The following is a 115,343-nucleotide window of genomic DNA, read 5'->3' as shown; positions in this document are numbered from 1 at the left end:
AATGCTGCCATTAAAACGGACAGGAAACCGATCTTCAGCGACTCCCTTGCTCCATAGATCAGGCGGCTCAATATATCTCTGCCCACCTTATCGGTGCCGAACAGATGGATTTTGCCCGGCTTACAAAACGTGTTCATTAAATCCTGCTGGGTATAGCTGTATGGCGCGATAAAATCCGCAAGAACTGCCGCAAGAACCATAATAACGATTATACCCAGGCCGATCATGGCCAGTTTATTCCTGCAAAGCCTTTTCATAACACCGGAAAAACTGCTCTCTTTTTTGGATTTTTTACTATTCATGAACGCCCTCCTCCCTCATCGGCTGCTTCTGTACTGTGAACGGATTCTTGGGTCTGCTGCTGCATAGACTAAATCCATGGCCAGCATGCACAGCCCAAACCATAGGGAAATTACGAATACTCCCGCCTGCACCACCGCATAATCCCTGGAATTAATGGCGTTAATCAGGTAACTTCCCATTCCCGGAATGGAAAAAATGGATTCCACCACCATGGAGCCGCCAAGCGCATGGGCGAATCTGGCAACTACAACAGTAATAATGGGCATTAAAGCATTCTGCAGCCCGTGTCCGTAAATGACTTTTGATTCTTTCTGCCCCTTAGCCCGGGCAGTTGTTATGTAATCCTGGCGTATGACTTCCAGCATGCTGGACCGGGTCTGCCTTGCCAGGCTGGCAGTCGTGCCCAATGCCACAGAAACGCATGGAAGGATGTATCCGGTCCAATGATCCACTCCTAACGAAGGCAGAATTCCAAGTTTCAGCGCAAAGAGCATAATCATCATCAATGCGAACCAGAAATTAGGCATGGATACAAAAAACAGGGAAAAGAACATGGTAAGGTTATCCTTTGCCGAATACTGATGTGTCGCCGCCAGCACCCCCGCCGGAATTCCGATGCAGATGGCAATCAGCAGGCTTATGACAGAGATCCGAAGGGTATACGGAATTCTGAACAGAATCTGGTTCCTGATCGAATCTCTGGAAGTGTAGGATTCGCCAAAATCAAACTTTGTCGCCGCGTTATAAATAAATCTGCAGTATCTTTGAACAAAGGGATCATCCAATCCCAGTTCTTCCTTGAGCGCCGCTTTACTTTCATCTGTCGCTTCTATTCCGAGAATAATTGTCGCCGGATCTCCCGGAGTGAATTCCATAATCGCCATAATCACCAGCGAAACCCCTAAAATAACCGGAATCATCCACAAAATTCTTTTTCCAACATACTTTAACATATTTGCGTGTTCATCCTTTCTTTAATAGTCGGCCATTTAAGGCCTTTGCTGTACCCAATACTGTAACTTCTGCCACATATTCTCTTTTTTTATACATGTCCTCCTTTTCCAAGCAATAATCTGCTTTTTTCATCCATTGTGTATAGCATAGCATGAAATATAACCGCCATCCATATGAAAATTGAACAAAATTCAAAATTGAATTTTGTTCAATTTTCAACTTGTTATCTTGCCATCAATCTTTTAATATTATATTTAGATGATTATCAACCCGTAATCTGGAAATTTTATGCAACATCCAGTATAATAAAGGAGACTATTATGAATACAAAACCAATCACGTTTCTAGCTACCGGCGACATAGGTATGAACCGTTCCAATCCGGATTCCATTTTCGACAGTGTCAGAGGAGAATTATCCGGCGCCGATTTATTATTTGGCCAGCTGGAGCCCTGTCTTGCCGATACCGGCAGCCCGGCCTGTCAGTGCCGCCTTCCCATGCGCGGCCATCCTGACAGCGGCCGCGCAATCAGAAAGGCCGGTTATGATGTAATATCCTTTGCTACGAATCACTGCATGGACTGGGGCCGGGAGGCATTTTATCAAACTCTGGATGTACTGCGCGATAACGGAATAGTTTCCATAGGAGCAGGAAGCAATCTGGCCGAAGCAAGAAAACCGGCAATTTTAGAAATTAACGGAGTTCGTTTCGGCTTTTTGGGGTATAATTCCATCCTTCCCCAAGATTACTGGGCTACAGATGAACGCCCGGGCTGCGCGCCCATGCGGGCTCATACGGTTTATGAACCGATTGAGCATGACCAGCCTGGTACACCGTGCCGGATCCATACATTTCCCTGCCGGGAAGATATGGAAAACATGATTACGGATGTAGAGGGGCTTCGCTCTCAGGTGGATATTCTTGTTTTTTCGATTCATTGGGGAATACATTTCATACCTGCCGTACTGGCTGAGTATCAGAGGGACATTGCCCATGCCGCCATCGATGCCGGAGCCGATATCATCCTGGGGCATCATACCCATATTCTAAAACCAGCAGAGGTTTACCACGGCAAAGTAATTTTCTACAGCCTGGCCAATTTTGCACTGGACCCTCCTCAAGCTTTTGATGAACATCTGAATGAAAAAGCCAGCCATAAACAGATGGTATCCCTTAACCCGTCCTGGGAAAACAACGGCAGGAATATGCCTGATGATTCCTACAAAACCATACTCTGCCGCTGTACGATTGAAGATAAAAAAATCAGTGATGTTGTATTCCAGCCTGTCAGCCTTGATTCCAATTCCAATCCCAGAATCTTGGAGCCGGATGAACCGGAATTTATAGAAATTGTAAATTATATGAAGGAGATTACTGCCAGCCAAAACTTGCCCACCGGCTATATAATTGACGGCAGATATGTCCGACCGAGGTGAAAATATGCCAAGAAAAAGCACTTACAACAAATCAGAGGTAACCCGTGAAAGCCTGAGGCGCACTGCTCTTCTGCTTTTCAGTGAAAAGGGTTATTCGAAAGTTACAATCCAGATGATCTGCGAAGCCTGCGGAGTTGCCACCGGGTTATTTTATTATTATTTTCCGTCCAAAGACGCGGTAATTGAAGAATCCAAGAAAATAGGAGAACCGCTTTTCGAAGAACTTTTACAAAAAGCAAAACTCCCGGAAGAAACAGAAGAATATATCAGGACTTACTTTGAGATTTATTCAGAAGTGAATCTCCAATTGGGTACGGATATCTTCATGCGTGTAACACCTGAACGCGGTTCCGGCTCCCAAAACGAAACCACCCGCCCCACCCATATCCGTTTGGAGAATAAGATTAAAGAAGCGCAGGAAAAAGGGCTGTTCCGCACCGAAACGGAACCTGTCAAAATCGTCCAACAGCTGTTCACCTATGTCCGCGGCGTAATCATTGACTGGTGCCTTTCTTCAGGAAGCTATGACCTTAACAATGCCATACAGACCATGCTGACACCCTATCTGTACTATTACATTTTAAAACCACAGAATGAGGAAAATTAATTGTTTCCGGTGAAACGGGCCTATAGCTATACACTTCTTCACAACCGTCAAAACACTTAAAAGAGGAGTGAAACGGATCAGCCGTTTCACTCCTCTTTTAAGTATTTCGATTAAAACTCATTTAAATATGGAAAAATCCAAACAACCCGATCGACGCTATAACCGCACACATAATCGGTATAATGACGGCTACCGGAATCATCCAGTTAGAAAGCTGTTCTTTTACCTTCGGGTCCGGGCATCCGGCGATGGTCATCGCTCCGCCTGTGGAGAACGGAGATACGGAAGAACTCATGGCTCCTACGAAAATACAGGAGAACAGCATAACCGGGTTCAGTCCCAAATTGGTGGCAAGACCTTCTACCATCGGATATAACAGCGGACATACAACTCCTGTGCCGCTGGAGAAGAAGCTCAAGAACGCCGCAAATCCAACTAATGCGGCCGGAACCAGTGCCTTAGGAATATTGTTGCTCATGATATTGGCAATGGCGTCTGTCATGCCGGACTCTTTTGCCACGCTTAACAGCATATACATACCAGCAATCAGAACGATGGTGTTCATCGGTATCTTTCTGATAACATCTTTTTCATCGCCTAATTTCAGGAACACGGATATAATCGCTGCAAATACCATAACAGACTGAGGCTGTGTCAATGCTGCAAGGCGTGAGATAAATGGGTTTTTAATCCATGCGTTGAGAATTGCCGGAATTACCATGGCAGCCAGCGCAATGAGAAGAAGCCACAGCTGTTTTTTCTGTACGTCGTTAAACTTTTCCGGTTTACTCACTTCTACTCTCTTCGCTTTATATCCTTTAAAAATCAAATAGCAGACTGCAATAACGAGAATCTGTTTAAAGCAGGAATTAAACCAAACATAATAGCTGATCTGATTGGCGCTTTCCATATAAGCGGTTTTCTGGATCAGGCCGTTGGAAACCACGCCTCCGAAACCGTTAATAGGGTTATCGCCGCCAATTGTGGTGGCACAGGCTACGCTGATCGCAATCAGAATCGGATGTATTCTGGCGTTTAAGCCGATTGAGAACGCCAGAGGTCCGATGATTGCAGGTGTGGAAGCTCCTGCACCTAAAAATGCAACGATCGCACAAACGATTGAAATCACCCATGGAATCAGTTTTGCATTGCCGTTTAAGCCATAAAGCAGGTTTTTCGCAAGCAGATCCATAGTTCCGTTGCCTGTTGCATAATTAAAGAATAATGCGATCGCAAGCAGATAAAACACGATGCTGGTGGGCCAGTAACCGATTACGGTGGACACCTTGCCTCCATCCACCAACAGCACTTCAATCAAAAACGCAAACCCCATTGCAATGATACCTGCATTAATTTTAAATTTCCAGCCTAAAATAATCGCAACTACAATAGCGAGTAAAGAAATTGTCAATGCCATAAAAATTATCCCCCTTTGCGCCTTTAGACGCAGTCTCTAATGTCACAATAACGATGTAAATTCTTTTATACTGCTTATTTCTTCCATGCCGCATACGGTATCGATGATCCGGTTCAGTTCCTCCTCTGATTTGGGAATCAACGCATGGCGGGCACAGGATTTCAGTTTTAGTTTAAGTTCGTCAAATGATGTCTCTTTTTGGGCTTTTCCGGTTTCCGTATAGAAGTAATGGAATTGTCCCCGGTCTGTGTAAATGGTCACATCCGTGTTCATCCCTTCGGCTTTTCCCCAATTTTCATTGGCTTCATATGTAAACTTTGATGCCAGCTTTAACACTTCTTTATCCTGAAATGCATCCGGCAGGAAATCGTCCAGGGTCACATCGCCTTTTATAAGGGCTACAGACGCCGTATATGGAATGCTGAATTTTCCTATAATGGATGTGGTCGGAGCCTTTCTGATTTCCTCCGGTTCCACCAGCATCTTGTTTCGCTGAGATGTTATCACATGAATCCGGGTGACCTCTTCCGGATTAATCCCGTGCTCTTTTGAAAGCTCCCTGACCGCCGTGATGGCCGGATGGATTCCCGCACAGCTGGGCCATAATTTAAAATACAGGTTTCCGGCATAATAGGTCTTTCCCAAGCCTTCCACAACCCGGTCCAGATTACAGTTATCCCTTGCATACGCATGATAAAATCCAAGTTTTCCCTCTAAGGGTTCTTCAAATCCGTTCAATCCCTTAGCCGCAATCTGTCCGCTCAGCACCGCATTTCTGGCTGAAAATGCTTCCCGAACCGACCGCATCACGGTCTTCGAGTTATTCATCAGCTCCGAACTGCAGGTAGTCTGGCAAAGATTAAAGCTGAAGGCGTCCACAATCTGCTTTGGAGTCAGCCTGAGCAGCTTGCAGACGGCTGCGGTGGCTCCAAACGACGTATAGATTGTAGGCATATAGTAACCGTACTTTTCCAGGTCTTCATTTGCCCCAAGAGATATCCGGCAGGCGGTCTCGCTGCCCAGCACCAGTGCGGTCAAAAGCCGCTTTCCGTCCACATCTCCCAGCTTTTCCGCCACGGCTAATGCGGCAGGAAATGTGGATGCGTTGGAGTGAACCACGGCGTCCATCTGGGTGTCGCCAAAGTCCAGAGAATGAGCCATCGCCGCATTGGCAAATGCCGCCCACCCGGCAGGAAGCCGTTTATCAAAACCGATTACCGCCGCTTCCTGCCTGCCTTCGCAGCTGTTTTCCACGGCCAGATCCACAAACTCCCGGCAGCCGTCCCCTAACGTTGCCGCCCCAAATGTGATTCCAACCGCATCTAAAATTGATTTTTTCTGGGTTTCTATTACGTAAGAAGGAATATCTTCAAACTCTGTTTCCGCTATAAATTTGGCAAGTTCATAGCTGATTCCCATGTAAACCTCCATTCCGCCGTCAGAAACGGCACATCACCTTACCAGCTGTGTCCCATACGGTCAATCACTTCGTTCTGAATGGATTCAGGAAGCCTTGTAAAGTAAGCGCTGTATCCGGCCACGCGAACAATGAGCTCCGAGTGATCGTCCGGGTTAACCTTTGCGTCTTCCATCTCTTCTTTATCCACAATATTGAACTGAACGTGTTTTCCGCCGTGTGTCAGATATGTCTTGATTACGCCTGCCAGTTTCTCCAGATCCTCTTCATTTTTCATGGCACTTGGATGGAACTTCATGTTCATAAGGGTTCCCTGATAAAGATCCTGATTTACTTTCATCGCGCTTTGGAATACTGCTAACGGCCCGTGAATATCCTGGCCGTGATCCGGTGAAAGGGATGCGTCCGCCAATATCTCTCCGCCTCTTCGTCCGTCCGCAGTCGCTCCTGTAACAGCTCCTCCCGGCTGATGAGCCGATATGGAAATAGCATTCGGCTGAAGAGTTCCGCCGTAAGCGCATGGAAGGCTCAGACAGGTTTTCGCATGATTTTCATATACTTCAGCAACAAGGGAATCCACATAATCTTCGTTATTGCCGTATTTAGGAGCATTTTTAAAATCTTTCTGCATCTCTTCATATCCAACCCAGTCGGCATCCAATGCCGCCAAAAGCTGAGCCATGGTGTATTTTTTCTCTTCGTAAATCAATTTTTTAATGGCTGCCAGCGCATTGCCTGTATTAACTCCGCCTACGGCGCCAAGAACCGCTCCGTTTTCAAACTCAAAGGTCCGGTTGAACATATCCTTTCCGGCTTTTACTCCGTCTTTCATAAGGGCGGAGCGGAAAACATCAGGGAACAGCTCGCGTTCTGCGATCAGCTCCACGTTGATCCTTTCATTCGCCATTTCCATCAGGTAGGCAACCTGTTTAAACACAGCTTCTTTAAATTCCTCAAAGGTTTCCATCTTTGTTACATCGCCGGTCTTCGTTCCTACCATCTCTTTTGTAAATCGGCAGTATCCGTCATGCAGGCAGATGTCCATGGCCTGTGGAATGATGAAGAAAACCGCCACCTGAGTACGGGTCACCGCCTGCACGTTGCCGTCCACGCATCCGGTTGCGCAATAATCTCTGGCCGCCTCAACCGGAAGACCACCGTTGGTAAAGAATTTAATGTAGCTGTTATCTCCGATAAATGCGGGAAGACCGAGGCCGCTTTTTACCACCTCAAGAGCCTTCACCAGGAACTCTGTAGGACTGTTTTCGTGCACCCGGACGGTCAAGGTGTGATGAGGAAGGTGGGTATCCAAAGCCGCGTCCAGAAGCAGATAGCTCAGTTCATTGGTGGCATCCGTTCCGTCTGCCTTAACTCCTCCGATGGTCCAGTTATACCATTTTGCCATTCCGGCATTTTTCGCCCGGTTGGCTTTTCCTGATACGCGGTTGATCTTCATCACCTTACAGCGCATGATTTCCAGAATCTCCAAAACCTCTTCCTTATTGATTTTTCCCTCGTCCATATCCTTTTTATAATAAGGATACATGAATTGGTCAAAACGTCCTCCTGTAGAAGTCGGGGACGGGCATACCATCAGGAAGCTGAACCAGAACGCCTGCATCGCTTCACGGAAGGTTTCCGCCGGCTCATAAGGCACTTTGCGGCAGATCCTCGCCATCTCAAGCAGTTCTGCTTTTCTCTTTTCGTCCGTTTCCTCTGCCGCCATCTTTTCGGCCAGGTCCGCATACCGGTTTGCAAAGCGCACCCACGCTTCAAATACCAGGATCACTCCCTCCCAGTAATAGCGTTTTTCCAAGGAATCCGCGGAATCATATCTCAAATCTTTCAGGCACTGTTTTGCCTCTTCGATGATGCCCTTTGCCCCATCTTTCAAAATCCGGGAAAAGTCTACGGCTACCAGGGAAAAACCAGGTCCGAGGCCGTATCCGGACATGGCGAATCCGCCGCCTGAACCTCCTGATTTATCTTTCCATGGAGGAAGGATACATCCTGATTTCATAAACGGCCAGAGCCGTTCATTTTCTCCCAGGCTCTTTCCCATGGTCTCAACCAGGTTGCTGTTTAAACTGTTTCCGGAAAATCGTTCATTTAAGCGGTACAGCTCTTCTTCGTCTTCCGGGGTGATGGTATAGATTTCGCTTTTTAAGGATTCCACCTCATCTTTTGTCCATACTCCATATTCGTACTGCATCTCCAGACCAAACGGTTTGCTGGCTCCTGAACCGCAGAGCAGATCGTCATCCTCGATAAAAATTGTTATGTTATCCAAAATATGTGCGTGCAGTTTGGATCTGCGGATCAGCATCGGCTCTCCGGCCGTCTGCTCTAATGATTCGTTGGCTAGGCGGAACAATTCCACACATAATGGATACTTGCTGACCTTTAAGCTTTCTTTCATACGTTTTACGCGTTCATTCATACAATTCCTCCATTCTGGGTCGTGATTACTTGTTAATTTTTTATTTATCATATCATTTCGGGTAAACATCAACAATGAATTCACATTCATCGACAATAATCTATGCACAATGCACATCCGTTTTTTTTAATTTTGTGCACGGATTCCATTTCTCTTATGATGACAGCAGGGGAATATCTCTGTGGACGCTCATAGCCCAGGCGGCATCTGCCGTGTGTTCAGATTCCGGCAGTTTGCAGGATCGGGTTGAGTTCTTTTTTCTTGCTTAATTTTCCTTTCTTTTGTAAACTATAGGTATCTTATGGATTAAGAGAGAGAGGTTTTGACATGTTGGACATTACATATATTCTTCAGACATTGGATAAGACAATATTAGAAAAACAGATTGGGTTTCAGAATTTAACTGAAGTTCAGGGAATTATTTTGCTGAAAAATCAAAAAAAGCTGCTGGATAACTATCTCTATGTGGGAAATTATTCCGACGGGCTGAAGCTTTTAAAATCATGTGCTCCAACCGTTCCCGTGACCATGTTCCTGTCGGCCGAAGATGTAAATCACACGGCTCTTCCGTCCGGCGGATGCCACAATCTGATTGTTTCCACATTAGACCTCATCGACATCTATAACCGGATTAATATCATTATACAAAACTACCGCCATTGGACGGATTCCCTAAAGGGCGCTTTATGCAGCGGCCAGTCCCTTCCCCAGATTCTTACCATGGCTTCTGAAATGATCCGCTCACAGATTTTCATCCTCAATTCCGGATATAAAATGATTGCCGGAAGCCCGACTCTTTATTTTGAGGAACCGTTAAGCAAAGAGCTGATGGAAACCGGTTATCTGTCCTTTGAAAGCTCTCTCCAACTGTCAGACCATTTTTCGTTAAAGGAACAGGACGGCTTTTATAAGCTGATGGTTCAGGGTGACTTGCGCTATCATCTTTATGAAATCAAACACGACTCTTATGTGCTGGCCACCGTCCTCCTCGCCTCCAATTCACAGGCAAAGGGGATTGATTTAAAGCACCTTCTCATCGACCTTTCGGACACGATCACCAATTTTCTGCTCAACGACCAGCAGACAACCTTAAATCAGGACGCCCTCTGCGCTGCATTTATAAAGGATATCGTGGAGGAAAAATTGGAAGTGGCCGTGGAAATCCAGAATAGAATCCGTTTTCTGCCGAACCAGTTAAAAGCGTTCTGCTGCGTTGTGCTGATTCATTTTGATTCCGTTCAACTGCCTGACCCTCCATATGGATACATCATGCAGCAGTTAGAGGAAATCTTCCCCCACACCAATATGGCTGTATATCAAAATGATATCGTTGTCCTCCATACCCAGGAAGGCCGTCCTCAAAAGTCCATGGATTTCGACTATGAGAAGCTGGACAAACTTTTAGAACGTTACCACGCATATGCAGGCATCAGCAATGCCTCCCGCCACCGAATCCGCATCCGCACCATGTATCTGATCGCATCCGCCACAATCCGCCTGGGTCAGTCCCTGCGCAGGGAAACTCTGCCGGAGCGTATCTTTTCCTATGAAGATTACAGCATGTACTATATCGTGGATCTGTGCGCCAAACAGTATATGGAGGATCATCACCACAATGATTTGATCTACCTGATCCATCCCTCCATCATCAAAATATGCCGCTATGACGCCAGTCATAAAACGAATTTAAGGGATGTGCTGTTCTTTTATCTTCTCTGCGGCTGCAGTTTAAACCGCACTGCACAGATCATGTATATGCATAGAAATACTGTGTTGAATAAGCTGAATAAGATTAATGAAATTGCGGAAATACCGTTGGAGGACGGATATACGCAGCAGCGTATGATTATGTCTTGTCTGGTTATGCGTTATTATGAGGAGTACATGCATATGACCATACGCCTTTGAATTGATGAAAATCTTTCTTTAGTTAGCGGGGAGGGGTACGCCGGAAAGAAGGGGATGCCCAGGCAGGCGGGGAAAGTATTGAGCCAAATGGGATTCGGGATTCGCCCCTAAGATGTACTAAGACCCGCAAGAACTAAAAGAGACAGGGCGCGCCCATTCGCAGTAAACTCTTGATGACTTTGCTGCTCAAGTGGGCGTATCGCTCAAAGAGCGCTTAGAAACTGATTCGGAATTCAGTTTCTACCTGTCTCTTTTAGTTCTTGCGGATCTAAGTACATCTAAGGGGTTCCATACGATCCCATTTGACTCAATACTTTCCCCACCTGCCTGGGCATCCCCTTCTTTCCGGCTGTTGCTTGGCTAGCTGAGGTTAAAAAGATTTGGTGGATGTGAGTAATTTTTTACATCAAGCGTGAAGGCATTTTCAGAAAAGCCTTCACGCTCTATATTAAAGTTTCTGTTCCGACCGTTTAATAATCTCTTCCTGAACTGCCGGAGTTAATATGGTGAAATAGGTGCTGTATCCTGCCACACGTACCACCAGGTCTTTATAATCTTTTGGATTAGCCTGGGCTTTTCTAAGTGTCTCATTGGAGACCACGTTAAACTGAACCTGTTTTCCTCCATTTAAGAGGTAGGTCTTAACCAAGGCAGACATTTTCATCAGATCGGACTCTGTCGTCATGGCAGACGGATGCATCTTCATATTTAAAAGCGTTGCCTGGAATTCGGACTGGTTGATCTTCATGGCGCTTCTGAATACTGCCGTCGGTCCGTTAAGATCCGTTCCCTGTGCAGGTGACATGGTTCCGTCGGCCAGCGTTTCCCCTGAATGACGTCCGTCAGGCGTAGCACAGGTGTAGGCTCCACCAGGCGCATGGGCTGTGATGGAGATTCCGGTAACTTTTGGCGGAACTCCGTAGATTGTGGTCAGTTTCAGCGCGCTTTCTGCCCAGAAATGATACAATTCTCCGGCGATCTCATCCACATATCCGATTCCGTTTCCATATTTAGGCGCATCCGCACACATTTTCTGAATCTCTTCATAGCCTTCCCAATCGGCTTCGATGGCGGAATAAAGTTCTTCCATCGTGAATTTTTTTTCTTCAAATACCAGTTTCTTTATAGCGGCAAGTGAATTGGCTGCATTGATCATTCCCACCGGGTTTAAAACAGCGGAGTTTTCATATTTCATCTTCCTGTCGTTAATATCCCGTCCTGATGAAATGCCTTCATAGGCAAATGCGGAGTGAACCACATCGCACTGGGTTTCACGGGTCAGGGAATTGAGGATGTTATGTTCTTCGTTATACATGGACTGGAAATAGGCCAGCTGGACCTTAAATGCATCCAGAAAGTCTTCATACGTTTTGAAATCCTTCATTTCGCCTGTCTTCGGCCCCAGCTGCTCTCCTGTCGTCGTTAAAACTCCGTTGTGCATGGTAATATCCAGAACTTTTGGCACGATGAACATGCCGATGGCGCCGATTCTGGATTTGCCGGGGATATTTAAATCCAGACAGCCGGACAGGGCGAAGGAACGGGCCGTCTCTATATCCATTCCGGGTTCCAGCATGACTGTGGATATGTAATTGTCTTCCGATATAAATGCCGGCATTCCAATTCCCGTTCTGACCAGTTCCATTCCCTTTTTCATCAGTTCATCCGGGGTATCTTTTCCAACGCGGATTGTGATGGTAAACTGTGGCGTTTGAATTTCCTGGGCGGCCTCTAAAACCATATAAGAAATGTCATTTGTCGCATCTTTTCCGGTCTTTGGATCACATCCGCCGATCACCGCATTGTGCCAGCGGGCCATTCCCGCCCATTTGGAACGCTGGGCTTTTCCTCCGCTTACGAAATTGAACTGCATGATCTTAATTCGCAGGCATTCGATCAGTTCAAGGGCCTGGTCATGGTCCATCGTTCCATTTTCCAGATCTTTTTTATAATAGGGGTACATAAACTGGTCAAAACGGCCGAGGGGCGTTGTTCCGTGGGCAACCATCATCCAATAGAACCAGAAGTTCTGCATGGCATCCCTGAAATCTCTGGAAGGATGGTCTGCAATCCAATGACAGGTATCCGCCATGCGGAGCAGCTCATTTTTCCGTTCTTCTGAGGCGGTTTCTTCCGCTTTTTTCTCACATGCGTCCCCATAGCGGTGATACATTCTCACCATGGCCTCAAGGGCGATGATAACGGCGCGGTAATAGTCGGCCTGTATAAAGGATTCTTTATCATTATACCGGACAGCTTCCAACGCTTCTTTGGCGTCTTCCAGGGTCTTTGATATTCCTTCGTTGATGATCTTTTCATAATCAGGAATGAACAGAGAATATCCGATGCCCAGACCCCAGCCAAAACCGGCTCCGCCCTGGCCTCTTCCCTGTTTTCTGTCCTTCCATGGCGGACAGAGAACGCCGGAACGGATAAATGACCACATGCGGTCGCTGTCGTAAAAACGGCCCTGCCACTCATTCATTGTACGGCCTTTGTCCTTCCAAAATGCATCGCATTCCCGCCATTGTTTCCGGTCTTCTTCGCTGATCTCTACGAGTCCGTCCTTTAAGAACTCGTCAAAATCTTCATCCGGCCAGGCTGGTCCCCATACCATTCCTTCCATTCCGTTAGGCTTTGCAGCCACATTTCCGGCAATCAGCTCGTCCTCATCAATATAGATGGTTCTCTGATCCAGATAGTCCGCAGTAGCATACGCACGTTGGAGAATCATCGGAAGACCTTCATGCTTTTCCACCGATTCCTTATAGAGAAGAGGTTTTTCAATGCAGATTTTCAGCTTGCCGTTGTTGATCTTTGAATACATACGTTTGATTCTGTCGGTCATTTTTCTCCTATCCTTTCTGATATCTTATATTTTGTGCCGTTGTTTCTCAATTACGTACTATAATTGTATGATTTCAAGCCTTATTATTCAACATTTTCACCGCGGTCCAATCATCCTTGTGCAGGGATGCCTAAAGTTTCCGATCCGGCTCAGCATTCCTGCACTTTCTCTTCGCTTTACGTGACATTCGAGGGGAAACTTGATATACTTGAATTTAGGATTCAGATGTACATATGAAAAGAGGTGTCGAAGTTTGTCTCATATTTCCTATTGGTTGGAATGCGTAAAAGCCGTTCCTGAACAATGCTGCATTTCCTTTCAGCAGCTCCCTTTTATTGATTCCATCCGCTTTGTGCGCAATGCGGACTGCTTTTCGGCCGATACCATTTATATTGGAACGGCAGAGGAATTATCTGCCCTCTTTTCTTCCTCCGAAAGGCCATCCGGCATCACGTTCCTCTGCTCCGGCTGTGACAGCCGTTTGAAAGAGCAGGCTTCTGCATGCAGTTCCAATCTGATCTGTTCGGACAAAGATCCGTTTCTGCTTCATGATTTGGCTGAGGAGATGGTCCGGAAATACCGGAACTGGAAAATCCGTTTTCAGGAACTGTCGGAACCGGGGCATTCGATTCAGGATATCGTAAACTATGGGGCGGATATTACGGGCTTTTCCATTTTTCTATTAAATACGGCTAACCGGGTTGTATTTTCCAATGTTAATCCGGCGGTTCCAATCACTGTTATTGATCCGTTTTTTGAAAATGATATGCTGTCCTCTGAAACGGCCAGACAGCTGATCGATCCCGTTGCCCAGTCCCGGGTGGCTTTAAAAGAACTGGGAAACGGCTGCATTTGCTGGGTTTATAAGGTTATGAAGGAGGGAACAGCCATCTCCAACATGATCTTCGCCGCCCCGGAAAAGGATCGGAAATTTGACGCTTACACGGTGATGGAATTGACCCGTCAGGCAATTCACCGCCTGATGAATACATCCGACGGGCTTCCTTACTGGGCGGGGGAAGAATTTAAACGATTGTTAAAAGAGATTGTAGAGGGGAAAATTACCGATGAATTTGAGATCAACCAGCGTTTTTCCATGATCTCCTGCGGATCGGGTATCTTTTGCAGTTTTATAATTATCGAATTCACCAATATGGAGGATCTGACTGACAGGCCGCTTCAGGTGCTGACGGAGCTGGAAGAATTATTCCCGGACAGCAATACCGCCATTTACGACGGTTCCATCGTTTTGCTGCTTTCCAGGCCCAACCGGGCATTTCAGCCCAGACCGGTATTCGATACCTGTGCATTTACCAGTCTTCTTCAGAGATACGGCGCATATGCTTCGATCAGCAATGCCACCAGCCGCCGTTCCCTGCTTCGGACCCATTATATTATGACGAAGCGGATTCTGGCGCTGGGGCGCAAGCTGTACCCGGATTCCAGGGACAGAGTTTATTATTTTGAGGATTTTGCAGAGTATTTTATGATTGATCTTTCCATCAGCAGTTTTAATAATTTATTTGGTCATGATGATATTGTGCTGCTCATGCATCCTGATGCGGTGAAACTGGTTAAATACGATGCGGAATATCACTCAAATCTGTTGGAATTCGTTTACCATTACTGTCTCAACAACTGCAATATCGTGCAAACGGCTAAAAGTGCATTTATGCACCGCAATACGGCGGCAAGCAGGCTGGCTAAGGTACATGAGTTGATTCGGGCGGATTTGGAAAATGGGGAGATTCAGCAGAGGATGATATTTTCTTATAAGGTGCACCGGTATTACAGCCGATGCTCAGATATGGATTTGACGAAACGGTTGGAACGAGGGGCCAAGAGGGAATTTTTTCGTTGATTTACATTAAGGGTGAAGGCATTTCGCGAAATGCCTTCACCCTTTACATTAAAACCTCAAGGCTTTTTCCGAAATGCCTTCACCCTTTACTTTAATTCACCTGATAATCGTACTGTCCATCCTGCAGCGTCCCATAATAATCCGCAAACGACAGCTCAAAAATCCTCTCTTTCTTATCCCCCAGCTCAATCTGATTTTTAATCAGATACTGGTAAATTCCGGAATAACTGATATCCCCCTGCAGCAAAATACTATCCAGCTTCCCATCTCTTATAATAGCCCTTTTATAACACTTCCTGTCTTCCCAAACCACCACTTCATCTCCATCTTCAGCAACACCTCTGCCCAGAGACAACGTAGTCAGCCCAAAGAAATTAATCGTATTTTTCATACAATACCGGTCAAGGTACTGCTGTTTTATCCCGCACATATTGCTGCCGGCAACAGTTCCCTGTTTCATAGCGTTGGGCCAGATGCCCGCAAGACCTGTCACATCGCCTGCCGCATATACATTGGGGATTCCGGTCTGCATATATTCATCCACCGTTATGGAACGCTCAGCCGGGATGCCGCTTCCATTGGTGCAGGCAACGGCAGGGCGGACGCCTGCTGCTACTATGATGAGATCGCAGGGAATTTCCGTATTGTCATCTAAAACCACGGTGGTAATTCTGCCGTGTTCATCCGAAATGGTCTTCACCGCTTTTCTTCCCAAAAGGAAGCGGCAGCCTGCTTTTTCAAATAACTTCTGGTATTCGCTTCCGGCGCATGCATCCAGCTGGAGGGGGAGAATCCGGTCTGCCATTTCCACTACGGTAACGCGGCGCTTCTTTTCAAGAAAGCCATAGGCGGCATCCAAGCCTACTAAACCGGCTCCGATCACCAAGATGTGTTCGGCGTTCTCTCCTGTTTTTTTGATCGCCTGGGCGTCTGATAAATTTCTTAAACCGAATACATTTCCTGCGGTTCTGAAATCTCCCACAGGGGGAATGAAGCTGTCAGCTCCGGTGGCGATTAAAAGCTTGTCGTAATGGATCTTACTTTCATCGTCCAGGATCACGTTCTGCTCCTTGGTGTCGATCTGTTCCGCTTTTTTACCCTTGATCCAGTAAATGTTCTGTTCCTCAAAAAAGTTATCCGGCACAAAATTCAGGGTGTTTTCGTCTCTCTCGCCGCTTATGTATTTGTGAAGCATACATCTGGAATGGACGTATTCATCGGTGGAGATCATAACAACAGCAGAATCTTTGTCATTTTGGCGGATGGTCTTTGCGGCTGTTATGCCTGCCGCTCCGGCGCCTAATATCACATATATCATTGTTATACCTCCTCTACATAAATTGCTTTTTTCGGACAGGATTTAACACAGCTTGGCTCTCCGCCCTGATCCTTGCAGAAATCGCATTTGATCACTTTGGTGCGGGTTGCCGTATCCGGTTTTAATACGCCGTAAGGACAGTTCATCACGCACATGAAGCAGGAACCGCATTTCTTTTCGTCATAGAATACATGGCCGCTCTCCGGGTCTTTTGCCAGGGCTCCGCTCATGCAGGACATCACGCATTCCGGCTGGTCGCAGTGGCGGCAGAAAATCGGTTTATATGTGCCGTCTTTCGACGCTACAATATGGTTTCTGGACTCATTTCTGATATCCGTAAGATCCAGATCATAAGCGGTGCCCTGATCCGGACGGTGAGCCTGCATACAGGCCACCGTACAATTCTTGCATCCGTCGCATTTTGAATAATCAATCATGATCCTCTTCATAAGCCGCGCCTCCTATATCTGTAAAGCAGAGCGTTTTTCCAGAATGATCTTTTCCAGGATGTCGGCACTGTCCTTAGCGTCTGAGTTGATGATTACCTGACCGCCGGTCAGCTGTTTCATATCTTCTGTCAGCACCTGAACCGCAACTTTGCTTCCCGTTACAAATGGAGGCAGGCCCAGATGAAGCGGTAATCCCAATGCCAGACCAAATGCGCCGTCGGCCAATGCCTGTTCTTCCAGCCACTGTGCTGCTGAAAGCACTAACGGCAGCTTAGGCAGATCGACGCCCAATTCCTCCGCAATCTCTGTCGCAACGATTTCCAGCCTTCCGATGGCCAGACATGGACCAAAGTTGAGTACCGGCGGAATGCCCAGTTTTTCACAGACTGCTCTTAACTTAGGTCCGGCAAGAGCCGCCGCTTCCGGCGTCATCAATCCGCAATTTTCGATTCCGCCTGAAGAACATCCGGCGGTCAGCACGATGATATCTCTGGCAATCAGCTCTTTTGTCAGTTCTACGGTGAGCACGTCATGACCGCCTGCGGTCAGATTGGAGCAGCCTACCACTCCGGCGATTCCCTTGATCTCGCCTGCCACGATCAGATCGATCAGCGGTTTCCAGCTTCCGCCTAAGAACTCTTTTAAAGAGCCTTCGCTGACGCCTGTCAGGGTGTTGCTGTTGCCGTGTTCCGGCATCAGGTTAAGGGGCACCTGTCCGCGGCGCTCTTTGTAGGCCGCCACTATCTTATCAATGATGATGCCACTCTGTTCCTCTCTCTTTGAGAAGTCAAATTCCATCATCTCGGCATTTGCTTTTTTCGCCACGCTGTCCAGACAGATCTGTTTGATCTTCAGCTCATCACAGATCGGCTCGATTCCTGGAAGCGTGCAGTTAAATTCAGATAACACGGCGTCAATTCCGCCTGTGGCCAGAATCGCTTCGCTGGTGTAGTTATTGCCTGCGTGGCCGTCAAAGATATCCGTATAATGGCTGCCGCGCAGCTGTAAATCCTGTCCGACGCAGGTACAGCCAACCAGCTTAAAGCCTTTCGCTCCCGCCTCATTGGCTTTTTTCACCGCATCCGGCTTTGTCAGGCGTTCCTGTAAATCCACGAACATGGTATGCTGATGGCCTGTGATCATCACATTAATGTAATCGGGATCGATTACTCTAAGGCCTACCGGAGCCAGACGGAGTTCCGGTTCTCCTAACAGCACGTCGTTTAAAAGGTTTGTCAGCGTAAGGCCGTAAACTCCGGTTGAGATACCGAGGCGGAGGCAGTCCACCAGCATATCCACCGGATCGGAATTCAAGTTGGTTGAGCATTTAACGACGCCTTTGAATACTTCCGATTTGGCTCCGCCAGGCATGATGCCAAGCTCTTTCCAGCGTTCTACTCGAGGCCTGTAAGCCACTTTTTCGACCAGGTCCATTTTCACATATTCCGGTTTATAGAGGTCGGCCAATACGGCATCGGCTACCAGTTCGGCTTTTTTATAGACGTCCTCCTCTTCGATCCCGAAAATCTTGCAGAGACGGTCTAATGCATGAAGTCCTTTTAATTCCCCTTTTATCTCGGCAGTGTGTTTTAAGTTCAATGCGGTATTTTCCACAATGTGAATGTAGCAGCCTGAACCTGCTGCCACCGCGCGCAGGAAATTGCGGGTCACAATCGTGTCGGCGTTTGCGCCGCAAATCCCCCTCGGCGCTTCAGGCGTAATCCGGCAGGGACCGTTGGAACACAGGCGGCAGCAGACTCCCTGAAGTCCGAAGTTGCATTTCGTCTCCTGGGTATGTACTCTGTGATGGGAAGTTTCCATAGGCAGAGAACGGATAAAATTCTCCAGCGGCTGATCCGCACTTTTACAGGTATTACATCCAAAACATTGATTCATAATTAAAATACCTCCTTGTTTTTATACTGCACTATTTTAGTACAGATTAATTTAAAATTTAAAGTACGCATGATACGTACTTTTGTTCATGATATAAAGTAACTGTTACGTAATAAATAGTTCAGACAGCGGCTTTGATCGCAGTTCCCGGACAAGCAGATTCTGAAGTCTGCTGAACTCTCCGTGAACCAGACAAGGATGCTTTCCCGTATTCCTGGAACAGGAATAAGATGCGCCCGTACATTCCGTAATCAAAAGATCCGGATCAATCACTGTGAGAACATCGTATAAGGTGAGTTCCCCGGCCGGCTTTTTCAATGAATATCCGCCGTTAGCTCCCCGGTGGCTCTCGATCACTCCGGCTTTTTCCAGTTTTCTTGTGATTTTATAAGTAATGGAAACGGTAATATCTTCCTGTGCGCAAATTTCCTGGACACTGACAACTCCACCATGGGATAATGCCCGGACTATGCGGACAGCGTAATCGCACTCTCTCGTAAACAGCATCACTGCACCTTCCTTTACCTATATTCTATAATACTGTACTATTTAAGTCAAGTTTTATTGAGAAATTTTTATCAATTTTTAATCATTATCAGCAGGAAAAATACGCAAAAGAAAAAGCAGGTGCAAAAAGGGACGGAAAGCCCGCCGGCCTCCTGCCCCTTTTTGTACCTATTTTCTCTTTTTTTCCGTATTTTTCAGGTTTCGCATCAAATCCGGCGAATTTTCCGACGTCCCGTGCAGACAGCTGAGAACTGTCCTTCCGCTCTTAAACCGGATATACCAATACGCTCTTACCATCCTCTGACCAAGTAAATCCGGTATTAAAGTCCATATCATTTGTCAAATTTTGAACAAACTTTAGAATTTCCTCTCCTCCGTTGTCCCGGTCATAGACCTCTACGCATCCACGGTCATTAATTTTGCATGGAATAAATCCCACATCCACAATCCCGTCTTTTCCTGCCGAGAAGCTGGCGATCATCGTCAGCCTGGTCTCCGGGCCCCATGGATAATAAGGAGGATCATAGGAAGCCCGGCCCCGGCCTTCACGCACACGGCGTTCCATATAGGCTTTCATCTCGTCGGTTTCATTATATCCGGGTGTCATCGCATAGGTGACCGTCACAAAATTTCCCAAACCGTGAAAAATCGGTTTTCCTTTATAAAATTCGATTCCCTTCAGCATATGGTGATGATGTCCGATTACAATATCCGCCCCGGCGTCCACGGCTGCATGAGCCATCGGCACCTCGTAGCTGCAGAGCCATCCCGGATTAGGGCCTTTTCCCGCCTGGCCTTTATGGAATGCGGCGATCAGGATATCGCATTCCTTTTTATATTTCTTTATTTCTTCCCGGAGTATGCGTTCCCCGTCCGGCGTCATATAGGAATAGATCCGGCAGGGGGAATGGGGCATATCCATAACCGGCTGATAAGAGGTTTCCACATCAATGTAGGAAGCGCCCGGCTTAATGGACGTGGCCCAGCCCAGCTTTGGGCCGGCCGCATTGAAGCTGAGAACCCCGATGCGTACCCCCTCTTTTTCGATAACGGCAGGTTTTCTGGCTTTATAGAGATCGGCTCCGCCTCCTGCTGTCCGGATTCCAAGGCTCTGCAGTTTTTCCACGGTATCCACCACGCCGTATGGGCCGCAATCATAAAGATGATTTCCCGCCACAGTGGCAATATCAAATCCGAGTTTTGAAAGCACCTCCAGATGCTCCGGCTTGGACGGAGGCGCCTGGATATCAATACAGGAAGGCAGATAACGGTCTGTATGGGGAACTTCCACATGTCCAATCATCACATCCGCCTTTTGAAGTTCTCCTTTGCATAATTCAAAATACGGCTCCATCGGTCCCGGCTCATCCAGGATCAGATCTCCCACCGCATAAATGCTGATCTTCTTTTCCATCCTTCATCCTTTCCGCCATGGCTTTTCCCATGATCAGGAACCGGAAATCACAACCTCATCTCCGTCCCATTCAAAGGTTCCATTGAGCCCTGCGCCTTTTGTGATCTTTATCATATAGTCCAGAACTTCCTGTCCGCCGCTTTCCCGGCTTACCACTTCAGGCACGCCCTCTTTATTAACAATCATCGGGATAAATCTGGTTTCCACGATCTTTTTATCCCGGATCACGCATTTTGCGATCAGAGAATAGATGGATTCCGGGTGAAACGGATAGGTCGGGTAGTCCATCAGCGGAACGAAGCCAAACCGCTCCATTCTCGTTCTCGCCCATGCTTCCGGGTCAAATACCGCTGTGGCCTTTCCGCTTTTCCGCTTCCAATGAGGGCCAAGGGAGGGAACCCAGGCGATCAGGTTGCAGAGACCGTGGTAAATGGTCTTTCCTTTGTAAACCTCAATTCCATGCATGATATGGGAATGGCCTCCAAATACCACGTCAGCTCCGCTCTCGATCGCCGCATAGGATACCACCCGCTCATAATCCGCCAGCTTCACCGGTTTATGCACAAGTCCTTTATGGAAATATACGGAGACAATATCGCATTCCGCCTTTAATTTCTTTATCTGTCCTGCCATTTCCTCAAGCGCGCTCCATTTGGGAAACGTATAGATCTTTTCGGGAGGGCCTCCCGGGTTGGCTACCTGTTCCAGATCGTAATGGGTGATAATTTCGAGGGGAGCGCTGCCCGCCTTGTCTTTTCCGGCAAACTGAGGAGCGCCGCCCACACAGTTATAGTTTAAAAAGCCAAATCGGATTCCATCCTTTTCCATGATCAGCGGTTTTTTCGCCTCTTCCAGGTTCATGCCGCCTCCCACATGAGGCATTCCCTTTTCGTCCAGCCATTCCAGAGTATCTCTTACTCCCTTTTCTCCCGCATCATAAATGTGGTTTCCGGCCATGGTAACCAGGTCAAATCTGGATAACAGCGGCTCCAGGTTTTTCCGTTCCCGGTCCAGATCCTCAAGCTCCGGCGCATCGTCGCTGTAGGGCACTTCCAACTGTGTCAGCACCAGATCTCCGCTTTTAAGGACAGGATCGATGCTTTTGAAATAATATTCCGGGTTGGCGCCTAATATGGTGTCGCCTCCGGCCAGCATTACAAAATCCTTTTTCATACTTCCTCCTTTCTATGTTCCCAATAAAACTCCCTGGATTTACAATATAATATTTCCCTCAGAGCGGGGTGTCTGTTGGCTGCGAACAGCATATTTTTATCGGGATCAAGGCGGGCTAAACAGTTGTCCACCCATGTTTCCACTTCCTCTTTCGTCATGGACGCAGGCAGCTTATCATCGATGGTAAAAATCATTTTATCACCGTATTTTTTATACAGAGCCCATTTATCATTGATCTCCTGGCCTCCCCAGCTGTCCATTCCGGCCTCGATCATAACAGGAACCAGAGTTTCTATCTTGCCGCAGCTATGGAAATTAAACCAAATTCCTCTCTTATGGCAGGAATCCACGATGCGCTTCATGTAGGGAAGAAGCATTTCCTCACACAATTCCCTTGAATAAAATGCGCTTCTTTGAGAGCCCCAGTCATCGTGGAAAGTGATATGTTCCACATGGAAATATGTATGCAGTTTATCAATTAACCGGTCGTAGAACAGGGCCAGCCGGTCAAACAGCCGGTGTACGCTCTCCTGCTCGTCCGGATCGATCAGGGCAACCGCCGCATTTTCAAAGTCGCAAAATGAGATCAGACGCTCAAACAAGCCGGTAAAAATTGTAGTGCCCGTCAGGCGTTCCGGGTCCTGCAGGCATTCGTTTTTCGCCCCTTCTTCTTCCCAGTTAAGACTGTCTAAATCGGGAAATTCCAGATATTTTTCCCATTCCGTGATATCCGGAATTTTCGGGGCTCCGGGCTTTACCATAGACCCCCGGGTCAGGCTGTCGTAAATCCAATGAATCCCAAACCAGTCCTCTCCTCCGGCCTGGCTGATATCAAACGGCTCCACCTCATTTACCAGTCCTCTGGCAATGTTGTCCTTTACTAGCTTCGGATGAATGGTGTTAATATCGCTTTCCAGCCAAAGGGGACGCTTCCGGCTCAGAATCCGGATCATGTTTTCCTTAGGCGTAATCGGGGTCGTATATCTGGTAACTGTTTCATTTCTTAAACCATAAAGGTAAGTCCCCCTTGAAGCCAGTTCCTTCTCCCTGTCAAATGGGTATGATTCCATATAAATCCCTCCCAATCATTTTTTAATTTTCCCTTATAATTCACAAAGGACGAAGGTATCAATTCTGCCTTCGTCCCAAGTGAACCTATATAGTACTTTAGAATGGAACAATTCCCAGAATGCCCGCAAAGATAGTTGCCAGGACACTCATACCGAAGATCCATTTGAAACAATATTTTAAAGCTTCTCCCATCTCAACACCGGCAAGGCCCAGCGCCAGATATGGAGACGGTCCGATCAGACAGATACCTGCGGACAGACATGCGCCCACTAACAGGGATGCGCAGAGAGCCATCAGAGAACCGCCTACGGTTGTAATTACAGTTGCAAGTACAGGAGCTAATACCAGATATACGGTATCGCTTCCTAAGAACATGGATAACGGAACGGACAGCAGTGAAATAATAAATGTCAGATGGGAACCCATGCTGTCAGGCAGCAGAGCCAGACATGCATTAGCCATGCCGTCAATCATACCGGTTCCTTTCATAATACCTACTAAAACACCGATTGCAAAAATGATAACTACCATGTTAAGAGCAGTTCCGCCGTACTGTTTGATCTTGGCAGTCTGTTCTTTTACGTTTGGATAGTTTACTACAAGGGCAATTGCGAATGCCAGCATGAATCCGAGATTGGATTTTAATACGCCTGCCAGCATCAAGCCGAGGATCACTAATGTAAGAATCATATCAAACGCGATAACGCCTTTGCTGACTGATATTTTAGCCGGCTCGTCGATGGTCTTTTTCAGTTCTGTGAACTCTGCGTCCGTCATGCCTGCGCCGTTCTTGCGCTCTACTTTGGCAACCAGGAACGGAAGGATGAAGGACATAACGATACAGAATACCTGCAGCGGAAGGATGAATCTCCATAATTCCTGAGGATCAACACCGGTTGCTGAGGTAAGACGAAGTACGGATGAACACCAAGGTGTCATGTTCATGGCGCCGGATGCCGCAACTGCCATTAACAGCATTGCAACCGGGCGGATCTTCATCTTTTTGCAGATCGGCAGCATGGTAGGAATCGTAATCAGCATGGTAGTCGCACCGGAACCGTCCAGATGAGAAATACATGCAACGATTACTGTCATGAGCAAAACGATCTCAACCTTGTTTCCAAGGTATTTCATAACTTTTTTAACGATTACATCGAACATGCCGACATCGTTCAGGAAGCTGAAATACATAACCGCAAATGCGAAAAGCGCGGCGGTATTGAGCACTGACGATAAGCCGTCACCGATAAATTTATTGATGTCATTTAAACTGAAACCTAAAATTAAAGCTGCAATAACCGGTATTACTACGAAAATTGGAGCCAGTGTGATCTTTCCTTTCAGCAACAGGAAAACCACGATCGCCATCATTATAAAACCAACTGCTGTTACCATAAAATATCCCCCTTTTATAGTACTTATGTGTACCTGACTGTTAGATCACTTTTTTAGCTTTTAACTCTTCCAGTTCTTCTGCCGATACGCCTAACAGGTCTTTATAAACTTCTTCATTCGCCTCGCCCAGTGCAGGTGAAACTTTATATTCCACATGATTTTCACTCATTCTCGGTGCAAATCCAGGAATAATCAGATTGCCACGCTCCGGATGTTCTACTTCCAGCATCACGCCGCGTCTTCTGTAATATGGATCTTTTGTAATGTCGTCACAGTCCAGAACAGCACCGCATGGAATGTCGGCTTTGCACATAATGTCCATAGCTTCCTGTTTCGTATGCTGTCCGGTCCACTCTGAAATAATCGGATTTAAAACGTCACGGTGCTGGTAGCGGGAAGTAGGCGTAGCCATTCTCTCGTCTTCCAGAAGGTCTTCTCTGCCGATCACTTTGCAGAGGTTGTCAAACTGCTTGCTGCCCGGATGTCTGGAGCAATAGATATGTACGTAGTCATTTGGTCCAAACGGCTTACACGGATACATTCCTGCCGGAGCCACATCCTCTAACGGCATACCGTTTCCTACACGTTTAGGCGGCTTGCCCTGACGGTAATACGGTTCCCAGTTGGAACGTGAAAAACCGATCATAACTTCCTGCATCGCCACTTCAATCTTCTGGCCGATGCCCTGTTTTTCTCTCTGAAGCAGCGCTGCAATGATGGAAAGGGCGCACATATATCCGGAACCGGAATCCGCCACGCTGATACCTGACTGGACAGGCTCTTCACCCGGCTGTCCGGTAACGGCTACCATACATCCTGTAGCTGTTGCAATCGGGTTAAATGCAGGATATTCCGCATATGGGCCGTCCATACCGAATCCTTTGATCTGCGCATAGATGATCTTGTCATTTACCGCTTTGCAGTCTTCATAGCTAAGGCCCAGTTTGTCAATGGAACCAGGTCCCATGTTTTCTACCAGCACATCCACTTCTTTTAACAGCTTCTTGATTAACGCAATGCCTTCCGGGGATTTTAAGTTACAGGTAATGGAACGTTTATTCATGTTCATTACCACAAACCCAACTGAATCCTTATCCGGTTCCGCCACGGAATATCTCCCCAGCTCGCCTTTTACCGGACGCTCCACTTTCAGAACTTCCGCTCCCAGCCAAGCCAATGTCTCCGTACATACGGTTCCTGATTCAAACTGGGTCAGGTCTAAAACTTTGTAGCCTGTTAATGGTCCTACACCTGCCATGATTTATTTTCCTCCTTTATTAATGATTCTGTTTTCAATAAAATCTTCTACCAGCCCGGTCATGGTGTCCCGATTCCATTTTCTCGCATCCACCGGATCGGCTTTGAAAATCAATACCGGAATACCGGCATCTTCCAATGTTTTCTGAATGAAGTAAGAACCTTCCACCGCCTGCATACAGTTTTCGGGAACCATGTAAACGACTCCGTCTATCTTGTTATGCTTCGCTTCTTTTAAGAACCACTGTGCATTCCACGGAGGCATATGAAGGAAATCTTCCATTCCGATATATCTTGCAGCTAAAGCCCTTAACGGATCTTCTTCCACATGATAGCGGCGGTATGCGTCGGCTCCCATGGCTAAATACATGCTCCATACAAAAGCGGCTCCGTATTTCTTCTCAAAATTCTGATAGAATGCGAAATCATGCCAAAGTCCTCTTCCCAGCCACATCAAGCGGTATTTTTCATTGGGAACAGCCGTATGGCCTTCATCCACCATGGCCTTTATCTCTTCATACATGCTCTTCGCATGGTCAGCAGCCCATCTGGTACCGCGCTGCCACTGCGCCTGCATTACTGCATTGATGGTATCCACCACGGTTACAGGAGCAGGACTTGTTTCTGCGATCAGATCGCGGATTTTCGTATACCATTCTTCCTGTTCATTGATCAGGTTCATGACCTCTTCCAGTTTATTGATATCGAACATCTTTCCTGTTTTCATCTCCAGGTAGCGGATCAGCTCTTTTAATTCTTCTACCGCAGTGTCGAGACGTTCCGTATCGTACAATTCTTCCCAGTCATTTTGTGCCAGATCCCACCAGTTTAACGGAACCTTTCTTGGAACCGTATTTTCCATCGCATAGAAATCAGCGCCGTGGTTTTTCGCGAACAGCTGGAAGATCTTTCCCTGGCAGTCGCAGGTCAAACGGGTGATGGCGATGGTTGGGTCCGGAAGACCTCCCCATGGTCCGCTTTCCTTATCTTCAGGGTCCATGCTCTCTGCAAATGCAGTAGCGCAATAGGAGCAAAGATCGTCCCTGTATCCTGCATCTCTTAATAATCCGTAATACTTAGGCGCTTTACGTTTTGCCGCGCAGATGGCAGCCCACCACTGGTTTACCACAAACGGGATATCCATGGCTCTTAACACTTCCATCGGAACATCGGCATTTAAATATCCGAAATCTTCTCCGCTTTCCACCCGTTTCCTAAGGCCGGCGAACCATTCTTTCTGATAAGCGCTGGCCGCGCCCGTAGCCTTCAAGGTTTTGACCGCACGAGGCGGGTCCTGTTGTTTTTTCATCTCTTCTGACATCACTGATTCCCTCCTTTCAGGCTGTTGACAAAATCAGCAATTTTTTCTTTCAAACCTTCGTTTTTATCAATCGGATACTGCAGCTGTACAAAGGACGCAGCAGGGATTCCCTTTTCATCCAATGACTGTTTCTGGGAAGGATAATCCCAGGATGCAGCTTCTTCATATTTATTGGTGGCAAAGATCACTGCCTGAGCTTTTGAAGCCTCCACCTCACGGTCTAACGCTTCCACTCTCTGTGATACAAACGCCTTTTTCGAGCTGAATTCGCGGAGCATATAGCGGTCCACAATGGCTCTGACCGGATTGTAATCCATATTGTAATCTCTCTCAAAGTAACGGTCGCCCCAGTCATGGTCTTCGCTTACGATCACAGCGCCCGTATCTTCGATCATATCATAGAAGGAGGTATCTTCCTGTCCGCTTCCTGTAAAATAAACTCTCGGTCCGTCAATCACCGGCCAATTGGCAGCGTCTTTCGTCACCTCTTTTACAAGCTTTGTATGTTCTTCCCTGTCCATAAAGAATGCCGCGCCGATGATAACAAGGGCTTCCGAACCGTTAATATGTACTTCTTCGTCGTGACGAAGCTTAGCCATCTCACGGAGCGCCTGACGGTTTTCATTGCAGACAGCCGCAGCCTTTTTAACATCCTCTTCCGTAATTTCTTTGCCTGCCCAGCTTTCTACGGCTTTCCAGAATATACGGATGGTATCTTCATTTCTCACCTGATGCATCCGGTTTCTTGTGAACATCCAATCGATGAATTCTACCGGAGGAAGGTTCTTTCCGATTCCCTGGCGGTGCATTTCCCTCAAATAGAGGTAGATTCTGATGATTACGTCTGTAGAGTTGGAAACTACCAGGTAATCAATCAGATCGCCGTAGGTTCCGTCCACAATCTTTTCAAACTGTGCTCTGACAATGGGGTCAAATGCATATTCCAGATATTTGTCGGTTTCCGCCAGAGGCTTTTTCGGATCTGCATAAACATGAACCGGAAACAGCCCTGCGGCCAGCAGCAATTCGTCAGGGACGTCACAGCCCAGCTCGCCGACAATGATTTTTCCGTTTTCTTTCTGTTTCAGCAAAACCTTTTCCCGGTTATCGTAGATATCCTTTAACGCCTGAAAAGCTTTGCTGTCAAGAGCTTCTTTTCTGATACTCACATAAACACCTCCTGATTATAATCAAATGCCTGTTAACTTTCGTCGTTCTTTTTCTAGCTTAACTATTTTTTAACAATTTTACCATATCCATTGCGCCCAAAACTTCGCCTCGAGTTTATGTGCACAGTGCACATATCATTTTCTGACGATTGTTTTTAAATAAATACAGATAAAAAGTCGTATTTTATCGATATATTCTAATTAATCATTGATTTTTTCCAACTTACTATTTATACTGCATAATAACGGCTTATATGAAAAATAAAATAAATGTATTATCTGCACATTACTTTTTATCAGGATATAAAAAGAGACAGACGCTCATTTTTTCGTTTTTCGTTAAATATTATACAATCTTTTTAGTTGTTCATAGGGCGGAACTATGCCCTCTCTGAACAGCTGCCAATTTTCTTAGAAAGGAATAACTGTTATGCTGACTACATCGATTCTGCTGCATCCTCTAACGCCTTATATTATGCTGTCCAGCATTCCCCATTCCTCGCTGGAATCCGTCCAAAACATCCTGCTTCTCAACGGACAGACGGAACTGGACTGCCGCAATATCTATATCGGCACTCCCGAATCCATATTACAGGCTTTGGATCACGCCCCTTTTTCAGAAACGGTCACCCTGCTCTGTGCCGCAGGTAAGGACTGCCAGGCTCTGCCTGACCTTCCTATGGGGGATTATAATCTGGTTATCTTAGCTCTGGATTTTATCGACCTCTACAACCGGACATCCCAGAGTTTAAGCGGTTATAGGAATTGGCTTTCCCGTCTGGCACAGGCGGTAAAACAGAATGCGGATCTGAAGGTCATAACCGATTTGGGTTACGAAATGCTCCGCTACCCCATCCTGATCCTGAACAATGCCTATAAAGTGATCGCCAAAAGCCACATCCGCCAGTTTTATGATTTTTGTCTCCACGAGGCGGATACCAACGATTATCTGTGCTATGAAACCATACAGACCATTCATAAAGAAACCGTATTAAACACCAGCTTCAACTCCGTACACCGGGAATACATCTCTTCCTATGATAAGCATTACACGGTTGTCCGCCTGGTCCGCTACAAAGGCATGGTGGCCGCCCGGGTATCCGTAACCATGCCCAACGACCGTCCCAATTCCTTTATCACGGATTTATCGGCCGACTTCGTTTCCTTTATAGAGGAATACATGATCCATAACGAACAATTGGGCTACCGGGTGGGAAATGAATTTTCCACCTTAGTCGCCGACCTTTTGGACCAGCGGCTCACAAGCCCGGCGGAATTGGAACAGAGGTTAAAAATGATTCCCGCGCTGGCGTTTCAGAAATATTATCATATCATTGTGGTCACATTTGAGCAAACTCAGGAAAATATCCCCTGGAACTTTATCATCAACCAGTTAGAACAGGTTCTGCCGTCCAGCAACATGGCGGTCTACCACCGGGAGCTCATTATCCTGACAAAAAAAGCCCACCACCAGCAGACTCTGACATTCGACTATGAAAAATTTAACGGAATCCTTCAAAATTACAAGGCATATGCGGCCATTGGAAATTATTCCAAATTCCTCATATCCCTTTATTCCCTCTATATACAGACAAAATCCGCCCTTCCTCTGGGCATGGTGTTTCGCCAGTCAGAGGAAGAACGGATCTTCCAGTATGAAAAATACAGTATTTACCACATGGTTTCCTTGTGTGCGGATTCCTTTTACAACACTTACCATAACCAGAACTTAATCTATCTGTGCCATCCGGCTTTGATCGCCCTGGAACGGTATGACAAGAAATACGGCAATAATTTAAAGGACGTTTTATACCTCTACTTAACCAATGACCGAAATTCGGCAAAGACGGCAAAGGACCTTTTCATCCACAGAAATACCATGCTCTATAAAATTAATAAAATAGAAGAAATCATCGGCCAAAGCCTGGATGACCATCTTTTAAGAGAACGTCTTCTGTTTTCCTTTCACATCCTGGAATACATAGATAAGATGCTCCACCGGGACCCCCTCGTGTTAAAACAGGATGAAAAGCGGCCTGAATCTACTTCAGCGGAAAAACAGTCATGATCCATCCCACGGATACCACGCAGCAGATGATGCAGAGTATCCAGGACTGTTTAAACATGGATTTCTGGTCATAGCCGCCGCATTCCATCATATAGGGAATCGCTGCGGTTGCCATCGGAGTCATGAATGCGGATAAACATGCGGCCTGGATCAATATCATCAGCCCAACTGGGTTGGCGCCAATGGAGGCGCAGGTGGCAATTGCAATCGGATGAAAGATCAGCATCGTCCCCCGGTTCTGCATCACCTGTGTTAAAGCAAACGGGATGACGAAGAAAATGAAGCCGATGATATAGGAGTTGCCTCCCACCGCATCCACAATACCGGCGATATGGCCGCCGATCAATTCTCCCGCCCCGGTCTGGCTGAGCGCCCCTGACATCGCCAGCGCGCCCACGATCAGGAATAACATGCTGAATGGGATGGAAGCTGTGGCTTCCCGCGGTTTTAACACGCCGAACATGACCATTGCCAAGGCCCCGATCACAGTAATTTCCCAGTTCTCCATTCCAAGCTGTTTCGCAAACATCAGCGCAAGGGCGTCTGCAAAGAAAATAACGATCCCCGCATATTCCTGCAACGGCTTCAAAGGTTCTTTCGACGCAGCTTTTGCAGAAACAGAGGACGGCTTCAGAATGGGTTCATCCGGCGCCAGCTTCGTGGCAAAAAAGGCGCAATAGATCACACAGATCACCAGGAGCGGCAGACGTCCGATCATCGGATCGAAAATCCCAACCATATGATCCAGATAGCCGTAGCTTTCCAGATAACCGTTCAGTTCAGCCGCCACGGTAGCTCCTGCTCCCACCGGAAATGTACAGCAGGTTACAACCGTAACCACGCCTAAGGGAAACATTACCTTGCTGGATTTTATCCCCATGCTCTCCGCAGAAGCCATAAGCATGGGCGCAACGATGCCCATAGCCACAACGGGGCTCTGGATAAACTGGCTCAGCAGCATACCGATTAGCACATATCCAAACATCAGCTTATTCAAATTCCCCTTTGCCACATGGGAAATTCTATCCGCCACATTGGTGCAGAAACGCGTTCTATTGAAACCGGCCGCCACCACACACATTCCGCCGATCATCACAACGTTATTATTGGAAAAATACGCCAGCCCATCCTTAGCCGCCAAACAGCCGGTCAGAACCAGCGCCATCATGGAAATAAGAGAAACCGTTGCCAAACTGTATTTCCCACTGCAGAATCCAATGACCATAACTGCAAAAATAATCAGACATATCGTTAATTGACTCATTGTAACCCCCTATAATAAATTATTCTTCTGTTATTCCAATCCCCAATCCGTACCATTTCCACGCCTCAGGATATAAAAGCGTACATCCCGGTTCCAGCTTTTCCATCTCTTCCTTCACCTGCATAAAATAATCCGCGGTCTTTTCTTTTCCCCATCTTCTGCACAATACATCCATATGAAATGGAACCACCACCTGAGCGCCGTATTTTACGAACAATTGGGCCAGTTCTCCGGCCTCCACCTGTCCGTCTGAGAACAAGTCGCCGCCTGATTTTCTCACCCCGGCCTGCCGTAAAACCACATTGGGCCGCTTTTCCCTGCTGATATCGAACAAATCACTCCATACGGTCTGTCCCGACGCCATCAGACATCGGAAGTTTTGGTTTGTCGTAATCAAATAATCCAGAGATTCTATGGAGCCCATAGTATCACATTCAAAATGCCCCTCTATGCCAAGCTCCTTCTTTGCAATATCCTGCTCCGGCGAATAAATGCGGCCTCCTGACGGATTGTGCTTTGCCTGCCACGCTTCGAGAGTGAAATCTTCCAGCGTAAATTTCTGCCCCGGAAAGACCGGATACAGATCATCAAAAGGAATCCGGTGGTATTTCATAAGAGCCATAGCCGATAAAGCCCCCGCAAATACCTTTGGCCGGAATTTCTCCACAAAATATCCGAGATCAATTTCATGGTCAAAATGGGTATGAGTCACCAGAATATAGTCCACCCGTTTGATCTCTTCCCTGTTGTGTTCCTCATTTTCACTGTCCCGGAAAAATGGATCAATTAAGATCACGTTTCCGTTTGGCAGCCGGATTTCATGGGCCCCTCCCGCATGAAATGAACGGATTTTTAAAGCCGATACGATCATATCCTTCTCCTCCTCATTATTTTTTCCGGCGCAGTTTTTCCACCACGTGATCCCCGGCCTGGCCGGTCGTCGCATTTCCTCCCAAATCCGGCGTCAGCACCTGTTTTTCAACCAGCACCTCTTCAATAACATCCAGCACTTTCTTCCCCCAGTCCTCATGGCCGAAGAAATCGAGCATCTGGCTGGCCGCCCAGATAGAGGCCAGCGGATTCGCCTTGCCCTGTCCTGCAATATCCGGAGCCGAACCATGAATCGGCTCAAACATGGACGGGAACTTTCGTTCAGGATTCAGGTTCGCTCCCGCCGCCAGCCCCATTCCGCCGGCAATCGCTGCTCCTAAATCCGTTAATATATCTCCAAACAGGTTGGAAGTCACCACGATTTCAAACCGCTTGGGATCCTTCACCATAAACATGCTGGCCGCATCCACCAGATAAGAATGGGTTTCCACATCCGGGTATTCCTCTCCAACCTCTTTAAAAATCTGATCCCAGAACACCATGGAATAGTTTAATGCATTCCCTTTGCTGATGCTGGTTAAGCTCTTCTTCTTCTCTCTCGCCAGATTGTAGGCATATCGTATGATTCTTTCACAGCCCACTCTGGAAAACACGCCGTCCTGGATCACTACCTCATTGGGTTTTCCCTTAAACAGCCAGCTTCCGCTTCCTGCATACTCCCCTTCGCTGTTTTCGCGGACAAAGATCATATCCACGTCTTCCCGATTTATATCCTTCAATGGGCAGGGAGCTCCTTTTAGCAGGGTCACGGGTCTCAAATTCACATACTGGTCGAAATTCTTTCGGATCACCAGTAAAAGATCCCAAAGGGAGATGTGGTCCGGCACCCCCGGGTATCCGACTGCGCCAAGATAGATTGCGTCGAACTCCTTTAATTGTTCTAAGCCGTCCTCGGCCATCATGCGGCCGTTTTTCAGATAATACTCACATCCCCATGGGAAATAAGTGAAGTCAAAAGAAAAACTGCCGTCCAGCTCAGATGCTGTCTTTAATACTTTAATTCCCTCCGCTAAGACCTCCGGTCCGATTCCGTCCCCTGCGATTACCGCAATTTTATAAGTTTCCATGCCGCTTCTCCTCTCATTTTTTTACATTGATCGTCAAGGCATTTTCAGAAATGCCTTAATCCTCTATCTAAATAATAAAAGAATTCAATCCATATGTAAAATATCTCTTTTCTATCTTTCAATAGCTTTTTCCTATCTCAAAATGTAAAAAGAATCCTGCTTACAGGATTCTCCGCCTGCGGCGGGTCGCTTCAGCGACATTATACCTCACCACCGCAGTGCGTTCCTGCCCGGAAGGCTTTTTTATATCATAGGAGCACTTCCCTATGATGATTCGGGTGTCAAAAGGTCTTGCCCCTGCAAATTGTCTGAATTGTTTGCATGTGCAGGAATTTAGGAATCCTTAGACTGCCGGATTTTGCGTTGAGACGAAAATGACAGCATGTCTGAGCGTAGCGAGTTCTGCATTTTCGTCTCGCTTTTAGCAAAATCCGACAGTCTTAGGAGTCCTTAATTCCGAACCCTGACAAACAATTCAGACAATTTGCAGGGGCAAGACCTTTTGGCACCCGAATCCTATGATATAAAAAAAGAAATGACCGACTCCCCATCAATCATTTCTTTTCGCAAACTCATTCGCATATTTTAAAAACTTCGCCGAATCACTAAACATATGGTGATTCTTCTTCCAAATCAAACTGATCCTGATCAGTATGGGATCATCCATCCCAATCCCCACAATTTCCGGCACCGTACAGGCAATATCCCGGAACATAAACCCAGCCATAATTCCCTTAGCGATAAACTGTTTAATCGTATAAAACTGCCCCGAATAATGAATGATATTCGGCGTTTTCCCATAAGCCGCATATCTCATCTTAATCACTTCATTCTGATAAAAGCCGTCGTTAAACATAATAAGAGGCTCATCCTGTATCATAGGCACCGAAACGCTTTCGCATCCTGCCAGCGGATGATCCACGGATACGCAGAACACCGTCTCTGTCCGCGTCAATTCCAGCATGCAGTAATCATTGGGCGATAAATGGTTGCTGGGAACGATGGCGAAATCCAGCTCATTCCTATCCAGCATTTCCAACAGTCCTTTGGTCCCGCTTTCCAGGGAATTCAGTCGTATCTGCGGATATTCCCGCATAAATCCGGTATACATATCGGGAAATAAAAATGTGCCGATCATGGGCGGAACTCCCAAATTGATCTTATTGCGCATGCTGCCCATATCACACATCATCTGGCTGAGGGCATCCGCCTGCATTAACAATTGTTCCGCCCTGTCCCACAGATATTTTCCCTCCTGGGTCAGCACAAATCCCTTGTTCATCCGGTGCATTAAGGTTACCCCGAATTCCTCCTCCAGCTCTTTAATGGCAGCCGAAACAGAAGGCTGGGAGATATGCAGTTCCTGAGCGGCCTTTGTGATATTATTCAATTTGCAGGCAGCGGTAAAATACCGCAGCTGATTCAATTTCATCCGCTGTTCCTCTCTTAATCCTTATTGTTAACCTTCCGGTATTGCTCCGGAGTGATTCCCTTTATCTTTTTAAACAGCTTGGAAAAATACGTGCTGTTTTCAAATCCCAGGATATCCGACACCTGGTATACAAGCATTCCTTCTGAAAGCATCTGCTCTGCGGCTTCGATCTTTTTTCTGTTCACATAGGGAATGAAGTTTTCCCCCATAGTCTTTTTAAAGTAGGTACTCAGATAAGGCTCTGATACCCCGATATACCGGGCCGCTTCGTTGAGCTGGATTACGGAAGTCAGATTGTCATCAATATATTGAAGCACCTGTTTAATCAAATCCGAATCCGTACTCTTCTGTCTGGCAGCAAACTTCCTGACAAACTCCTCTGCAAACAGGAAAAACCATTCCTTCATATCGTCAAAATTGGTGATATGGACAATCTGCTGATAGTGTTTATAACTTCCGAACACCACCAGTTCCTCCACCGCGCCGCCTAACTGGGAAGCCCGTTCCGAAAAGCGGCTTAACAGCTCAATCATCAGCTTTTTCACCAGATTCACGGAAAGATATTTAGAACTTGAAATCCGGTCAAAAATCTGCTCCAGAATATCCATGATCTGCGCCGAAGATATGACCGACAAGGCTTTATCAATCTGTTCATAGTATTGGTTCACATCGAAGGGATAAGAGGTCTGTATCTCCACCGGCTGTCCGATCTCCACGATCCAGTCCGACGCCCCGTAAAATCCGATGATCTCGATGGTATTCACCATTTTCAGGAAGAAATGATCCGACATATCGGAGATATCATAAGACGTAATCCCGGCATAACATTCCGATGTGATGAAATGACGGATCTGCTTTAACAATGTCTCGATCTCGCTCCGTTTCACGCCCTTTTCTTTTCTGAGCAGCAGAATCTTTCCTTCAAATATCTTGATATCGATCTCTTTCCCAAGCCCGTGGTAGAACTGGCTGCAGATCGTTTCCACAATCTTTAAATCCGCCATTTCATCCGTATGCTTCCAAAGCATGCAAAGGCAGATACAGGTTCCGCTCTCAAAGCCTTCCGGTACCTGCTGCACCTCTTTTTTCAGTTCCCGCCTTTCCTGAGCTGCCGATTTGCGCTCATTTAAGGTCAGGCGGATCTGAGGGTTATCCACGATATTGGACAGCGTATTGGTCAGCTCTTCCTTGCTGAGCCCGAATTTTCTCACATAATCCAAGGCCCCCAGCTTCATCGCCATCTTCACCGTGTCAAAATCATCGTAACAGCTGATCACAACCGTCTTGATCTCTAATTTTTCATCCTTTATAATTTTAAGAAGTTCCAGGCCGGAGATAATCGGGATATTGATATCCAACAGAAGAAGATCCGGGTGATACTGGTGTATCCGGTCCAATGCCTCCTGCCCGTCCTTCGCATCTTCCAACAGCACAAATCCAAGTTTTTCCCATTCCACAAGAGAATGAAGCCCGGCCCGGGCCAGCAGCTCATCCTCCACGATCAATGTCCGAATCATTGGTGCATCCATCCTTATGTCTCCCCCTTCATGATCTTAGGAATTTTAAGTGTAATACGGAATCCGATCTCCACCGACGGGTCGATTTCCAGGCCATATCCTTCCCCGAAGAGCGCCTGCACCCGTTTGTGGATATTGGACAGGCCGATTCCGGTAATCTTATATTTTTTCGGAACCTGGTCTGCGGTCAGAAGCGTATCCGGAGTCTGCTTCTCCGCCCCTCTTCCATTATCCGTCAGCGTCAGTTCGATGTGGTCTTCCACCTGTTCCACCCGGAGCACAATCAGCCCGTCCTCCACATGGGTCATGCCGTGAAGGAAGGAATTCTCGACTAACGGCTGAAGGCAGAATCTCGGTATCAGGCATTCTTCCAGACCATCCTGAACCGTATAGAAAAAGCTGACCCTGTCGCTGAATCTCACCTTCATGATCTTAACATAGGCGTCCAGCACCACCATGGACTGACCGATGGTTCCAAGTTCACTGCTGTGGTCATAAGTTTCATATAAAAGCACGCTCAAATCCGACAGCATGCCGGAAACTTCCGTATCGTCATTGAGGGCCGCTTTCCACTGGATCGCATTTAAGGTGTTAAACAGGAAATGGGGATTAATCTGGGCCTGAAGCGCCTCATAATAGGCTTTTTCCTTTTGTTCCGTCTCCGCTCTCACATCTTCGATCAGCTTCTGGATTCTCTCACGCGCCCTGCGGAAGCTGTTTTCCAGCTCTAAAATCTCGCGGAAGCCGTGTTTTCCGGCCTTCAGCTGGGAATCGCTCTGTTCGATAAACTGCATGTTCTTGACCAGATTGTTGATTGGCTTTGTGATGTAATTAGATACTTTAATTACGCTGGCCATGATCGCAATCGTGATTAAAACCATAAAAAACATCGTGGTTTTGCTGATTTTAAGCGGCCGTTCGAAGATCAGGTCATAATCTCCCATATATAAAAGAATGGCATTGTTGGAGCTCAGACGGGTGGCCATGCAGTAGGAGCTGCCTGCGTACTTGCTTCCTAAAAACTCGTCGGTTTTCAAAGCGGACAGGTTCATATCCCTAAGCACCGTAAGCGCCTGTTCCGCCTGGGACTGGGCTTCCACGCCGGAGAGAATCCTGCCGTCCTCAGACATCATCACCATGCTGCCTTTGCGGAACCCCTGCTCCTTCACATCATTCCAGAAGACCTTTTGGGGAATCCTGACCAGCAAAAGCCCCAGATTCTGATTTTTATACTTCTGTACAATTCTTCCGAATGTAAATGCGTCTTCCTTTCCATTTAACACTTCTGCCAGAAAACGGTTGATTCCCATATCCCAATAGGGAAACTGGCCGAATTCCACGGCGTCTTCATACCAGTCCGAATCATAATATTCGTCGGGAACCTCATAGGAAGCGTTGGAGCTTAAAAGCTTTCCATTTTTCGTGAGCAGAAACACTTCTCCGGAAAATCCGGTCAGCACGCTGACCTGATCCTTTTGAAGCACTCCGATCAGCTGGGTCTGCGCCCGGTTGCGCTCATAGGCATTTCCGCTTTCATACATGGTGCGGAGCAGAGCCAGGTTTTTATCATCCGTAATAAATGCGCTGCTGGAATAATTGGCGATTTCAATAACATTGTCAATCTTGTCCGCCTTTTGCTGGAACATCATCTGATAGGATTCCCGGATGTTGGAGGACATATTTTTCTGCAGCAACACAGAAAGGATAATCAGAGCGATAAACAAGGGCATCAGTACATACAATACAATCAGCAGAATCATATTGGATTTAATACTTAATTTCGATACCTTGTTTTTCATTCTGATTATCCTTTTCTTTCTATCCTTTTACCGCTCCGGCAGAAAGTCCGCCCACCAGATTATCCTGAACCATTACGAAAAAGATCAGTACAGGGATCAGGCTGAGCACAACAGAAGCCATCAAAGGCCCCCACTCGGTCGAATATTCACCCACATAATCACGGATTCCCACCTGGATTGTCTTCTTCAATGTAGAATTGATAAATGTATTGGCATACATGAACTCATCCCATGACAAGAGGAAGCAATAAAGGCTGGTGGCTGATATACCTGGTTTGGCAATTGGGAAAATAACTTTTGTGAAAGAGTTAAAACGGTTGCAGCCGTCAATCAGCGCGGATTCTTCGATCTCCCATGGAATCTGGGTGAAGAAGGTACACATGTTCCACACCGCGAACGGGAGCGCAAATGAACAGTTAATAATGATCAGACCCAGATGTGAATCGATGAGTCCCATATTTTTCATGATAACATAGTAGGGAATCGAAAGCAAGACGCCCGGAAACATTTTCGTGAACAGGATTCCTAACTTCATCTGGATAGAACCAAAGATTTTGTATCTGCAAAATCCGTAAGCAGCCGCGATGGAAAGCAGCATACAGATGGCTGTTACAATCACGGATATATAAGCGCTGTTCCAAAAATATCTGACGAAATTGGAATGGAACAGAACCTGTTTGAAGTTGTCAAATGTAATATAAGTCGGTATGATCTGGCTGACATCATAGATCTGCTCGGATGATTTCACTGAGGTAAAAAGTACCCAGAGAAAAGGAGCCGCTGCCACTACCACTATGATCACTGCCAAGATATATAATATAGTTAAATCTAATTTCGTCCTTTTCATAGTTTCACTCCTTGTTCTAAGCTTTAATCATCTTTGTCAGCGCCGATCATTTTAACGTAAATAACGGTCAAAATAGCAATTACGATGAATATTACCACGGAAACCGCCGCCGCATAGCCGAATTTATGGTCCACAAACGCCTGGCGGTACGCATAAGTATACATAATTTCCGTACTGCCTAAAGGTCCGCCCTGGGTCAGCAGCCAGATTGCATTAAAGTTATTAAAGATCGAGATCGCATTCAGAATTACCGCCACCGCCATGGGTTCTTTAATATTCGGCAGTGTAATGTAAAGGAATCTCTTGAGTTTTCCCGCACCGTCAATGCTGGCGCTCTCGTACATATCATGGGAAACTCCCTGAAGGGCTGCCAGGATAAAGATCATCAGAAACGGCGTGCTTTTCCAGATATTTGCCACAATTACGGACGGCATCGCCGTGCTCACATTGCCAAGCCATGCCACCGGCTTATCGATGATTCCGAATTTCAGCAGAATAACATTGAAAATACCGATTTTCGTATCATATAATGCGCTGAACGTCAGAGCGCTGATGGCTGCCGGTATGGCCCATGGAAGCAGAGCCACGGTTCTGAATATGGCCCTTCCCCTGAGTTTTTCATTCAATACAAGGGCTACGATAAGGGCAAAACTGACCTGAGCCGCTAAGTTTACCAGGGTCCAGATAACGGAATTGCCTACCGACTGGCGGTATTTTGCATTGGAAAACACCACCGCATAGTTTTTCAGCCCTGCAAATGTACCAAACAGCGGATCGTTGGCCCGGGTCATATCATAATTTAAAAAACTGATTAAAATACCCCGGAGCAGAGGATAGACGCTTAACGCGATAATTGCGATCACGGCAGGAGCAATCAACAGATACCCATTCAGGTTATGCCTGACCGTGTATTCTTTTGGCATTGTATTTTTCTTGTTTTTCATCGACACCCCTCTTTTCAGAGAGGCTGCCTGCAAACCCTTCCGGTATCTGCAGCAGCCCCACCTTCACTTCTTATTCGTTCAATTGATTAGTTGTAGTTTTCTTCTACGAATGCATTCAGTTCTGCTTCCAGTTCAGCCAGAGCTTCATCCGGTGTCATCATATCGAAGAATACCTTCTTAAATGCGTCCACAACTTTTTCGTCTACCGATGCAGCGTTTACCACACGAGGTCTTGGTGTTGTGAATGCCGCTTCGTCGATGAATACCTGATAATCCGGGTTGATTTCCAGGATCGGAGCATAATCAACGTCGGTTCTTCCAGGAATACGTCCCTGTTCGGTCAGGACGAAGTCGCCTTCCTTACCGGTTAAATACTCTACAAATGCCCAGGCTGCGTCAGGAGCCTTGCTGTTTGCATTGATTGCCAGGTTATATCCGCCTAAGCAGACCGCTTCTTTTTTGCCCTTTGGCATTGGTACTAAACCAAACTGAAGATCCGGGTTGCCGGTTGCGATGTTTTTGTATGCCCAGTCACCGCAGATGAAGAACAGGCAGTTGCCCTGTACAAATGGTGTGTAAGCTTTATCCCAGCTAGTCGCTTCTTTCATGCTTTCCGGGAACGCTTTGTATTTGGTATGTAAACCTGCGTAGAAATTAAATGCTTCTTTACCGCTTTCATTATTAACCGTAACCACCGGTTTGTCGCCGGTTGTATCGATTACCGGGTTGTCGTTCTGGAAGAAGAAGTTAAAGATCGCATATCCGTCAAGTCTGGTAGCCAGACCTTCGTATCCCTTTTCTGTGGCTTTCTTAATGCAGTCTTCCAGTTCTTCCCATGTAGCAGGAGGATTTGCAACTCCGATGTCCTCCAAAATCGTCTTGTTATAGTAAAGACCCGTGTTGTTGAAATACCATGGTACGGAATAATACTGTCCCTGATACATACCGGAATCTAAAGGTCCCTGAAGATAATCATAACCGCTTGCTTTGATCTTGTCGTCCAAAGGAATGATAAGTCCCATTGCCGCTAAATCAATGGGCCATCCTGCGTTATCCAGAGCAACCACGTCAGGACCTGCGCCTGCCATCGCCGATGTGGTATATTTGGAAATCAGTTCGCTTCCGCTCAATCCTTCGATCGTAACCTTTACATTTGGATTAATTTTCATAAATTCATCAGCCGCGCGGTTGATAGCCGGATCATTGGAGTTGGTAAATGCATTGTTAACCAATACGGTAATATCTCCCGACAGATCAGAAGCCGCTGCCTGGCTTGTCTCAGCGGATGTCCCCGCCGCCGTCGTGGTTTCTGCCGCTGCCTTTGTCTCCGCCTGAGTAGCAGCCGTTGTTTCCGGCGCCTTGCTTCCGCCGCCGCATCCTGCCAGGCTTCCTGCTGCCAGAACTGCTGCCATCGTTAACGCTAAAGTCTTTTTCATAGAATAACCTCCTTGTTTTTCCCTGTTGTTTGAACTGTCTTTATTATATTTGGTTATTTAGCATAACTCAATAAACTATTTTTCCTCATTTTTAAGCATTTTACATTAATTTTATCTTGTAAAATATTTAACAATTTTAAAATATGCACAATTTTAATCTATTTTTCTTGTGCATATTAAAAATGTGCAGACTTTCAGGCCTGCAGGCGGAAAAAAAGCAGGAACTATGACCAAAATTAATCTTACAAATTTTAATCACAGTACCTGCTTCATTTTATCAAATGTCTTATCAGCAAACTAAGATTTCTACCAATGCATTTAACACAGACGGTTCAAGCTCCATCGCTGAAATTGAGGAAAGTACGGATACCGGATCATCGGCCGATACAAAATACTGGTACAGATCCCTCTTTAAGTTATTTTCAATCTGCATCTGATCCAAAAGCTCAAATGCCCGCTCTTTCAGATCGTGATTGTCATACACCAGCTGCTCTCCCTTTAAGACAACCCGGATCTCCTGATCCGCCGAAGCCTTCGGGAACGTTAAAATCATGCTTCTCGTCTCTTCACAGTAAGCTTTTTCACAGGAGCAGTTGGTTTCTATCTCCGAAACTTCATTGAAACCTCTGAAAATCAGTTTCCAGCTTCTGTTCTCAGGAATCACGGACAAATCTCCTTCCGGCTTCAGACAGAATTCCGCCTTGCCCTCGCTCCAATCCAGATTCATTCTGGTAAATGCACATTTTCCTTCTAAGTATTCCTGTCCGTCCCCTTCGTCTTCAAACAGATCAAAGCTTCCGGAAGCGCCCGGGAAGATCACCACTTCCATATCCTCTGCATTGTCCAGGCTGTTTTCTCCCTTCACATGGGCTGCCATCGGAACGATACCTCCTGCCCGTCCAAGTACCGGTTCTTTGTCTATGGTGCGGTTGAGAACCGCCCGTTTTCCGTTTGCTCCTCCATGATAGACAAATCCCGTGTAAAGATCCGTCCAAAGCCCTGCCGGTATCCATGCTTCCACAGATGCCATGGAGGTGTCTTTATGGGTCGGGCTGGTAATCGGGCATACCATCAGCTCGCTTCCAAAGAAATACTGGTTCTTATAAACATAAGTTTCTTCCGAATCCGGATAGTAATAATAAGTAGGTATAATAACCGGCACCAGATCATTATGACACCGGTAATTCAGGGTATAGATATATGGAACCAGCTGGTGACGCTGCTTCAAGATATCCACCATGATGCCGCAGTAAGGTTCCGGGTATCTCCACGGTTCTTTTCCGCAGAATGGGTTGCAGTTGCTGTGCAGGCGGTTGATAGGAGAAAAGATACCAAACTGCATCCATCTCACCACCAGCTCATTGTCCTTATACCCGCCCATATGGCCTCCGATATCATGGCTCCACCATGTATATCCCACATTGGACGCCGTAGCTGTAAAATAGGGCTGGAACTCCAAGGATTTCCATGTCACAACCGCATCCCCTGAAAATCCGATCGGATATCTGTGGCTGCCCAAACCGCCGTATCTGGACAGCAGAACGCCCCTCTTTCCGTCTCTTGCAAGATCCAGTACGTGATAGTGGTTCAGCATCCACAGCGGGTCAAGACCTTCCACCGCGCAGTTTTTGCCCTGCTGCCAGTCCATCCACCAGAAATCCACGCCCATCTCTTCATTGGGATGATGGAGATATTTAAAATATGCCTCTAAAAATTCAATGCTGGTCACATCAAAATGAACGGGATCGTTATTTTCAATATTCACGCCCAATTCCCTGGCCATATCTTCATAAGCGTCCTCAAACGGCATCACTCCGTCCGCCGGATGAAGGTTCAAGGTGATTTTGTAGTTATGGTCATGGAGCCATCCCATAAACCGTTTTGGATCAGGGAAGAAATCCTTATTCCAGGTGTATCCGGTCCAGCCGCGGCCGTATTCTTCCGGCACATCCACGATATGCCAGTCCATATCCATAACCACCACGGAAAATGGTACGTCCATGGATTCAAACCTCTTCAGAAGCTCCATATAGCTCTGCTCCGTGTATTTCCAGTAACGGCTCCACCAGTTGCCCAGCACATATTTCGGAAGCATCGGCACCGCCCCTGACAGCTGGTAAAAATCGTGGATCGCTTTAAAATAATTTCTTCCATATCCTAAATAATAATAATCGACAACCCCCTTCTTCCTCGGGTGAACCCATCCCTCTTTATCGATCAGCAGGGATTCGCTGTCATCAAAGAACGTTCTTCCGCTGGTATCCAGCAGTCCGAAATCCAGTTTCGTCGGCCCGTCAATCCGGTCCAGAGTTCTGGCCGTTCCTTTCAGGTTATGCTCTCTCGGCGGATTGCCGTATTCGGTGGCTCCGAACAGCCAGCGGCCCCCGTAGTTGGTATACGCACATTTTACATCGATATACAGGTTATTTGGCGTAAACTCCTTTTTGTTGTAAACCAGATGAAATGCTTTCGTGGAAATCTCCAGCCGTCCCTCCACATCGGTCACGGTAAATTCCGGTTTGTCAAAATTACGGTTCCATACGACCTGAGTGGGCGCATCCTCAAATTCTCCGTCCTCTGAGTATTCCATACGCACCATCTCCGGCGTAAGGATGGTAAAACGGTAATGATCTCCCTGTACCACGCACTCCGGGTTACAGCTTCCGTCCAGATCCAGACGGAATTGTCTGCTTAATTCAGCCATAATAATATTTCCTGCCTTTCTGTTATTTTCTCGTTGATTCTCTGATTATCAGTTTCGTTCCCACCAAAACCTGTTCCATGGATTCCGGCTCTTCCTTTTTCTTCTCGATCATCTTTAAAATCTCTTCCACCAGTTTTGGAATGTTTTGTTCGATGCAGCTGAGGGGCAGTATACAGACTTCCGGCGGCAGAATATTGTCAAAGCAGATTAAAGAAACGTCTTTTGGCACCTGCTTTCCCGCCTCTTTCAAAGCCTGATAAACTCCCAGCATGGAATATGCGTCTCCGGCCATGGCCGCGTCAAATTCATATCCCTGCTCCAATACCTCCTTACACCGCTTATAACAGCTCTGATAGCTGCTCAGCTCCATCTCATAGTAATGCTCCGGCTCAAAGGTGGAGCCGTATTGCAACAGGGTATCCCTAAGCCCCTTGATTTTCAGTTCGTTGCTCACAATATTTTTCGGTCCGCCAAAATATGCGAATCTGCGCATTCCCCTGTCCGCCAGATAGGAAGCCGCCTCGCAGACAGCATGGTAAATATCGGAATTGACAGAAGCCGCTTCCACTCCCCTGTACCTTGTTCCTATGAAAAAGTAAGGAATATGGTTTTTATCCAACAAGTCTAAATACTCCGGGTTTGGGTTGTCTTTTATCATGGGATAGATGACCGCGCATTCCACGCGGAAGGAGATAAACTGCTCAATCATCTCTTTTTCATATTCCCGGTTGTCCCCTGTGGTGGCTAATATCATCTTATAACCGGATGCCTTTAAAGCCGCTTCAATCCCCTGTACCAGGCTGCTGTAAAATACATTGGTAATATTGGGCATCAGAACTCCGATCAGCCTGCTGCTCTGGCCTGCAAGACTTCTGGCATTGACGCTGGGATAGTATCCCATCTCTTTAGCCAAAGCTTCCACTTTCTTTCTGGTCTCCTCATTCACTCCTGGCCTGTGGTTGATGGCCAATGACGCCGTCCCTTCCGAAACTCCTGCCGCTTTTGCGATGTCCTTTAACGTTACTCCCATATTACCGCTCCTGTCCTTTTATGCGAATCTATAGATCCTGGCCTCATAAGGAGAAAGCTGATCGGTCTCCTGGTTTTCATAGTTGGAGAGCAAAAGTTCTCCCTCTTTTACCAGCTCCGAAAGCCCGACTGTCCGTTCTTTCTCCGAATAGTTGACAGCCACCAGCCATTTCTCTCCCTCATAGCTTCTGGTATAGGCGATCACTTCCGGATCGTCCTGCCACAGCTGCTCATAAGTTCCATATACCATGACGGGATACTGCTTTCTCATGGATGTCAGGGTTTTATAATAGTTCAGCACTGATTTTTTACTGTTTTCTTCATGTTCCGCATTGATCTCTATGTACCTGGGGTTCAGATGCATCCACGGTTGGCCTTCCGTAAATCCGGCTTCCCTGCCGGAATTCCACTGCATCGGCGTTCTGGCATTGTCCCTGCTCATCATCTTTAAAGAATCCAGAGCCTCTTTTGGATCTTTCCCGCTTTCCACCATGGTTTCATATTTCCCCACCGTATACTTTTCATTATAATACTCAATGGACGGAAAATCCACATTTGTCATGCCCAGTTCCTCGCCCTGATAGATATATACGGTTCCCGGATGGGTATGTAAAAGTGTGGCCAGCATGGTGGCGGACTCATACCGGTATTCGGCGTCATTTCCAAATCTGGACACCTGCCGCGGCGTATCGTGATTGCTCAGGTACTGGGTGATCCATCCGTGCTGTTCCACCACATGATACCATCTTTTCTGCACATCCTTATATTCCAGCGGAGTCACCAAAACAGGATTCTTGGCAATTTCAAAATGGAATACCATATTGATCTCTTCATGCTCTTCTTTTACATAATCGATGGCAATGGCCGCGTCCACGTTCCCGGTCTCTCCCACCACCATGATATCGTATTTGCCGAATACCCTTTGGTTCAGTTCATGGAGCAGTTCATGGATTCCCGGCTGGTTGGCGCACATGGTCCGGTCCACCACATATCCGTGAACTCCCACCGGAGGAGTAGGCGGATTAGGGGAATCAGGCAGACCCTTAGGCTTAACAAGGCGGTTGATGGCATCCATGCGGAACCCGTCCACGCCAAGATCCAGCCACCAGCGCATCATCCGGCACATATCCTCTTTCAACGCTTCATTATCCCAGTTTAAATCCGGCATCTTCTTCGAATAATTGTGCAGATAATATTCTTTCGTCGCCTCATCATATTCCCATGCCGAACCTTTTCCTTCGTAGAAATAATTGCCCCAGTTATTCGGCTCTTTTCCGTCCTTTCCCTCTCTCCAGATATAATAATCCCGGTATGGGCTGTCCTTTGAAGACCTGGAATTCACAAACCACTGATGTTCATCCGACGTATGGTTGAGAACCATATCCATGATCAGCTTCATGTCCCGTTTATGCACTTCATTAAGCAGCTGTTTGAAATCCTCCATGGTTCCATACCGCTCGTCAATGCTTTGGTAATCGGAAATATCATATCCGTTGTCCACATCGGGAGATTTGTAAATGGGATTGAGCCAGATCACATCCACACCTAACTCTTTAATATAATCCAGCTTTCTGATAATTCCCTGCAGATCACCGATCCCGTCGCCGTTCGTATCCAGGAAACTCTTTGTATAAATCTGGTAAACGACGGCTTCCTTCCACCACTTCTTCATTCGCGTCCTCCTTTTTAAAGCGCTTTAAATACTTGTTGTTTATATACTATCACTTTTTAAAGCGCTTTACAAGAGAATATTTTTAGTGATTATGTACAATTATTTTTGTTATAAAATTACAACTCCGGATTATCCAAAAAAGGTAAGTACTTCATTAGTTAACGCTATGGTTACATTTTTACAATAAAAATATTGTTTTTTAATAATTTTATAACTAATATCTGGTATTTTTTTCTTATTGTGATAGAATGATAGTGCATATTGTCGTATTTTTACGATAACATGCAGTCAAGAACCTTAAAAAAATGAAATTAATAAGGTTCTAATATTTTTTTACTATATTAGGAGGGTTACAGTATGAAACACCAAAGCAAAAACAGACGGAAACACCGTCGGGCCATTTCGTTGCTTCTATGCACTTCTCTGCTGTTTTCACAGTTGGGATTTGCATCATATGGCGACGAGGTTACAGAAATTGAGGAGGAAGATCCTCTGGAACACGTCCATACAAAAGATTGTTACACGGAAAACTTAATCTGCGATTTTGATCAGATTTATTCCGCCACCGGAAGCAATGCAGAGCACGTTCACACCAATGAATGTTATGAACTGTCATGCGGATATGAATCGTTTGATGATGATGAATTGATTAATGACCTTTTGGACGATACTGTTCCGGACGATAATCTCTTGAGTGATGATCTTTTAGAAAATGATCTTATTGATAATAAATCAGGCAATGACAGCTTAACGGAAAGTATTGTTGACAAAGAAACGCCGCTTCAAACAAAGAACGTAATTTTGATTACGGAATTCATGGAACTGGATGAGGATGTGCAATATCGTAACGTTGAAACATGGACGGGTATGGAAGCGTTGAACCTCCCCGACAAACTGGAAGCCATGGCATCTTTCTCAGATGAAGAACCGGAACAGATTGTGATAAATGGAATCAGCTGGAAACTGTCCGACGATAACGGCGAATTGGACGGCGGCGAGGAAGAGATTAACGGATCGTTTACATTTACTGCGGTTTTGCCGGAGCATTATTCTATTGTTTCAGGGGGTGATGCGCCGGAAATTTATGTGCAGGTGGGGAATGCGGAGAGACAGCTTTTTGCAGTCTCAGACTATTATGAAAATGATTTGACAGCATTCAGGGCATTGCTAAACGCACATCCCTCTTTACAAGAAGGGTTGAAACCAGATGATCCTTCCACATGGGCTGGAACAACTGGGTATAATGGAATAGTGAAATGGGATTTCTCTGGTAAAAGAATCGATAGTCTGGATTTAAACAAAAAACAACTGAATGGCACATTGGATATCAGTGGATTTGATTATTTATCCTCCTTAGACTGCTCCAACAATAATTTAACTAACCTTACTGTAGATTGCGCTAGGCTTAATACTATAAGCTGCAGCAATAACTCGCTAACTGATTTGAGTATTTCCGGCACCTATGGATTGCTTAAACGACTTTACTGCTCCAGCAATCAATTAACCAGTCTGAATATGGCTGGCTACAACCAATTGGAATATTTAAATTGTTCCAAAAATAAGCTGACATCCCTAACATTGAATTCAGCCCTTACTGAACTGGACTGTTCCGAAAATGACTTATCCACCTTGAGTCTAAACGCGAAGATGAAAAACCTATATTGTTCCAGTAACAACTTAACAGTGTTAAATACAAGTGCACTTAATCTCACCAGACTAAATTGTTCTGATAACAATCTGAGCGAATTAAATTTAACGAATAGCACTAGCCTAATTACTCTTGATTGTTCTAACAACAATATAAGCCGTTTAACTATGCCAAACAAGATTACAGTCACCCTCAACTCCTCAGAAAACGGAACATCCCAAATAACTCGCGCTGGAGAAAGTAATTCTCAGTGGATCGTTTTTTTTAAAGCAGATCCGAATGAAAATTACAAATTATCTTATTGGAATTGCAGTGGCAGTACCCTAACCGAACAAGAAAAAATCTCTAATCCACTTTTCTTTGCTCCGGCTTCAAATACTACTATATCAGCGGTTTTCACAGAGGATCATACGTTTCAGGATGCCAAGGATAAAATTGAAAGCCAGGCTCCTTACACAGTAAGCCAATCGTCCGCCAATACCCAGGATACCGTTAAAACCTGGCTGGCCGGACAGATTAATGGAATTGCAGGCATGAGCGACACCGGAATAACAGTTACCTCCGACAATATTAACATCAGCAGCTTCACTCCTGCTATGTCCGGTAATGCTGATAATGCAAACGGAACCAACGGAAGTTTTACATTTACTGTTACTTTAACTAACAATGGCTCGACCGAAACGACCAAAAGTATTAACGGAGTCATCACTGCCACCGCTTTCAGCGGCCAGACCAATGCGCAGATCGTAGCCGCTGCAAAATCTGCTGTAGAAAGCGGGAATTACCTTATCGATCAGGCCACTTCCAACACACAGGATGGGATTATAGGCATTTTAGTAAATAAAATTAACAGCCTGACCGCTTTATCCTCTTCCGGAATTTCGGTTGCAGCTGGCGATATAACAGTTACAAATTTCACAGCCGCCAAGAACGGAGACGCCGATACGCCGGACGGAGTGGACGGAAGCTTTTCCTTCACCGTTTCATTGAAAAAAGGTGAGTCCTCTGTTACGACCAACAGAATCTCAGGAACGATTACAGCCGCTGATTTTGCAGGTCAGACCAATGCACAGGTTATAGCCGCTGCGAAAGCTGCCATAGAAGGCGGAAACTACCTCGTCGATCAGGCTGACGCCAACACGCAGGATGAAATTAAAGGCATTTTAATAAATAAAATTAACAGCCTGGCCGCTTTATCCTCTTCCGGAATTTTGGTTGCAGACAGCGATATTACATTTGCTGGTTTCACAGCCGCAAAGAATGGCGATGCAGATACACCAGCCGGAGTGAATGGAAGTTTCTCCTTCACCGTTTCATTGAAAAAAGGTACAGCACAAACGGTAACCGCAAACATCACCGGTACAATTACTGCCAAGCAATACGTCCCATCCGAAACCCCGGATGATAATAAACCTGACAACAAACCGGATAACAACAAACCGGAAGACAACAATCCGGATGACGGCAAACCAGATGATAACAAACCGGACACCAATAAACCGGACACCAATAAACCGGATAACAGCAATCCAACTCCCGACAATTCCGGTTCCAACGGTTCTTCCGGCAATAACGGTTCATCGAATAACAATAACTCGTACAACAGCGACGATTCCGACAGCAACGGCTATTATTACGATACTCCTTCGCTTACAGCCGAATCAACGCCTGTAACTGCCGAAATCATTGTCGGACAACCGGATAATACCGGAAATATCACCATTACAGCAATCCAGATCAAAGATGCGCTGAACGCCGCCAGACGCGAAGCCCGTCAAAAGAAAACACTGAGCAGCGGAGTTACCGTCACCGTCAGATTACCGGAAGGCATAACCCAGGCATCCATTGATTCAGACGGATTAAACCACTTGTCCGCCGCAGATGTTACATCAGTTTGTTTTGATTACAAAGGCGTTTCTTTCACCCTTTACCAGGATACCCTTACAGCCATGAGCGGACTGGCGGCCGATTCCGTTGTCTTTGCTGTAAAACCAATTTCCGGCCTGACCGGCAAGGCTCTTACCGCAATTAATACTCATCCTGTTTACGAACTGAGCGCCGCATATAAGAAGAACGGAATTCCGATGCCTCTGACCACCGTTGGTTCCATCAATGTTGCCATCGCCTATACGCCAAGCGCATCAGAGGATATCAGCGCTTTACATACCGTATCAGTAGACGGCTTAGGAAACGCTCACAGAATTCCGGATTCTAAGTACAATCCGGCAAATTCGGCCGTTTGTTTTACCATCAACAATTTCTCTACATTTGGCATCAGTAATTTAAAATAACAGATCCATCAATTCATGCACAAAGCGCCGGTTCCACCATATCGGAACCGGCGCTCTGCTGCCTTTTATTCATTCATCCACTGTGTTCCCGAGAACTCCAATAACCACTCTTCCATCTGCGAAACGATCTCCGCCTTTTTCCGTGATTCCAACTGGCGCAGAGGATTTTCCCAATCCCCGTCCTTTACAACAACCAGCCGGAAAAATCCCTCCGGATCTCCATCCGGATACCATCCTAAATCAATGCCCAGCTCATGCTCATATACTTTATGATCCTTTTTCCTCGTCCGTCGGTTCCGGATATAAAGAATATCCTGTACAAACTGGAAATTCCAGATTTCATCTGCTGTTTTCGGCACATCGTCCGGTTCCAGTTCCGTTAAATTATTAAATAAAACTTCCCAACCGCTAGGGATTCTGATTGGCTGTAATTCCATATAATATCCTCCGATCTGCTTTATGCCACATCCTAATCAAATTAACCTTCTACTCCAGCTGTTCCGGCCCAAAGCTCTCCGGCAAAAGCTGTTCCAGAGTAAACACCTTATAATCATCCGGCGATTTAGGAAGAATGATTTTAAACGTTTTGGGATTGCAAAATTCCCTCATCACCTGACGGCAGACCCCGCAGGGCGCACAATAATCGCTGATAATTCCATCACGTCCGCCACATATTACAATTGAATCAAAGCTTCGTCTGCCTTCCTTGACAGCATGGAAAAAGGCGGTTCTTTCCGCACAGACGGTGGCTGAATAGGAAGCGTTTTCTATATTATTTCCTATATAAACGGTTCCGTCGCTGCATAATAAGGCTGCTGACACGTGGAAATGGGAATAGGGCGCATAGGAGGCCGGAAGGGCGTCTATGGCTTGTTGAATTAAATCCTTTATCATATTGCTGCGGGTCCTTTCGTTTTTTTACATTAAGGGTGAAGGCATTTCGCGAAATGCCTTCACCCTTTACATTAAAACCTTTAGGCATTTCTGAAAATGCCTTCACGCTTCATGTAAATCAACTACGGATAGTATACCTCAAAATCCCCCATCAAACAATACACACTTCCAATCAATTTACATATCTTTTAACCCCTCACATCCATCTCTCATAAGCGCGCCTGTTCCCCCGCACTTCTCTCCCGCGGATCATTCAAAAAACCTTCTCCATACACCTCTTTCGTCTCAGAAACAATCACAAATGCCCTCGGATCATAATGATCAATAATCCGCTTCACAATATAAAACTGCTTCCTGTCCACCACGCACATCAAAGCATTCCCCTCAATCTTACTATACGCGCCCTGGCTCTTTAAAAACGTAGCTCCCCGGTCCAGCTGCTTCATAATCTCCCCCGCAATCCGTTCATTTTGAGAAGAAATGACCGTCACCATCGTCCCTTTATTCATACCGTAAAGAATCGCGTCAATCGTCTGAGTGGTGCACACCAGGGAAATGATTCCATACAGAGCGGATTCAATATCCCAAAACACAATCACAGAAGCCGTGATGATCATAATATCGATAATCATCAGCGAATACCCGGTCTGCATATAAGGAAACTTTTTCTGAAGAAGCTTAGCCAAAATATCGCCTCCCCCGGTTGTAGACCCGCGCATAAATACCAGCGCCAGCCCAACGCCCACAAAAATGCCGCCAAATGCCGAAGAAATCAGCCGGTCTCCCATATACTGAGGGAACAATGGGCTGACAAATGCATCCAGAACCACGCTCATGATCACAACTGTTTTAAGCGTCTTCAACGTCATGCTTTTTCCTAAAAAAATATAGGACAGAATAAGCAGCGGAATATTGATCGCAAATGTCAGCGCACCGATCGGCAAACCGCTGAGATAATTGATCAGCAGCGCGATACCCGACGCCCCGCCGGGAGCGATCATGCACGGTTCTATAAAGCAGTGCACCCCGACCGCCTGGACAAATGCGCTGGCTGTATCATATAAAATGTCCTTACCAAATTCTTTTTTCATCATTTCCATTTTCTCCACTCCTTTTCTGAGTGCAGGCCCGGGGATTCTTTCCTTTATGACAGAACACATTTCTGCCAACAAAAAAAGCAAGGAACCGAACATACCCGGTCAGCCTTGCTTTTATGATGCACAGATTAACCGAATACCGATATAATCCGTGCTTGCACTTCTTTTGATACTTTAAAATCAAGTATACCATTATTTTCTAAAAAATCAATCCTCCAAACCGTTGATCAACTGATAAACCGTGTATTCTTTTTCGAACACATAGCCCAGCTTCTCCGCCAGCACCACCGACTTGGCATTCGCCGCATCCCAGTTTGGATAGATGCCCCGTTTCAGGCATTCCAGCACCAAAGCCGCGCTGCACGCGAGAGCAAGCCCCTGACGCCTGTAATCTGGTCTGGTTCCTACTTCAATCTCCAACATCCCTGAGCTGACTCCATAGGCGGAACAGCCTGACACCAATTCCCTGCCCTTAACAGCCACAAATCCCAGTCCATCTGTTACAAAATGCTCCGCATCCTCAAAGTTAGAACAGAAGTCCCTGCTCCACTCTTCCTTCAGAGCCTTTTTATACAACTTCTCATCAATCTGTTTGATCTTTATTCCATCAGGCACCTGTTTCACATAACGCTCTAAGGTATCCGTATCAAAATGCTGCTCGTCCTTTTTCAGCGCATATCTGGTAACCTGCCTGAATTCACCTAAAAATGTATCCTCAATCCAGTCGGCCCACAATTCATTCTGAGGCGTTAAAAATGTATGTCCGCAGCTTTCGTAGATCTGCTCTTTTAGCTCCAGCGCTCCGCCGGACTTTGGGGTAATCCCCCGGACAAATGCAAAATCGCCTAAGTTTATCAGGCAGAACGGTGGTTTTTCCATCTTGGGAACCCATACATGCCCCATTCTTCCTTCAACTGCCGCACGAACCAGCACTTCCCTGCTCTCCATGCAGATAGGTTCTACGATATTCAAATCTTCCCGTTTCAATTCTATCATGTGAATACCTCCTTCTCTGTCATACAGACCAATGATTCGTATTAGTATACCACAAAAAAGAATGAAACTGCCATTTTTTTGAATTATTTCAGGAATCTTTAAGATTTAGCCAATAAATCCATCCTTTTATAGAAGCATTGCGGACAATTCTTCCACTGTTTCAGCGATATAATCAGCTCCGGCGCTTTCCAATTCAGCTCTGTCCCCATATCCATAGAGCACTCCGATGCATTCCACACCGGCCTCCTTTGCCCCCTGGACATCGTGTTTCCTGTCACCGATCATGATAACGTCTTCCAGATGTTCAATGCCGTTCTTCTCCAGCACATAGCCGATCACATCGGCCTTTCTCACCCTGGTCTCTTCCATATCCGCTCCGCCGATAAAATCAAAATAGTGGTCCATTCCAAAATGCTTCAAGATTTTCACGGCGAACAGCTCCGGTTTCGAAGTAGCCACCATCAGATGTTTTCCGGATTTTTTTAACGCATCCAGCATCCGGTCGATTCCCGGATATTCTTTATTCTCCATCCAGCCTTTTACAGAAAAATACTCCCTGTATTTGTATACTCCGTCCTGAGCATCCTTTTCATTAAAACCGTAAAATTCCATGTAGCTGTCCTTTAAAGGCGGTCCGATAAATGGGCATAATTTATCCAAATCCTCCTCAATGATCCCATACGCCTTTAATGCATACTGAACCGATTTGGTGATTCCTTCTTTCGGATCTGTTAAAGTTCCGTCCAGATCAAATAACAAATACTTTTTATCCACGTTTTTCTCCGTTTCTTCAAATAATTACAGCAAATCTTTTCGTGCAGCAATATTTTCATATAATAGCATTTTTTATGTAACAAAAGCGGCTGACTTTTCAGCCAACCGCTTTTTATTATAGCATAATTATTAGTTTAATTCATCAACAACTTTCTGGATTGCTGCTAAAGCATCATCAGGAAGTTTGTCATAACCGTCTTTTTCAACTGCAAATGCTTTGATTTCATTTACACGGTCATTCATACGAGCTTTTAACTGAGAAACGTACTCAGGATCGTTCATGTTAGGAACAAATCCTTCCCAATCCATGATTTCGATATCAGAGAATGGTCCCCACTGTTTGAAGTCAGCCTTTTTCTCAACGATAGCTTCCAGAATGCCTAATGTATCAGCAGGTTTAACTTTCTTGCCCATGAAATCGCCTGTGTTGATGATGTAGCAGTCTACATTCTTCTCAGCAACTAACTTTTTGAACTTCTCATAGTCGTTAGCTAATGGATAGGTTCTGAATGGGTTAGCGTAAGGTACAACAACCAGTTTGTTTGGATCTACGCCTTCAGCAAGTCTCTCTGCAGAAGATCTCTTGGTAGCCAGAGTAGCGCCCATTACGGAAGCTAAAGAAGCACCTTTTAATTTAACTACTGGTGGAATGGTAGGATCTTTCATAATCCAGAAAATAGCGTTAACTGGAGATTCGATCTTATCCACACGGTTTGGAGACCATAATTTAGATTTGATGGCACGTCCGTTACCGTTACGGATATCTTCAGTAACTAACTGAACTTTGCCCTCTTCATCTAAGGTTACACCGTTGTTCATAACTGTAAGAAGATATTTGTTGTCTTCACAGCCTGTTGGGTAATCCTGTGTTTTATCAAAGTAGGTTGGCTCTAATGCTACAGATGCGCATGTATCTGTGTTGATGATGAATGCGTCGTCATGAAGAACTTTGATGCCGTATTTGTCATTGTGTTTTGCATGTGTCAGAGTGGATTTACCTGATCCTGACAGACCGTATACAGATGCAACATATTTTGTTCCGTCTGCTAATGTGTATTCTTTCTGGCCGCCGTGGCAGGAAGCATAACCGTTACGGTTAGCAATAGCCCAAGCCATAGTTAAAGTACCTTTCTTATGCTCGCCGAAGTATCTCATACCTAAGATACAAGCACAGTTCTGCTCTGTATTGAAATAGCACAGAGTCTTAGGATCGCTCAGGCAGCTCAAGTTAACGCCCGGACGGTCGGAACCGTTCCACTGAGGATCGGAGAAAATATAGATGTCTGCTTCTTTTCCATCGCCTACCGGCTTAGATGCTTTGTACATTTTAACATACTCTTCTGACATATACTGGAAGTTGAGCATCCAGGAATACATGATGTTCTCTTCGCCTTCCGGAATTAACAGATGAGCTTTTACCATAAATTCTGGATCAAGACCTACATAAACTTCTGCATGATACATGGTTTTCCAGCGTGCTTCATATACAGCATCCATAGCAACCTTGTCAAGTTCAGCACAGTTAACTCCTGGCTCACCTGCGATACGGCGTGCTGCTGCATAACGGCCTGTTATTGCACCATCGTTGAATAATAATACTTTTGCGTCTGCATCCAGACCAAATTCGTCACCTCTGTAAACAGGCATGTCCGTAACAACGGTACCTGGAGAGTTTTTTGCGAGTTCGTATGCTTCTTTTAAAGAAGTCACTTTAACAACGTTATTTCCGTAAAACGCACTTTCAATAATTGTTCTGGTTTTTGAAAAACCAGGCTTGCCAGCGCCAATTTCATTAATTGGGTAAAATGCTTTAGTTGACATCTAAAATCCTCCTTATGTAAATCGAAATTTGTTCTTATTATCTCACTTTGTGAATTAAAAGTCAATATTTTACTTGCAAAAATATAAGAAAAATAATATATTGGGTATAAGTTTTGAATTATGTATACAGTATATAGAATGCATCAAATAGTTTCAGAAAGAGAGATGAGAAAATGATCCATATTTCCAAAGGCGGCGGCGGCGATTTTTCTACTGTTCAGGCAGCTCTGGACAGCATTCCTGTGGATAACAAAGAAGAAATGATCCTTTTTATCCACAAAGGCATTTATGAAGAACAGATCACAGTCAAACCGCCCCACATTACATTCATCGGAGCAGGTGAAACTCCAAACGACACGGTTCTTACATACGGGCTCAGCGCCAGGCAGCTGATGCCCGACGGAACAAAACGCGGGACCTTCCGCTCCTATTCCTGCCTGATTGACACTCATGATTTTAAGGCATGCAACCTGACTTTCCAAAATACCGCAGGAAATGCGGATGAGGCCGGACAGGCTCTGGCTCTTTATGTGGACGGCGACCGGCTTCATTTTCAAAACTGCCGGTTCCTAAGCGGCCAGGATACGCTCTTCACCGGTCCGCTTCCTCCCAAAGAGATCGAGCCAGGCGGCTTCATCGGACCGAAACAATATTCGGAACGGATCAACGGGCGTCATCTGTATGACCATTGTTATATAGAAGGGGATATTGACTTTGTCTTTGGAAGCGCAACCGCTTACTTCGATGAATGTACCTTTCATTCCACGCCGATTGACCGAACGATCAACGGTTACGTGACAGCCGCCTCTACGGCACAGGGGCAGGCATACGGCTATGTGATGAACAACTGCCGCTTTACAAGCGCCTCCTGCCCTGCACACAGCGTTTATCTGGGGCGTCCATGGCGTAATTTTGCAAAGACGGTATTGATCAATTGTTATATGGGGCCGCATATTCATCCTGAAGGATGGCATGACTGGAATAAGCCTGAAGCCAGGGATACTGTTTTTTATGCTGAGTATCAGAGTTATGGACCGGGAGCGGATATGGAAAGAAGGCCGGACTGGGTGGTGCGTTTGAAGAGCGAAGAATTGTGTTATTATAGTAAGAAGGCTGTTTTATCCGGCAGGGAAGGCTGGAATTTAAAGTAAAGGGTGAAGGCATTTCTCAAAATGCCTTCACCCTTTACTTTAAAACAAGAGGTCACAAAAATCAAAAGCAGCCGCCCACCAGCGACTGCTTTATCTTCCGCAAGGTGCTCACGCGCATACGCCCGCAAACACCTCCACAGATTAAATTCTCTTATTTTTCACTAATCTTTACAATTACCTTCTTAATCGGCGCCGGTTCTCCATTGGCTGCCTTTGGTTTATGTCCATCCCAAGGATTGAAGATCATGTACTGTCCTGCCTTTACAACGACCTGAAGTCCGGGATTGGCATTGTCATAAAATACAACGTCCTTATCCGGGTTATATGGAACTTTCACATTCAGTTCATTGATCGGTGCATAGCTCATCACTTCTGATCCCTCAATCACATACTGGATATCGGTATAATTCTCATGAGCTTCGAATTTAGCCTCTTCCCAAGGAATTGTTGTGTACTCTACAACGCTTGCAAATACATCTTTTCCGTCGATTTCATATTTACCAGGAGCTAATGCAGCAAGGTCTGTATTCTTCAAAAACTCAATTGCCTTGGCATATCTGTCGCCAATTCCTAAATCTTTGTAAAAATCTAAATTCTGTGCCAAATCAAAAATCATGTCTTCATTCTCCTTTTCTATGTATAAACTATCATAATGATTATACACCTAAAGCAGAAATATTCTCAATCATTTATTTAAAAAATTCATGTCTTTCATGTTGGAACAGATATGTCAGGTGTCTGTCAAACCAGCTGACTGCGCTGGAACGGGAACCGTTCCGGTACATAAAGTATAACGCTCCCTCCGAATAATCCTCTCCCGCAAGCGCCCGGTCCACGCAGTCGATTGTCTGCGCGCTAACCTTGACCCGGTTGATCGATCCATCGGATACCGGAGAAAACTGTGATCTCTGGTATACAACATCGGTGATATTATTAGGAAATTCCTTATCCTTCACGCGGTTTAAAATGACATTGGCCACAAGAATCTTTCCTCTTTCGTCGCAGATTCCGGCCTCTGCCTGTACGATCCTTAACAATACCTGATAATCCTCATCTGAATAGGATACCACTGCCGCCGCTCTCTTGGCCGCTTTTTCTTCCTCAATTTTTCTGGCCTTTTCCTTGGCCTGAGCTTCCATTACCATCTCTTTTTTGATCTTTTCGATCTCAGCCTGAGCGACTAACTGGCTTTCCTGTTTTTCCTGAATTTCTTTCGTCAACAAATCTCCAACTACTAATTGTCCCTGTCGCCTTAAATCAGTAAGTCCAACTTGTATTTTTGCTTCCGTAGCAATGAATGTTTCTTCAGATTCATCCAGGATCTGATTTTGTTCTTCCTCCGAAACAGGATTCTTCGAAGCCGCAAGCGCATTTCTTCCGCTTCCGCCAAAACCATTGGAATTAAATGTGATCACAGTCACAACTGCCAGGCCGGTAACCAGCACAGCTGAATTGCGGTACATTTTTTTCGTAACATTTACCACTAATGATTTAACAAATCGGTAAATACCCTGAAGAAACGATTGAAGTGTAAGCATAGATACTCCTCTTTTCTTGATCTTCATAAAAATTATGGCGAATTATGGGGTTTTCTCCCACTTCGCTGTATATTTCCGGGGTGACTTCGGTAATTATATGGGACGCGATAGTCGAAAGTCAATAAGTTTTTTTCAAATTTGTTAAATATTTCATACCTCCAAAAACTTCCACTTCAATTCATTATCTATTTTTCACTATTTATCGTAAAAATATTATACGTAAATTATGTACTTTTTATACAAGTTCATTACAAAAGTGTTACATAATTGTTACTTATTACACCACAAAAAGCATGTCGCTTTTTGGCGCCATGCTTTTATGTTAACTCTATTCTATAAAAATGCCATTAATTCTACGGTCAAACCAGATTTTCTATAACAGTCCCGCAAAAGATGCTCCCACGTATTCCGCCAGTTTTTCCGGGTTAATAATGATCTGTTTTCCCCGGATTCCCGCGCTGACCGCGATCTTGTCGAACAAAACTGCCGTTTCTTCTATATAAGTAGGAAACTTCTTTTTCATGCCTATGGGAGAACATCCTCCTCTTATATATCCGGTCACGGAAAGGAGGTCTTTCATAGGGATCATCTCCACTTTTTTATCCTTTGCAGCCTTTGCCGTTTTTTTCAAATCCAGTTCCTCTGAAACGGGAATACAGCAGACCAGATAGCCTGTTTTCTCCCCTTTTAAAACGAGGGTTTTGAACACGCTTTCCGGGTCCTGTCCTAATTGTTCTGCCACATGGACACCGGAAAGATCATTTTCATCCACTTCGTATTCTTTCACGTCATAGGGAATTTTAGCAGCGTCCAAAAGCCGCATAACATTGGTTTTTTCCACTTATCCGCCACCTCTTTTACCCGGGAATTACAATCTTTCCTGCCACAGCACAGGCTGCCGCAGTCTTAGGGGAAGCCAGATAGATCTCCACCTTGGAGGTTCCCATCCTTCCCAGGAAATTGCGGTTGTTGGTTGCCACAACACGTTCTCCGTCGCTTAATATGCCGCCGGTTCTTCCGCAGCACAGTCCACAGCCCGGGTGGGTGATGATAGCGCCTGCCGCCGCAAGGGTTTCGATGGCTCCGCACTCCATGGCCTCTCTATAGATCTTTCGGCTGGCCGGGGTTACGATCAGCTTCACATAAGGAGCCACCGTCTTTCCTTTCAGCACTTCTGCGGCTGCCACCAAGTCCTCCAAACGGCCGTTGGTACAGGAACCGATGAATACCTGGTCGATCTCTGTACCTTCCAGCTGGCTGACAGGCTTTATCTTGTCAACCTGAGATGGACATGCCATCACCGGCACCAGGTCTTTGGCCTGATAGGTGAGGGTTTTCAGATAAACGGCATCCGGGTCCCCTTTCAGGCTTCTTTGATAATTATTTAACTGAATTTCGCAGTATTCCGCCGTTTTTTCATCCGGGGTGAACAGGGCGCATTTTGCTCCGGCCTCAATTGCCATATTGGCCATAGTCATGCGGCTGGCCACACTCATCTTCTCCACCGCGCTTCCGCAAAATTCCAGCGCACGGTAGGTAGCTCCATCGGCGCCCAAATCTCCGATCAGCCGGAGAATCATATCCTTTGACATCACATTGTCCGGGAAGTCCCCTTCTATCACGACTTTAATGGTTTCCGGCACCTTGATCCACATGGTGCCCGTTCCCAAAATGCTGGCCATCTCCGTATATCCGATGCCGGAAGAAAATGCGCCCACACATCCGTATGTAGTCGTATGGCTGTCCGTTCCGAACACCACATCGCCCGGTTTTACATATCCTGCCTCAGTCATCAGCTGGTGGCAGATTCCGTCGCTTCTGTGGACATTCTTCATGCCGTGTTTGGCTGCAAATGCATCGCCCACACGAAAATGCCTGGTATCGTCCAATTGGCTGGCCGGTACCAAGTGGTCATAGATCAGCACCACTTTATCCGGGTCCCAAAGCTTTGTAAATCCCATCTCATCAAATTTTTCCGCCACAAATGGTATAAAAATGTCATGAATCATCACCCGGTCCACATGGACGGTCACAATATCGCCCGGCTTTACCTGGTCTGATCCCGTATTATGCATGATAATCTTTTCAATGATTGTATTTCCCATCTCGTCCTCATTTCCACCGCTGCCGCGGCTTAATCTCCTTAATCCAGCCCGTTCAGCTTTCTCATGGCCTTCACCAGCCCGCCTGCCTCGATGATATCCACCAGATTCTGCGGGAGGGAAGCGATCGGATACTGTTTTCCCTTATAATCCACCTGCTGATTGACCGTCACCTCGATGGTATCGCCCTCTGTCATATCATCATACAGATCCGGCTGTTCGATCAGCAGCAAACCGTTATTAATGGAATTGCGGAAAAAGATCCTGGCAAATGATTTTGCGATCACGCATTTAATTCCAAGGGCCTTGATGATCTCCGGAGCCTGTTCTCTGGACGAACCGCAGCCGAAATTCTTGCCCGCAACAATGATATCCCCCTCTTTAATCTGTCCGGCCAATTCCGGGCGGAGGGGACTGAAACCATACTGCTTCATATCCTCTATCGTCTTGAGCGCCAGATATTCCGTCGGAATGATAATATCCGTATCGATATCGTCTCCCAGCACCCATACTTTACCTGTAAATGTTTCCATATCCCTATTCCTTTCCCCTACTCTGCAGTCGCTATCTTTCCGGCAATGGCGGAAGCCGTAACGGTAGCCGCCGATCCCAGATAAACCTTGGAAGTTGGATGTCCGGCTCTTCCCTTAAAATTACGGGTTCCCGTGCTGATCAGCACTTCATTTTCACCGATGACGCCCTGGCAGCTACCCCAGCATACGCTGCAGTTGGGATTCATCACAATGGCTCCTGCCTCCATGAATATATCAATCAGGCCTTCGCTCAATGCCTGTCGGTATACGTCCTGGCTAGCCGGCACCACTAAGAAGCGCACGCTGTCAGCCACCTTTTTCCCTTTTATTATCTGCGCTCCCACCCGGAGCTCCTCGATCCTTCCGTTGTTGCAGGACCCTAAAAATGCTTCGTCGATCTTCACGCCCAGCACTTCATCCGCAGGCACCACATCATCCACAAAATCAGGGCGCGCCACCACCGGACGGATCTTTGAAAGGTCAAATGTATATTCACGAGCATAAACCGCGTCTTCATCGCTCTTATAAACGGCCTTAGGCTGGCGTCCATGGGCTTTTAAGTATTCCATAGCCGCTTCATCCGCCTCGAAAATTCCAGTCTTTGCTCCCGCTTCCACCGCCAGATTACAAAGCACCATGCGGTCATTGACGCTTAATGTTTTCGCTCCCTCTCCGGTAAATTCCATCACCTGATAATTGCAGCCGTTGGCCCCGATCTCTCCGATAATGGTCAGCATCAGATCTCTCGGATACACGCCTTCAGGCAGCTTTCCAACCAGGTTGAATTTCACCGTTTCCGGCACCAGAACCCAGGAAGTGCCCGTCACCATGCCGTAGAGGAAATCCGTACATCCCACGCCGGTTCCAAACGCTCCCAGCGCCCCGTATGTACAGGTATGGCTGTCCGCACCGAAAATCAACTCGCCCGGGCAGACATAGTGCTCCATCATGATCTGATGGCACACGCCTTTTCCCTCCCAGAAATCGATGTTGTGCTCTTTTGCAAAATCCCGCATCTTCTTCTGGGACGCGGCCGTCTTGGGGTTATCCGCAGGCACATTGTGGTCGACGATGAAAACCAGCTTCTTCGTGTCCGCAATGCGCGGATGTTTTAACTGGTTATGGTACATATCAACGGTCAAATGCGTGGTTCCGTCATTGCTCATCAGACGGTCTAAAGTTACTGTATGAATATCTCCCGGCTTTACGCTGTCGACTCCCGCAGCAGCCGCAATAATCTTTTCCGCAATTGTCATTCCCATGGTTTATACTTCCTCCTTATTCAGTGATGCGATCAAGCCGCCCTGGTTTAAGATATTCTGCATATACTCAGGAAGTTTTGTGCAGGAATACTCTTTTCCATTGGCCCGGGCAACTCCTTCGGTCAGAGACAATTCCATGCTGTCTCCTGTTTTCACTTCATCCGGAAGTTCCTTGCATACGATCACAGGAAGACCGATATTAATGGCATTTCTATAAAAAATCCGGGCAAATGACTTTGCAATCACAGCCTCAACCCCCAATGCTTTCAACACGCTGGGCGCCTGCTCCCTGGATGAACCGCAGCCGAAGTTCTCCCCTCCAACCACAAAATCCCCCGGCTTCACTTTATTCGGAAATTCCGGGTCCAGGGACTCAAATGTATGTACCTTCATCTCTTCAATCGTTGGCAATAACAGATACTGGGAACCAATAATCTGATCTGTATCCAGATCGTTATGAAATTTAAAAATGTTTCCGCCAGACATAAGATAACTCCTCCTAATATGTGTATCATGTTCTTCTATTTCTGTCTTTACATTCTACCACAAGCGCTGATATAATAACAATACATAATATGAATATTTAGTATAATAGGAGGTTATATGGAACAGCATTTGTCGCAGTATAAAATATTTTATGAGGTTGCCAGAGCCGGCAATATCTCAAAGGCTGCAAAAGAGCTGTACATCAGCCAGCCGGCGATCAGCAAAGCGATCAGCAAGCTGGAGGACAGCTTAAATGTATCCCTTTTTGTCCGCAATTCCCGGGGTGTCCATCTGACCGACGAGGGACAGCTACTGTTCGAGCACGCCAAATCCGCCTTCGATTCCCTGTCCCGGGCGGAAAATGAGCTGAAACGGATCAAAGAATTCAACATCGGCCATATCAGAATCGGCGTCAGCAACACCTTATGCCGCTATATTCTCCTTCCTTATCTGAAGGGGTTTATCGATAATTATCCGCACATTAAAATCACCATTGAATGTCAGTCCACCGCGCACACGCTGGCTCTGTTAGAGCAGCAGCACATTGATATCGGGCTGATCGCAGAGCCGCCTGCAAAAAAGAACCTGACCTTTATATCGGTGATGGAAATCGAAGACATCTTCGTGGCCACAAAGACCTATCTGAACAACCTGTACCTGAGGGAAGGGGCGGATGCAGATATCTTCCAGACCGGCAATATCATGCTCTTAGACCGCACCAATATGACGCGCCATCATATTGACGAATACTTAAAAGCCAATCACATTCAGACAAATCAGCTTTTGGAAGTGACCACCATGGATCTTTTAATTGAATTTTCAAAAATCGGGCTGGGGGTTGGATGTGTGATTAAAGAATTGGTGCAGAGGGAATTAGACGCAGGGATTTTGGTGGAAATTCCGCTTTCCGCACCGATCAGCAAGCGGACCATCGGATTCGCATTTCACCCGGGCTCACAGTCGAGCGCGCTTAATACGTTTATTGAATTTCTCTATTAAAAGACAGACCGGAACGGACGCAGAGGAAGGGCGGCAGACCGTCGGAAGAAACGATTGCATTCTTCCATCGGCCTGCCGCCCTTTTCCATTCTTTCCAAATTAATCTTCCCAATCCAACGCTCCCAGTCCAAAATAACCGGTCGATAAATTTTACTGTATCAGTTCCAATACGCCGCTCAGATTATCAACCACATAATCCGCACCGGCTTCCCGGTATCTTGCGGCCGCCCTATTCTTCAATGCGTTTTTCTCTTCGTCCGTAAGCTGCTCATACTCGGATTCTAAAAGGCCGATTTCGGAGCTTCCTTCCAGAACGCCCACTGTGACCGCTCCGGCGTTTTTGCCTTCCAATATGTCGGATACGGTGTCTCCTATCTTCATCACGTTTTGTACACAGGTAATTTTCAGGGTTTCCATGTTTTTGAATATCATATAGGGATATGGACGGCCCATATTTCCTACTGAATTAGGGCTGAACCAGATATCCGGCTGGTATCCCCGGGATTTTGCGCCTTGGGTGACGATGGACATCATTTCATCCGTATAACCTGTGGTCGAACCTATTTTGATCTTCTTTTTCCGTAGGGCTTCCACGGTTTCCAGAACGTGCGGTTTTGGAGTTGTGTAATTATGCAGGATTGCCAGAAGACTTTTTTCAAAATCCCTGTTCATGCGGTCTACGTCGTTTTCCGTAAAATCACGTCCGTACAGTTCTTTAAACTGAAGTCTGATGGTTTCCATGGAAAGGACGGTTCTGATGTGATCCCGTTTCAGCATGCCCATGGGTTTTCTGATTTCTTCAATGGTTGGGTTTAAGCCGCATCCTTTGAATATTTCCACAAATGCCTGTACCGGTGCAAAGCATCCGTAATCCACTGCAGTCCCTGCCCAATCCAGTATTACCGCTTCTATTTTATGCTTCATGTGCTGCCTCCTCAAAAAAGTCTTTGAATATTTCGGATAATTTTATAATGTCTTCCTCGTAAATTTCACCGATGTTTCCGATTCGGAACGTGTCCATCTCGGTCAGCTTTCCCGGATAGATGGCATAGCCCCGTTCTTTTATGTAACGGTACATTTTATCAAAGGAAAAGCCCTGTTCCGGATATAAAAAGGTGGTGATGATCGGGGACTGGTATTTCTCGTCTATATAGGAACGGATGCCAAGTTCTGCCATCTTTTCGATCAGCAGCCGGTTGTTGTGGCTGTATCTGGCATGGCGGGCCGGGATTCCACCTTCTTCTCTCAGTTCTTCCAATGCCTTGGAAAAGGCCAGAACCACATGGGTTGGCGATGTAAATCTCCATTTCCCGTCTTTTTCCATCCCTTTCCACTGGTCGTAAAGATCCAGAGACAGGCTTCTGGCCCTGCCTTTGCAGGATTCTAATTTTTCGCGGCCGGCGATGATGAAGCTGAAGCCGGGAACTCCCTGGATGCATTTGTTGGAACTGCTGATGATAAAATCGATTCCCCAGTCTTTTACCGGAATATCCACTCCGCCAAAGCTGCTCATCCCGTCCACTATATAGGTGACTCCATGGTTTTTACATACCTTTCCCACGGATTCTATATCGTTTAAGATACCGGATGTGGTCTCGCTGTGAACGATGGCCACATGGGTGATGGACGGATCATTGTTTAGGTATTCCTCAATTTTCTCTGCATCCGGGATCTCATTGTAGGGGACTTCATACTGGATATACGCAATTTTATGGTATTTTGCCATGTCCACGATTCGTTCACCATAGGCGCCGTTGGCTGCAATCAATATCTTATCATCTTCTCCCACCACGCTGGATATTACGGATTCCACGCCAAAGGTTCCGCTTCCCTGCATCAGCACCGCAGTGTACTCCGGTTCTGTGACATGAGCAAGGTCAAGAAGCTCCTTTCTTATTTTCTGCGTGATGCATTTGTATTCATCATCCCAGGTGCAGTGATCCACCATCATCTCCTGCTTTACGGTATCCGTTGTTGTGAGAGGTCCCGGGGTTAATAATTTGTAATGGTTCATGTTCATTTATTCTCCTGTTCTTTTTATTTGCAGCTGTTTGAAAAATCAGTATGCTTTTTCAACAGATCTACGGTCAGAGGTTCCGGAAATACTTTCGGATAAGCGGATTTGGCCGAATCGTCGGCAGTCTCCCCTTCATAAACGGGAAGAGGGTATGTTTTTAAAAGATCGGTTCTGCCCTTTTGAATGATGCACTGGGCCATCTCCATTGCCAACGGATTGGTTTTATCCTTTTTATCAATTACAGCAATCGATTCGGTCAAAGAAAAGTTTCCTTCCCTGGGATCTACAAAATCAATGGGAAGGCCGGAAGCCTTATCCGCCGCAGCCTGGTGTCTCAGCCCGAAGCCGACGGCCACTTCTCCTGCTCTCACCTTTTTGATCGGGCCGGAGCCGGAACTTTCTATGTGGGGGCCTGCATTTTTAAAGATCTGAGACAGCACCTGCTTCCCTTCCTCTTCCCCATAAGCGCTGATGACAGCCTGAATCAACAGCCATGCAGTAGAAGAACTGGAGATATCGGTTACGGAAATCATGCCTTCGTAAACGGGGTCTGCCAAGTCCTTGATGCAGGCCGGCATAGGAAGATTTTCAGACTTTATCAATTCCGTATTCACAATAATTGCCCCCTCCTGAGCGGTAATCGGGGTGTAAAAAGACGGATATTCGCCGAGGGTCTTATGGTCAAACGTCAAATCCAAAAACATCTGATTTTGTGACTGGGCGCTGTCTATATAGTAAGAACTCATGGTAATCATATCCGCTTCCAGATTATTTCCCTCAGCCAGAATCTTACCGCCCAGCTCCGAAGTGCCAAAAGTCTGGAAAATGTATTTGTCTTTATAGCCGTTCTCGTCCAATGCCTTTTTCATGGCATCCACCGCTTCGTCATCCGCATTGGAATAGATAACCACCTGTTCCTGCTTTTTGCTGCATCCCATTGCGCCAAAAGCCATGGTTGATGCTAGTAAGATTGATAATGCACGTTTCATTGTCTTTTTCATAAAGCTGCTCCTCCATTTGCCGCCGCAGCGGTCTTCTGATTTTCTTCCCTTTTTTGAATTAATGCCGGTATCGCCTTTAAAACCCCTTTTGCCGCCAGATTCGTGGCTAAAATCAACAGGGACAGCACGAAGATTTCATCGAATTTAGCAAAATGCTGCAGTTCTTTTATTTTCGTGGTGATAACCATCGTTCTCGCTCCGGCTATGAAAATAACCGCGCTGATAGTGACCATTGCATTGATGAAATAATAACCAAACACTTCTAAAATGGTGGGCCCCGCATTGGGCGTCACCACGCGGACAATCGTTTTAAACCAGTTATCCCCCATCAGCATGGCCGTCATTTCCCATGAACTGTTCATCTTTTCCAGCGATCCCTTCATCATGAGATAAGGCGTTGAAAAAAAGTGAACCACATTGCAGACGATCAGAATCATAAATGTATTGTGAAGCGGCGTCCTGGAAAATGCGAACAAAAACGCGATGCCCAACACCATCCCGGGAATCGTATTGGTGATGAGTGCAATGCTGTCAACGACCGCTTTCACCCGGGCAGGCATACTGCTTCTTCCTGTCACCAAAGCAGCTCCATAGGCGGTGATTGTTCCTAAGCAGGCGGTCAGAACCGCCACCACAATGGAATTTTTATAGACCATAGTCAGGTTGGAGCCCTCCATGGTTTCCAAAAACTTATTAAAACTGAAGGCCATATCATAAGGCCAGCCTTTTATAAACGGAATGATAAATATAACCGCAAATATGGATAGTACACATCCGCAGACTGCCAGGGAGACCGCTCCAAACACCAGATCCCGGACCGCATTCTTCTTAATCTCAATCTCTGAAATCTTCGTATACCGGATGTTGTACCGTTCCAGATAGTTGAGAATGAGAATGCTCACCGTCGACGGAGCCAGCATGGTTACGGCAACCACGGCGCCATTTTGAAAGTTGGGAATGGCACCCAGCATTTCATTGTAAAGCGTGGTTGCCACCACATGAAACTCTCCGCCCACGGCGGCCGGGATTCCGTAATCCGTAAAGCTTAAAAAGAAGGTCTGCACAAATGCCGCAGCCAGCGTCCCAAGCAAAGGCCGGACAATGGTGATCCAGAAGGTTTTCGCCGGGCTGTCACCCATGATTCTGGAAACCACGATAAATTTTTTATCAATATAACGGAATGTATTATTGATCAGAAGAAATGCCACCGGAATGGTGTAAATCACATAACCGATCAGCAGACCGTTAAACCCATAAATCTCAAAGAACTGTCGTCCCAGCAGTTTTGTGATAAGCCCTTGCTTTCCAAAGGAATAGATGATGGCAAATCCGTAGGTGATGGTGGGAAGCAGCATGGGCAGGGCCGCAGCCAGCGATATCATCTTTTTAATCACCGGGCTCACATTGGTCTGATTGATGGTATAAGCCATAAAAAAGGCCAGCAATGTGGTGATTAACGAGCTGATTTCCGCTATTAAAAAACTATTCCCTAACGACTGTAAAAACCCTCTGCTCCCCCACATTTCCATATAATGAGCAACGCCCAATCCCCCGGAGGTTTCCAGTGATTTGACCAGAACCCTGAGCAGCGGATATCCCAAAAATACTGCGAACAGAATCAGGATCAACAGAAAGATCGTTTTTATTTCAACTGCTTTCCTATGCATAGCACTCACCAAACAGGCTGTAAATATTATTTCTCTTGATTTCCAGCTGATTTAAAATAAAGTTTCTAACAAAGTTATTGCTTGGATGATTAATAATCTCCTTTGGAGTGGAATACTGGGATATCCTGCCCTGATTTAAGATCAGTACCTGGTCCGACAGTGTCAGCGCTTCTTCCGGGTCGTGGGTAACGATCACCGTAGTCAGATTGTATTTCCTGGCTATTGTTTTAATTCTGTCCTTTATGGACTCTTTAATCACGCCGTCCAGCGCGCTGAGCGGTTCGTCCAGCAAAAGCAGCTTTGGCTTCATCACAAGGGTTCTGGCCAGCGCCACACGCTGTTTCTGCCCGCCGGACAGCTGGTCGATTCTCTTATTCAGATGATCCGACAATCCCAACAGCTCAATCAATTCTTTCACCTCTTCTTCCGTGGAAATGCCCGGTTTATTTTTCAGTCCGTATGTAATATTTTTATAAGCGTTTAAATTAGGAAAGAGCGCATAATCCTGAAATACAATGTTAAACTCCCTCTGTTCCGCAGGAAGACTGCTCACATCGTTCCCGTCGAAAATCACCTGTCCGCCGTCTAGCTGTGTGATTCCCAGAATTACATTGAGTAAAGTGGTCTTTCCGCTCCCGGAAGGGCCTAAGACTGAGACGATCTGGCCGTCCGGTATATTCAGGCTGATTTCATCCAATATGGTGACATTGTCGTAAGACTTCTTTATTTTTCTTAATTCCAGCATAGTTTTATCTCCTTTTTCCTCATACATGCTTTCTTTTTTGAATTGTTTCCTGATTCGCTCACATTTTACCAATTTTCATTCCCGGAAAACAACAAAATACAGTTAAAGCTTTTGTTAAGGGAATGTAAAAAGCCGCAGCTTTTTTGTAGATTTTCTACAAAAGCCACGGCTTCTATCAAAGCTCTTTTCCTTCCACCAGCTTACTGCTGATGTCCAGCTTCTTTATAAAATATTTGTAATCGCTGAGAATCAGTCCCACATACAGCATATCCACAAAGGCCACCTGAGTTGTCCTTGAAAAGATAGCATTTCCATAAACCTCCGAAGGCTCCTCACCCAAACAGATGGGAATATCCGCATATGCGAGAATGGGACTGTTTCTGTCACTGGTAATCGCAATGGTTATGGCCCCGCTCTCCTTTGCCAGCCGCAGAGATTCCACTGTCTGCCTGGAACGCCCTTTATAGGATATGGCGATCGCCGTATCTTCCCTGGTTAAATGACCCGCGCAGATATGCTGAAGATAGCTGTCCGAGAAAAACCGCGCGTTCAGCCCCAGATACAATAATTTATTCAGCAGATCAAAGCACGCCGTATTGGAATTTTCCACCCCGTAAATATCGATTACGCGGGCATTTTTAACCGTTTTCACCGTTTTCTCCAAATCGCTTGCAGATATGTATTTTAAAGACTTTTCCATCAGTTCCATGGCGGACAGCACAGCCTTTTTCGGTACCTCTTCCAGCCTGTCCCCTTCCGAAATCCGAAGCCCAAACAGAGGATGAACTTCCATTTCTCCCACCGTCTTCCTCTGGGCATTCTCTTTCAGCAGCTCCTCCCTGAAGTCCCTATACCCGTCATAAGACAACGCCTTACAAAACCTAATCACCGTAGGCTGACTCACTCCCGCCTCCCCGCACAACCGCACCAGCGAATATTCCTCCGCTTCTTCCATATGAAGCAATAAAAAATCCGCCACCAATTTTTCAGACGGCCGCAGCTTCGCATAGACACTCTGTATCTTAAACCGCATTGAATAATTCATTCTTCTTGTCACTCCTATTTTTCGTAGAAACTCTACAGTTTTTTATCTTTATTCATGCCTCTATTGTAAACGTTTCTGATCAATCACGCTTCTCTTTTAATGTTAAATCTTTGTAAGATATCCCTTAATCGTCGAAGTTGGTATTTGCGCAGAACTACAAATTTACATCAAACGTCAAGGCATTTTCGAAAATGCCTTCACCCTTTACATTAAATCCTCAAGGCTTTTCCTGAAATGCCTTCACCCTTTACATTAAATCCTCAAGGCTTTTCCAAAAATGCCTTCACCCTTGATGTAAATTTTTTAACCTTCAGCCAGCCAAGCAACAGCCGGAAAGAAGGGGGAACCTGGGCGGGCGGCGGAAAATGGAAAAAGATAGGGGATCGTGTGCAGCCCCTTAGTGATACTTGGTCGGCAAGAGCGAAAAAAGGCAGACAAATACTGAATTCCGAATCAGTATTTGAGGTGCCACTGAGCGATGAAGTCATCAGGAGTTCATCGCGAACGGCGCCGCGCTGCCTTTTTCCGCTCTTGGCGTCCTAGTATCACTTAGAGGCGAAACCCGAATCCCCTATCTTTTTCCATTTTCCGCCGCCCGCCCAGGTTCCCCCTTCTTTCCGGCGTTTCTTAGCCAAACCCCAAAGGTCAAAAAAATACCCTCCCCCGGCTATCAGCCTCAGGAGAGGGCATTTTTTTAATTGTTTAGTTATCGATCAGTTTGTTTCCGTCGTTCCAGCTGTACAGCTTACGAAGTTCAGATCCTGTCGCCTCTAACTGATGAGCAGCTTCTCTTCTTCTCATAGCGTTAAAGTTCGGGCAGTTAACCTGGTTCTCTAATAACCAGTTCTTAGCAAATGTACCATCCTGAATATCGGATAAGATCTTCTTCATGGTCTTCTTTGTCTCGTCTGTTACGATCTTAGGTCCGGTGATATAATCGCCGTACTCTGCTGTATTGGAGATAGAATATCTCATTCCTGCAAATCCGCTTTCGAAGATCAGGTCTACGATCAGCTTCATCTCGTGAATACACTCAAAATATGCGCTCTCAGGCTCATATCCTGCTTCAACCAATGTTTCAAAACCGGCTTTCATCAGAGCTGTTACGCCGCCGCAAAGAACAGCCTGCTCACCAAATAAGTCGGTCTCTGTCTCTTCTCTGAAGGTTGTCTGAAGAACGCCTGCTCTTGCGCCGCCGATTGCAAGTGCATATGCAAGTGCAAGGTCATAAGCTTTTCCTGTAGCATCCTGATGTACAGCGATCAGACAAGGAACGCCTTTTCCTTCTATGTACTGGCTTCTTACTGTATGTCCAGGTCCCTTTGGAGCGATCATGGATACGTCAACTCCCTTAGGGGGAACGATCTGTCCGAAGTGAATTGCAAATCCGTGAGCGAACATTAACATGTTGCCTTCTTCCAGATTCGGTTCGATGGACTCTTTGTACATCTTAGCCTGTTTCTCATCGTTGATAAGAACCATGATAATATCAGCTTTCTTAGCAGCTTCTGCTGCGGTATAAACTTCAAATCCTGCCTTTTCAGCTTTTGCCCATGATTTGCTTCCTTCATAAAGACCGATGATAACATTGCATCCGGACTCTTTTGCATTCAATGCATGAGCATGACCCTGGCTGCCGTAACCGATTACAGCGATGGTCTTTCCTTCCAGTAAGGATAAGTTGCAATCTTCCTGGTAATAAATCTTTGCCATTTTATTTCCTCCTCAGAATATGTATTGATACATTTTATTTGTTAAAGGCTCACGTGCCTTACGACCCTCAGTCCGTCTCTCACTTACGCCTCTAGCCTACATAAATTACGGCAGATATCTGACGTCATCTGCGCCTCTTGAAAGTCCGGTCAGACCGGTTCTTGCAAGTTCCAGAATCTCATAATCCTCAAGCAGATTAATCAAAGCATCCAGTTTAGACTGATCGCCTGTAAGCATGACTGTAAGAGACTCTTTTCCCACATCCACGATCGTCGCGCGGAAAATATCGGAAATCGCGCTGACCGCCTGTCTCTCGCTGGCATTGGCCCGAACCTTTACCATAATCAGTTCACGGTATACCGAATGGCCCGGCTTCAATTCTTTGATATCCCTGACATCCTCCAGCTTGCGAAGCTGCTTTTCAATCTGTTCCAAAATCTCCTGATCCCCGGTCGATACAACTGTCATACGGGAATACCTCTCATCGGCGGTCACTCCAACCGTCAGGCTTTCAATATTATAGCCGCGGCGGCTGAACAAACCTGCCACACGGCTCAAAACCCCTGATGTATTGTCTACTAACAACGATAATACAATTCTATCCATCGTATCTCCACCTTCCATATAGTACATTTAATGATAGCAATGTTGGTACTATTTGTCAACTGAATAAAAGGAATACATATTATACCCTCAGGTTATGTCTCGGGAATCCCAGCCCGGTTGGAGCTGCAGCCATTAGCTATGGGGCCGCTGCTCCAGCCGGGAAGGAATGAACTGCGTTCTGTCAGATTCGAATCATATCTCTCGTAATCTCGGATAAGGAGTGGGCGCCACACATGCCCATTGTATCTTCCAATTCTGCCGCCAGTTTTTTTATGTAAAGCTCAACGCCTTCTTCTGCGCCGCCGTAAACTGCTGTTACGAATGGCCGGCAGATCAATACGCCGTCTGCTCCTAAGGCCAGGGCTTTAAAGATATCGGTGCCGCAGCGGATACCGCCGTCTACCAGAATCTTCATGGAGCCTCCTACGGCTTTTACGATTTCTTCTAAGACTTCTGCCGTGGCAGGGCACTGGTCAAGAACCCGGCCGCCGTGATTGGAAACTACGATGGCTGCTGCCCCCGCTTCTTTGGCTTTTAAGGCTCCCTTTACTGTCATGATGCCTTTTACGATGAATGGGATTCCGGCCGCTTCAGCGATCGCTTTCAATTCTTCGGTTGATTTGCCGCCCGCCGGAGGGGTCATATTTTTCAGGAATGGAAGGCCGGCCGCGTCCACATCCATAGCCGCCGCAAATGCTCCTGATTGGTGAACCTGGGCCAGTTTTTCCTTGATCGTATCCATGTTCCACGGTTTAATTGTAGGCACGCCGATGCCTCCTGCCGAGGAAATGGCTTTCGTAGCGGCTGTCATAACGTCAGGATTTGTTCCGTCTCCTGTGAAAGCTGCGATTCCCGCTTTTGCGCAGGCGGATACGAGCACATTATTATAGGTAGCGTCATTGTATTTTTCCCCGTAATGCAGATTGACGGCACCTACCGGGCCGGCAAAAAACGGATATTTAAAAGTTTTACCGAAAAGTTCCAGAGAAGTGTCCACAGGTTTGTTTTCGCACAATGTGTCCATATTTACCCGGATCTCTTTCCATTTATCATAATTGCGGATCGCCGTATCTCCTACCCCTTTTGCGCCCGGGCCCGGAATCTGATTTTTGCAGACCCGGCCATTGCACACCGCACATCCTTTGCAGTATTTTCCAAGACAGGTTTTGGCCTCTTCCCATACTTCCTCGTAAGTCATCGTGTTATCCTCCTAAAATTATCATTTGTCGCTTTCCATTATATCAGACAACATTTCACATATCAATGATCCTTGAATATCTCATCAGCGGGTATTCCCCGTCATGAGACTGTCCCGGGTAAAATGCATCCGGCTCCTCTCCCGGCCTGATCCTCACCACACCCGCGCGAATGAGCAGGGCTGTGAGCTCTTTCCTGTCCTCAGGCCTGCACACCAGACTGGCAGTCTGTAAAAACCCCTTCTTACTCCTCAGTTTTTCCACAATCCGCCCTCTGGGCAGCAGTTTGACCCAGCAGTTCTCCAAAACATCCGACAGTTCCAGGGAATCGTCGGTGCACAGAGTGACGCTCACCCCTTTTCCCTTATAGATCTTATGTATGTTTTGATCCATTTCCAGTTCTCTGCTGTACAGTTCAAGGGTATGACAGGCGCGAAGCCCTGTTTCTCCCGGACACATTTTAAAAAATGCCGCTTCCAATATAGGAAGGAACACGGCGCAAAATGCTTCCGCCTCCTCCATGCTCTCAGTATCCAAAAATATACCCTGGCAGGAACTGCATAACAGCTGTTTTGTCCCGATTATATTTTCAGCCAGTCCGCGAAGCGCCTCATCCTGATATCCGTCTGCCGCAACATAGGAAAAACTGATTTTATGGCCCCATTCAATCAGCCTTACATTGGCTCCTGCCAGTTTCCGGATCCCTATAACCGCCTCTTCTCCGCCCCAGACACAGATTCCGTCCGACAGATCCATCATTTTTTTCAAACGCCTTGTATCCGTGGATGGAATGCGGAACACATAGATGTAATTTTTTAGAACCGGCTGTATTTTAACTAATTCGCCCAACAAAAATGTGTTGATTCCCTCGTCCTCTCCCGGCAATTTAAGAAGGTTGACATTGCCTGCCAAAAGACCTTCCACCACGCTGTAAGCAGCCAGGCCGTCCAGATTGGATGCTCCGATATGGAGAAGAACCCCGAGAGGAACCACTTTATCGTTTGGGAGTGATCCCAGCTCGCACTGTACTTTTTCTTCCAACGCCTCACGGCTGAGCATCCGGGCCGCCTGTATCAGTTTTGAAGGCAAATCGGGAATTATGGTTTCCATCTTCCGAACCATCTCTTCGTAAGCACCCGAAAGCATCTGTCCTGAGAGGCGGTCACATGCGTCGATCACCAGTTCCCTGTCGAGATACGGGCGCTCCAAAGCGGAAAGAACCGCCTGTTTCAAATCGCTCCATCTCATCGCCTATACCTCCTGCCGCTCTTTTATCAGTTGTCCGGCTCCTGCCGCACATGTCTTTATATCGGTAATCCCGGACCTTCCGATAATCTCAAAGTAAGGGGTTCCGATTCCGCATCCGCACTCATTTCCCCTATGTAAAATCCCAAGATCATCCGTTATTACGCTGACCACAGGAACGCTTTCCATCATGGGCGAAATCAGATTGACCAGACCGGTCTGTCCATAATCCAGAGGTTTTAGCGTGTCCACATCCCGGATGATCACTCTGCTGTAAGAAGGCACATGGAAATGATGGTTTTTGCAGTCACAGTACAAAGCCGGATGTTCCGCCGCCCCGAAAAATTCCCGGCAGTTTTCCTCCCCGATCCCGAGCACTGCCCGGACCAGATCATACAGCTCCTGTTTTTCCACCTGTTCTTTATAGTGCTGTTTCCATCCGCCACCCATAAGAATCATGGAATCCGCAGGGAGCTTTAAAGAGATTCCGTCTGCCTGCAGCTCTTTCAATAAAAAGTACAGATAAGACGGAAAACCGATGATGCGGACCGGATGGGACTGGGCTGCATAAGCTTTTAAAGCCCGTTTCATACCCGGCAGATTCAGCTTATAACCTTCTTTTTCGTACCGCAGCGCATATTCACAGGTCAAAGGCGGTGCAAAAAGCATGGAAGCCCTTTGGGTCTTGCTTATCACCGTATGATTGCTCTTATGGGGCTCGTATCCCAGAATCAGATAATTGGCCGGTCTTTTGGAAAACAGGCCGTGAAAACGCCCCATGCGGTACGTCATTTCCCCGGCATACCTAAGCCCCTTGAGTTCAAATCCAAGACGGCTCTTCTTTCCTCCGGTTCCTGAAGAAGTCGCTTTAATCACCATCTTCCACTCTTCCATGGAGCGCAGATCGTGGCGTTTAAAATACAGGGTGGGAAGACAGGGGAGAAGGTGCAGGTCTCCCGCCTGTTTCATCTGTTCCGTATAAAAACCCTGTTTTTTCAATATTTCATCATAAGGCCTGCAATGTTTTCTGTGAAACTCCACATTGCCTTTTACTGCCTCTAAAAAGATATCATCCGTATCCTTATGGTTATATACTTCCTTAAAGCGGTACAGCGGTTTTCTATAATCCATTTTATCCCTTTCATGCCGGAGCATTTTTGCGGAGACACTCGTTCAGAATGTTAGATTCTCAGCTGCGGTTCAAAGTTGTGTCTGCCGATTAATACCAGCGGACCATGGGCAGTTCATTGCAGATTCCCTTTGACGCCAGAATCTGATGCAGATCCACCACTCCATTTTTAAATGCGGCGGCGCAGGAACAGAGATAGAGCTCCCACATGCGCACAAAGCGGTCGTCAAACATCTGTTTCACCTCTTCTTTATGGTCTTTAAAATTCTTTTCCCAGCAAAGAAGCGTCTTATTATAATGAAGCCTTAAATCTTCCACATCCAGCGTATGAAACTGGTCTTCAGCCATTCCCGCCACCAGTTCCCTGAGGCTTGGAATCACGCCGCCCGGAAAGATGTATTTTTTAATCCACGGATCGCCCGGATGTTCTTTTAATCCGCTGATAAAATGAAGGAGGAACAAACCGCCCGGCTTCAGCACATGGTTTACACAGTCCACAAATTCCTGGTAATTCTCTCTTCCCACATGTTCTACCATACCTACGCTGACCACCCGGTCGAACTGGGTTTTATAATGTTTTAAATCGCGGTAATCCATCAGTTTCACAGTCAGATAGTCCTGCAGCCCCTCTTGTTCGATTCTCTTTTGAAATCCTTTATATTGTTCTTCACTCAGGGTGATTCCCACCCCTTTAATCTTATATTTTTTGGCCGCTTCAATTAAAAGGAATCCCCAGCCGCAGCCCACGTCCAAAAGCTTCATACCTTCCTTGAGATAGAGTTTTTTCAAAATATAATCCGTTTTATTGACCTGGGCTTCATATAAAGTATCCTCATCTTTCGAAAAATAGCCGCAGGAATAATTCATCGTATCGTCCAGCCAGAGCTTATAAAACTCATTGCCGATATCGTAATGGGAACACACTTCTTCCTTCTGGCACTTTTTTGTAACCGGGGTATGGAGCAGCTTTTTAAGTGCTGTTTCATTTTTCGAAAATTTTCCCATCTGGCTTAAAAAATAATCCAGAGCTCCATATAAATCCCCCTCGATATCCAGAGCGCCGTCCATGTACGCCTCTCCTAACGCCAGGGAAGTGCTGTTTTTCAACGCCATAAGAGGAACCGGCTTTTTTACATTTACGGTAAAAACCGGGTTACCCTCTCCAATCCGGTATTCTTTTCCTCTCAATTTCACCAAAAAGGGATATTGGTCGAACCGTTTTAAAAATTGTATCATAGCATGTTCTTCTATCATTGATCTCATACATCCTTTTGCCATATTTCAGGGTTTTGAGCCGCTACAATTCACGGCCCAGAGGATCTCTGCCGTCCGGTCCGGCTCCGGCGGGTTATACGGCCTTTCCTGTGACTTTGCAGGACATTAGCACTTCTTAACGCGCAGAATTTTTCGTTCAAGGGAAATGTCCACCTGTTTGAGCGTTAGCGAGTTTGGACATTTCCCTTGGTTTTTAGAAAAATCCTGCACGTTTAGAAGTGCTTAAGTCCGAAACCGGAACTGGAAAGGCCGTATAACCCGCCGGAGCCGGACCGGACGGCAGAGATCCTCTGGGCCGTGAATTGTAACTTTGAGCCTGATATACCCTGCTATGATAAATATCCCCAAATTTACCTTTTTATATACCGCCCGCCGTTTTTTCTCAGCCAGGCTTGGTACTCTCTGTATTCCGGCATCACCCGCTCCACTTCCATATAAAAACGGGAGGAATGGTTCATCTCTTTCCTGTGTGCCAGCTCATGCACCACCACGTAGTCCAGAACCGGTTCCGGCATGAGAATCAGCCTCCAGTTAAAGTTTAAATTCCCCTTTCCGCTGCAGCTTCCCCATCTGGTCTTTTGCTCGCGGATCGTGATCCTTCCATATGTAACCCCCATCTTTTCCGCATAATCCTTTACTTTCCTATTAAAGACAGTTCTGGCTTCCTCGATATATCGGCTCTTTTCTTCTTCCGTAAACGACAGCCCAGGTTCTGTCCTGCGCTCTCTCTGCCGTTCTTTCACCTCTTCCGTCTTTCTGACGATCCAGTCTTCCTTTTCTCTGATAAACCCTTCTATTCTCTGTCTGCTGCACCGCATGGGCGCGCGGACGATCACCTGGCCTTCTCCGGTTATCTGAATGGCCAGAGTTTTGCGGCTACTTCTGATCAGCTGATATTCTATCATAATTTACCTCTTTAAATTTAAATTAACATTATCTTCTAACATAAATTTTTCCAAATGGAAGAAACTATTAAAAGAAAGGAGATGATCTCATGTGCCACAGAAAAACGCGGACACCCCAGCCTTCCAAACAGGATTCCCCTCGCGGAAATGAAACCGGTCCCGAAATCGATACGACTCACTATGAACAAACCGCAACAAATCCGATTCCCAATGAAATGCCTCAATCCGGCAACTCAAGAAACCTATAATAGAAGGAGGGTTCACCATGTCCTATATCGCACCGGCCGTACAGGCCAAATTTGAGACGCTTTCCATTGATTTAAAAAATGAAATTTTAAGCCGTAATGTCCAGATCAATACCATCTATGATCTGATCAACGTTCTTGAAAAAATAGTGGAGGAAGCTGAATAATCAGCTCCCTCCATTATCATATCATATTCTTTGTTTTCCTACAAACCAGTCTTTACAAAAACTGCAAAGCCATACTGAGCTCCGGTATGCGGTCCCATAAAACCATGCTCTCTGTCAATTTCCCCCTTATGGGCGTGTCAATTATCAAGTTTTTATTTTCCAGAAAAATGCATATGGATTTTCCGGTATCCTGGATCATCAGCCTGCATTCTTCCTTTTCTGTCCTATCCATAAGCTTTCTGCATTTCCTCACAAATGCCTCTGCCTCCGATTCTTTTGTCCCAGCATCCGCAAACAGGCAATAATCATTTCCCAGTCTGCAATTTGGACGAAGAATACGGCTCAGACCCTGCCGCTCATAAAAAGACGGGCTGATATGGGATTCAAACGCATCCTTATGTATTAAGACCAGCCGTTTATCCGTATCCTCCTTCTTCTCCAGCTCCATCCATACCCCGGTCATAATACCGACTTTCCGCTTATTCGTGGAATCATCCCGGTTATAGCAGACGGTCATATCGCACAGCTCTGTCTTCAGCCCGCCTCTTTTTCCGACAACTGCCAGACCGCAGGCAGCTCCTCCGCCTTCGGTACGGATTGGAAATAAGCCTTTCTCAGAAAGATAACTGCTGGTGATGGTTCCTTTGCGGGATACGGTCACTTCATCCATCTGTTTTTCGCAGAGTATTTTCATACTGATTCCTGCAAAATCCCGATTATACTTTTTGTCAAGCCCTCGCATCACAACGAAATAGAACACGGTTGTGATATTGACCAGTATAACCGAAATCCGGATATCCTTTAACAGCATCAGGATGCTGAAGATATACATGGCGATAACGCACCCATATCCTGCTTTTAACAACCTTTGTTCTCCTGCCAGCCATTTTATCTCCTTTTCCTGCAAAGAAACCACCGCCTTTCCTCAACTAAAAATTACTGCGTAAAAATTGGATCGCCTGTTTCGCCTGAGTATCAAAATCTGTGACGCCGGCTTCTATGCTCACACGGCCGTCATAGCCAATTTCTTTAAGAATCCCGATAAACTCTTTATAATCCCATTCCTCCATATCAGAAGGATAAAGCCGTCCGATCTCGCTGGGGATATTAGGATAAGCAAAATGAACGTGGCGCAAATACTCTTTTCCATATTTACGCAGTATCTTGGGGCTTTCCTTCTCCCATGTCATATGATAATAATCGATCAGCACCATCATGGTTTCATCGTCCACTTCCTTTGCCAGCGCAACGCCCTCTTCAAATGTATTGATGATGTTGCATTCCGGCTTGCGGATCGGCTCGATTACAATCGTGATCCCATTGGCTTTTGCCACAGGAACTATCTCTTTTGATATCTCGGCCACCTGGCGGTACGCCGTTTCATGTGAAAATCCTTCCGGCACGTTTTTTGCAGTTCCGCTGCCAAAAACCACAGTGCCAACCCCTAATTCCTTGGCTCTCGACAGGGAATCCTTAATATAAGCTTTAATCAGCTCCATATTGACTTCCGGTCCGGTCAACCGGATTTTGGCCGGGAAAAAGTTATTGCAGACCTCACATTTTATGCCCGAAGCATCCACTCTTTTTCTCAAAGCCTCAAATTCCCCATCGGACAAATCCATCATTTCCGCCAGCGGCAGCTCTATATAGTCATATCCGTATTGGGCGATGCGCTCCACAATTTCTATCCCAGTCTTATCCGGGCCTGAAGCCACTAAATTTCCACAACATCCGAATCTCATATCTGTAAACTCCCTTCGTTAATCAGGCACTAAAATACCATATTTACAATGCTCAGCAGAACAAATCCGCTGCAGGACCATATAAACTGCATCCCTTCATATCCAAAAATCTGGACATCCAGCTTATCCAGCTTAAAGGTACGGGTGAGCACCCAGAAAAAGCTGTCGTTATGCAGTGAAAATACCTGGGAACCGATACATGCCGCATAGGCGCAGAACATCATATTGGCGCCCGGAACCTGCATGAGGATCGGAGCACAGATCGTAGCCGTAGTGGTCATGGCAACCGTACCGCTTCCTAAAACCAGTTTTAAAATCGCTGCCATTAAGAAAGGAAGCAGAAGAACCGGCATATTCATATTGGTCAGGCTTTGAGCAATAACGTCTCCAATTCCGCTGGATTTAATGATGTTTCCAAAGGCTCCGCCGGCGCCGGTGATTAAAATTACCGTACCGCAGCTTCTGATTCCTCGTTCCAGACAATCCTGCACCTCTTTCCGTGACTTATGACCGGCCAAACCGTAAATTGCAACCAGCAAAGCGATAGAAATAGCGATGACCGGGCTTCCGAAGAAAGCGATCAGCTCTGTTACCATGTTTCCTTCCCCTTGATACACCATGCTGGTGACGGTGCTGAGCAGTATCAAAACAACCGGAACCAGGATTGGGGCAAATGACATAAATGCGGACGGATAGGTTTCATTCGGATCTAATTCAGGAGTGGTAGGTTTGGATGAATACTCGGCGTACTCTTTCGCCTGTTCCGGGCTCACATCGATGATTTCGCCGTTTTCATCCACGATCTTATACCATTTCTGACCCACGATACGGCCTGTAATTGCGATGATGATCATCAACGGAATTCCCATCACCAAACCGAACAATATGTAAGTTCCCAGATCAATGGTATCACCGAACTGGGCCACTACGGCCAAAGGTCCCGGTGTAGGAGGTACGGATGCATGGGTAATGTTCAACGCGCATGCCATGATCAGCCCTAAGCCTGTCAGAGATTTTTTCTTAGCGCGTGAAATGGATTTTACCAGCGGAGCTAAAATAATCAATGCAGAATCTGCAAAGATAGGAATTGATACTAAAAATCCGGTGATCGCCAAAGCGACCTCTTCATTTTTACCCTTCAATGCTTTTATAAATGTATGGGCCATTACCTTGGCCGCATTGGACTCTTCCATCACCTGACCCATCATACAGCCAAATGCGATAACCAGACCAATACCTGCAAGCGTATTGCCAAAACCGGAAGTAATCAGCCCCGGTATGGCAGCCAGGTCCACTCCTCCCACAATTCCGACAACGGCAGCAGAGATAACCAGAGCCAGAGCCGGGTGAATCTTTGTTTTCATGATCATAATAATCAGCACAACCATACCAACTGCAAGTGCAATCAATAAACGTGTTACATCCATTAATATATCCCCCTTTTTCTTTGTATGTATTTATATGCAGCCATTCTTTTTCAGCGCAACATACGTCGTCTTATACGCCTGCTCGATCACCCATTCCGGTGACTTCTGCCAGTACTCCGGCCGGAACGTTTCCACGGAAACCATTCCGTTATAGCCGCAGGCCTTTAATTCTTTTAAAAATCCATCCGTATCCACCGCTCCCTGGCCGCAGAAACAGCGTTTATCCTGTCCCCGTTCCTGTGCCGGGACGTCATCGCCGCTCATCAAATGGACGGCGAAAATCTTTTCAGGCTGTATCTTCCGGATATCCGAGAAATCATTGTTTCCTCCATTTAAATAGAGGTTATAGGAATCCAGCACAAATCCCACGTTTTCCCTTTCAACCGCTTTTACGATCTCATCCGCCTCTTTTATGCTCCGCACGCTGCTGCGGTCAAATCCCACAATCTCAAAGCACAGATTCACCTCATATGCCTGAGCCCGCTCAGACAGCTCCTTCAAAATCCTGACACTTGAACGGAAGGTATCCTCTTTTTTTCCTGCATAAGGGCCGCCTGCAGGATCTTTTTGAAGAAATGGAACGATAATCATATAGCGGCTTCCGATGGCCTGACAGGCCTCACACCCCAGCAAAAATTCATCCATCAGGGATGACTGCTTTTCCTTATCATCCTGTTCACTCAGAAACTCCGGATACAGGTAAACGGCATTGAGCGCGTGGGGGCGCAGACGGCTGTTCTTAAAAAAAACGGCCAACTCAGCCAGCGTATGTGTCTTTAAATACTCCTTCAGCATGTCCAGACGGATCTCGATACAGTCAAATCCGGCCTTTTCACATAATTCCAGATCTTTTTCCAAAGTGGAACAGTCCTTTGCACATGCTTCATTGTAAGATACCAGCATCTTCTTCCTCCTATTTTAGCGGCAGCCTGATAACAGCATTTTCCTTGGTACTGCGGTAAATAGCGGTAAACAGTTCGACCGTCCTGCGACCGTCTCTTGCATCCACTAACGGTTTTGTACCGTTTTGTACTGCTGTCAGAAATTCTTCAATCTGCTGCCTGTGATAATAATACATGGAGTCCACGCTCTGAAAGAAATCACAATCTTCCTGTTTCCATCTTTCCAGATTCTCCGCTTCACCGGGAACTGTCCACAAGTCATTGTAAGGCGGTTCTGTAATCTCGGAAATGCCTGCGATAAACATAGCGCCTCCGTCCGTCTGCACCCCAATCCCAGCTCCATTCTCACCAAAGATGTGCACTTTTCCATAGAGCGCCGGATTCTGACTATTGCTGACAACGATGTTGCCGATTCCGCCGTTTTTAAACTTCACAATTGCTGCGGCCGTATCCTCCACTTCAATATAAGGATGGTTCAAATTCTTCCATACCCCATATACTTCTTCCGCTTCGCCCATATACCACAGCAGCAGATCCAACTGGTGAGGCGCCTGATTCACCAGCACGCCGCCGCCTTCTCCTGTCCAGGTTCCACGCCAGGCGTCACTTTGATAATAAGCCTGATCCCGCCATCCGAACATATTCACCATGCCAAGAACCGGCTTTCCAATCTTTCCTTCTTCAATGGCATCATGAATCCTCATACAGGGGCGGTAGAACCGTCTCTGTACCATAGTTCCGATCGTTACCCCGTTCCGGTCTCCCGCCTCAATGATGGCGTCACAGTCAGCGAGGCTGGCTGCCAGCGGCTTCTCCACAAGCACATGGCATCCGCAGTCGGCTGCAGCAACTGCCGGGTTGGCATGAAGCGGATGGGGGGTACATACACTCACCACATCCATATGCTCCTGACGTACCATCTCCGCCACGTCTGTATAAGCCTTCACTCCATAACGCTTGCCAAATGCTCCTGCCCTGTCTTCACTGGCGTCACATACCGCGCAGAATTCACTTGACGGCAGGCCGGCATATGCTTTAGCATGAAAATCCCCAACCTTGCCGCAGCCTATAATTCCTGTCTTCAATCGTTTCATACTCACTTCATCCTTTCTGTTCTCTGTTATAAATTGATCTGCTTTATCCCCCTTTCTCAAAATACATCTGATGTCTGATGCTCATATGTTTAGATTATCATACTACACAAAAAACGTCAATAATAATCTGTTTTTTTATCGATTTTCACCTATACTATTTCTAAAATCTTCAATTTTTGCAGAATCTAATTCTGTAATCCCCGGCCCACAGCATTTTTATGTACAAATATAGGTTGCAGAAGTACGAGATTTTGTTATACTTATATAAAGCTTGGTATTATTTTGGAAAATGTAACTATTCAAAGAGGGCCTCTTCTTGCATGGCCTCTGAACAGTTACGGGAAAATAATATTTAGAAAATTTGAATAACAGGATGTGATCTTTTGCAGGATAATTTTTTTATTGACTCCCGTTCCCTTCCTGAACGTGTAGCCGATAAAATTGAAGAATTTGTAATAAACCGGAATCTAAAAACAGGGGAAAAACTCCCTAACGAGATGGAACTGGCCTCCACGCTGAACATAGGAAGAAGTACCGTGAGAGAAGCGATTAAGATCTTAGTTACCCGCAATATATTAGAGATCCGCCGTGGATCAGGGACCTTTGTCCGCGAAAGTGTTGGCGTTATGGACGATCCTCTCGGCTTTCGCTTTGAACACGACCAGAAAAAACTGGGGCTGGATCTATGCGAAATTCGTCTGATGATTGAGCCTCAACTGGCATTTATGGCCGCCTCCCATGCCACGGATAAGGATATTGTACAGCTTCAGGAGCTTTGCGATGATGTAACCCGTCTGATTAATCTGAAAGAAAATTATGGAAGTCAGGATATTAAGTTTCATACAAAAATTGCCGTCTGCACCGGCAACCGGGTTGTCCCCAAGTTAATTCCAATCATCAATACGGCGATCGGTACATACATCGACCTGACCAATTCCGCGCTGGCAGGGCGGGCTGCCATAACCCACCAGAAGATCGTAGATGCCATCCGCAGCCGCGATGCTTTGGCTGCCCGCGCAGCTATGGAAGAACATCTGCAGGATAATTACAATACGCTTTTATCAATCAACCAGCAGGCGGAGAATTAATATCCGCTTGCTAAAGGAGAGTCCCACATGACCAGCAAAGAATTATTATATGTTAAGACCGTGGCAGATGAAAAAAGCATATCACAGGCCGCGAAGAAACTGTTTATCGCCCAGCCATCACTGAGCCAGTCTCTTCAGAGAATTGAGGAAACACTGGGCACCCAGCTCTTCAACCGCACTTCAAGCGGATTGGCCCTGACCTTCGCAGGGGAACGCTATTATCACATGGCTTCTCAAATCCTTAAAATGTATGAGGATTTCGAAATAGAGATCAGCGATATCAATAATTTAAAAACAGGACGGATTCATCTTGGAATCACCAACCATTTGGGCACTCTGACCCTATCCAAAGTGCTTCCAAGATTCCGGGATATCTGTTCCCATGTGGAACTGCTCATTTCAGAAGAAAATTCCGCCACATTAGAACAGCTTTTACTCAGCGGAGAGCTGGATTTTTCCATCATGCATGCGCCCAAAGTCAATAACCAGCCGCTGATTCATTATGATAACATGAAGAAGGACCCGTTTGTCATCGCCATATCTCCCAATCATCCTTTGGTTAAAAAGGCAAAAAAAGAACCGGATTATCCTTATCCGGTTCTCGATATCAAACTATTAAAAAATGAAACCTTTCTCATGCTTCACAAACAGCAGCGAATCCGCCAGGTTACGGATTCCGTGCTGGCAAAGGCCGGAATCACCCAGCCAAAGATAGGGCTGACGCTGAGAAATTATGAAACTGCACAGCTTTTAGCCGCTCAGGGTCTGGGCGTAACCCTGGTTCCGCTCCAGTATTCGCAGATCGCGCCAAATGAATATCTGCCCACCATTTTATCCATCGATAAAAAGTACGACGCCAGCTGGGATATGTGCATCGCCACATTAAAGAACAGCTTTTTATCAAAAGCGGACCAGCTGTTCATCCGTATGGTAAAAGAAGCATTTGACTGCGGCAGTTCCGACTGAATTACCAAACGTTCATGATCCGCCGAACAGATACCCCAGGCCCCAGACGGTTTTTAAATAGACCGGATTTTTGGGGGCATCTTCTATCTTGTCCCTCAGACGCTTGATATAGACCATTATGGTATTATCATCCACTACCTGATTGTTCCACACCTGCTGGTACAGCTGTTCTTTTGTAAACACCTGGTTTTGGTTTTCCATGAAAAAACGGATCAGGGCGGTTTCCTTAGAAGTCAGAACGATTATCTTTCCATTTTTATACAGCTCATAGGTCTGAAGGGAAAACCTCAGTTCCCTGCACACCGGGTCCTGGCTCTGAGGCATATTGTAGTCCTGGCTCCGCCGCATCAGGGCATGGGCCTTTGTAGTCAGCATTGCGAGGCTGAAGGGCTTGGTCAGATAATCGTCTCCTCCCAGAGAGATTCCCAGAATCTTACTCTGCTCCTCCTGGTTTCCGCTGAGGAAGAGAACCGGGGTCATGATTTTCTGTCTGCGTATCACACTGACCACATAAAATCCATCCAGATCTCCAAGCATCACATCTAAAATAATGAGATCAAAGTTCTCTCGGCTCAACAGATCCAAAGCTTCCTGACCGCTGCCGGCCGTGCTCACCTGCATGCCTTCCCGCAAAAAAGCCATGGAAACGGATTTTCTTATCATGGCTTCGTCATCTACGATTAATATCTTTTTTTCCATTCCTGCCCCTTCTCTTAAACCGCACTAAACTCCGGAAACAAACTGTTCCCAGAGTCAGGCTTATTTCTTATGTAATTATAGCAGAAAATTGGCAGCTTATAAAGTGATGATTCCCATCAATAATCCGGCAGTCAATGTCACTAAAGAAACTCCTACCAGCCATTTAAAACAGAATTTGATATGATCCTTTAATTCCACATCCACAAGTCCGATGGCTAAGAAGGTTGCCGGAACCAGAGGGCTTATCATAAGACCCACATTTTTTCCGATAATCATGGTTAATGCGGTATTGAGGGCTGTTACGCCATATTTGGTACCCACTTCGATTACAAGAGGCATAATTCCATAGAAGTAAGCGTCCGTACCAACCATCATACCTAAAGGCAGAGCGAAGATACCAAAAATGATATGGATAAAACGTCCCAAAGGAGTCGGAATAATCCCGATCAGAGCGCCTGCCATCGCATCCAGCATACCGGTACCGCTCAGCACGCCTACCATGGCTCCTGCTGCGATCATCGTAGCGGAAATAATGAGTGCGGACGGCGCATGCGCTTTGATTCTTCCATCCTGTTCTTTTAAAGACGGGAAGTTTACAATCAGGGCAACGCTTAAAAAGATCATAAATACAACGTAAGATGTAACGATATCAAGCATCAGTGTGGCAATCAGGCCAACTGTCAAAAGCACGTTAAACCATAAAAGTTTCGGTCTTTTTAATGCGTCTTTTTTATCTTTCTCAACTGTATTTTCATTGGCTTCCTGAACGCTTCCTTTAACCAGTCCGGCACCCCTCTTCTTTTCAATGACGCCTAAAACAACACTGAGCGCAACCGTGGTGATTACACCGAATATCTGAATCGGAATCAGTATATGCCAAAGATCGGTCGCTTCCATTCCAAGGACAGTAGCCGTTCTGGCTGTAGGGCCGCCCCATGGAAGAAGGTTCATAACGCCCATGCCCGCAGCCACGATGCATAACAAAACCTGGGGACGGATGTTCATTCTCTTATAGATGGGATACATGGCCGGGATCGTAATTAATACAGTAGTTGCAGTAGCGCCATCCAAATGGGCGATTACCGCGATAATAGCGGTTACAACCGTTATGGCAATAACATTGGCCCCCGCTTTTTTAACAAGAAAATCCACAATGATATCAAATACCCCGACATCTGACATCACCCCGAAAAAGATTACGGAAAAAATAAAGAGAATCGCATTACTGGTGGTTGTACCCACGCCCTCTTTAATAAAGCCGCCGATCTCAACCACGCCGAATCCGGCCAAAAGAGCCGCTACAGCCGGTATAAATATCAGCACCACGATCGGTGACATCTTGCCCTTTAACAATAAGGCAACAATTGCAAACACCATTAAAAAACCAATTACTGCAAGATACATACATTTACCCCTCTCATTATATGTTTTTTTCATTTGATACTTATACTTTAAAGGGTAAATCTTACTATAATCTGACCCAAATCTTAAAATCCATTAAGAACTCAGTATTTCCTCAATTTCCTGAACCGAAACCGGTTTTTCCAACACAAAATCTACGATCCCATGGTCCAGATACCACTGCACATCCTGGTTTAAATTGCCGGAAATAAGGACTATGGTCTTACTGTATCCAAGACTTCTCAGTATCCCTGAAAACTCCAGCCCATTCATCACCGGCATGGAATAATCGGTTATCACCGCATCCCAGTTTGACACTTCTTTTTTCATCGACGCCAAAGCTTCTTCCGGATGGGTATAAGACACTATTTTCTTACATAACGGCTTTAAACTTTTATGTAATGCCCTGGATACCTTTTCATTATCATCCAAAATAAATATGCTCAGATCTTTCAGGCTTTCCGGATTTTTGTCCTCTCTGCTGTTTTCCACTATCCGGAACAAAGGCAGCACAACATCAAATCTGGTCCCCTTTCCTTCTACGGAAACCACATTGATCTCACCGGACACCTGATGAATCAGATCCTGAACCACCGAAAGGCCAAGTCCGGTTCCCGATCCGCTCTCTTTCGTGGTATAAAATGGGGTGAATATTTGTTTTAACGTCTCCTCCGGCATTCCCGGGCCGGTATCGCTGACCGTAACCGCATACTTTACATGCCCCTCTTCTTCCAGCATAATGCCCTTCACCGTAAGGCTTCCGCCCTTTTCCTGCATCGCATAGACTGCATTAGTGCAAAGGTTCACAATCACCTGATTGACCATGCCGGAACTGCCCATCAGCCCGTAACCGTCATCCGGCTGAAGGTTTTCAGTAAGCGTAATATTGTCCGGCAGCGTCTTTTTTATTATGGCCAGGCTCCTGTTAATTTCCTCCACCACATGAAGAACCATCTTTTTACCGCTTCCCGTTCCGCTGTGCCCATAGCGGGATAATTCTTTTGTCAAGTCTTTTGCTTTATGGGCCGCGGCCACCATTTCAGCCAGACATCCCTTGTTCTCCTCACTGATATCCGGGTCCTCCAACAGCATATCCCCATACAGCATGACAGGCGTCAAAAAGTTGTTGAACTCATGGGAAATCATGCTGGTCATAGTGCCCAAGGTTCTGATCTTATCATTGTGGCGGATCTGTTCTTCTCTTTTGTGCAGTTCCTCCCAAGCCGAATTCATCTCCAGAAGATGCTTCATCTCAAGTTCCATGGTTTTATTCTGATTGGCATTATTGATGATCCAGGCCAGAAGAATTCCAAATCCCCCGATTGTGACCACAGACACACAGAATACATACCACCTGGTCTTTACCAGCGGCTTATAGATCTCATTATAATCCAGCGTGCTGTTAATGATCCAGGTCTCTTCTCCTATGGAAGCCTGCGTATATGCCACAACTTTCTTGGTTTGCACCGGTTCCTTCCCGTCTTCCCACCAATAGCTGTTTAAAATCCGGCTGCCCTCCGGGGTCGTTCTCTGCTGTTCAACCCAGCTTTCCAAATCGCTGAGATCCAGATCATATTCGCTGTACTGCGTCTTTCTGCCTTCTACCGCGTCAATTCCGATCTGATTCACCGATTTATGCATCAAAATGGTGCCGTCATAATTCTTTACCATGGAATATCCGTATTGCCCGATCTTAATGGGTCTGACAATCAGGTTGTAGATCGATTCCATCTCCATGGAAGCGATCACGCAGGCATCTTTCCCCTCCCATCTGGTTTTTGCAGCCATAAACTGTGTATAATGGCGCTCCGATGTCAAAACCGGGGATAAAAGAGCTGCCTCTTCCGCCCCCTTCTCCTGATAAGCAGTGTACGCCTGATCCCAAAACGTTCCGTATTCATTGCCCTCATAAAGCAGCCTTATCCCATCGCCGCCAATCACACAGATCGACGAAATCTCCGGCTGCTCATGGAAAAACCGCAATGCCCTCTCTACATCCATGTCTCCCTCAAAGTAGACGGAAAAGTTGTTGAGCTCTCCATTATAATAATTTTCCAGATTATTGGCCACCGCCTTTGTAGTGGTCATCATATGATTCTCCTGCATGCTGATCAGATTGCTCTGGTAATTCTTAAAAATGAAGATATTAAAGATCAGCATAAATGCCACCGCAGCTATGCTGACGCCAATGATGATTTTATCGTAATGCCGTTTTTCCAAAATGGTCTGCTCCCTTTCTGATTTTCTCCCAGGTACCTCACATACTACTAGTTTACAACACCCCGCCCGATTTAACCAGCTGCACTTTCCGGAACATACGCCCGCCAAGCGCACATATATAAAAGAGGGACAGCATGCAGCCATCCCTCTTTTATCCATAATTTATCGGTTTCTGTTATAATTAATCAAGCATCCAGCTTTTACAATCTTCTTCTCATCCGGCGTCATATCCGCAATATAAAGGTTCAATTCCTTGATGGTATCGCCGATCACGTAAGCTTTGATGTCTTTCATATCTCCGTCCAAAGCTTCTTTCACATTAGGAACATAGATATAATCGCCAACTTCAAATTCCGGTTCAGCTTCCATCTGGAACGGCAGCATGCCCCAGTTCATAACGTTGGAACGGTATCTCTTAGTCGCATATTCCTTACAGATATTAGCGAGTCCGCCGATTACTCTCTGGCAGCTGGCCGCCTGTTCACGTGCGGAACCGTCTCCCGGCTTAATCGCATAGATCATGCTTCCGATCTCAGTTTCAGACGCTTTAATCTGCTCATTTCCAGGAATGGTTTTAATCTTATCGAAAACAGCCTTTAATTCCGGATCAACTTCCATCGGGCACTGTCCTGCTGCTCTCGCTTTTTCCATTTTATCCACTTCCTTGCTTCTGCCGACATACTGAGGATCACGTCTTGACAATGTGAACTCTGCCAGTCCAAGAGGATTGGAACGGTAGGAAGAGGTTTCTCCTGACGGAATCAATTCATCCGTGGTAGTAACCGGGTCCATGATCTTAGAACATACTTTTAATAAGATATTATCTGTTAACGGGCTCATCTCAGGCCAGTCTTTGATATTAGGGCCGTAAACCAGATCTTTTTCCGTGTCACCTGCCTGATATCCCTGATAAATTCTGCTCTTGTAAACCGTATCATCAAATTCATAATCCGGTACCTGATAATCGTCCACAACCTCAGTTGCAGAAGTCAGTTTACCTCCGTTAGCCGCCGTTGCAGCGATAGAGCGGGAATCCATCAGCGCAACTGCCGACATCTGTCCTACGCCAGGTTTTGAACCTTCACGGTTCGGGAAGTTTCTGGTGGTATGGCGGATGCTGAATCCGTTGTTGGCAGGCGTATCTCCGGCACCGAAGCATGGTCCGCAGAATGCAGTTTTAAGCACAGCTCCTGCTGCCATAAGATCTGAAACGGCTCCCTTTCTAACGAGATCCATATAAACTGGCTGTGAGGAAGGATATACGGATAATGAGAATTCATCCGCTCCGCAGTTCTTTCCTTTTAAGATATGGGCTGCTTCCATCACATTGGTATAGTTACCGCCTGCACATCCTGCAATAATTCCCTGTGTCACCTGCAGTTTGCCGTCCACAATCTTATCGGTCAGGCTGAAATTGATATCAGGATTGCCTGAAATCTTAGCCGCTTCCACTTCTACAGTTCTTAAAATATCTTCTAAGTTCGCATTTAATTCATCGATTTCATATGTATTGCTTGGATGGAACGGAAGCGCGATCATCGGTTTTACCGTGCTAAGATCCACATAAACCATTCCGTCATAGTATGCCACATCAGCCGGATTCAATTCTTTATAGTCATCTGCTCTTCCATGAAGCGCTAAAAATGCCTTTGTATCCTCATCAGTTCTCCAGATGGAGGAAAGACATGTGGTTTCTGTTGTCATAACATCCACACCATTTCTGTAATCCGTTGTCATGGATGAAATGCCGGGTCCCACAAATTCCATTACTTTGTTCTTCACATATCCGCATTTAAATACAGCCCCGATAATTGCCAGCGCAATATCCTGAGGTCCTACGCCCGGATTAGGTTTTCCGTCCAGATATACGGCAACCACGCCCGGATAAGAAACGTCATAAGTATCGCAAAGCAGCTGTTTAACCAGTTCTCCGCCGCCTTCACCAATAGCCATGGTTCCAAGAGCGCCGTAACGGGTGTGGCTGTCAGATCCGAGAATCATCTTACCGCCGCCTGCCATCATCTCACGCATATACTGATGAATAACCGCAATATGTGGAGGAACAAAAATGCCGCCGTATTTCTTACATGCGGATAAACCGAACATGTGGTCGTCCTCATTGATCGTTCCGCCAACCGCGCATAAAGAGTTGTGGCAGTTAGTAAGAACGTAAGGTACCGGGAATTTCTCCATTCCTGAAGCTTTTGCAGTCTGAACAATTCCTACAAATGTGATATCATGGGATGTCATCGCATCAAACTTCAATTTTAACTTGTCCATATCCCCTGACGTGTTGTGGGCTTCTAAGATTGAATAAGCCATTGTACCTTTTTTAGCTTTTTCTTTTGTTACTTCTTTTCCCGTTAAAGAAGCGACTTTTGCAGCTTCCTCCTCCGGAACGATCTCAGTTCCGTTAACTAAGTATGCGCCGCCATCATACAGTTTTACCATGTAAATACCCTCCTGAAAGATTTGTACTGTTATTTCTTTAATGTGTACTATTATTTCTTTGATGTCTCTAGTATGCCCTATTTTCATCCGATAGTCAAATACTATATATATTATATAGTCCATAGGTTTTTGCTATATGATTATACAGCACTGCACAAGCTATTTAAGAGTTTCAACCGGTTAACTGATTGGTGAAGGAGGTATTGTCACAGGGGTTGGTGCTGATTCCGGAGCCGCAGCCGACTCCGTCGACGGCTGCGAGGCCGGCTGAGTAGCCTTCTGTGCAGGATCGGCAGCCGCTGTTCCTTTATTCGCTTTGCTCTCTGATGCCGCCTTTGTTTCCACATCGTCTTTTGATTCAGACAGATAAGTTTTGTAAACATAGGCTTCGCCGCCATTAAACTTAATCTGAATCCAGCCATTTTCCGACATGCCGGTAACTTCTACTTCCTGTCCTGCCTTCAAACTGGACAATACCGCTGTGCCTGTGGTATAACCCTCTCTGACATTTACCGGCTTAATGGCATACATGGTCTTTTCCATAGGCTTTACTTCATAGACCGGCATTGCGGTGGTGGTCTCCGGCGTCGTGTTTTCTGCTAAGGCTTCTGTTTGCGCCCCTTCAAGCATTGACTGATCTCCGTTCCCTTCGGATGCTTCTGATGATGCGGCCGCACTCTCTTCCGATGAAGTCTCCGGCTCTGCCTGGCTGTCCAGTTCAACAATTATCTCTTTTGTCGCAGCTTCGCTCGGCTGGCTGGTCTCCGCATTCTTATCCGAACCGCTGCACGCTGACAATGCCATTGTCAATGCTAAACAAGCTGCTGTTAAAATTAGATATTTTCTCATATTACCTCCGGTTCTTTAGTTTTTAGTTCTTTAGTTTTTTATTTCTTTTGTTTTCTATTTCTTTATTTCTTTTAATAAAATATTTCTCGTATAGCCGCCATATTTTTCTTTGGTGGCTATGACGTGATATCCCTGTTTCAGTACATTGTTTTTACTGTAGTGATTATCTGGGTGTACGGTGCACATCAGATACCGGTATCCCCGCTGCCTGGCCTCGGCCTCGGCTGCCTGCATTAGTTTATTCTGAAGGCCGTGTCCCCGGTATTGAGGAAGAACAGCCGCAGAATCCATATGAGCTACTTTTAATAAATCTGTCTCTGATAAATTGATATCTCTTCCTAAATTCTCCTCTGATAGGCCGGGAAATACGAGCATGAAGATTCCGGCAAGGGCTTGTGATGTTTGATCAACTGCCTTAAATGCAATGCCTTGTCCGGATTCGAGCATGTGGAGGGTGTAATCATCGTTGTCGGCGGCAAACCAGGACTTTTGATCTAGGGCCTGCCATACGGTTTGGATTAGGCGGGCGATGGAGGGGTAGTCGGGCGGGGTGGCTGGGGTGATGGTGAAGGTCATGAGGGGTGGGGGCTCCTGTTTTGGGTGGGGGGATAGTGTTCTTTAACTATCCTGGGTTAGTAGTATTATTTTCCAAAAGTATAACATTTTTTGGGGGGGATTTCAAATTAATATATTCTAAAGAATTGGGGTGGAATAAGAAGAGATGGACGAGATGCTTTTCTTGAATCACAGTTATATCCGGGCAAACACGCTCATGAATGAATTGGAGCGGGCGAGGGCGAAATCGGAGTATCTTGAATCCGTCAACCAGCTGGCCGGACTCGACCTGCTGATTATAGATGACTTTGGGCTTATGGAGATAGATCTCGACAAATGCCGGGACCTATTTGAGGTGATTGACAGCCGGGAATCATGAAAGTCAACCATGTTTGTATCCCAGCTTCCCGTAAAAGCATGGTATGAGCTATTTGCTGACAGCACCTATGCGGATGGCGGATGCCTGTCTTGACCATATTGTACACAAGGCGTACCGCCTGGAGTTCAGTAGTCGGAACATGAGAAATCCGAATTCGTAAACGCCGGCGTATGCTTACTATCCACAGGACAGTGGCGTTTCACGCAGATTGGAGCGAAACACCACGCAGTTCCTGCGTGACGGCTACGCCGTTAAACCGAAATATGCACAGTTACAGACGACCACCTACAAAAACAGCCAAAAGCCTTGGGCAATTTTTATTCAAAAAAATCCAAATCATATATATACAACCTATTGTTAAAAATACCATTAAGAACCAAGAGATCCACATATCTAAATTCAGCCTAAAAAAAATGATTCTAAAGAATCGATAAAACAAATCGTGCATACAGTATAATAGCATTCCGCCATTTTTAATAAAATTGGGTAAAGCTTTAGGTTTTCCTGAATATAATAGTAAGCCAAGAATCGGGATTATAATTAAGTTTCTTAACACAATTTCTAGAACAGGCATTTCAATCAAGTTTATGTCCGAAATGCTCTTTGCCCACAGCGATAAAAGTACACAACTCAATAGACATATTATTGAAATTGCATTATTATGCTCTGTTTCGATTTTAATTTCAAAATTCTTTGAATAATGTTTCGAAATATATCCTCCCAACAAATAAATTGGTACAAAGAATAGAAAATCAAAATATCCTATATGCATAATGGCAATGTATGCATACAATAATATCTCAACTATATAAAAAAGTATTTTTCTTTTAATAATAAATAAAAATAGAGGTGCAAGAATTACATACTCAAGCAGTCTAAAAATGTACCACAACGGACCATTTGCTGATCCATATCCTCCCAAAAACAAATAATTGTTTCTAATGCCCCCCCAAATTCCACCATATAATACTTCACTTCCATTAATGGCCATGAAAAGAACAGCAATTGTGTTCCATATAATATACGGAATAAGTAATGACTTAGCTCTTGATTTCCACTTTATTGGTATATTCTTATAATCCGCTGTTCTAAAAAATAGATATGCAGAGATAAAAAAGAACCAAACCATTGCAATTCTACTGAGTGCAGAAAAAAAATCCATAAAAACCAATAAGTTATGCTCAGAAGTTTGATTTATATAGTTTCGTAGATTTGCATGATGTAATAGTATAATTATATTGCATATAAATGTCATCCATGAAATTTTATATGATACAAATCTATTCATTGTTATCTACTTCCTTTATTGGGCAAACTTTAACACATCTGTAACATTGTATACATAAGATATTATTGATTACTGGGTAAATAAAGCCTTCTTCATCTTCTACCATGCTAATTGCTTCCTTCGGGCAAATAGCGTAACAAGCTGTGCAACCGCAACATTCTTCTTTCCTATTGTATAATGTAGGTAATTCTTTCATATGCTTATCCTTTTATTCTATTCTTCATCTTTTTCATAATATCAAATAAATATCTAAGAACTTCGTTATACATAATGGCATGCCAAAACTGCAAGTTTTTTTTCTTAGCATTTTTATTCAACTTAAGTTTATTCAACTTTCTTCCAGACACCCTTTTAATCAAATAATCGCATCGCCCATCCCATTTGTTATCTATACAATGAAGCGATTCTTCATTTAAATAATACTTAACTGAATCTTCCAAATAATGAGATATGCTATTTTTAAATTGATAGCCTCCGATTGCATTAAGTACCTTACTATTGTCAAATACCATATTGGTCCCCTTATCACCAGTTAATATATCACTAAACTCTGGCATGTATTTGTTAATTTGATCTATGTCAACAGATATGATATTCTGCTTTCTCTTTAGAATCTTGCAATACTCTAGATACACATCTTTCCATGTTTGTGGAGAATTACTTGTAATATGAAAAGCCTCCTTGAATGCTTTGGGATTCAACAACAATTTATATAGTATTTCTGCAAAATCCTTTGTACTTGTTAGTGTGCAAATAGCAGATCCTCCATTATAAAGAAGTACAGGCTTGTTTTCCAAAATTCTAGCTAACAAGGTATAATTATATCCATCTGGAATGATCGGGAACGGAATGCGTGTATTTCCAAAGGTAACGTAAGGTCGTATTATTGTGTAATTAATGTCTTTTTTCCTTAAAAACTCTTCGCATTTTGATTTGTTATAAGCATACTGCCAGTTTTCATTTCCAACCTCGCTATTTTCTGTTAAAATCTCATTCTCCGATTTTTTCTTATAAGCAGTTGCAGATGATATAAACACATATTGATTAAATCTATTTTTTATAATAGCGAGTGTTTTTTTCATTTGGTCAACATCGAAAGTTAAGAAATCAACAACAACATCAAAGTAAATGTCCTCCAACTTGTTCTGAATTGTTTCTATATCATCTTCACGAATATCAGATATTATGCAGTGTGCATATTGTAGGTTAATATTACTACTGCGTTTTCCTCTATTTAATAAATAAAGCTCATCCTTTTGTAAAATTACATGCTTAGTGAAATCTGAAGATAGAATACCGCTTCCACCTATTATTAATATTTTCATACTTATTGTCCTTAACGTTTTACAATATTTCTAAATGTGTTAAAATTCATCATCGCAGCAGCTATAAAGATAGTACCTCTGATAGCATACGAAATAACATTTTCCGTATAATACAACATAAATGATATGACTACGAGTAATAACATTCCAAAAACTTTTCTTTTTTCAATGTGAATTGTAACAAAGCGTTTTGTATTTATCCATCTATAAATCAATGTTGCAGAATATCCAATTACTGTCGTCAAAGACGCTCCCAAGACCCCCATAAATGGTATCATAATAACATTAAGTAATATATTGATAACCGCTCCAATAACTGTAGAAATCAATGCACTATTTGTATTTTTAAACACAGTGTACAATGATCCTAGATTTCCATTTATCGCATGAATAACAACTGCCAAAACCAATATTGGAATCGAACGATAAGCAGAAGTATATGATTTTTCAAAAAGGAGGTCAACCATCGGACGAGCAACTACTAGTACTCCTAATACACCTACTAACATAATATTAATATACTTATTAAAGACACTAGAGTATATCTCATCTCTATTTTCATCATCTTTTGTATTAATTGCTGTTGTTTGCCATGCTTGATAAAAAATATTTTCAAATACGCTCAGCATACTTGGCAGTTTATTAGCTACTGCATAAATTCCCGTTGCCGCTGTTCCTGAAAAAAAAGAAAGCATATATCTATCTGACAAACTCATAATCCACCACATAACCGTGGTAGGCAATAGTGGCATACAAAATACAATGAATTCCCTTAAATAATTTGCTTCAAAATTTGCAAATGAGAACTTACTTTTAAAGTTAGAAATAATTAATAAATACAATGTTTCTGATGCAATTCCAATAAGATATGAATAAAGCCAACCTCTTAGTTCAAGACGAAATAAGACCAAAAATATATAATTACCTACTAATAAAAATAGCGAACATATTACACCAGAAATAGCAAACCCAAGCATATTCCCTGTGCCTCGTACAAATTGCTTTAATACACAATTAAAAGATGTTAGCAAAACACAGATACAGGAAATTTCAAGATAAAACGGCATTGACGCAATATGAAAAATAGCCGCACATAATAAGCACAATATAATTCCCGGAATGCACGCAACAATCGAAGTACTAAAAACATTTTCAGATGAATACTTTTTGTCATTAGAATATCTAAAAGTTGCTTCATAGATGTCAAAAACCACAAATGGAACTATCAGTGTTATGGTAGAAGTAATAATATCCATAATGCCATACTGAGAGACTGACATATAATATGAATATAATGGAGCTAATACAAACGCGATGATTTTACTTCCCAAGTTCGCAATGGCGATTATATATGTGTTTTTTTTAAGTTCTTTATAATTATTATTCATTATTTTTCATTTCCTAGGACTCTATCTATATAATATTTAACCCAACTCCATATTGTTGGTTTATAAATCGAATTAAGTGCACACATCGCACCTTCAGTTTTTACCATATTAAAAAATCTATCTCTTTCATTATTCGGACTAACACTTCTATATGCAGTCCAATTTCCATTCATAAGTATATTTGTATCATATTTAGTATATTTCAGTTTATCCTTTATATCTTCAAAAATCACTCGTGCTCTATCATTCTGAATCAGTAACGCTGATAAACCCTTATCATCATTAAGAGTTTTGTTCTCTTCTCCAATCCCCCAGCAATCCGATATGGTAAAGTCAGATATTCTGAATAATCCTTTGAATCTACATTCATAACACGATGGTCTTATATTACTGTAATTTAGATAAGACCTCATAAAACAATCCATCTTTCCCCTTACTTGTTTCAAATCTCCATTTTTGAAAAATATTTGAAAATACCATTTTTTCCATCCATGAGGCTTTCCTTTGAATATGATTTTTTCAATGTCACCTTTTTTTGACACTTCATGAATATATTCATTCCATATTAACGGTGATGCAACTCCATGACAAACAAAGTCCATAGTAAACAATTGATCATTACATGCCCCATTCAAAAACATTTTCAATCCATAAACTTGACACGGCGTCCCTGTAAAAAACACAGTTTTTCCTTTTTGTAAATCATTTTTTACCTCCGAAAATGTTTCATTTAATGCACTTTGAGGATACTTGGATCCTCTTAATTTTCCGATATCATGATTAGCATCAATCCGTATATGCTTAACCTGAAATTTTTCATCAAAGGAAGCTCCATATACTATGGCATTATTTCTATCAATAAAATAATCTGCAAGTACTGTAAAAATACCTCCAGAGGTACTATTTAATCGTATATCTAAATCTGCATTATACGCAGCATATGCTATTGGATACTCATTTTTCATAATCTAATACACCTAAATGACCTTCTGTTGCATTCGTTTTAGCATGAATAGTTGCAGGATTTCCGATAACAACGGAATGAGATGGAACATCGAAATTTACAAAAGTATTTGGTGCAATTAGAACATCATCTCCAATAGTAATATTACCTACTATTGTTGAATTAGCCCTAATGCATACTCTATTTCCAAAGGTCGGCGCACCTTTTCTCTTCCCTCGGATATCTCTTCCTATAGTCACATTATGGGTTATCATTATTTCATTACCAAATTTTGCGTTTCCATTAATAATAATTCTCCCCCAATGTCCAATTATTAATCCTTCTCCGATATTCGCATTTCCAAGAAATTCAATTCCAGTTTTAACAGCTTTTCGTTCTAATCTCCATCTATAAAAATAACCCCAAATATTTCCTATATTCACTTGATACTTTCTATAGAGTTTTACCGTTTTGTATTCAATCGCCTTGCGCTCTTTCTTTTTCAGAACTGTACTTCCATTTCTAAAAGTCGCATTAAAAATCTGATCTTTTCTTATTACTTCTAAATATTCTCTATAATTAAACATATAAAACTTTAGAGATAATATCTTTCCAAATTTCTTATAATTCATAATAAACACCTTTTTCTAGACACAATCAAGATAGCCAGAAATATAATCAACGCTATTTTTCCTAAATATATCTAATTGAGAAGATATCACTTTATAATCAATTTCATCTTGATGCTCTCTAGAAATTTCGTTAATATTTTTAATCACCCTATCTCGCAGTCCAATTTTCTCCAATATATCAGTTTTTCTAAAGTCCGATGCATTTTGCCCACATATAGAATAGAAATTCTTTTCAAGATTAACTGATAATATGGTTCCGTGATATGAATCTGTTATAATAATCTTTGCATTATAAATCAAATTCATAAATTCAACTGGTCCACATTCAATATGATGGGAAATACGATGGGATGTAGTTGGAATATAAACATATGGAGTAATAACCTTTAATTGAAAGTTATTATGCTTAGCATATTTGTCTAGTTTTCTAATTCTTCTTAGGTTTTCTTTGTAGCCTGCCAATGAATAATACAAAACATATGGTTTCTCTTGACATTTACATAGCTGCAATTTTTTAATCCACTCATCTTTACAAAGTAGAAAAGTAGGATCCACAACCCAAGGAATATTCTTATTTAACAGAGAACTCATAACCTTTGAGCTAGAAGGTTCGCGCATTGAAACAGCTGTAAATGATTTTAAATCATCAATCAACATACTAATCTCGCTTGTATCCATATTTCCGATTGATGAACCATATGATATTTTCATTCCTGTAAATTCAGAAAGCAAATATGGTTTCATGAATCTCCACTCATTCCAATTAAGCTCACACGAATGTTTATTCCATATTTGATCACTACCACTAATACAAACATCGAATTCGCTAGATATTTTTACAAAATCGTCCGGATTAGAAAATTGCTCTGTTTTCACAAAAAAGGAATCAAAAAAATCCTCAAATATGCTAGCTCTCTTTAATTTTTTTTTAATTATAGGAAGAAAAGTAACATCTTCTAGTAATCTTTTTTTCCCAAACTTATATCTAAAGTTTGAATAATACCTTTTTTGTTCATCCATTCTATAATTAATTATCTTACAATCGTAACCTAATTGTCCTATTTTCTCTTGTAACGCATACGCTTGTAATACAGATCCAAAATTATATGCAGCATGATATGTAATAATACCAATTTTTGTCACTGTCATCCCTCACCTTTCATATTTTTATTAAATGCCAGTGTTATAGCCACACAAATAACATTCATAGCAGGTCCTACTGAAACAATATATAGAACAGTATTTATTAACAAAACAAACTCTACTATAACCAATCCGTTCCATCGTATTGTTTCTTCACTTAATGCATTTTTACGTATATTTCCTATAGAAAGGAACAATGGCAATAAATAGAACCATGCAAAAAGCAGACCTCCATTTGATAATATGCCACCAAGTCCTGAACTATTTCCAGCCAACTTATTTTGCCACTTGACAATTGCTCTCATACCAGTACGAAAACGATCCATTGCTCTTGAGTTCATATACCCATTTCCTATAAATGGATGTGCCAAAAAGCTCATAATATTTGCCTTTAAATCATCTATTCTTATAATGCCAGAAATATTTCCCGTCATCAATTTGTCATATGCAATATATGCCACACCTCCTACCGCCACAATTAAAATTAATGGTATTGTAACAATCCGCAAAAACTTATTATTTCTTATATAATTTCTATATTTAATAAAAAGAAATATTACTAAAAAAATGAATCCCGTTGATGAAAGTGAAGTTATGATTGCACCAATCAAGATTAGCTCATTCTTAACGCTCGTATTATACAAGAACATTTCTGCGTACAAAGCCAGAATTAACAAATATACATACATTGGTGCTTCAGTGAATATCCCAATATTTCTTATCAATCTATAGCCAAAAATATCTGTATATTGGCCTTCATTATAAATATACCAATATACCTTGTAATTATAATTGCTCCATCCAATCTCTTCAGCAGTGAATATCTTACTTGGAGAAAACAAGCCTAAAACTGTACCAAAGAGATAAAAAAACAAGGAACATGCAGCAATAATAATCATTATATTCTTTAATGCACGTATAAGTTCCATGACATTTTGTTCTACGTTCCCCATAAAAAGCCATAAATATATTAATGTTACAAGAATAATATGAATCACTATAAAATAAGTATATTTGAAATCACCAAATACAACCAAAGCTATTACTGAAATGAGATAGAGTAGTAAAAAAGCTAAATACACCACGGATTCAAAAACAATCTTTGAACTTAATTTTAAAAATATTCCCAAGCTCACTATAATAATACAAAGCAATGTCATTGTATTATCTCCTGTAATTTTTGAAAGCAAGCTTTGACAGCTTAAAATCAGTGTTCCTGAAATCAAATGAGAGAACACCCTAGAAATAGATAATTTTACACGCATTTTTACTCCCTATAATAAATCAAAATCTTCTCAATACTACATATCTTATAATGTTAAATAGATAGAATCTAGATATTCGAAGTACCCTTACTTTTTTTACTTTATTCGTAGCTTGATATGTTACAAAATGTTTTGTCTTTATGTTTGCATCTATGGTCTTTAAATCACTTCTTGCTTTTTCCACATCTTCGCGAAGCAAATAGGCACTGTACATTATATCTGTAATTTTCAATATTTTCTTTTCAAGTATTTCTTTTTTGTTTCCACTAACTTCGTTCATGTTGGAATATGAAGAAAATAATTTATTTACTACAAGATTTGTGTCTTTATAATGCTTCCTTATCCCTTCTAGACTAACGCTTTGTCCTTCTACTCCGAGTCGATAGCAGTAAATTGGTTTATCAAACCTTGAAATGTTTTTTGCTACCATCAATGGTAAAAAAGTATATTCATTATCTGTATAAAAGCAATTCTCCGTTATTTGGATGTTGTTTTCCCGTAATAGAGATGTTTTAATCGTTAGTTCGTGCATCAATACATCGTTTTGGAACGAAACGTTCTCAATATTTGTCTCTTTATCTGTCAGACTTTTATGATTATCAACAAGCTTCTTTTCATCTGTGTTCTCATAAAATTCATAAAATGAGCTTATTATCAAATCTGATTTTGTTTTTTCAAGATACTGAACAAAACTATCTAGATTGATTGTCTCATACCAGTCATCACCGTCTAACTGTTTAAAATAAGTACCTGCGGCATGCTTCACAGCAGCATTTATCGTTGATCCGTATCCTCCATTCTGCTTACTAATGAGCTTAAATGTATCTGGATATTTTTTTTCATACTCAGCAGCAATTCTCTCTGTCTTATCCTTCGAGCCGTCATTTACTATCAAAACCTCGATTTTATCTTGATTTTTTATAACTAGCGATCCCAAAGTTTTTTCCAAAAATTGTTCCACATTATAAGCTGCTATCGAAATTGTTAACACTTTATTCATACATCATCACCTTATTCTCATTCCACAATTAGGGAAAACATTTCCAATAATTCTTTTTTTTGTAAAACCTAGTAATGCCATAGCATGAAAATATTTATTGTATAGAAGGTTCCAAGATAAACCCCTACTATATGACATTTTTTTTGCATTCTGGTAAGCTTTCTTATCAAATTCTATACTCAAATATCTCAATTTACTCATTCTTCTCAATTCATCTAATACTTGCTTGAAATTCATACCCGATGTCCCGGAACAAATCAAACTAAGAACAGACGAGATTTTCTCACCTAAATCCAAAAGCAGCCATTCATTTAAAGCAATATCATCATATGTGAAGCCTAAAGTTGAAAGCAAATCAAATTTCTTGTCAATAACTTTATATATAGATTCAACTCTATTATAGGAGTACCTTAACGTTGTACTGTAGCCTGAACGAATATAATGCTCATAATAAATGGAATCATTTACTACCATAGTATCGACATTATTGAATACTGAAAGATTAAAATCAACATCCTCATACCCTGTTCTAAATGTCTTATCAAAACGAATTTCATTATCTCCGTTGTTTAAAACTTTACGTGAATAAATTGCATCCCAAACAAATCCAAAATAACGTTTTGCATCTAACTCTGCAAAATTCTTCTTAATGTCAGTTCGGTCATAAATTCCCTGCATAAATTTATCTTCTTCCACAGAAATTATTTGTCCTTCCTCTGTCGTAATAATTCTTTTTCCAAATTTTACAACATCTGCTTCATTTTTTATGGCTAACATAATATTATCTTTTAGAAAATTCGGAAGAAAAATATCATCATTATCACAAAATGTAATATATTCGCCCTCAGATTTTTCCATTCCTGTGTTTCTAGCTTCGGAAATGCCCTTGTTTTTCTGGTGAATTACTTTTACACGACTGTCTTTCATTGCAATCCGATCACAATACTCTCCACTTCTATCTGATGATCCATCATCTACTAATATTAGTTCGATATTACTATAAGATTGAGATAAAATACTTTCCGTAGCACTATCAATATATTTTTCTGCATTATATACCGGCATAATGACGCTAATTAAAGGCTGATTTATCATTTCCTATTCCTCCGCGCATATAGCAAAGAAAAAATTTTTCTATAATCAATAGGTAACTTGATGAGTCTTTTTAGAAATCCAATTTTCCAAGGACTGTCTATAAAATCTTTTTTCAATTGTGAGATATGTGTAGTATAGAACATTACACTTTTAGGAGCTACTACTTGAACTGTTTTAGCACCAGTTTCGAAATAGAATACTCCCAAAGAACTTATATCCTTTGCATGAGGTTGTCCACCCAATTTCATTATCCCCTCTACTGAAGTTTCTATTTTTATCACCTTATGACCATATGTATTAAAATAATCTTTCACAAAGTCTAATGCGCCATCCTGAAGTTCACTTGTTATATTCTTGTTAATTATTTCTTCATTTTTATTTTTCACACTATTTGAAAAAATAACATTTCCTTCATTGGTATATCCTTCAACGGATCCCTGGGGAGCAGTAAAAAACATTTCTAATAAAGCGACATTGGCGGCAATAAAATTCCTCTTTTCTTCGCTGTCTTCATGATTCAGAAATAAACCTTTTGCTCTTTGTCCAATATGTGCATCTTCTCTAACGCCAAAATAGTAACCGTTGATTTCTGTTTCTGATATAGTTTCAAGGCACTTTTGCATTGTGCAACGCCAACCTATATCTACAACTTGAACTGCTTTTTTTATTTTCAGACTATCAAAGTAATTAATAAAATTCTTAGCTTCTTGTGCTCCTTTTTCTCGTATTATCGGCAATAAATCTTTTATTAAATCATATACCATTCTGTTTTCAAATAATGAATCTCTCTTTAAAATCATTTCAAGAGACAACTTTTTTTCTTTTATTATGTCATAAACATAATCAGACTGTATGTTAAGCAATAAAATCAAATCTCCAAGAGTAAATTCACGTGATGCAGATTTAAGAAAAAAACAAATATCTTCTGGATCCGAAATATTACTCATTGCAGGTGGCGTCAAGCTCTTCCTAGACGCTAGAAAATAGTGAAAATTACTATTCATACCCTGATTCAAAATCCGCATGGCCTTTTCGACAACATAACAGTCTCTTGCAAAAAACAAGACATCTTTTTCTGGAGATAAATGTCTACAAAGCCATTCTGAAAAGCAATACAAAAGAGGGCCATAAACCTCATATCCAATTCTTCTTATATAGGTTTCTTCTTTAGCTACTCGATTATTAATAAACGGATAGAGCTCATTCGAAGTATGAAAAAACTCGCAGTTCTTTTGTATTCTTGCAATATTTAATACCTGAATACCTAGCATTAATGGTTCTATAAAATCTCCCTTTTTACTATCTCCAATATGAATCATATTTCTTTTATTCAACTTGTTCTCTTGAACTACAACTTCAAATAACGATCCATTCGATTTCGTTTTACCGTATTCACTTGATACATATAATTTTTCAAACCCGACATATCCATTTTTCCTTAACAACTTTTCCAAAAATGCACTTGGCAGATACATGTCAGAAATAATATAGATGGTCTTATTTTGTTCTAAACACCAGTTATATATTTTCATAAATTCAAGATTAATCGTTGTTAGTTTTTCTTCTGTCGCAAGTTCTTCTTCAATTAATTGCTGTACAATTTCTTCTGTAATTACTATTTTCGACCCATTAAGTGTTAATGATTTCCCCAATATTTCTTTGTAAATGTCAAATATAGTAATTTCACAATTTTTATTCTGCTTTGCAAATTGTTCTGATTGTTTTCTGAGTTCGACAAATTCTATACTCGAACCAATATTTCTCGATATAGCCAAAAAAACATCAACTGGTGAATTGACATCCCTTTTTAGTAAGGTATCATATATATCAAAAGAAACTATGTCATAATCTTTTAATTTCATTATGATATTCTCAAATGAATATTGCGGATATCCATTAATTATTCTTTTTAACAAATTCATATCTATCTCCTAAAAAATCCCTAGCTAAATAAATCTTGAAAAGTAACACCCGCTTTTTCCCAAGTCCAATTATTCCTTATAAATTCAGCCGCATTTCTACCAAATTTTACTCTTTGTTCTTCATGATTTAGTAATTGACATACTGAATCAGCAAATTCTTTGTTCTCATCTGCAATAATCCACTCTTTATTGTTTTTTGCATCTATATTTTCTGCTCCTATAGAAGTTGTAACTACAGGAAGTCCTATAGACATTGCCTCCAAATTTTTGGTCTTTATCCCACTTCCAAATGTCATAGGACAAACGAATACCTTACATTTAGTCAAGTAATCTCGAACATCCGGTACTCTACCAGTAAAAACTACATGCTCAGATGATAATTTTTTTAGTTTTTCTGAGGCTCCACCACCAATAATCATGAATTTTGTGTTTGGATTTTTATCTAATATATCCGGAAAAATATCCTCTATAAAATGACGCACTGCATTTTCATTATGCGCCACACTCATCGCACCAAGAAAACCAATTACGTCTCCTTCATTTCCAGTTTCTCTATATGAAAAATAATCAGTATCAACACCTATGGGTACCGCACAGGCCTTTTTTGTACCTATCTCTTGGTTGAAATCTTGTGCCTCTTGTGTTGCAACAAATACCGTCCTGTCACAAACTCTTCCTATTTCCAATTCATACTTTTTTAGTAGCGCTATCTCTGTCTTGATAACATATGATTTTATAGGCTTGAAAAGCATCACCTTTTGCATGAAGCTCGGAACTGTATTTATAAAAGTACCATATGGATTTATACCGTCTAAGTCACTATCTAATTGACGCTGATATCTTAGCGAAATACGATCATCGAGATCCGCAATTCTCAGAGCATTAATATCCTTAATATAATCCGTGCTACGAACCATATCACCTATTACAATATCCGGCTGTTCTTCTAATACCAGCTGGTCAATTATAGCTTTTGCTCTAGTGTTCCAAAACAGAGATACCTGCATAGGCTTTTTCTTCTTCAAAACAGAGTCAAATAATATATTCTTTATTTTTTCTTTTCCGGACGCGCCTGGAAGCACCTCTAATCGATCTATAAAATTCGGCTTTAATGCTGGATCATCTCCATCCTCCAGGAAAGCAGCTACAACTAGACGATATCCTAATTCTTCCGTCAATATCCTACAGTAATGATATAAAGAAGTCTTTCTTCCAGAGGATGCCGGAAAAGGAAGCCTTGGCATCACAAATAGTATCGTGTGTTTTTTGTCTATATTTTCAATTACTCCCACTTTCTCTCACGTCCTTAATTTCCCCAAAAATAATCTTCCAACATCAAGCACCAACAATGATAAATTGGCAGATGCAATTCCTGTATCATATAAGTTTCTGTTTCTGGAACCTTCACACATACATCTGCAACAGTAGAAAGTTCTCCACCTTTTGCTCCGGTAAGTCCGATTACTTTAATGCCACTAGCTCTAACAACTACTGTTACATTCATAACATTCTGACTGTTACCAGATGTGGAGATACCTAAGAAAACATCCCCTTGACGTCCATAGCCAAATAACTGCTGTGCAAATACACCGTAACCATCTTGACATAGGACCACTCCCTTACGCTCGGAGCGACATTGATTTCTCCCTCCCCCTCTGACCCTAAAGGTCGGGGAATCATTGTGGATTTCAATCGTATTTTTTACATATTTTCTTACCAGACTGCTATTGACCGCTACTATGCAGGTATACACTTCACAATTTTTGTTTTATCCTACCATTTTATAGAAGCAATAATGTTCCGAACCATATTTTGCTAAATTTTCAATCCTTCTTCCGTCATTTCACCCATACACTTTTATCCATTTTTCTCATATTTTCCACACTCTATATTTATAATTCTTACAACATTTAATGGGAAAAAATCACCTCTTTGCAGGTTACTTCATAGAGGATAAATTCTTGTATAGCGGTTCAGTCCCTTCACTATTACGAGCAAAAATTCATGGTAAATCACTTGCATCAATGGAATTATTACTAACTTTTCTTCGTTTCATTGCATTCAGCCAGAGGGTTCATACCCATGTTGGCGTTCTCCCCCTCTGGCCTCCTCAAATCTTTCCAACCCGTTTATAATCCCTAATCCCGTCTATTCCACACCGGATTACTTCTTGTAAACAATGCTGAATGATCCCGATCCACTGATATTCACAGTTATCTTCTTGTTTGCAACGTCCACATTGGCCGGATTAACCAGCTTCCATAATCCAGTCGCATTGTCATAGAACAATACCTGAACATTGTTCAATCCCTGAACCAGGTTTGGCACATACAAAGATACTGCCACTTCACCTGTTTTTGGCTGGTTTGTGTTCACATCTTTTGCCACAATCGCCTGCACGGATGTCAATGCGGAGTATCCGTTCAGATCCACATCCTTTACTACGTCTGCTAATGTGTTGCCTGCATTGATCGCATTGATCGCAGCTACGGTCTGTGCCGGAAGTCCTGCAGTTGCAGCCTCTCCCGTTGCAAAGCCTACCTGGATATCTCCAATTACTGCAGTTCCTGATGCGGATGCACCTTCTACTGACACTGCATTGGCCGACGTGGTTCCTGTGTTGCTTGCCGCACTACTTCCAGTAGTTTTACTGCTGGAAGTGGAATCATCGTAGTAGCCGTTACTGTCGCTTCCGCTGATGTTGACATTCGTATTTGGGCTTTGAGCCGCAAATGCGCTTGCCGGCTGGGCTGCCACCAGGGCTGCTGTCAGAAGAATACCGATCCATCTCTTTTTCATGTTACATCACCTATCCTTTCTTTTCTTTTTTATCAATAAACAGCTGGTTTGCTGATTATTGCCCTCATCTTAGTGCTTTTCCACATAAAACAGGTCCAGCACCATAGGCACCAATGCCTCCCGGTCCACATGGTATTCATCATACAGATCCGTCTCCACCGCCTCTCCCGGAACCGTTAAAATATCCCCGTCCCCAAGACTGTCCTGGCTGTTCAGCACCGAAAGCGCCATATCCAGGTATTGATCCTTCGCCATATTTGTCACCATATAGCTTTGCAGCTGGTTCATCAGGTCCGGAATCAGGCGGTCATTCTTTGCTGCCGCCGCTTTAGTTGCCTGCAGATACCCCTGCAGATACTGTTTCTGCCTTCCCATACGGCCAATTGCCGTCTGGGATTTTGTAGTGTCCCGGTAGCGGACAAAGATCTCCGCTTGGGCTCCGTGAAGAGTAACGGTTTCCCCCTTCTTTAACTCCGGATCCCGCTTTTCCAGCCCCTCGTCCCGGACCGTCACGGTTACTCCTCCCACCGCATCGTTCAAAATCGGGATTGCGCTGATATTGACTGCCGCATACCCATCTATCTTTAAGTTTCCAAGTAAATTGGAAACCGCCTCTGTCATCAGTTCACAGCTTTTCTCTCTTCCATCCCCATAAGCATAAGCAAGAGTTAAATGCTGGACGTCCTTTCCCAGCTCATTGCCAGACAGGTCAAACAACGTTATCTCTGTCATGCTGTCCCTTGGGATCATCAAAATTTTCACCCTGTCTCTGGCCGCGTCCTGGGCAACCAGGAACACTCCGTCCGCCTGCCCTCCCTGCCCCGATGCCGTATGTGATTCCATTTCCCCTTTGGTATCCACACCGATACAGAGGATGGCGCGCATCGCCGTATTCCTACGGTATGTTTTTCCCTGGAAACGGATTTCTCCGCATCCATTGTCCCGGCCTTCTTCCCACTCTGATACCGCGTCAAACGATCCATCCAATCCGGATGCTTCCTGCTCCTGATATGCCAGCAGCTTTTGTTTTGCCTCCCTGCTGGCCTGGTAGGACCGGAAGCTGAAACTTACAAACCAGCCCAGCAGTCCCAGCGCCGCCACGACTGCTGTCACAATCAAAAAAATTCTATGTTTCTGCCGGTTTTTCTTTTCTTCATGGCCTGTTTCTGCTCTCATGCCTTTTTTCCTTTTGCTGTTTCTTTTTCCTTTTTATATCAAGCCTGTTTCTTTTTTCTACCTAGACTTTTTTCTTTCTGCCCAGTTCTCTTTATTCCTGATTATTCAAAATCGTTACTTCCCATTCGCTTCTTCCTATTGCTTTCTCTATCAGGATGCCCCCCTGTGGAACAACACCACATAAACCGTCTGGATCAGAAGACGGATATCCAGCCAAATCGACCATTTATCGATATATTCCAAATCCAGGCTCACCACCTCTTCGAAATCATGGATATCACTTCTGCCGCTCACCTGCCATAATCCAGTTATGCCAGGCTTTAAGCTCAACCTCCGTTTATGATGCTCCTCATACTGCAGGAACTCATCCTCCGTCGGCGGCCTCGTCCCAACCAGGCTCATGTCCCCCTTTAACACGTTGAAAAACTGGGGGAACTCATCCAGGCTGGTCTTTCTCAGGAATTTCCCCACCTTTGTAATCCTGGGGTCATCCTTTATCTTGAACATCAGGCCCTTCATCTCATTCTTTTTCATCAGTTCCTTTTTCCGTTCCTCGGCATCCATGTACATGGAACGGAATTTATAGATGCAGAATCGACGGCCGTTTCTTCCAATCCGGACCTGCTTAAAGATCGCCGGACCCGGTGATTCCAGATGGATGGCCGGAACAATCACTAGACAGAGCAAAACGGTAACCAGGGACCCAACAATTCCTCCGACCACATCCATGACACGTTTTATAAATAGCTCTGTAGGTTCAAAGATCCGAGGGCTGTAGGTCAGTACCCGGTAAGCCCCCAGACGCTCAATCGCCTTTTCCTGATGATCGTAAGTATCCACCGCCACATGGGTTTCAATCCCCATCGTTTCCAAACGCACAATAAAACGGTTAACCTCTTCCCTGGTGCTGTATGGAAGGCACAAAAGCGCCTCATCAATCACCTGGTGTTTTAAAAAGTCCTTCAGGTTTTCCCCACTCAGTACAATCCGTTCTCCACGGATCCCCTGTTCAATCTGGTGGATGCGGATTTCCTCCCGGTTCCCTTTTTTTCCAACCTCGACGACTGCAATGACTTCATACTCAAACAGAAAGGAGTGCACAAACTTGTCGATTGCTGCAACCAGGTTTTCCCGGTTGGCGCAGATCAGAAGCTTCTTCCGGTTCCCGGACTTTTTATAGTAAGCACGCAGAACCTTCTTTAAGTTAAACCGCCCTATGTACATCAGGATTGTATTGGATACAAAAAACACAATGTAGACCGAACGCGGAAACAAGGTTCCCGCCCGGTTTAAATACAGGATCATCGCCAGCAGCAGCGCCATATACAAGTTGGCAGCCAGCACGATCTGCAGTTCTTCCCAGTTATTCCGCTTCATCAGCGGCTTGGGAGGCTGGTAAAACAACACCACCAGCACATAGACAAAGATCATCAAAATGCATCCAAACCATGCATCCGATATCATCCGCCCCTGGACAACCCGGTATCTTAAAAAGATTGCTAAAACAAAGGAAATGATGATCTCGCCAACATCAAGCAGCATATAAAATGACTTGTTTTTCACAAGCATAATTCATCCCCCCATTTCCCCTAAATATTACCTGTTACACATTTTATTTATTGTATTATCTGTTGCCCGCTGTACGCTATGTGAGTAGTTATGTAATCTTGCAAGAGCCCTGTTCTTTATTCCTTCGGCCTTTCCACTCACGTTTCCTTCGCATACTCATACTGCTTCCCATACTTCCCATATCTTCCATATTTCCCGTAATACCGGTAATACCCGCTGTGGTCCACCGTCACCTTATTCAGCACCGTTCCCAAGATACGGCAGCCGCTCTTTTCCAGCTGGGCCTTCACCTTCTGAAGCAGGCGGAAACTGATGGCACCGCTCTCGATCACCAGCACGGCCCCATCACATTGACGTGCAACAATAGCTCCATCGATCAGGTTCCCCATCGGGGGGGTATCAATCACCACATAATCATAAGATTCCCGGGCCCATTTGATCAGCTTTGTGAACATGTCCTCTTCCAAAAGCTCTGCCGGATTCGGAGAATACGGGCCTGCAAACATTACTTCCAGTCCATTGACATTGGTCTCATAGATTGCTTCTTCCTTGGATACCTGGCTGCTCAGGTACTGGGACAGGCCGTTAACTTCCTTATCTAACTGGTATCTGGACACGGTCACCGATTTTCGGATGTCCGCATCGATCAGCAGCACATTTTTCCCAAGCTGTGCCAATGACGCCGCCAGCTGGAAGGACGTTTCACTCTTCCCTTCATTGGGGATCGAGCTGGTAAACATGATGACTTTGATATTGCTTCCGGAAAACTGGAGATTGGTCCGCAGTGTCTTAATCGCTTCCACATAGTTATAATCAGCCACCTCATACTGGGAGAGACGGATTTTATTTTCCATTGGAACTACCTGCCTTTCTTCTTGAAGTCTTTCTCTTCTTCTGTCCCTGGATCTCCCCGCTGTCGCTGATGGATTCCTTGGATGGGATCACCGCCAGCACCGGAAGCTCCAGGTATTTCCTGATATCGTCTTCGGTCTTCACCGTGTCATTCAACACCACGCTCAGGGTAATGGCCGCACACACCAGAAACAGGGCCGCCAGGCCGCCGATCGCCGCATTCTTTTTCACGCTGGGGCTGGTCTTTTCCAGTGCCACCACGCCGTCCTCAATCAGTTTCGGCGGAACCATTTCCATGATCTCCCCAATGTAATCAGAAGCTTCTGCAGAAATATTGTCCACGATCTCCTTTGCCAGATAAGGGTCCGGATCTTGTACCGAGATCATTAGGATTCGTGTATTGTTCGGATTGTCTATGTTAATTTTCTTGCGAAGCTCCTTATAATTCATGTCCAGGTTCATTTTGCTGATCACACTCTGAAGCACCGGGCGGCTGTTGATCATCACCTTATAATCCTGGGTCAGCTGGCTCCCGATCTGCAGGTCTGCCAGGGACGTCAGAGTGGTTTCCTTCGACAACACATATAGGCTGGCACTGGACGTGTACTGGGGCGTTATCACAAAATAGCTGTAAGCACCCACAAGCCCTCCGCCCAGCACAAGCGCCGCCAGAAGCGCCCACCACTTCCGCCGGAATTCAAACAACAGTTCCCGTAAATCAATTTCAATCTCATCCTGACCTTCGTCAAATCTCTTTTCCATAAATGATCCAGTTCCTTTACTTAATTTCTATCGTTCTGTATTTTAAACGTTTCTTTTCCTAACGTTCTGTATTCAGTACCAGTTAATCTATATTCCAGCTCAGGTATCCAGCCTTTGTCTTTATCTTTATGTCTTTATCTTTGTGCCTTTATCTTTGTGCCTTTATCTCCAGCCTTCACCTCTATGCTTTGTTCCCAGCCTTCATTTCTATACTTTGTTCCCAACCTTCATTCCTGTCCGCTGTCTTTATTCTTCCGTAATTCATTCCAACGCATCCTTTCCATTCCTTCCCCTGAAAAACCCCTTAATTAATACCGGTAGGATTCGTTCCCTTTAACGACTTCACCCATCTCACATATCCCACTTCCCATATTCCGCTTTACGTATTCCGGCTTTCATCAACCCGTCCCAGCCATTTCCCCAATCAGAATCTCCACCGGATTCCCATACATCATCCGCTCCGCCCGTTCCTCCCCGCACTTCCTATTCATCCATTCCACATCCTTCTTAATCTCCGGCGGCCGGAAGTTCACCCGGTGCATGTCCGTCCCAAAAAACTGGATCTTCCCCTCCTGCACCATCTTCCTGCACCAAAGGCTTTCCTTTACCTTCCGCACCTGCAGGCTTCCCGCGCACAGGCTGCTGAAATTCATCTGCATATAAGCCCCGGACTTTCTTAACTCCTCAATCCTCCCAGGCGCTCTCAGGCACGGATAGCGTTCAATATGAGCCAGCACCGGCCGGTAACGCATCAGCGCCATCTGGCGGACCGCCTGATAGATGATTTCATAGGTCACATCCGGCTGAAATTCCATCAGCAGGCAGTCAGAGCCGGCCAGCGGCACCGTCTTTCCCGCAGCTACCGCATCAAATATCCCGTGATAGTAAATAAGCTCCTGCCCCGCATAGATCCTCATATCCGGAAACAGCCTGTCCGCCTCCGCCTGCACCTTCCCCGCCAGTTCCAGAATTCCGTCCGGGTCCATATAATGCTTTCCTCTGTGGTAATGCGGAGTCGCTATCACCCCGCGG

Annotated in this window: 96 protein-coding genes and 1 pseudogene (1 of these 97 running past the window's edge); 12 read left to right on the top strand and 85 right to left on the bottom strand. The window is 44.5% G+C overall.

Annotated features, from left to right (window positions below):
- Both C0033_RS18080 and C0033_RS18075 read right to left on the bottom strand, forming a co-directional pair.
- A protein-coding gene (locus C0033_RS18080; protein ID WP_103229305.1) for an ABC transporter permease crosses the window boundary here: on the bottom strand, positions 1-302 show its start. Its footprint begins 562 nt before the window's first position; only the first 302 of its 864 coding nucleotides appear in the window; it begins with the start codon at positions 300-302; the stop codon falls past the left edge of the window.
- Between the two features lie 15 nt (positions 303-317).
- Entirely contained in the window at positions 318-1,256 is a 939-nt protein-coding gene (locus C0033_RS18075; protein ID WP_103229304.1) for an ABC transporter permease, read from the bottom strand.
- A 321-nt stretch (positions 1,257-1,577) separates the two neighbouring features.
- On the opposite strand from C0033_RS18075, the gene C0033_RS18070 reads away from it, so the two are divergent.
- Together C0033_RS18070 and C0033_RS18065 are read left to right on the top strand one after the other, a co-directional pair.
- Complete coding sequence (locus C0033_RS18070) at positions 1,578-2,693, top strand: CapA family protein (RefSeq protein ID WP_103229303.1); 1,116 nt, start codon at positions 1,578-1,580, stop codon at positions 2,691-2,693.
- A 4-nt stretch (positions 2,694-2,697) separates the two neighbouring features.
- Positions 2,698-3,300, top strand: coding sequence for a TetR/AcrR family transcriptional regulator (locus tag C0033_RS18065; RefSeq protein ID WP_180994804.1), 603 nt, complete (start codon positions 2,698-2,700; stop codon positions 3,298-3,300).
- Positions 3,301-3,421: 121 nt separating this feature from the next.
- Here the strand turns inward: C0033_RS18065 and C0033_RS18060 are convergent, their stop codons facing one another.
- Genes C0033_RS18060 through C0033_RS18050 form a run of 3 tightly spaced genes read right to left on the bottom strand, consistent with a single transcriptional unit; the run spans position 3,422 to position 8,574 of the window.
- On the bottom strand, positions 3,422-4,717 hold the full coding sequence (locus C0033_RS18060; RefSeq protein ID WP_103229301.1) for an SLC13 family permease: 1,296 nt from the start codon (positions 4,715-4,717) through the stop codon (positions 3,422-3,424).
- 42 nt (positions 4,718-4,759) lie between these two features.
- Complete coding sequence (locus tag C0033_RS18055) at positions 4,760-6,136, bottom strand: MmgE/PrpD family protein (protein ID WP_180994803.1); 1,377 nt, start codon at positions 6,134-6,136, stop codon at positions 4,760-4,762.
- A 38-nt stretch (positions 6,137-6,174) separates the two neighbouring features.
- Positions 6,175-8,574 (bottom strand): pyruvate formate lyase family protein, encoded by a 2,400-nt coding sequence (locus tag C0033_RS18050; RefSeq protein WP_180994802.1) that lies wholly within the window; start codon positions 8,572-8,574, stop codon positions 6,175-6,177.
- A 327-nt stretch (positions 8,575-8,901) separates the two neighbouring features.
- Between C0033_RS18050 and C0033_RS18045 the strand changes: the two genes are divergently transcribed.
- The gene (locus C0033_RS18045) at positions 8,902-10,482 is read left to right on the top strand and encodes a helix-turn-helix domain-containing protein (protein WP_103229298.1); all 1,581 of its coding nucleotides are present in this window, start codon (positions 8,902-8,904) and stop codon (positions 10,480-10,482) included.
- Positions 10,483-10,930: 448 nt separating this feature from the next.
- On the opposite strand, the gene C0033_RS18040 is transcribed toward C0033_RS18045, so the two are convergent.
- Positions 10,931-13,330: a pyruvate formate lyase family protein gene (locus tag C0033_RS18040; RefSeq protein ID WP_103229297.1), complete on the bottom strand. Its 2,400-nt coding sequence runs from the start codon at positions 13,328-13,330 to the stop codon at positions 10,931-10,933.
- 274 nt (positions 13,331-13,604) lie between these two features.
- On the opposite strand from C0033_RS18040, the gene C0033_RS18035 reads away from it, so the two are divergent.
- Positions 13,605-15,191, top strand: coding sequence for a helix-turn-helix domain-containing protein (locus C0033_RS18035; RefSeq protein WP_180994800.1), 1,587 nt, complete (start codon positions 13,605-13,607; stop codon positions 15,189-15,191).
- A gap of 91 nt (positions 15,192-15,282) precedes the next feature.
- On the opposite strand, the gene C0033_RS18030 is transcribed toward C0033_RS18035, so the two are convergent.
- From C0033_RS18030 to C0033_RS17980, 11 genes are all read right to left on the bottom strand, one after another.
- Entirely contained in the window at positions 15,283-16,509 is a 1,227-nt protein-coding gene (locus C0033_RS18030) for an FAD-dependent oxidoreductase (RefSeq protein WP_103229295.1), read from the bottom strand.
- Between the two features lie 2 nt (positions 16,510-16,511).
- Positions 16,512-16,958, bottom strand: coding sequence for a 4Fe-4S dicluster domain-containing protein (locus C0033_RS18025; protein WP_103229294.1), 447 nt, complete (start codon positions 16,956-16,958; stop codon positions 16,512-16,514).
- 12 nt (positions 16,959-16,970) lie between these two features.
- Positions 16,971-18,854: an anaerobic carbon-monoxide dehydrogenase catalytic subunit gene (gene cooS / locus C0033_RS18020; protein WP_103229293.1), complete on the bottom strand. Its 1,884-nt coding sequence runs from the start codon at positions 18,852-18,854 to the stop codon at positions 16,971-16,973.
- 105 nt (positions 18,855-18,959) lie between these two features.
- Complete coding sequence (locus tag C0033_RS18015) at positions 18,960-19,361, bottom strand: Rrf2 family transcriptional regulator (protein ID WP_103229292.1); 402 nt, start codon at positions 19,359-19,361, stop codon at positions 18,960-18,962.
- A gap of 265 nt (positions 19,362-19,626) precedes the next feature.
- A complete protein-coding gene (locus C0033_RS18010) occupies positions 19,627-20,775 on the bottom strand; it encodes a CapA family protein (RefSeq protein ID WP_103229291.1) in 1,149 nt (382 codons plus the stop codon).
- Between the two features lie 33 nt (positions 20,776-20,808).
- On the bottom strand, positions 20,809-21,948 hold the full coding sequence (locus C0033_RS18005) for a CapA family protein (protein WP_103229290.1): 1,140 nt from the start codon (positions 21,946-21,948) through the stop codon (positions 20,809-20,811).
- Positions 21,945-23,018 carry a uroporphyrinogen decarboxylase family protein gene (locus C0033_RS18000; protein ID WP_103229289.1) on the bottom strand — a complete coding sequence of 358 codons (1,074 nt, stop codon included), beginning with the start codon at positions 23,016-23,018 and terminating at the stop codon, positions 21,945-21,947. Before C0033_RS18000 ends, C0033_RS18005 begins: the two co-directional genes overlap by 4 nt.
- 97 nt (positions 23,019-23,115) lie before the next feature.
- On the bottom strand, positions 23,116-24,441 hold the full coding sequence (locus C0033_RS17995) for an SLC13 family permease (protein ID WP_347501186.1): 1,326 nt from the start codon (positions 24,439-24,441) through the stop codon (positions 23,116-23,118).
- Between the two features lie 13 nt (positions 24,442-24,454).
- On the bottom strand, positions 24,455-25,672 hold the full coding sequence (locus C0033_RS17990; RefSeq protein ID WP_103229287.1) for a CaiB/BaiF CoA-transferase family protein: 1,218 nt from the start codon (positions 25,670-25,672) through the stop codon (positions 24,455-24,457).
- A gap of 3 nt (positions 25,673-25,675) precedes the next feature.
- The gene (locus tag C0033_RS17985) at positions 25,676-26,992 is read right to left on the bottom strand and encodes a 2-hydroxyacyl-CoA dehydratase family protein (protein WP_103229286.1); all 1,317 of its coding nucleotides are present in this window, start codon (positions 26,990-26,992) and stop codon (positions 25,676-25,678) included.
- Entirely contained in the window at positions 26,992-28,161 is a 1,170-nt protein-coding gene (locus C0033_RS17980) for a 2-hydroxyacyl-CoA dehydratase family protein (RefSeq protein ID WP_103229285.1), read from the bottom strand. Before C0033_RS17980 ends, C0033_RS17985 begins: the two co-directional genes overlap by 1 nt.
- Positions 28,162-28,591: 430 nt before the next feature.
- On the opposite strand from C0033_RS17980, the gene C0033_RS17975 reads away from it, so the two are divergent.
- On the top strand, positions 28,592-30,229 hold the full coding sequence (locus C0033_RS17975; RefSeq protein WP_103229284.1) for a helix-turn-helix domain-containing protein: 1,638 nt from the start codon (positions 28,592-28,594) through the stop codon (positions 30,227-30,229).
- Here the strand turns inward: C0033_RS17975 and C0033_RS17970 are convergent.
- The 12 genes from C0033_RS17970 to C0033_RS17915 form a co-directional block, all read right to left on the bottom strand.
- Entirely contained in the window at positions 30,204-31,493 is a 1,290-nt protein-coding gene (locus C0033_RS17970; protein ID WP_103229283.1) for an SLC13 family permease, read from the bottom strand. The genes C0033_RS17975 and C0033_RS17970 overlap by 26 nt on opposite strands.
- A 19-nt stretch (positions 31,494-31,512) precedes the next feature.
- On the bottom strand, positions 31,513-32,364 hold the full coding sequence (locus C0033_RS17965; protein ID WP_180994799.1) for an MBL fold metallo-hydrolase: 852 nt from the start codon (positions 32,362-32,364) through the stop codon (positions 31,513-31,515).
- Positions 32,365-32,380: 16 nt separating this feature from the next.
- Complete coding sequence (locus C0033_RS17960; RefSeq protein WP_103229281.1) at positions 32,381-33,451, bottom strand: tartrate dehydrogenase; 1,071 nt, start codon at positions 33,449-33,451, stop codon at positions 32,381-32,383.
- Between the two features lie 550 nt (positions 33,452-34,001).
- A complete protein-coding gene (locus C0033_RS17955; protein WP_103229280.1) occupies positions 34,002-34,883 on the bottom strand; it encodes a LysR family transcriptional regulator in 882 nt (293 codons plus the stop codon).
- A gap of 14 nt (positions 34,884-34,897) precedes the next feature.
- On the bottom strand, positions 34,898-36,412 hold the full coding sequence (locus C0033_RS17950) for a response regulator (protein WP_103229279.1): 1,515 nt from the start codon (positions 36,410-36,412) through the stop codon (positions 34,898-34,900).
- 2 nt (positions 36,413-36,414) lie between these two features.
- Complete coding sequence (locus tag C0033_RS17945) at positions 36,415-38,199, bottom strand: sensor histidine kinase (RefSeq protein ID WP_103229278.1); 1,785 nt, start codon at positions 38,197-38,199, stop codon at positions 36,415-36,417.
- 19 nt (positions 38,200-38,218) lie between these two features.
- Positions 38,219-39,001: a carbohydrate ABC transporter permease gene (locus C0033_RS17940; RefSeq protein WP_242984543.1), complete on the bottom strand. Its 783-nt coding sequence runs from the start codon at positions 38,999-39,001 to the stop codon at positions 38,219-38,221.
- Between the two features lie 68 nt (positions 39,002-39,069).
- A complete protein-coding gene (locus C0033_RS17935) occupies positions 39,070-39,990 on the bottom strand; it encodes a sugar ABC transporter permease (protein ID WP_242984541.1) in 921 nt (306 codons plus the stop codon).
- Between the two features lie 86 nt (positions 39,991-40,076).
- Positions 40,077-41,426, bottom strand: coding sequence for a sugar ABC transporter substrate-binding protein (locus C0033_RS17930; protein WP_103229276.1), 1,350 nt, complete (start codon positions 41,424-41,426; stop codon positions 40,077-40,079).
- Positions 41,427-41,715: 289 nt separating this feature from the next.
- The gene (locus C0033_RS17925) at positions 41,716-44,130 is read right to left on the bottom strand and encodes a glycoside hydrolase family 31 protein (protein WP_103229275.1); all 2,415 of its coding nucleotides are present in this window, start codon (positions 44,128-44,130) and stop codon (positions 41,716-41,718) included.
- 22 nt (positions 44,131-44,152) lie between these two features.
- Entirely contained in the window at positions 44,153-45,160 is a 1,008-nt protein-coding gene (locus C0033_RS17920) for a LacI family DNA-binding transcriptional regulator (protein ID WP_103229274.1), read from the bottom strand.
- Between the two features lie 18 nt (positions 45,161-45,178).
- Positions 45,179-46,831, bottom strand: coding sequence for an alpha-glucosidase (locus C0033_RS17915; protein WP_103229273.1), 1,653 nt, complete (start codon positions 46,829-46,831; stop codon positions 45,179-45,181).
- 660 nt (positions 46,832-47,491) lie between these two features.
- On the opposite strand from C0033_RS17915, the gene C0033_RS27500 reads away from it, so the two are divergent.
- Positions 47,492-50,770 carry a hypothetical protein gene (locus C0033_RS27500; RefSeq protein ID WP_180994798.1) on the top strand — a complete coding sequence of 1,093 codons (3,279 nt, stop codon included), beginning with the start codon at positions 47,492-47,494 and terminating at the stop codon, positions 50,768-50,770.
- 65 nt (positions 50,771-50,835) lie between these two features.
- Here the strand turns inward: C0033_RS27500 and C0033_RS17905 are convergent, their stop codons facing one another.
- From C0033_RS17905 to C0033_RS17875, 6 genes are all read right to left on the bottom strand, one after another.
- Positions 50,836-51,207: a hypothetical protein gene (locus C0033_RS17905; protein ID WP_103229271.1), complete on the bottom strand. Its 372-nt coding sequence runs from the start codon at positions 51,205-51,207 to the stop codon at positions 50,836-50,838.
- Positions 51,208-51,256: 49 nt separating this feature from the next.
- Positions 51,257-51,664, bottom strand: a complete 408-nt coding sequence (gene cdd, locus C0033_RS17900) for a cytidine deaminase (RefSeq protein WP_103229270.1) — start codon at positions 51,662-51,664, stop codon at positions 51,257-51,259.
- 209 nt (positions 51,665-51,873) lie between these two features.
- Positions 51,874-52,764 (bottom strand): YitT family protein, encoded by an 891-nt coding sequence (locus C0033_RS17895; protein ID WP_103229269.1) that lies wholly within the window; start codon positions 52,762-52,764, stop codon positions 51,874-51,876.
- A gap of 204 nt (positions 52,765-52,968) precedes the next feature.
- Complete coding sequence (locus tag C0033_RS17885) at positions 52,969-53,757, bottom strand: GNAT family N-acetyltransferase (protein WP_103229267.1); 789 nt, start codon at positions 53,755-53,757, stop codon at positions 52,969-52,971.
- A gap of 126 nt (positions 53,758-53,883) precedes the next feature.
- Positions 53,884-54,531 (bottom strand): HAD family hydrolase, encoded by a 648-nt coding sequence (locus C0033_RS17880; protein WP_103229266.1) that lies wholly within the window; start codon positions 54,529-54,531, stop codon positions 53,884-53,886.
- A gap of 129 nt (positions 54,532-54,660) precedes the next feature.
- Positions 54,661-56,352, bottom strand: a complete 1,692-nt coding sequence (locus C0033_RS17875; protein WP_103229265.1) for a phosphoenolpyruvate carboxykinase (ATP) — start codon at positions 56,350-56,352, stop codon at positions 54,661-54,663.
- A 173-nt stretch (positions 56,353-56,525) separates the two neighbouring features.
- On the opposite strand from C0033_RS17875, the gene C0033_RS17870 reads away from it, so the two are divergent.
- Positions 56,526-57,503 carry a pectinesterase family protein gene (locus C0033_RS17870; protein ID WP_103229264.1) on the top strand — a complete coding sequence of 326 codons (978 nt, stop codon included), beginning with the start codon at positions 56,526-56,528 and terminating at the stop codon, positions 57,501-57,503.
- 151 nt (positions 57,504-57,654) lie between these two features.
- Here the strand turns inward: C0033_RS17870 and C0033_RS17865 are convergent, their stop codons facing one another.
- The 7 genes from C0033_RS17865 to leuD form a co-directional block, all read right to left on the bottom strand.
- Positions 57,655-58,107 carry a YhcH/YjgK/YiaL family protein gene (locus C0033_RS17865; protein WP_242984540.1) on the bottom strand — a complete coding sequence of 151 codons (453 nt, stop codon included), beginning with the start codon at positions 58,105-58,107 and terminating at the stop codon, positions 57,655-57,657.
- Positions 58,108-58,192: 85 nt separating this feature from the next.
- The gene (locus C0033_RS17860; protein WP_103229262.1) at positions 58,193-59,041 is read right to left on the bottom strand and encodes a cell wall hydrolase; all 849 of its coding nucleotides are present in this window, start codon (positions 59,039-59,041) and stop codon (positions 58,193-58,195) included.
- 373 nt (positions 59,042-59,414) lie between these two features.
- A complete protein-coding gene (gene ybaK / locus C0033_RS17855; RefSeq protein ID WP_103229261.1) occupies positions 59,415-59,882 on the bottom strand; it encodes a Cys-tRNA(Pro) deacylase in 468 nt (155 codons plus the stop codon).
- A gap of 16 nt (positions 59,883-59,898) precedes the next feature.
- Positions 59,899-61,146, bottom strand: a complete 1,248-nt coding sequence (locus C0033_RS17850; RefSeq protein ID WP_103229260.1) for a 3-isopropylmalate dehydratase large subunit — start codon at positions 61,144-61,146, stop codon at positions 59,899-59,901.
- Positions 61,147-61,184: 38 nt separating this feature from the next.
- Positions 61,185-61,676 (bottom strand): 3-isopropylmalate dehydratase, encoded by a 492-nt coding sequence (locus tag C0033_RS17845; protein ID WP_103229259.1) that lies wholly within the window; start codon positions 61,674-61,676, stop codon positions 61,185-61,187.
- Positions 61,677-61,693: 17 nt separating this feature from the next.
- A complete protein-coding gene (locus tag C0033_RS17840; protein WP_103229258.1) occupies positions 61,694-62,938 on the bottom strand; it encodes a 3-isopropylmalate dehydratase large subunit in 1,245 nt (414 codons plus the stop codon).
- A 3-nt stretch (positions 62,939-62,941) separates the two neighbouring features.
- A complete protein-coding gene (gene leuD, locus C0033_RS17835; RefSeq protein WP_103229257.1) occupies positions 62,942-63,424 on the bottom strand; it encodes a 3-isopropylmalate dehydratase small subunit in 483 nt (160 codons plus the stop codon).
- 117 nt (positions 63,425-63,541) lie between these two features.
- Here leuD and C0033_RS17830 point away from each other — a divergent pair, with 117 nt between their 5' ends.
- Positions 63,542-64,423, top strand: coding sequence for a LysR family transcriptional regulator (locus C0033_RS17830; protein ID WP_103229256.1), 882 nt, complete (start codon positions 63,542-63,544; stop codon positions 64,421-64,423).
- Between the two features lie 150 nt (positions 64,424-64,573).
- On the opposite strand, the gene phnX is transcribed toward C0033_RS17830, so the two are convergent.
- The 13 genes from phnX to C0033_RS17760 form a co-directional block, all read right to left on the bottom strand.
- The gene (gene phnX, locus C0033_RS17825; RefSeq protein ID WP_103229255.1) at positions 64,574-65,347 is read right to left on the bottom strand and encodes a phosphonoacetaldehyde hydrolase; all 774 of its coding nucleotides are present in this window, start codon (positions 65,345-65,347) and stop codon (positions 64,574-64,576) included.
- Positions 65,337-66,437, bottom strand: a complete 1,101-nt coding sequence (locus tag C0033_RS17820; protein ID WP_103229331.1) for a 2-aminoethylphosphonate--pyruvate transaminase — start codon at positions 66,435-66,437, stop codon at positions 65,337-65,339. The genes phnX and C0033_RS17820 overlap by 11 nt, the downstream gene beginning before the upstream one ends.
- A 23-nt stretch (positions 66,438-66,460) precedes the next feature.
- A complete protein-coding gene (locus tag C0033_RS17815; RefSeq protein WP_103229254.1) occupies positions 66,461-67,441 on the bottom strand; it encodes an extracellular solute-binding protein in 981 nt (326 codons plus the stop codon).
- Positions 67,438-69,108, bottom strand: a complete 1,671-nt coding sequence (locus tag C0033_RS17810) for an ABC transporter permease subunit (RefSeq protein WP_103229253.1) — start codon at positions 69,106-69,108, stop codon at positions 67,438-67,440. The genes C0033_RS17815 and C0033_RS17810 overlap by 4 nt, the downstream gene beginning before the upstream one ends.
- A complete protein-coding gene (locus C0033_RS17805) occupies positions 69,101-69,853 on the bottom strand; it encodes an ABC transporter ATP-binding protein (RefSeq protein WP_103229252.1) in 753 nt (250 codons plus the stop codon). The genes C0033_RS17810 and C0033_RS17805 overlap by 8 nt, the downstream gene beginning before the upstream one ends.
- A 175-nt stretch (positions 69,854-70,028) precedes the next feature.
- On the bottom strand, positions 70,029-70,898 hold the full coding sequence (locus tag C0033_RS17800) for a MurR/RpiR family transcriptional regulator (RefSeq protein ID WP_103229251.1): 870 nt from the start codon (positions 70,896-70,898) through the stop codon (positions 70,029-70,031).
- Between the two features lie 702 nt (positions 70,899-71,600).
- Positions 71,601-72,611, bottom strand: coding sequence for a ketol-acid reductoisomerase (ilvC, locus tag C0033_RS17790; protein WP_103229249.1), 1,011 nt, complete (start codon positions 72,609-72,611; stop codon positions 71,601-71,603).
- A 105-nt stretch (positions 72,612-72,716) separates the two neighbouring features.
- Positions 72,717-73,217 (bottom strand): acetolactate synthase small subunit, encoded by a 501-nt coding sequence (gene ilvN, locus C0033_RS17785; protein ID WP_103229248.1) that lies wholly within the window; start codon positions 73,215-73,217, stop codon positions 72,717-72,719.
- A gap of 181 nt (positions 73,218-73,398) precedes the next feature.
- Positions 73,399-74,415, bottom strand: a complete 1,017-nt coding sequence (locus tag C0033_RS17780; RefSeq protein WP_103229247.1) for an alpha-hydroxy-acid oxidizing protein — start codon at positions 74,413-74,415, stop codon at positions 73,399-73,401.
- 55 nt (positions 74,416-74,470) lie between these two features.
- Positions 74,471-75,661 carry an acyl-CoA reductase gene (locus C0033_RS17775; protein ID WP_103229246.1) on the bottom strand — a complete coding sequence of 397 codons (1,191 nt, stop codon included), beginning with the start codon at positions 75,659-75,661 and terminating at the stop codon, positions 74,471-74,473.
- A gap of 3 nt (positions 75,662-75,664) precedes the next feature.
- Positions 75,665-76,789 (bottom strand): acyl-protein synthetase, encoded by a 1,125-nt coding sequence (locus C0033_RS17770; protein ID WP_103229245.1) that lies wholly within the window; start codon positions 76,787-76,789, stop codon positions 75,665-75,667.
- Positions 76,790-76,877: 88 nt separating this feature from the next.
- Positions 76,878-78,050 carry a cyclopropane-fatty-acyl-phospholipid synthase family protein gene (locus tag C0033_RS17765; protein WP_242984539.1) on the bottom strand — a complete coding sequence of 391 codons (1,173 nt, stop codon included), beginning with the start codon at positions 78,048-78,050 and terminating at the stop codon, positions 76,878-76,880.
- 362 nt (positions 78,051-78,412) lie between these two features.
- Positions 78,413-78,967 carry a SprT family zinc-dependent metalloprotease gene (locus C0033_RS17760; protein ID WP_103229243.1) on the bottom strand — a complete coding sequence of 185 codons (555 nt, stop codon included), beginning with the start codon at positions 78,965-78,967 and terminating at the stop codon, positions 78,413-78,415.
- Positions 78,968-79,232: 265 nt separating this feature from the next.
- On the opposite strand from C0033_RS17760, the gene C0033_RS27145 reads away from it, so the two are divergent.
- Positions 79,233-79,379: a hypothetical protein gene (locus C0033_RS27145; protein WP_180994797.1), complete on the top strand. Its 147-nt coding sequence runs from the start codon at positions 79,233-79,235 to the stop codon at positions 79,377-79,379.
- Between the two features lie 52 nt (positions 79,380-79,431).
- Here C0033_RS27145 and C0033_RS17755 read toward each other — a convergent pair whose 3' ends face one another.
- The 5 genes from C0033_RS17755 to C0033_RS17735 are packed head-to-tail and all read right to left on the bottom strand — an operon-like array spanning position 79,432 to position 84,544.
- On the bottom strand, positions 79,432-80,286 hold the full coding sequence (locus C0033_RS17755) for a hypothetical protein (protein ID WP_103229242.1): 855 nt from the start codon (positions 80,284-80,286) through the stop codon (positions 79,432-79,434).
- Between the two features lie 22 nt (positions 80,287-80,308).
- On the bottom strand, positions 80,309-81,121 hold the full coding sequence (locus tag C0033_RS17750) for a sugar phosphate isomerase/epimerase family protein (RefSeq protein WP_103229241.1): 813 nt from the start codon (positions 81,119-81,121) through the stop codon (positions 80,309-80,311).
- A 29-nt stretch (positions 81,122-81,150) separates the two neighbouring features.
- Positions 81,151-82,548 carry a gluconate:H+ symporter gene (locus tag C0033_RS17745; RefSeq protein ID WP_103229240.1) on the bottom strand — a complete coding sequence of 466 codons (1,398 nt, stop codon included), beginning with the start codon at positions 82,546-82,548 and terminating at the stop codon, positions 81,151-81,153.
- A 30-nt stretch (positions 82,549-82,578) separates the two neighbouring features.
- On the bottom strand, positions 82,579-83,451 hold the full coding sequence (locus C0033_RS17740; protein WP_103229239.1) for a sugar phosphate isomerase/epimerase family protein: 873 nt from the start codon (positions 83,449-83,451) through the stop codon (positions 82,579-82,581).
- A gap of 10 nt (positions 83,452-83,461) precedes the next feature.
- A complete protein-coding gene (locus C0033_RS17735) occupies positions 83,462-84,544 on the bottom strand; it encodes a Gfo/Idh/MocA family oxidoreductase (protein WP_103229238.1) in 1,083 nt (360 codons plus the stop codon).
- Positions 84,545-84,927: 383 nt separating this feature from the next.
- Between C0033_RS17735 and C0033_RS17730 the strand changes: the two genes are divergently transcribed.
- Both C0033_RS17730 and C0033_RS17725 read left to right on the top strand, forming a co-directional pair.
- Entirely contained in the window at positions 84,928-85,632 is a 705-nt protein-coding gene (locus C0033_RS17730; RefSeq protein WP_103229237.1) for a FadR/GntR family transcriptional regulator, read from the top strand.
- A gap of 27 nt (positions 85,633-85,659) precedes the next feature.
- Complete coding sequence (locus tag C0033_RS17725) at positions 85,660-86,598, top strand: LysR family transcriptional regulator (RefSeq protein ID WP_103229236.1); 939 nt, start codon at positions 85,660-85,662, stop codon at positions 86,596-86,598.
- A gap of 12 nt (positions 86,599-86,610) precedes the next feature.
- Here the strand turns inward: C0033_RS17725 and C0033_RS17720 are convergent, their stop codons facing one another.
- The 6 genes from C0033_RS17720 to C0033_RS17695 form a co-directional block, all read right to left on the bottom strand.
- A complete protein-coding gene (locus tag C0033_RS17720) occupies positions 86,611-87,297 on the bottom strand; it encodes a response regulator transcription factor (protein WP_103229235.1) in 687 nt (228 codons plus the stop codon).
- 96 nt (positions 87,298-87,393) lie between these two features.
- Entirely contained in the window at positions 87,394-88,701 is a 1,308-nt protein-coding gene (locus C0033_RS17715; protein ID WP_103229234.1) for a citrate:proton symporter, read from the bottom strand.
- Between the two features lie 93 nt (positions 88,702-88,794).
- Positions 88,795-90,918 (bottom strand): ATP-binding protein, encoded by a 2,124-nt coding sequence (locus C0033_RS17710; protein ID WP_180994796.1) that lies wholly within the window; start codon positions 90,916-90,918, stop codon positions 88,795-88,797.
- 162 nt (positions 90,919-91,080) lie between these two features.
- Positions 91,081-93,369 carry a hydratase gene (locus C0033_RS17705; protein WP_103229232.1) on the bottom strand — a complete coding sequence of 763 codons (2,289 nt, stop codon included), beginning with the start codon at positions 93,367-93,369 and terminating at the stop codon, positions 91,081-91,083.
- Positions 93,370-93,549: 180 nt separating this feature from the next.
- Entirely contained in the window at positions 93,550-94,218 is a 669-nt protein-coding gene (locus C0033_RS17700) for an SH3 domain-containing protein (RefSeq protein ID WP_103229231.1), read from the bottom strand.
- Between the two features lie 54 nt (positions 94,219-94,272).
- Positions 94,273-94,794: an N-acetyltransferase gene (locus C0033_RS17695; protein WP_103229230.1), complete on the bottom strand. Its 522-nt coding sequence runs from the start codon at positions 94,792-94,794 to the stop codon at positions 94,273-94,275.
- A gap of 163 nt (positions 94,795-94,957) precedes the next feature.
- On the opposite strand from C0033_RS17695, the gene C0033_RS27495 reads away from it, so the two are divergent.
- A complete protein-coding gene (locus tag C0033_RS27495) occupies positions 94,958-95,152 on the top strand; it encodes an ATP-binding protein (protein ID WP_242984538.1) in 195 nt (64 codons plus the stop codon).
- Between the two features lie 271 nt (positions 95,153-95,423).
- Here C0033_RS27495 and C0033_RS17685 read toward each other — a convergent pair whose 3' ends face one another.
- The 19 genes and pseudogenes from C0033_RS17685 to C0033_RS27140 all read right to left on the bottom strand — a co-directional run.
- On the bottom strand, positions 95,424-96,440 hold the full coding sequence (locus C0033_RS17685) for an acyltransferase family protein (RefSeq protein WP_103229229.1): 1,017 nt from the start codon (positions 96,438-96,440) through the stop codon (positions 95,424-95,426).
- A complete protein-coding gene (locus C0033_RS17680; protein ID WP_103229228.1) occupies positions 96,433-96,636 on the bottom strand; it encodes a 4Fe-4S dicluster domain-containing protein in 204 nt (67 codons plus the stop codon). Before C0033_RS17680 ends, C0033_RS17685 begins: the two co-directional genes overlap by 8 nt.
- A gap of 4 nt (positions 96,637-96,640) precedes the next feature.
- Positions 96,641-97,765: an NAD-dependent epimerase/dehydratase family protein gene (locus C0033_RS17675; protein WP_103229227.1), complete on the bottom strand. Its 1,125-nt coding sequence runs from the start codon at positions 97,763-97,765 to the stop codon at positions 96,641-96,643.
- An 11-nt stretch (positions 97,766-97,776) separates the two neighbouring features.
- The gene (locus C0033_RS17670; protein ID WP_103229226.1) at positions 97,777-99,153 is read right to left on the bottom strand and encodes an oligosaccharide flippase family protein; all 1,377 of its coding nucleotides are present in this window, start codon (positions 99,151-99,153) and stop codon (positions 97,777-97,779) included.
- The gene (locus C0033_RS17665; protein WP_103229225.1) at positions 99,153-100,118 is read right to left on the bottom strand and encodes a Coenzyme F420 hydrogenase/dehydrogenase, beta subunit C-terminal domain; all 966 of its coding nucleotides are present in this window, start codon (positions 100,116-100,118) and stop codon (positions 99,153-99,155) included. The genes C0033_RS17670 and C0033_RS17665 overlap by 1 nt, the downstream gene beginning before the upstream one ends.
- The gene (locus C0033_RS17660; RefSeq protein ID WP_180994795.1) at positions 100,108-100,728 is read right to left on the bottom strand and encodes a serine acetyltransferase; all 621 of its coding nucleotides are present in this window, start codon (positions 100,726-100,728) and stop codon (positions 100,108-100,110) included. Before C0033_RS17660 ends, C0033_RS17665 begins: the two co-directional genes overlap by 11 nt.
- A gap of 15 nt (positions 100,729-100,743) precedes the next feature.
- Positions 100,744-101,877, bottom strand: a complete 1,134-nt coding sequence (locus C0033_RS17655; protein WP_103229224.1) for a polysaccharide pyruvyl transferase family protein — start codon at positions 101,875-101,877, stop codon at positions 100,744-100,746.
- Positions 101,874-103,136, bottom strand: coding sequence for a hypothetical protein (locus tag C0033_RS17650; RefSeq protein WP_146043785.1), 1,263 nt, complete (start codon positions 103,134-103,136; stop codon positions 101,874-101,876). Before C0033_RS17650 ends, C0033_RS17655 begins: the two co-directional genes overlap by 4 nt.
- A gap of 19 nt (positions 103,137-103,155) precedes the next feature.
- Positions 103,156-104,136, bottom strand: coding sequence for a glycosyltransferase family 2 protein (locus C0033_RS17645; RefSeq protein ID WP_103229222.1), 981 nt, complete (start codon positions 104,134-104,136; stop codon positions 103,156-103,158).
- 6 nt (positions 104,137-104,142) lie between these two features.
- Entirely contained in the window at positions 104,143-105,231 is a 1,089-nt protein-coding gene (locus C0033_RS17640; RefSeq protein WP_103229221.1) for a glycosyltransferase family 2 protein, read from the bottom strand.
- Positions 105,228-107,153, bottom strand: a complete 1,926-nt coding sequence (locus C0033_RS17635; RefSeq protein ID WP_103229220.1) for a hypothetical protein — start codon at positions 107,151-107,153, stop codon at positions 105,228-105,230. The genes C0033_RS17640 and C0033_RS17635 overlap by 4 nt, the downstream gene beginning before the upstream one ends.
- Before the next feature lie 20 nt (positions 107,154-107,173).
- Positions 107,174-108,445 carry a glycosyltransferase family 4 protein gene (locus C0033_RS17630; RefSeq protein ID WP_242984537.1) on the bottom strand — a complete coding sequence of 424 codons (1,272 nt, stop codon included), beginning with the start codon at positions 108,443-108,445 and terminating at the stop codon, positions 107,174-107,176.
- Positions 108,446-108,459: 14 nt separating this feature from the next.
- Positions 108,460-108,738, bottom strand: a pseudogene (locus C0033_RS17625) (SIS domain-containing protein); the annotation flags it as partial.
- Positions 108,739-109,316: 578 nt separating this feature from the next.
- A complete protein-coding gene (locus tag C0033_RS17620) occupies positions 109,317-109,952 on the bottom strand; it encodes a hypothetical protein (protein ID WP_103229219.1) in 636 nt (211 codons plus the stop codon).
- Positions 109,953-110,021: 69 nt separating this feature from the next.
- Positions 110,022-111,128, bottom strand: a complete 1,107-nt coding sequence (locus C0033_RS17615) for an LCP family protein (RefSeq protein WP_103229218.1) — start codon at positions 111,126-111,128, stop codon at positions 110,022-110,024.
- Between the two features lie 150 nt (positions 111,129-111,278).
- Positions 111,279-112,697 (bottom strand): sugar transferase, encoded by a 1,419-nt coding sequence (locus C0033_RS17610; protein WP_103229217.1) that lies wholly within the window; start codon positions 112,695-112,697, stop codon positions 111,279-111,281.
- Positions 112,698-112,834: 137 nt separating this feature from the next.
- Positions 112,835-113,551 (bottom strand): CpsD/CapB family tyrosine-protein kinase, encoded by a 717-nt coding sequence (locus C0033_RS17605; protein WP_103229216.1) that lies wholly within the window; start codon positions 113,549-113,551, stop codon positions 112,835-112,837.
- A complete protein-coding gene (locus C0033_RS17600; RefSeq protein WP_103229215.1) occupies positions 113,541-114,311 on the bottom strand; it encodes a Wzz/FepE/Etk N-terminal domain-containing protein in 771 nt (256 codons plus the stop codon). Before C0033_RS17600 ends, C0033_RS17605 begins: the two co-directional genes overlap by 11 nt.
- Positions 114,312-114,709: 398 nt before the next feature.
- Positions 114,710-115,343: CpsB/CapC family capsule biosynthesis tyrosine phosphatase (locus C0033_RS27140; RefSeq protein ID WP_103229214.1), on the bottom strand; the 634-nt coding region annotated here is incomplete at its 5' end.

The organism is Clostridium sp. chh4-2 (assembly GCF_002899675.1).
Classification (GTDB): domain Bacteria; phylum Bacillota; class Clostridia; order Lachnospirales; family Lachnospiraceae; genus CHH4-2.
The sequence above is the reverse complement of the archived record's forward strand: the minus strand, read 5'-3'. Positions and strand labels throughout refer to the sequence as shown.

Coding starts and splice junctions, on each gene's coding strand:
- C0033_RS17655 (WP_103229224.1), bottom strand. CDS start 101,877: ATGACAGTGACAAAAATTGGTATTATTACATATCATGCTGCATATAAT.
- C0033_RS17645 (WP_103229222.1), bottom strand. CDS start 104,136: ATGAATAAAGTGTTAACAATTTCGATAGCAGCTTATAATGTGGAACAA.
- C0033_RS17750 (WP_103229241.1), bottom strand. CDS start 81,121: ATGAGATTCGGATGTTGTGGAAATTTAGTGGCTTCAGGCCCGGATAAG.
- C0033_RS18050 (WP_180994802.1), bottom strand. CDS start 8,574: ATGAATGAACGCGTAAAACGTATGAAAGAAAGCTTAAAGGTCAGCAAG.
- C0033_RS17885 (WP_103229267.1), bottom strand. CDS start 53,757: ATGATAGAATTGAAACGGGAAGATTTGAATATCGTAGAACCTATCTGC.
- C0033_RS17810 (WP_103229253.1), bottom strand. CDS start 69,108: ATGCATAGGAAAGCAGTTGAAATAAAAACGATCTTTCTGTTGATCCTG.
- C0033_RS17985 (WP_103229286.1), bottom strand. CDS start 26,992: ATGTCAGAAGAGATGAAAAAACAACAGGACCCGCCTCGTGCGGTCAAA.
- C0033_RS17925 (WP_103229275.1), bottom strand. CDS start 44,130: ATGGCTGAATTAAGCAGACAATTCCGTCTGGATCTGGACGGAAGCTGT.
- C0033_RS17815 (WP_103229254.1), bottom strand. CDS start 67,441: ATGAAAAAGACAATGAAACGTGCATTATCAATCTTACTAGCATCAACC.
- C0033_RS17620 (WP_103229219.1), bottom strand. CDS start 109,952: ATGAAAAAGAGATGGATCGGTATTCTTCTGACAGCAGCCCTGGTGGCA.
- C0033_RS18030 (WP_103229295.1), bottom strand. CDS start 16,509: ATGATATATGTGATATTAGGCGCCGGAGCGGCAGGCATAACAGCCGCA.
- C0033_RS17670 (WP_103229226.1), bottom strand. CDS start 99,153: ATGAATAATAATTATAAAGAACTTAAAAAAAACACATATATAATCGCC.
- C0033_RS17715 (WP_103229234.1), bottom strand. CDS start 88,701: ATGTATCTTGCAGTAATTGGTTTTTTAATGGTGTTTGCAATTGTTGCC.
- C0033_RS17955 (WP_103229280.1), bottom strand. CDS start 34,883: ATGAAATTGAATCAGCTGCGGTATTTTACCGCTGCCTGCAAATTGAAT.
- C0033_RS17850 (WP_103229260.1), bottom strand. CDS start 61,146: ATGGGAAATACAATCATTGAAAAGATTATCATGCATAATACGGGATCA.
- C0033_RS18075 (WP_103229304.1), bottom strand. CDS start 1,256: ATGTTAAAGTATGTTGGAAAAAGAATTTTGTGGATGATTCCGGTTATT.
- C0033_RS18005 (WP_103229290.1), bottom strand. CDS start 21,948: ATGAAAAAGGATTTTGTAATGCTGGCCGGAGGCGACACCATATTAGGC.
- C0033_RS17875 (WP_103229265.1), bottom strand. CDS start 56,352: ATGTCAACTAAAGCATTTTACCCAATTAATGAAATTGGCGCTGGCAAG.
- C0033_RS18045 (WP_103229298.1), top strand. CDS start 8,902: ATGTTGGACATTACATATATTCTTCAGACATTGGATAAGACAATATTA.
- C0033_RS17920 (WP_103229274.1), bottom strand. CDS start 45,160: ATGGGAGTAACGTTAAAGGACATCGCAAAAGCGGCAGGAGTTTCGGAA.
- C0033_RS18015 (WP_103229292.1), bottom strand. CDS start 19,361: ATGCTGTTTACGAGAGAGTGCGATTACGCTGTCCGCATAGTCCGGGCA.
- C0033_RS17700 (WP_103229231.1), bottom strand. CDS start 94,218: ATGAGAAAATATCTAATTTTAACAGCAGCTTGTTTAGCATTGACAATG.
- C0033_RS17760 (WP_103229243.1), bottom strand. CDS start 78,967: ATGATAGAATATCAGCTGATCAGAAGTAGCCGCAAAACTCTGGCCATT.
- C0033_RS17675 (WP_103229227.1), bottom strand. CDS start 97,765: ATGAAAATATTAATAATAGGTGGAAGCGGTATTCTATCTTCAGATTTC.
- C0033_RS17600 (WP_103229215.1), bottom strand. CDS start 114,311: ATGGAAAAGAGATTTGACGAAGGTCAGGATGAGATTGAAATTGATTTA.
- C0033_RS18025 (WP_103229294.1), bottom strand. CDS start 16,958: ATGAAGAGGATCATGATTGATTATTCAAAATGCGACGGATGCAAGAAT.
- C0033_RS17870 (WP_103229264.1), top strand. CDS start 56,526: ATGATCCATATTTCCAAAGGCGGCGGCGGCGATTTTTCTACTGTTCAG.
- leuD (WP_103229257.1), bottom strand. CDS start 63,424: ATGTCTGGCGGAAACATTTTTAAATTTCATAACGATCTGGATACAGAT.
- C0033_RS17970 (WP_103229283.1), bottom strand. CDS start 31,493: ATGAGTCAATTAACGATATGTCTGATTATTTTTGCAGTTATGGTCATT.
- C0033_RS17650 (WP_146043785.1), bottom strand. CDS start 103,136: ATGCGTGTAAAATTATCTATTTCTAGGGTGTTCTCTCATTTGATTTCA.
- C0033_RS17605 (WP_103229216.1), bottom strand. CDS start 113,551: ATGGAAAATAAAATCCGTCTCTCCCAGTATGAGGTGGCTGATTATAAC.
- C0033_RS18070 (WP_103229303.1), top strand. CDS start 1,578: ATGAATACAAAACCAATCACGTTTCTAGCTACCGGCGACATAGGTATG.
- C0033_RS17845 (WP_103229259.1), bottom strand. CDS start 61,676: ATGGAAACATTTACAGGTAAAGTATGGGTGCTGGGAGACGATATCGAT.
- C0033_RS17660 (WP_180994795.1), bottom strand. CDS start 100,728: ATGAATTATAAGAAATTTGGAAAGATATTATCTCTAAAGTTTTATATG.
- ilvC (WP_103229249.1), bottom strand. CDS start 72,611: ATGGCAAAGATTTATTACCAGGAAGATTGCAACTTATCCTTACTGGAA.
- C0033_RS17705 (WP_103229232.1), bottom strand. CDS start 93,369: ATGGTAAAACTGTATGATGGCGGCGCATACTTAGTTAACGGAACTGAG.
- C0033_RS17740 (WP_103229239.1), bottom strand. CDS start 83,451: ATGCTGGTATCTTACAATGAAGCATGTGCAAAGGACTGTTCCACTTTG.
- C0033_RS17840 (WP_103229258.1), bottom strand. CDS start 62,938: ATGGGAATGACAATTGCGGAAAAGATTATTGCGGCTGCTGCGGGAGTC.
- ilvN (WP_103229248.1), bottom strand. CDS start 73,217: ATGGATAGAATTGTATTATCGTTGTTAGTAGACAATACATCAGGGGTT.
- C0033_RS17805 (WP_103229252.1), bottom strand. CDS start 69,853: ATGCTGGAATTAAGAAAAATAAAGAAGTCTTACGACAATGTCACCATA.
- C0033_RS17770 (WP_103229245.1), bottom strand. CDS start 76,789: ATGGATTATAGAAAACCGCTGTACCGCTTTAAGGAAGTATATAACCAT.
- C0033_RS18055 (WP_180994803.1), bottom strand. CDS start 6,136: ATGGGAATCAGCTATGAACTTGCCAAATTTATAGCGGAAACAGAGTTT.
- C0033_RS17745 (WP_103229240.1), bottom strand. CDS start 82,548: ATGGATGTAACACGTTTATTGATTGCACTTGCAGTTGGTATGGTTGTG.
- cdd (WP_103229270.1), bottom strand. CDS start 51,664: ATGATAAAGGATTTAATTCAACAAGCCATAGACGCCCTTCCGGCCTCC.
- C0033_RS17820 (WP_103229331.1), bottom strand. CDS start 66,437: ATGAACCATTACAAATTATTAACCCCGGGACCTCTCACAACAACGGAT.
- C0033_RS17615 (WP_103229218.1), bottom strand. CDS start 111,128: ATGAGAGCAGAAACAGGCCATGAAGAAAAGAAAAACCGGCAGAAACAT.
- C0033_RS17680 (WP_103229228.1), bottom strand. CDS start 96,636: ATGAAAGAATTACCTACATTATACAATAGGAAAGAAGAATGTTGCGGT.
- C0033_RS17905 (WP_103229271.1), bottom strand. CDS start 51,207: ATGGAATTACAGCCAATCAGAATCCCTAGCGGTTGGGAAGTTTTATTT.
- C0033_RS17935 (WP_242984541.1), bottom strand. CDS start 39,990: ATGAAAAACAAGAAAAATACAATGCCAAAAGAATACACGGTCAGGCAT.
- C0033_RS17915 (WP_103229273.1), bottom strand. CDS start 46,831: ATGAAGAAGTGGTGGAAGGAAGCCGTCGTTTACCAGATTTATACAAAG.
- C0033_RS17685 (WP_103229229.1), bottom strand. CDS start 96,440: ATGAATAGATTTGTATCATATAAAATTTCATGGATGACATTTATATGC.
- C0033_RS17635 (WP_103229220.1), bottom strand. CDS start 107,153: ATGAATTTGTTAAAAAGAATAATTAATGGATATCCGCAATATTCATTT.
- C0033_RS17665 (WP_103229225.1), bottom strand. CDS start 100,118: ATGAAAAATGAGTATCCAATAGCATATGCTGCGTATAATGCAGATTTA.
- C0033_RS18060 (WP_103229301.1), bottom strand. CDS start 4,717: ATGGCATTGACAATTTCTTTACTCGCTATTGTAGTTGCGATTATTTTA.
- C0033_RS18000 (WP_103229289.1), bottom strand. CDS start 23,018: ATGGAATCATACCCATTTGACAGGGAGAAGGAACTGGCTTCAAGGGGG.
- C0033_RS27145 (WP_180994797.1), top strand. CDS start 79,233: ATGTCCTATATCGCACCGGCCGTACAGGCCAAATTTGAGACGCTTTCC.
- cooS (WP_103229293.1), bottom strand. CDS start 18,854: ATGAATCAATGTTTTGGATGTAATACCTGTAAAAGTGCGGATCAGCCG.
- C0033_RS17725 (WP_103229236.1), top strand. CDS start 85,660: ATGACCAGCAAAGAATTATTATATGTTAAGACCGTGGCAGATGAAAAA.
- C0033_RS17895 (WP_103229269.1), bottom strand. CDS start 52,764: ATGGAAATGATGAAAAAAGAATTTGGTAAGGACATTTTATATGATACA.
- C0033_RS17640 (WP_103229221.1), bottom strand. CDS start 105,231: ATGATAAATCAGCCTTTAATTAGCGTCATTATGCCGGTATATAATGCA.
- C0033_RS18065 (WP_180994804.1), top strand. CDS start 2,698: ATGCCAAGAAAAAGCACTTACAACAAATCAGAGGTAACCCGTGAAAGC.
- C0033_RS17765 (WP_242984539.1), bottom strand. CDS start 78,050: ATGAGATCAATGATAGAAGAACATGCTATGATACAATTTTTAAAACGG.
- C0033_RS17775 (WP_103229246.1), bottom strand. CDS start 75,661: ATGAGATGGAGCGATTTGAAACAGGCGGTTCTTTCCGCTTTGGAGCGC.
- C0033_RS17610 (WP_103229217.1), bottom strand. CDS start 112,697: ATGCTTGTGAAAAACAAGTCATTTTATATGCTGCTTGATGTTGGCGAG.
- C0033_RS17860 (WP_103229262.1), bottom strand. CDS start 59,041: ATGCTTACACTTCAATCGTTTCTTCAGGGTATTTACCGATTTGTTAAA.
- C0033_RS17695 (WP_103229230.1), bottom strand. CDS start 94,794: ATGACCTTCACCATCACCCCAGCCACCCCGCCCGACTACCCCTCCATC.
- C0033_RS17720 (WP_103229235.1), bottom strand. CDS start 87,297: ATGGAAAAAAAGATATTAATCGTAGATGACGAAGCCATGATAAGAAAA.
- C0033_RS17930 (WP_103229276.1), bottom strand. CDS start 41,426: ATGAAAAAGACTTTAGCGTTAACGATGGCAGCAGTTCTGGCAGCAGGA.
- C0033_RS17975 (WP_103229284.1), top strand. CDS start 28,592: ATGCTGACTACATCGATTCTGCTGCATCCTCTAACGCCTTATATTATG.
- C0033_RS17830 (WP_103229256.1), top strand. CDS start 63,542: ATGGAACAGCATTTGTCGCAGTATAAAATATTTTATGAGGTTGCCAGA.
- C0033_RS17800 (WP_103229251.1), bottom strand. CDS start 70,898: ATGAATTATTCAATGCGGTTTAAGATACAGAGTGTCTATGCGAAGCTG.
- phnX (WP_103229255.1), bottom strand. CDS start 65,347: ATGAAGCATAAAATAGAAGCGGTAATACTGGATTGGGCAGGGACTGCA.
- C0033_RS17990 (WP_103229287.1), bottom strand. CDS start 25,672: ATGGCAGGTGTAGGACCATTAACAGGCTACAAAGTTTTAGACCTGACC.
- C0033_RS17960 (WP_103229281.1), bottom strand. CDS start 33,451: ATGGAAACTTATAAAATTGCGGTAATCGCAGGGGACGGAATCGGACCG.
- C0033_RS18010 (WP_103229291.1), bottom strand. CDS start 20,775: ATGGAAAAGAAGATCAGCATTTATGCGGTGGGAGATCTGATCCTGGAT.
- C0033_RS17780 (WP_103229247.1), bottom strand. CDS start 74,415: ATGACTTACGAGGAAGTATGGGAAGAGGCCAAAACCTGTCTTGGAAAA.
- C0033_RS17950 (WP_103229279.1), bottom strand. CDS start 36,412: ATGGATGCACCAATGATTCGGACATTGATCGTGGAGGATGAGCTGCTG.
- C0033_RS18040 (WP_103229297.1), bottom strand. CDS start 13,330: ATGACCGACAGAATCAAACGTATGTATTCAAAGATCAACAACGGCAAG.
- C0033_RS17735 (WP_103229238.1), bottom strand. CDS start 84,544: ATGAAACGATTGAAGACAGGAATTATAGGCTGCGGCAAGGTTGGGGAT.
- C0033_RS17965 (WP_180994799.1), bottom strand. CDS start 32,364: ATGATCGTATCGGCTTTAAAAATCCGTTCATTTCATGCGGGAGGGGCC.
- C0033_RS17945 (WP_103229278.1), bottom strand. CDS start 38,199: ATGAAAAACAAGGTATCGAAATTAAGTATTAAATCCAATATGATTCTG.